Source organism: Pedobacter humicola, assembly GCF_056490705.1.
This window is the reverse complement of the sequence record NZ_JBWJIG010000008.1, coordinates 173014-265287: the sequence shown is the minus strand read 5'-3', so window position 1 is coordinate 265287 and position 92274 is coordinate 173014. Positions and strand designations below refer to the sequence as shown.

Annotated in this window: 70 protein-coding genes, 1 tRNA gene and 1 other RNA gene (1 of these 72 only partly in view); 36 read left to right on the top strand and 36 right to left on the bottom strand. The window is 40.5% G+C overall.

Annotated features, from left to right (window positions below; translation table 11 throughout):
* The 4 genes from AC04Q1_RS14825 to AC04Q1_RS14810 form a co-directional block, all read right to left on the bottom strand.
* On the bottom strand, positions 1–607 hold a 607-nt coding region (locus AC04Q1_RS14825; RefSeq protein ID WP_478365367.1), incomplete at its 3' end, for a phage integrase SAM-like domain and Arm DNA-binding domain-containing protein.
* Between the two features lie 262 nt (positions 608–869).
* Positions 870–1235: a transfer-messenger RNA gene (gene ssrA, locus AC04Q1_RS14820) on the bottom strand.
* 131 nt (positions 1236–1366) lie between these two features.
* A complete protein-coding gene (locus tag AC04Q1_RS14815) occupies positions 1367–2566 on the bottom strand; it encodes a pyridoxal phosphate-dependent aminotransferase (protein WP_478365366.1) in 1200 nt (399 codons plus the stop codon).
* A gap of 62 nt (positions 2567–2628) precedes the next feature.
* On the bottom strand, positions 2629–3021 hold the full coding sequence (locus AC04Q1_RS14810) for a DUF1573 domain-containing protein (protein ID WP_478365365.1): 393 nt from the start codon (positions 3019–3021) through the stop codon (positions 2629–2631).
* A gap of 171 nt (positions 3022–3192) precedes the next feature.
* Between AC04Q1_RS14810 and AC04Q1_RS14805 the strand changes: the two genes are divergently transcribed.
* Positions 3193–5613, top strand: coding sequence for an alpha-ketoacid dehydrogenase subunit alpha/beta (locus AC04Q1_RS14805; RefSeq protein ID WP_478365364.1), 2421 nt, complete (start codon positions 3193–3195; stop codon positions 5611–5613).
* A gap of 480 nt (positions 5614–6093) precedes the next feature.
* Positions 6094–8193 carry a tetratricopeptide repeat-containing sensor histidine kinase gene (locus AC04Q1_RS14800; protein WP_478365363.1) on the top strand — a complete coding sequence of 700 codons (2100 nt, stop codon included), beginning with the start codon at positions 6094–6096 and terminating at the stop codon, positions 8191–8193.
* Positions 8194–8197: 4 nt separating this feature from the next.
* Here the strand turns inward: AC04Q1_RS14800 and AC04Q1_RS14795 are convergent, their stop codons facing one another.
* From AC04Q1_RS14795 to AC04Q1_RS14755, 9 genes are all read right to left on the bottom strand, one after another.
* Complete coding sequence (locus tag AC04Q1_RS14795) at positions 8198–8953, bottom strand: LytR/AlgR family response regulator transcription factor (protein WP_478365362.1); 756 nt, start codon at positions 8951–8953, stop codon at positions 8198–8200.
* A gap of 125 nt (positions 8954–9078) precedes the next feature.
* A complete protein-coding gene (locus AC04Q1_RS14790; protein WP_478365361.1) occupies positions 9079–9687 on the bottom strand; it encodes a DUF1684 domain-containing protein in 609 nt (202 codons plus the stop codon).
* Positions 9688–9695: 8 nt separating this feature from the next.
* Positions 9696–10793, bottom strand: coding sequence for a chorismate synthase (gene aroC / locus AC04Q1_RS14785; RefSeq protein ID WP_478365360.1), 1098 nt, complete (start codon positions 10791–10793; stop codon positions 9696–9698).
* A 196-nt stretch (positions 10794–10989) separates the two neighbouring features.
* Entirely contained in the window at positions 10990–12279 is a 1290-nt protein-coding gene (gene aroA, locus AC04Q1_RS14780) for a 3-phosphoshikimate 1-carboxyvinyltransferase (protein ID WP_478365359.1), read from the bottom strand.
* Between the two features lie 131 nt (positions 12280–12410).
* On the bottom strand, positions 12411–13550 hold the full coding sequence (locus tag AC04Q1_RS14775; protein WP_025142774.1) for a chorismate mutase: 1140 nt from the start codon (positions 13548–13550) through the stop codon (positions 12411–12413).
* 131 nt (positions 13551–13681) lie between these two features.
* The gene (locus AC04Q1_RS14770; protein WP_478365358.1) at positions 13682–14515 is read right to left on the bottom strand and encodes a prephenate dehydratase; all 834 of its coding nucleotides are present in this window, start codon (positions 14513–14515) and stop codon (positions 13682–13684) included.
* 591 nt (positions 14516–15106) lie between these two features.
* Positions 15107–16069, bottom strand: coding sequence for a sterol desaturase family protein (locus tag AC04Q1_RS14765; RefSeq protein WP_478365357.1), 963 nt, complete (start codon positions 16067–16069; stop codon positions 15107–15109).
* A gap of 2 nt (positions 16070–16071) precedes the next feature.
* Positions 16072–17130, bottom strand: coding sequence for a 3-dehydroquinate synthase (gene aroB / locus AC04Q1_RS14760; RefSeq protein WP_478365356.1), 1059 nt, complete (start codon positions 17128–17130; stop codon positions 16072–16074).
* Positions 17130–17336 carry an RNA-binding S4 domain-containing protein gene (locus tag AC04Q1_RS14755; protein WP_029275915.1) on the bottom strand — a complete coding sequence of 69 codons (207 nt, stop codon included), beginning with the start codon at positions 17334–17336 and terminating at the stop codon, positions 17130–17132. Before AC04Q1_RS14755 ends, aroB begins: the two co-directional genes overlap by 1 nt.
* 94 nt (positions 17337–17430) lie before the next feature.
* On the opposite strand from AC04Q1_RS14755, the gene AC04Q1_RS14750 reads away from it, so the two are divergent.
* The gene (locus tag AC04Q1_RS14750) at positions 17431–18615 is read left to right on the top strand and encodes a proline dehydrogenase family protein (protein WP_478365355.1); all 1185 of its coding nucleotides are present in this window, start codon (positions 17431–17433) and stop codon (positions 18613–18615) included.
* 284 nt (positions 18616–18899) lie between these two features.
* Here AC04Q1_RS14750 and AC04Q1_RS14745 read toward each other — a convergent pair whose 3' ends face one another.
* The 5 genes from AC04Q1_RS14745 to AC04Q1_RS14725 all read right to left on the bottom strand — a co-directional run bounded on the left by AC04Q1_RS14745 (position 18900) and on the right by AC04Q1_RS14725 (position 24535).
* Positions 18900–19220 (bottom strand): Mpo1-like protein, encoded by a 321-nt coding sequence (locus AC04Q1_RS14745; RefSeq protein WP_131530742.1) that lies wholly within the window; start codon positions 19218–19220, stop codon positions 18900–18902.
* 8 nt (positions 19221–19228) lie between these two features.
* Positions 19229–19864, bottom strand: coding sequence for an HAD family hydrolase (locus AC04Q1_RS14740; protein ID WP_478365354.1), 636 nt, complete (start codon positions 19862–19864; stop codon positions 19229–19231).
* Between the two features lie 128 nt (positions 19865–19992).
* Positions 19993–22701, bottom strand: coding sequence for a PQQ-dependent sugar dehydrogenase (locus tag AC04Q1_RS14735; RefSeq protein WP_478365353.1), 2709 nt, complete (start codon positions 22699–22701; stop codon positions 19993–19995).
* Between the two features lie 144 nt (positions 22702–22845).
* Positions 22846–24267, bottom strand: a complete 1422-nt coding sequence (locus tag AC04Q1_RS14730) for a PQQ-dependent sugar dehydrogenase (RefSeq protein WP_478365352.1) — start codon at positions 24265–24267, stop codon at positions 22846–22848.
* Between the two features lie 85 nt (positions 24268–24352).
* Complete coding sequence (locus AC04Q1_RS14725; RefSeq protein ID WP_478365351.1) at positions 24353–24535, bottom strand: hypothetical protein; 183 nt, start codon at positions 24533–24535, stop codon at positions 24353–24355.
* Positions 24536–24895: 360 nt separating this feature from the next.
* Here AC04Q1_RS14725 and AC04Q1_RS14720 point away from each other — a divergent pair, with 360 nt between their 5' ends.
* From AC04Q1_RS14720 to AC04Q1_RS14685, 8 genes are all read left to right on the top strand, one after another.
* Positions 24896–25798 carry a helix-turn-helix domain-containing protein gene (locus AC04Q1_RS14720; RefSeq protein ID WP_478365350.1) on the top strand — a complete coding sequence of 301 codons (903 nt, stop codon included), beginning with the start codon at positions 24896–24898 and terminating at the stop codon, positions 25796–25798.
* 110 nt (positions 25799–25908) lie between these two features.
* Positions 25909–26910, top strand: a complete 1002-nt coding sequence (locus tag AC04Q1_RS14715; RefSeq protein WP_478365349.1) for an aldo/keto reductase — start codon at positions 25909–25911, stop codon at positions 26908–26910.
* A 187-nt stretch (positions 26911–27097) separates the two neighbouring features.
* The gene (locus tag AC04Q1_RS14710; protein ID WP_478365348.1) at positions 27098–27286 is read left to right on the top strand and encodes a cold-shock protein; all 189 of its coding nucleotides are present in this window, start codon (positions 27098–27100) and stop codon (positions 27284–27286) included.
* A 4-nt stretch (positions 27287–27290) separates the two neighbouring features.
* Positions 27291–27488, top strand: a complete 198-nt coding sequence (locus AC04Q1_RS14705; protein ID WP_478365347.1) for a cold-shock protein — start codon at positions 27291–27293, stop codon at positions 27486–27488.
* A gap of 221 nt (positions 27489–27709) precedes the next feature.
* Positions 27710–28486 carry an AraC family transcriptional regulator gene (locus AC04Q1_RS14700; RefSeq protein ID WP_478365346.1) on the top strand — a complete coding sequence of 259 codons (777 nt, stop codon included), beginning with the start codon at positions 27710–27712 and terminating at the stop codon, positions 28484–28486.
* Between the two features lie 565 nt (positions 28487–29051).
* Positions 29052–32195, top strand: a complete 3144-nt coding sequence (locus AC04Q1_RS14695) for a SusC/RagA family TonB-linked outer membrane protein (protein WP_478365345.1) — start codon at positions 29052–29054, stop codon at positions 32193–32195.
* A gap of 6 nt (positions 32196–32201) precedes the next feature.
* The gene (locus tag AC04Q1_RS14690; RefSeq protein ID WP_478365344.1) at positions 32202–33704 is read left to right on the top strand and encodes a RagB/SusD family nutrient uptake outer membrane protein; all 1503 of its coding nucleotides are present in this window, start codon (positions 32202–32204) and stop codon (positions 33702–33704) included.
* 2 nt (positions 33705–33706) lie between these two features.
* Positions 33707–35125: an arylsulfatase gene (locus tag AC04Q1_RS14685; protein WP_478365343.1), complete on the top strand. Its 1419-nt coding sequence runs from the start codon at positions 33707–33709 to the stop codon at positions 35123–35125.
* 502 nt (positions 35126–35627) lie between these two features.
* Here the strand turns inward: AC04Q1_RS14685 and AC04Q1_RS14680 are convergent.
* The gene (locus AC04Q1_RS14680) at positions 35628–36896 is read right to left on the bottom strand and encodes an Hsp70 family protein (RefSeq protein WP_478365342.1); all 1269 of its coding nucleotides are present in this window, start codon (positions 36894–36896) and stop codon (positions 35628–35630) included.
* Positions 36897–37052: 156 nt separating this feature from the next.
* On the opposite strand from AC04Q1_RS14680, the gene AC04Q1_RS14675 reads away from it, so the two are divergent.
* Complete coding sequence (locus AC04Q1_RS14675) at positions 37053–38021, top strand: ligand-gated ion channel (RefSeq protein WP_478365341.1); 969 nt, start codon at positions 37053–37055, stop codon at positions 38019–38021.
* A gap of 8 nt (positions 38022–38029) precedes the next feature.
* On the opposite strand, the gene AC04Q1_RS14670 is transcribed toward AC04Q1_RS14675, so the two are convergent.
* The 3 genes from AC04Q1_RS14670 to AC04Q1_RS14660 all read right to left on the bottom strand — a co-directional run bounded on the left by AC04Q1_RS14670 (position 38030) and on the right by AC04Q1_RS14660 (position 42904).
* Positions 38030–40123: an HRDC domain-containing protein gene (locus AC04Q1_RS14670; RefSeq protein ID WP_478365340.1), complete on the bottom strand. Its 2094-nt coding sequence runs from the start codon at positions 40121–40123 to the stop codon at positions 38030–38032.
* A gap of 101 nt (positions 40124–40224) precedes the next feature.
* Positions 40225–40971, bottom strand: coding sequence for a LytR/AlgR family response regulator transcription factor (locus AC04Q1_RS14665; protein WP_478365339.1), 747 nt, complete (start codon positions 40969–40971; stop codon positions 40225–40227).
* A gap of 10 nt (positions 40972–40981) precedes the next feature.
* Positions 40982–42904, bottom strand: coding sequence for a histidine kinase (locus tag AC04Q1_RS14660; protein ID WP_478365338.1), 1923 nt, complete (start codon positions 42902–42904; stop codon positions 40982–40984).
* Positions 42905–43220: 316 nt separating this feature from the next.
* On the opposite strand from AC04Q1_RS14660, the gene AC04Q1_RS14655 reads away from it, so the two are divergent.
* Entirely contained in the window at positions 43221–43487 is a 267-nt protein-coding gene (locus AC04Q1_RS14655; RefSeq protein ID WP_478365337.1) for a hypothetical protein, read from the top strand.
* A 138-nt stretch (positions 43488–43625) separates the two neighbouring features.
* Here AC04Q1_RS14655 and AC04Q1_RS14650 read toward each other — a convergent pair whose 3' ends face one another.
* Together AC04Q1_RS14650 and AC04Q1_RS14645 are read right to left on the bottom strand one after the other, a co-directional pair.
* Positions 43626–44048: a hypothetical protein gene (locus AC04Q1_RS14650; RefSeq protein ID WP_478365336.1), complete on the bottom strand. Its 423-nt coding sequence runs from the start codon at positions 44046–44048 to the stop codon at positions 43626–43628.
* Positions 44049–44108: 60 nt separating this feature from the next.
* Positions 44109–44348 (bottom strand): hypothetical protein, encoded by a 240-nt coding sequence (locus AC04Q1_RS14645; protein ID WP_478365335.1) that lies wholly within the window; start codon positions 44346–44348, stop codon positions 44109–44111.
* A gap of 275 nt (positions 44349–44623) precedes the next feature.
* Here AC04Q1_RS14645 and AC04Q1_RS14640 point away from each other — a divergent pair, with 275 nt between their 5' ends.
* Both AC04Q1_RS14640 and AC04Q1_RS14635 read left to right on the top strand, forming a co-directional pair.
* A complete protein-coding gene (locus tag AC04Q1_RS14640) occupies positions 44624–45826 on the top strand; it encodes a TlpA family protein disulfide reductase (RefSeq protein WP_478365334.1) in 1203 nt (400 codons plus the stop codon).
* 80 nt (positions 45827–45906) lie between these two features.
* On the top strand, positions 45907–47109 hold the full coding sequence (locus tag AC04Q1_RS14635) for a TlpA family protein disulfide reductase (protein ID WP_478365333.1): 1203 nt from the start codon (positions 45907–45909) through the stop codon (positions 47107–47109).
* 36 nt (positions 47110–47145) lie between these two features.
* Here the strand turns inward: AC04Q1_RS14635 and AC04Q1_RS14630 are convergent, their stop codons facing one another.
* Positions 47146–48309 (bottom strand): carboxypeptidase-like regulatory domain-containing protein, encoded by a 1164-nt coding sequence (locus AC04Q1_RS14630; protein WP_478365332.1) that lies wholly within the window; start codon positions 48307–48309, stop codon positions 47146–47148.
* Between the two features lie 351 nt (positions 48310–48660).
* Here AC04Q1_RS14630 and AC04Q1_RS14625 point away from each other — a divergent pair, with 351 nt between their 5' ends.
* From AC04Q1_RS14625 to AC04Q1_RS14585, 9 genes are all read left to right on the top strand, one after another.
* Positions 48661–49389: a DUF92 domain-containing protein gene (locus AC04Q1_RS14625; RefSeq protein WP_478365331.1), complete on the top strand. Its 729-nt coding sequence runs from the start codon at positions 48661–48663 to the stop codon at positions 49387–49389.
* Between the two features lie 108 nt (positions 49390–49497).
* Positions 49498–51744: an ATP-binding cassette domain-containing protein gene (locus tag AC04Q1_RS14620; protein ID WP_478365330.1), complete on the top strand. Its 2247-nt coding sequence runs from the start codon at positions 49498–49500 to the stop codon at positions 51742–51744.
* Between the two features lie 243 nt (positions 51745–51987).
* Positions 51988–52698 (top strand): ABC transporter ATP-binding protein, encoded by a 711-nt coding sequence (locus AC04Q1_RS14615; RefSeq protein WP_478365329.1) that lies wholly within the window; start codon positions 51988–51990, stop codon positions 52696–52698.
* A 10-nt stretch (positions 52699–52708) separates the two neighbouring features.
* Entirely contained in the window at positions 52709–53458 is a 750-nt protein-coding gene (locus AC04Q1_RS14610; RefSeq protein ID WP_478365328.1) for an ABC transporter permease, read from the top strand.
* Positions 53459–53647: 189 nt separating this feature from the next.
* Entirely contained in the window at positions 53648–54049 is a 402-nt protein-coding gene (locus tag AC04Q1_RS14605) for a GlcG/HbpS family heme-binding protein (protein WP_478365327.1), read from the top strand.
* A 313-nt stretch (positions 54050–54362) separates the two neighbouring features.
* The gene (locus tag AC04Q1_RS14600; protein WP_478365326.1) at positions 54363–54656 is read left to right on the top strand and encodes a hypothetical protein; all 294 of its coding nucleotides are present in this window, start codon (positions 54363–54365) and stop codon (positions 54654–54656) included.
* A gap of 259 nt (positions 54657–54915) precedes the next feature.
* Positions 54916–55980: a serine hydrolase domain-containing protein gene (locus AC04Q1_RS14595; RefSeq protein WP_478365325.1), complete on the top strand. Its 1065-nt coding sequence runs from the start codon at positions 54916–54918 to the stop codon at positions 55978–55980.
* Positions 55981–56118: 138 nt separating this feature from the next.
* The gene (locus tag AC04Q1_RS14590) at positions 56119–58668 is read left to right on the top strand and encodes a galactose oxidase (RefSeq protein ID WP_478365324.1); all 2550 of its coding nucleotides are present in this window, start codon (positions 56119–56121) and stop codon (positions 58666–58668) included.
* 407 nt (positions 58669–59075) lie between these two features.
* Positions 59076–60359: an MFS transporter gene (locus AC04Q1_RS14585; RefSeq protein WP_478365323.1), complete on the top strand. Its 1284-nt coding sequence runs from the start codon at positions 59076–59078 to the stop codon at positions 60357–60359.
* Positions 60360–60458: 99 nt separating this feature from the next.
* Here AC04Q1_RS14585 and AC04Q1_RS14580 read toward each other — a convergent pair whose 3' ends face one another.
* The 4 genes from AC04Q1_RS14580 to AC04Q1_RS14565 are packed head-to-tail and all read right to left on the bottom strand — an operon-like array spanning position 60459 to position 67541.
* Positions 60459–61796 carry a glycoside hydrolase family 99 protein gene (locus tag AC04Q1_RS14580; protein WP_478365322.1) on the bottom strand — a complete coding sequence of 446 codons (1338 nt, stop codon included), beginning with the start codon at positions 61794–61796 and terminating at the stop codon, positions 60459–60461.
* A gap of 52 nt (positions 61797–61848) precedes the next feature.
* Positions 61849–62532, bottom strand: a complete 684-nt coding sequence (locus AC04Q1_RS14575) for a DUF3823 domain-containing protein (protein ID WP_478365321.1) — start codon at positions 62530–62532, stop codon at positions 61849–61851.
* Between the two features lie 6 nt (positions 62533–62538).
* Entirely contained in the window at positions 62539–64425 is a 1887-nt protein-coding gene (locus AC04Q1_RS14570; RefSeq protein ID WP_478365320.1) for a RagB/SusD family nutrient uptake outer membrane protein, read from the bottom strand.
* An 11-nt stretch (positions 64426–64436) separates the two neighbouring features.
* Positions 64437–67541: a SusC/RagA family TonB-linked outer membrane protein gene (locus AC04Q1_RS14565; RefSeq protein WP_478365319.1), complete on the bottom strand. Its 3105-nt coding sequence runs from the start codon at positions 67539–67541 to the stop codon at positions 64437–64439.
* A gap of 700 nt (positions 67542–68241) precedes the next feature.
* Between AC04Q1_RS14565 and AC04Q1_RS14560 the strand changes: the two genes are divergently transcribed.
* The 6 genes from AC04Q1_RS14560 to AC04Q1_RS14535 all read left to right on the top strand — a co-directional run bounded on the left by AC04Q1_RS14560 (position 68242) and on the right by AC04Q1_RS14535 (position 77635).
* The gene (locus AC04Q1_RS14560) at positions 68242–69273 is read left to right on the top strand and encodes a LacI family DNA-binding transcriptional regulator (protein WP_478365318.1); all 1032 of its coding nucleotides are present in this window, start codon (positions 68242–68244) and stop codon (positions 69271–69273) included.
* A gap of 229 nt (positions 69274–69502) precedes the next feature.
* Positions 69503–69838 carry a hypothetical protein gene (locus tag AC04Q1_RS14555; RefSeq protein WP_478365317.1) on the top strand — a complete coding sequence of 112 codons (336 nt, stop codon included), beginning with the start codon at positions 69503–69505 and terminating at the stop codon, positions 69836–69838.
* Positions 69839–69852: 14 nt separating this feature from the next.
* Positions 69853–72069, top strand: coding sequence for a DUF7133 domain-containing protein (locus AC04Q1_RS14550; protein ID WP_478365316.1), 2217 nt, complete (start codon positions 69853–69855; stop codon positions 72067–72069).
* Positions 72070–72206: 137 nt separating this feature from the next.
* On the top strand, positions 72207–74684 hold the full coding sequence (locus AC04Q1_RS14545) for a glycoside hydrolase family 95 protein (RefSeq protein ID WP_478365315.1): 2478 nt from the start codon (positions 72207–72209) through the stop codon (positions 74682–74684).
* A 105-nt stretch (positions 74685–74789) separates the two neighbouring features.
* Positions 74790–76232, top strand: a complete 1443-nt coding sequence (locus AC04Q1_RS14540; RefSeq protein ID WP_478365314.1) for a glycoside hydrolase family 99 protein — start codon at positions 74790–74792, stop codon at positions 76230–76232.
* Positions 76233–76351: 119 nt separating this feature from the next.
* Positions 76352–77635, top strand: a complete 1284-nt coding sequence (locus tag AC04Q1_RS14535; RefSeq protein ID WP_478365313.1) for a glycoside hydrolase family 99 protein — start codon at positions 76352–76354, stop codon at positions 77633–77635.
* Positions 77636–77815: 180 nt separating this feature from the next.
* On the opposite strand, the gene AC04Q1_RS14530 is transcribed toward AC04Q1_RS14535, so the two are convergent.
* Positions 77816–79351, bottom strand: coding sequence for an IS1182 family transposase (locus AC04Q1_RS14530; RefSeq protein ID WP_478365312.1), 1536 nt, complete (start codon positions 79349–79351; stop codon positions 77816–77818).
* A 170-nt stretch (positions 79352–79521) separates the two neighbouring features.
* Positions 79522–80319 (bottom strand): M57 family metalloprotease, encoded by a 798-nt coding sequence (locus tag AC04Q1_RS14525; protein ID WP_478365311.1) that lies wholly within the window; start codon positions 80317–80319, stop codon positions 79522–79524.
* 65 nt (positions 80320–80384) lie between these two features.
* Between AC04Q1_RS14525 and AC04Q1_RS14520 the strand changes: the two genes are divergently transcribed.
* Positions 80385–80744, top strand: a complete 360-nt coding sequence (locus tag AC04Q1_RS14520) for a hypothetical protein (RefSeq protein WP_478365310.1) — start codon at positions 80385–80387, stop codon at positions 80742–80744.
* A 115-nt stretch (positions 80745–80859) separates the two neighbouring features.
* On the opposite strand, the gene AC04Q1_RS14515 is transcribed toward AC04Q1_RS14520, so the two are convergent.
* The 3 genes from AC04Q1_RS14515 to AC04Q1_RS14505 all read right to left on the bottom strand — a co-directional run bounded on the left by AC04Q1_RS14515 (position 80860) and on the right by AC04Q1_RS14505 (position 82360).
* A tRNA-Ile gene (locus AC04Q1_RS14515) sits at positions 80860–80933 on the bottom strand.
* 370 nt (positions 80934–81303) lie between these two features.
* Complete coding sequence (locus AC04Q1_RS14510; protein ID WP_478365309.1) at positions 81304–82029, bottom strand: DUF72 domain-containing protein; 726 nt, start codon at positions 82027–82029, stop codon at positions 81304–81306.
* A 34-nt stretch (positions 82030–82063) separates the two neighbouring features.
* Positions 82064–82360 (bottom strand): hypothetical protein, encoded by a 297-nt coding sequence (locus AC04Q1_RS14505; RefSeq protein ID WP_478365308.1) that lies wholly within the window; start codon positions 82358–82360, stop codon positions 82064–82066.
* 153 nt (positions 82361–82513) lie between these two features.
* Here AC04Q1_RS14505 and treZ point away from each other — a divergent pair, with 153 nt between their 5' ends.
* From treZ to AC04Q1_RS14480, 5 genes are all read left to right on the top strand, one after another.
* Positions 82514–84373, top strand: coding sequence for a malto-oligosyltrehalose trehalohydrolase (gene treZ, locus AC04Q1_RS14500; protein ID WP_478365307.1), 1860 nt, complete (start codon positions 82514–82516; stop codon positions 84371–84373).
* Positions 84366–88418, top strand: a complete 4053-nt coding sequence (gene treY, locus AC04Q1_RS14495; protein ID WP_478365306.1) for a malto-oligosyltrehalose synthase — start codon at positions 84366–84368, stop codon at positions 88416–88418. The genes treZ and treY overlap by 8 nt, the downstream gene beginning before the upstream one ends.
* A gap of 100 nt (positions 88419–88518) precedes the next feature.
* Positions 88519–89106 (top strand): hypothetical protein, encoded by a 588-nt coding sequence (locus AC04Q1_RS14490; RefSeq protein ID WP_478365305.1) that lies wholly within the window; start codon positions 88519–88521, stop codon positions 89104–89106.
* A gap of 308 nt (positions 89107–89414) precedes the next feature.
* The gene (locus AC04Q1_RS14485; protein WP_478365304.1) at positions 89415–90149 is read left to right on the top strand and encodes a DUF6597 domain-containing transcriptional factor; all 735 of its coding nucleotides are present in this window, start codon (positions 89415–89417) and stop codon (positions 90147–90149) included.
* A 65-nt stretch (positions 90150–90214) separates the two neighbouring features.
* Positions 90215–90766: a dihydrofolate reductase family protein gene (locus tag AC04Q1_RS14480; protein WP_478365303.1), complete on the top strand. Its 552-nt coding sequence runs from the start codon at positions 90215–90217 to the stop codon at positions 90764–90766.
* Positions 90767–90910: 144 nt separating this feature from the next.
* Here AC04Q1_RS14480 and AC04Q1_RS14475 read toward each other — a convergent pair whose 3' ends face one another.
* Positions 90911–91615 (bottom strand): response regulator transcription factor, encoded by a 705-nt coding sequence (locus AC04Q1_RS14475; protein WP_478365302.1) that lies wholly within the window; start codon positions 91613–91615, stop codon positions 90911–90913.
* Positions 91616–91627: 12 nt separating this feature from the next.
* On the bottom strand, positions 91628–92274 hold the final stretch of the coding sequence (locus AC04Q1_RS14470; RefSeq protein WP_478365301.1) for an ATP-binding protein. The gene runs 787 nt beyond the window's last position; only the last 647 of its 1434 coding nucleotides appear in the window; the start codon falls outside the window, past its right edge; it ends in the stop codon at positions 91628–91630.

Sequence of the window (92274 nt, the reverse complement as noted above, 5' to 3'; positions counted from 1 at the left end):
CACTGAAATACACAGCCAGGCAGAGCTTAATGATTTTTTTAAGGTTTTTGATGTATTTAACCGCTGAATTATTATTGCATTTTCTTGTCGTTCTTAAAAAGAAATCATAGTCGGTTAAGAACTCATGGTTGATCTTTCGGATATCGATATCTTTGGATTTATGTTTTTCCTTTAGATATTGTCTAATATGTCTCAACGCAGTCTGATAACGTATCAATGTCATTGGTGCGAATTCAATGCCTACCAATTGTTGCATTTCATTGTTATGGGCCTCAAATACATCGGTAAGCATTCTAACTTGTGTTCCTTTTCCCAAGAAGTTATCTGCAAGACTTTTAGCAGTTACATCTTCCCTAGCCATTAGAAGATTCCTATGCGATTCATGCAGCCTGGATTCTAGCTGTTTAAGATAGAGGTTAATAGCTTTTGCCATTGCGGAATTTCCAATGACCTTTCCATTTGCCCAGTCGTTGTCTGCACATTGTTTTCCTGTAGCAAGATCAACACGTTTTTTTTCGATTGTAATCCTCATGTAGATAGAAGAGTTACCATCGTGATCTGTTTTTCCTTTCTTTAGAAAGAAAAGTAAACTGAAATTTCTTTTCATAAAAGTAATCTTAAAAGTGAAATAAAGTTAAGATTGCAATCAAAAAAAGTCAAGATGTTTACTTGGTAAACTAGCTGTATTACAGTTAGTTATGGTCAAAAGCGGTGAGTCCAAAACTTTCGTAGTCTGACTCACCGCTTGACTCACCTCGCATATGCGTTTTTTGGTCAAAAAAGCCACTAAATGCCAAAAAACACTAAAAGCCTGCAAATCATTGATTTGCAGGCTTTTAGTGTTTTTTGGTGAATTTTGTTACTGATTCCAGTGGAGCCGAAGGGAGTCGAACCCTTGTCCAGTTGTGAGATAAATTATACCTTCTACATGCTTATTTTTCAATTGATTTTCGGGAAATAAACGGGCTGAAAACCGACCTTATTTAAATCCTTAGATACTTTGTCTCACTTTAAGTCGTATCTCCTTAAAGCCAGCTTTGTTGTTTCGATGCCCCGGATTCTAACCCAACAATGCAGCAGTTAGAGGGACAAAAGCTAGTTAGTTCTAAACTAAGCAGCTAAGGCGTAAGTATTTTCGCCAACTAAAATGTGATCGTTCACTTTAAGTGCTCTCCGAACAACGCACTGCATGCTAACATAACCTTCGCCACCCCGTCAAATCCAAGAACGGCCCCAGGTTTTAGTTTACAGTTTTGAGTAATCAGTTTGTAAACCGAACTGCAAATATACAAATTAAATGCCAAATAATAGCTGTACACTAATATTTGGCATCTAAAACTGAAAATTACAAACTGTCAATTGAAAACTATACCCGTCTGCCCGGATATTGTTGCAGTGCTACTTCCAAACAATCCATTGCGGCACTTAAATCATCGGTATTTAATACATATGCCATACGCACTTCATTTTTACCCGAGCCCGGAGTAGAGTAGAAGCCTGTAGCTGGCGCCATCATTACCGTTTGGTTATCGTGACTAAATTCTTCTAAAATCCACTGACAGAATTGATCAGCGTCATCAATAGGGAATTTTGCTACTACGTAAAATGCACCACCCGGATTAGGACAGAAAACGCCATCAATATGATTTAACCGGCCAACCAAAGTATCGCGGCGCAAAGTATATTCGGTATTTACTTTTTCGAAATAGCTATCTGGTGTATCTACAGCAGCGGCTCCGGCAATCTGTTCTACCATGCCCGGACTTAATCTGGCCTGTGCAAATTTTAATCCTGAAGCTATAACTTCTTTATTTTTAGTAATTAAGCAACCTAAACGTGCTCCACAAGCGCTATAACGTTTAGAAACGGTATCCATGATCACAACATTTTCGTCTAAACCGTCTAAATGCATTGGCGAAATAAATTCCCTTCCATCGTAACAGAATTCGCGGTAAGCTTCATCTGAGAATAGGAATAGGTCGTATTTAACGCAAAGCGTTTTTAAAGCTTCTAATTCTTCTCTTGAGTATAAATAACCTGTCGGGTTATTTGGGTTACAGATAATAATGGCTTTGGTTTTTTCGGTAATCAGTTTTTCAAACTCTGCAATTGGAGGGAGCGCAAAGCCATTTTCGATATATGATAGAATCGGTTTTACCACCACATTGCTCATACAGGCAAAACCATTGTAGTTGGCGTAAAAAGGCTCTGGAATGATAATTTCATCTCCTTCGTTTACACAAGTCTGCATGGCAATGGTAATGGCTTCTGAGCCACCAACAGTTACCAGTATATTTTCGGGCGTGATGTTGTAACCCAGTTTATTGTAGTATTCGGTAAGTTTTAAACGGTAGGCAAGTGTACCTTCCGATGGAGTGTAGGCCCAAACATTAAAATCAATGTTTTTAATGGCGTTCAGCATTCCTTCGGGTGTTTCTATATCGGGCTGACCAATATTCAAGTGGTAAACCTTTTTACCATCTTTTTTAGCTTGATCTGCAAATGGAGTTAATTTTCTGATTGGTGATGCAGGCATCTGCACACCTTTTTGTGAAATTTTTGGCATGGCACAAAAATAAAAAAGTCCCGATGAAAATCGGGACTTTTTAAATATTATCGGTTAAAAAATTATTTTGATGCTGCAGCAACAGTTTCGCCTTTAATATAAAGCACTTTAATTGGTGTTTTAGCATTTGAAGTAATGGTTACCGCTTTAGAAAAAGTAGAGGGACCAGCAGCAGCATTAAAAGTTACTGAAATCACACCGGTTTCACCTTTTTTCAGTGGTGTAGAGGTGTATTTAGGTACTGTACATCCGCAACTTGCTTCAGCTTTAGTAATAATTAATGGCTCTTCGCCAATGTTGGTATATTTGAAATCGTAAGTTACTGGTTTGTTTAATACGATTTTGCCGAAATCATGTGTTTCAGCTTCAAATTTAAATTCAGCAGGTTTAGCCTGTGCGTTTGCCGCAATACCAAAACCTAATACAAAAGCGAATAATACTAAGATCTTTTTCATGTTATGTGGTTGTAATTTATTATTTTAATTCTAAAACAAATTTAATATTTTCCTATTAAAACAAAAACTATTCCAATTATTATTTTACAATTCAATATATAATTTTACAATCAAGGATAAAGGCAAACTTTTAATTTTGTATATATTTGCCACAACCAATCTTTGATTACTATGCCGAATGAAAAATTGATGACCAATGCTATTGATGCTTCCGAATTAAGTTTTGATGATTTTAAATCAATCGTTATAAGCGACTATAAAATAGCCTATGAGAGTAGGCAGGCCAGTATTCTAGGCCGGAGAGAAGTATTAACAGGCAAGGCAAAATTTGGTATTTTCGGCGATGGTAAAGAGGTTCCTCAAGTGGCAATGGCGAAAGCTTTTAAGAATGGAGACTGGCGTTCGGGCTACTATCGCGACCAAACTTTTGCCTTTGCAACGGGCATTTCGACTATAAAAGAATTTTTTGCCCAGCTTTATGCAAATCCCACTGATGGAGCCGACCCATTCTCCGGCGGAAGGCAGATGAACTGTCACTTCGCCACAAAATCAGTTAACGAAGATGGCAGCTGGAACGATTTAACACAGATAAAGAACTGCTCATCAGATATTTCGCCAACAGGTGGCCAGATGGCCCGTTTGGTGGGTTTGGCCTATGCCTCTAAATTGTTCAGGGAAAACAGAGAACTCGATTATTTAAAGCATTTTTCTGTTAATGGTAACGAGGTCGCTTTTGGTACCATCGGCAATGCCTCAACATCAGAAGGGGTATTTTTTGAGGCGATTAATGCTGCAGGTGTTTTGCAGATCCCTATGGCCATTTCCATTTGGGATGATGCTTACGGAATTTCGGTTCCGGCAAAATATCAAACGACAAAAGAAGATATTTCAGAGGTTTTAAAAGGCTTTCAGCGTGAGCCTGAACAACCAGGATTTGAAATTTATAAAGTAAAGGGCTGGGATTATCCGGCGCTATGCGAAGTATACGAAAAAGCCATACAGGTTTGTAGGGAGGAGCATGTACCGGTTTTAATCCATGTAACCGAACTTACTCAACCTCAGGGACATTCTACATCTGGTTCTCACGAGCGGTATAAATCTAAAGAACGTTTAACCTGGGAAAGCGAACACGATTGCATCCTGAAAATGCGTGCCTGGATGCTCGATTCGGCCATAGCTACTGAAGAAGAAATTGCTGAAATCGAAAAAGCAGCTAAAATATTTGTCCGTAATGCTCAAAAAGAAGCCTGGAACGAGTTTTTAGATAGTATTAAGCCAGAGCATAAACAAGTGGTAGATCTGATCAGTGGAGTGGCCAAACATCAGCCTGAGCTGGCTAAAATTGCAGCTAATTTAGCTTCGATTGCGGATGCGCAACGTAGAGAGGTTTTTGTTGCCGCACGTAAAGCTATCCGTTTATCGGCTAATTACCCTTCGCCCGAGCGCGATGAACTGTTAAACTGGTATAAAAATCAAGGCACACTTAATCACGATAAGTACAATTCTAAACTACATACCGATGGTAAAGAAAGTCCGGCAAACATAGCTGTCATAGATCCCATCTACGATGAGCTATCCAAAATGGTTGATGGTAGGGAGGTGCTTAATGCCTGTTTTAACGAAAACTTTGCCCGCGATCAACGTTTGGTAGCATTTGGTGAAGATTTAGGGAATATTGGTGATGTAAATCAGGGTTTTGCAGGTTTACAGGCCAAATACGGTGAATTAAGAATTACCGATACCGGCATTAGAGAAATGACTATTATGGGCCAGGGCATTGGCCTCGCCATGCGTGGTTTAAAACCTATTGCTGAAATACAATACCTTGATTATTTGATATTTGCTTTAAATGTATTGAGTGATGATTTAGCCTCACTTTCTTATCGAACCAAAGGGATTCAAAAGGCACCGGTTATCATACGTACGCGCGGTCACCGATTGGAAGGAATCTGGCATTCGGGTTCACCAATTAGTATGCTATTGGGCTCTTTAAGAGGTTTACATCTTTGTGTACCTAGAAATATGACACAGGCCGCAGGAATTTACAATACACTTTTTAGGGCTGATGAACCAGCAGTAGTGATCGAATGCTTAAATGGTTACCGTTTAAAAGAAAAACTGCCTGGCAATGTAGGCGACTTTACTGTTCCATTAGGCAAGGCCGAAATTTTAGAAGAAGGAAGTGATATTACTGTGGTTTCTTATGGTTCTTCGTTAAGAATAGTACAGGAAGCAGCCGAAGAATTGGCACTTTTAGGCATTTCGGTCGAAATTATTGATCCACAAACCCTTTTACCTTTTGATATTACCCATGTCTGTGTAAACTCGCTTTCAAAAACCAATAAATTATTGGTGGTAGATGAGGATGTTCCCGGAGGTGCATCAGCCTATATCCTGCAAAAGATTTTGGAAGAACAGAAAGGATATTTCCATTTGGATGGACAGCCAATAACATTATCGGCTAAAGCGCACCGACCACCATTTGGTTCGGACGGCGATTATTTCAGTAAACCTTCAGTTGATGATGTAATTGAAACAATTTACCAGATGATGCACGATGCAAATCCGACAAAATATCCAGCACTCTTTTAATTTAGTTTAAATGACTGGATTAATTTATATCAAATTGTTAGTTTTAAGCGAATGTATGGGTAAGTAATGTAAAGAATTTTGTTTTTTTATTAATAGGGTAAAAATTCGGTTAATTGTAATAGGATTTTTATATACTTTTATAAAATCAAACAAAATTTTTTATTTTCAGTATGTTTTGCGTCATCCCAATTCTGAAACACTGTAATTTTCAAGGTTTTTTGTGTGTATTTTCTAATAAAAAAGATGATTAGTTTTTGTTGGAAGATGAAGCAATACGTTGTTAATAAACAGATAAATATCTGTGGCATTTTTTTAATAACAGGTGTCTCGCTTTTAATGATTTTGTTTTCTCATGGTATCAGTTTTGCACAGAATAGTGCGCCACAAAAAAAACTGGATAGCCTTTTAAGTTTAAACCAAAAGAACCAAAAATCGGATTCGACCAAGATTAAAATATTGACAGAAGTTTACCGTCAATATATGAGAATTAGGAACATAGATAAAGCTGAAGAATATTTAGATAAAACAATTCGGCTTTCTCACGAAAAGAACCTTAAAAAATTCTCTTCAATGGCCTATTATCAAAGGGCCCTGATGTATCATCGAAGGTCTAATTATCAAAAGGCAGAAGAAAACTATTTGATGGCAGCTTCCGAATTTTCAAGTATTGGTAATCTGGATATGGAAGCTGGTACTTACCTCAACCTTGGTGCATTGTATGGCAGTATTCCCGACTATGTAAAATCGTTAGAAATGAACCAAAAAGCCATTGCTATTTATGAGAAATTGGGGAACGAAAGCGATATGGCCAGCTGTTATACCAATATTTCTACCATTTACCAGAGTTTGGGTAACCAAAGCCAGGCATTGGTTTATATGAATATGGCCTTAAAGGGGTTTGCAAAGGAAGGAGAAAATAGCAGGGGAGTAGCGGTTGTTTATGAACTGATTGGCACAAATTATTTTGAGGCATCTGATCACATGCTAAAGGAAATGAATGTTTTACCAGATCAGAAAATTAAACTGGCGCTAGAGTATTATAATAAGTCGCTCAAGGTAGCAGAAGCGATAAATGATATTGGCATTGTGGCTACAGTGAAACGCGATCTTGGCAACTTGTATACCATTATAGGACAAAAAGATGCCGCATTAAAATCATATCAAAAATCAGTTGAGTTAAGTAAATCTGGCGATAACAAAGAGGCATATGCTTCAAGCTTATATGCGTTGGGTAACTTTTATCAAAAAGAAAACGACTTTTCAAATGCCATTGTTTTGCTGGCCAGTAGTTTGAAAATTGGTGAAGAAAATAGGTTCTTGGATATAGAAAAACAAGCTGCTTTGGGTTTGAGTGCGGTTTATGAAAAACAAAAGGAGTATAATAAATCATTAGCTTATTACAGGCAATATATAGCTGCAAGAGACAAAATTTTTGATCAGGAGAAAGAAAAAGAGATCACCAGGAGACAAATGCAGCTTGATTTTGGTGTAAAGGAACGCGATTATTTAATGAAGCAAAAGCTTACTGAAGCAGAGTTAAAAAGACAGGAGCAGGAACTTGTACTAAGAAGACAACAATTGGCGCTAAGCGATAAGGAAAAAGCCTTGGATTTATTGACCTTTCAGAAGGCAAAAGCCGATCTTGATATTCAACGTTTGGCGCAGGAGGGCAAATTTGCCAGTGTTAAATTTCAGTCTCAGATTGCGGCAGGCATTAAAGACAAACAGATCAGTAAACAAGAGCAACAGATTAAATTTGATGAACGTGTGAAAATATTTCTCACGATTGCCGCCACGCTAATCTTAATTATTGCAGTCGTTATCTTTTTGAATCAGCGAAAAACAACGAGGCTGAATAAAATCATCAATAATCAGAAACGTGAGTTGGAGCAGTTGAGTAAGGTTAAAGACCGTATTTTCAGTGTAGTAAGTCACGATATGCGTACACCTGTAAATTCACTGATTTCCTTTATGCACTTGTTAGAAGGCGGTAATATTGAACAGGAGAAATTAAGCAGTTATGCGGCATCGCTTAAAAACAACTTAATTTATACCTCTACCATGATGGAGAACCTGTTAAACTGGGCTGCTAGTCAGATGCAGGGCTTCAATCCGTATTTAGAATCTTTAGATATTCATCATTTAACAGAAGAAGTCATCAATTCTTTATTGGATAATGCAGATCAAAAGAATTTGACTATTAGGAATTTAGTGCCACGTTATAGCATTTGCAATGCAGATGAAAATATGTTAAGCCTGGTGATCCGTAATCTTATTAGCAACGCTATAAAATTTACGCCCAGTGAAGGTTCAATAGAGGTTACAACAGTTAATCTGGAAAATCACTTAGAAATTAAAATCTCCGATACTGGTGTTGGTTTAACCTCAGTTCAGGTAGATCATTTTAATCAACCAGGTTATCTTGGTGTTGGTGTAAGCACTTTGGGTACGAATAAAGAAAAAGGTACAGGTTTAGGGCTATTACTTTGCAGGACTTTTATTGACTTGATGAACGGTAAAATAACTGCTAATATTAACCCCGCAGGTGGTAGTTATTTTAAAATTGTATTGAAGAAATAGTTTTTTATTTTAAAAATCTCGATAGAATTTTCTTATCAATAGATTTTTCCAATAACTCCTGTCTGTTTGATGCGCTGATTGGCACCAGAAAATTATGGCCTAAGTGCACTTCATGATTGGTTAAGGTAGTGATATGATTGATGTTGATGATATATTGCTTGTGTACCCTGGAGAATATTTTAGATGGCAATTGTTTTTCAAGGTTCTTAAGGCTAACCAAAATAATGTGTTTGTCGGTACTGGTAAACAGTTTAGAAAAGTCGCCCATACTTTCGATATAGATCACATCGTCGTACTTTAATTTTGTGATCCCTTTGGTTTCCCTGAAAAAGAAATGATCAGCTCCTTCGTCATTGGTAGAAGGATCATCGTAATCTTTTTCTTTTCCTACAAGTTTTTTCAGCTCAAGATATTCAATGGCTTTATTCGTTGCCTTTAATATACGCTCGAAAGTGGCTGGTTTTACAATGAAATCTAAAGCATCCAGATTAAAGCTTTCTGCAGCATACTCGCTAAATGAAGTGATAAAGATAAATAAAGGCTGTTTTTTAAGGCTTTTCAATAAATCCATGCCAGATAGCTCGGGCATATCAATATCTGAATACACAATATCTACTGTGGTCCTGGATAAAATTTGTGAAGCTTCTATACTGTTACTGCAAACTGCTATAATATTTAATGATGGAATTTTTTTAAGGTGCATTTCTATTGCATCTCTTTCTATTTCGTTATCATCAACGATTAAACAGCTGTACGTCATGTCGGGATAGAGTTATGTATTTTAGTCAGGGAAAACTAATCTACGCTTAAAGCCCCTAATTTACGTTAAAATGTGGATTATCACATATGCTAAGTATTTTTTTTTGATAAACGTCTTCCAGAAGCTTATTTTCGGTGTTTCTTTTCTCCTGAGTATAATTTTTCGCCAACCTTTATGGCTAAAGATAAATCATTTTCTTCTGGTGGCACCGGACAGCGATAACCATCGCTATAGGCACAATAAGGATTATAAGCCTTATTAAAATCGATTTCAATGCGACCGTCTACAATTTCTTTTGCATCCAGATCAATATACCGGCCACCACCGTAAGTTTCCTTTTTGTTGGTTTCATCGGTGAAGGGCAAAAAGAGGTGGTCTTTATAAACCGGGTTGGTAGATAAAGATACACTTCTATATAAAGTCATTTGTATTTTTATGCCGTTAAGATTGAAGTTTACATGCGCATACCTATAATAATCACTGCTTGTACCATTAAAAGTTGGCATCTTGAAAACCTTTTCATTTTTAAGTAATTCTACTTCAGCTATTACTTTATAGGTGCTATCCGCCTCATAAAAATGAAGGTTTTGCAGATCCTTTTTTTTGAGCGGTGAATTGTTATCCTTAATAAAATCTTGCTTGTATTCTTCACGATGTTTTGAAATCTGCTCAGAATAGCTTTGTGCAAAAGTATTGAGGCTGACAAATAGTAATAAAATGGAGAGTAATCTCATGGCCGAAATTAGATGGTGCTTACCTTGTTTCTTAAAAACTGATCTGCCAGAACCAATGCAGCCATTGCCTCAACAATGACTACCGCCCTTGGTACCACACATGGGTCGTGCCTGCCTTTTCCTTTGATTTCAGAAGCTTCGCCAGCAGCATTAATGGTTTGTTGGTTATGCATGATGGTAGCCACTGGTTTAAAAGCTACTTTGAAAGTAATATCCATACCATTCGAAATACCACCTAAAATACCACCAGCATAGTTGGTAGTGGTTTTAAATACTTTTGAGTGCGCAGCTTTTGGTTGAGGAATATCATTGTGCTGAGATCCCCTTAACTCGCTTCCCGCAAAGCCAGAGCCATATTCGAAACCATGAACCGCATTGATACTGAGCATTGCTTTACCTAAATCGGCATGTAATTTATCAAAAACAGGCTCACCTAAGCCGGCTGGACAACCTTTTACAACACAACCAATTTTTCCGCCAACGGTATCGCCGTCTTTTCTAACAGAATCAATAAATTCAATCATTTCGTGTGCTGTTGCCGGATCGGCACAACGCACAATATTTTCTTCCCTAATCTGTAGCAAAGCCGATAAATCATTGCTTTCCAGGTTTGGCGCCTCGATGATGCCCACTGAGGTTACATGTGCGAAAATTTCGATGCCCTGCTGTTTTAAAAATAGTTTGGCAATAGCACCTGCCGCTACACGGGCTGCCGTTTCGCGTGCAGACGAACGGCCACCGCCACGGTGATCGCGGATTCCATATTTCGCATCATACACATAATCGGCATGGCTAGGACGGTAAACATCGATATTATGACCATAATCTTTTGATCGTTGATCTTCATTAGGAATCAAAAGCGCAATGGGCGTTCCCGTGCTTTTCCCCTCAAACACGCCCGATAAAATCTGAACCGTATCGCTTTCTTTTCTTTGTGTCGTAATTTTGGATTGACCCGGTTTACGTTTATCCAGTTCCGATTGGATAAAATCCATATCGATATCCAATTGCGCCGGACAGCCATCAATAATTACCCCAATGGCCACGCCATGAGATTCACCAAAAGTGGTGATGCGAAATAGTTGTCCGAATGAGTTGCCTGCCATATTTGTTTAGATGTGAGAAGTTAGATAGGAGATTTGAGTATTATTCCTTTTATCATATCTGAACTTCATTGTTTAGATGTTAGATTTGAGATATTAGATTTGAAAATTTTCTCCTCAAATTGCACCCAAATCTGGTTAGATTATTATTGTTGTTTTATTTCTTGAGTCTCACTTCTAGTGTCTCAAATCTCGTGTCTCATATCTCTCTCACTTCAAAGCCAGCTTTCTTCAAATCTTCCCAATAATATGGATAAGATTTTTCTACTACCTGCATTTCTTCAATTTCAACTTCGTTGATCATTAGTGCAAGGGGAGCAAAAGCCATGGCCATGCGGTGGTCCTCGTAGGTGGCAAAGGTAACTTTATCCGGGAAATGAAGATCGTCTGTATTTAAAGTATAAACCAGATTATCTTCAGTAAAAGTGACACCTATTTTAGCCAATTCGTTTTGAAGGGCTGCAATACGATCGGTTTCTTTTATTTTTAAGGTTTCTAAACCTGTAAAAGCCATATTTTTGCCCAGAGCAGCAGCAATAACCACGATGGTTTGTGCTAAATCGGGACAGGTTTTTAAATCTAAAACTTCTTTGGTATCTAAGGACAAGCCTAAGTTACTAATGGCTATTCCCTTATCGGTTTTGCTTGTGGAGATACCAAAAATCTTCATGATATTTTTAATTTGGCTATCACCCTGCAAACTTTTTTCTTTTAAAGCTGGTAAACTGATTTCTGCCTCATCAGCCAGGGCTGCAACACTGTACCAATAAGATGCGGCGCTCCAATCTGGTTCTACTACCAAAGTACCTGGCTTAAAAGCCTGTGGTTTAATCGAAATTGAATTTCCTTCCCAACTATAGTCAATACCAACTTCTGCTAGCATATCTAAAGTCATGTCTACATATGGCTTCGAGGTCAATTCACCTTCAATTTCTAAAGTCAAACCTTGCGGTAGGATAGGTGCAATCATCAGCAATGCTGAAATATACTGACTGCTGATATCACCTTTGATTTTTACCTTAGCGGTTTTTTGGTTTAATGGGCCAACAATATTTAATGGGGGGAAGCCATCTGCTTCGGCATAGGAAATATCCGCCCCAATGGTTTTTAAAGCCTCAGCCAAAATACCAATAGGACGTTGTTTCATCCGCTCAGTTCCCGTTAACAGGAAATTTCCGTTTTTGGCTGAAAGATACGCTGATAAAAAGCGCATCGCTGTTCCTGCAGGACCAACGTCAACCAGTTCGGAGTTTGCAGTTTTCAGTTTGGGATCTTCTCCCAACTCACTACTCTCAGCTCCCAGCTTATTGAGAATTCCATTCAATGTTACCGTATCCGCCGCATTGGAAAGATTTTCAACTTTTACCAGTTTCTTGCTTAAAGCGCTAATAATTAAGGCCCTGTTGCATTCGCTCTTCGAACCTGTTAATTGGATTTCCGTATCAATATTCTTGGTTCCTTTAAAAGAAACTAAGGCGTTTTTCGACATTTTATTCTGTTTTTATTCTTAAATGTATTGTCAGCTGAAAATAGCTGACAATACATTAATCATGTTATTTGTAGAGGTTGTTTTTAGGATTTAGTTTACCATATATCCTAAACTTCTAGCCCTCCATCTGATTAAGCTTTAACTTCAGTATGTTGCTCAGCAGCAATACCTTGTTCAGATTTGCCTGCGTTCATAATTTCAGTTTGTTTGCGGATCGATTCGCCGTGCATCAATTCTAGGAATTTTTCGGTAAAGTTTAAATCTAATTTCAAAGCTTTTGCAAAAGCGTGACCTTTCTTAATGATGGCATCCCAACGGTTAACCTGTAAAATAGTTACCTGATTATCGCGTTTAAATTCACCGATTTTTTCAACGATAGCCATACGCTCACCTAATTTCTGCAATAAGATATCGTCGATTTTATCGATCGATTTACGTAAATCAGCTAATTTATCAGCGAAAGCTTCGTTTGGTGCTTCTGGTTCGCGTACCGTTAAACGGTCTACCAATTCTGCCAAAGCAGCAGGCGTAACTTGTTGTTTAGCATCTGTCCAGGCCACTGAAGGATCAACATGTGATTCGATCATTAAACCTTGCATATCTAAATCCAATGCTTTTTGAGAGATGTAAGGGATTAACTCACGGTTACCGCAAATGTGACTTGGATCGTTGATGATCGGTAATTCAGGGCAAAGTGTTTTTAACTGGATAGCCAGTTCCCACATCGGTTCGTTACGGAAAGAACTTTTCTCGAATGAAGAGAAACCACGGTGAATAGCACCGATTTTAGTAATTCCTGCACCATTAATACGCTCGATTGCACCGATCCATAATTGCAAATCAGGATTAACCGGGTTTTTGATCAATACCGGAACATCATGTCCTTTTAAAGCATCCGCAATTTCCTGAACAGTAAAAGGATTTACAGTAGAACGGGCACCGATCCAAAGGATATCAACACCTGCGGCTAAAGCCTCTTCAACGTGTTTTGCATTTGCAACTTCAACAGCTGTTGGTAAACCAGTTTCTGCTTTAGCACGTTTTAACCACTCTAAACCGATACTTCCGATACCTTCGAATTCTCCCGGACGGGTACGCGGTTTCCAGATACCAGCTCTCAATACCGATACTTTACCGGTAGCAGCCAATAAATGTGCTGTGGTTAATAATTGTTCTTCAGTTTCTGCACTACAAGGACCAGAAATGATTAATGGTTCGTTGTTTACGTTTAACCAGGTGTTTAAAGGTTGAATGTTTAAATTAAGTTTCATGATGATGGGTTTGTTTAAAGTCCGGAGCCCGTAGTAGGAAATCTGGAGTTATATTTTAATTATTTTATTATTTACAAGTTGAATGTTCTGCTATTAGTCTTTGGATTCCTGACTTCGGACTCCCGACTTTTTTATACTTTATCGTTCTTTTGATATTCGCCGAGGATATTAAAGTTGGATGTATATTTTAATGCTTTTCTAACGGCCTTATCGTATTTTTCGGTACTCGGCCACTCTAAGTCGACGTAAAAGTAATACTCATTTCTTTTACCTAAAACCGGCATAGATTGTATTTTTGTTAAGCTTACGTCTTGTTCGGCGAAAATGTTTAAAACCGTAGCCAATGAGCCTGCTTTGTGCCCAACCTGAAAACAGATTGATGCTTTGTTTATTTTCTTTCCTTCGTCTGTTTTATCCTTTTTAAGGATAAGAAAACGGGTATAATTTTTCTTATTCGATTCTACACGGCGTTCTAAAATGTTTAAGCCATAAAGTTCAGCAGCTAAACTGTTTGCAATGGCCATAGTGTCAGTTAATTTCTCTTCCTGTATACGTTTGGCGCAGGCGGCGGTATCATTGCTTTCCACAATTTTAATGTGAGGGTAATCGTAAAAGAAATCGATGCATTGACGGATGGCGATCGGGTGAGAAGTAACTACTTTAATCTCCTCAAACTTTACACCTGGTAACGCCATTAAGTGCAACTGGATTGGCAAGTATACTTCACCTACAACAGAAAAACCATAATCGCGGATCAGTGTGTAGTTTGGTAATAAACTGCCGGCGATAGAGTTTTCGATAGCCATTACCACAAAGTCAGCTTCATTTTTCTCCAGTTTATCGCAGGTCTCTTTAAAAGAATTACACTCTACGGTTTCGATGTCTTTACCAAAGAATTTGTATGCGGCTTCTTCGTGGAAAGATGCTTTAATACCCTGAATTGCTACTCGTTTTGTCGTTTCCATTTTTGTGTTAAAACAAAAAAGTCCCGGCTGTTTGCCGGGACTTTCTTATACATTTTAATATTGTGATATATCTTTTTGCATATTAGCCCCGGCTCTTACTAAAATAGTAAAAGTAACCAAAGTAATATGTGTTTGTATTTTGCATTTCTTTTTTTTGTTGAGCCAAATGTAGTAACAAAATTTTATTTGTCAATAGGAAAATCAAATTATTTTCAATAAAATTTAATTTTGTTTATAGCGGTCTGTTTTCTAAATTGGTCTTTTTGTTATTTAAAATAGCTTAAAAACGGATTTTTATATGGTTGAGGCTCTTGGATCCATCATCTCGACTGAAGCTTAGTCCCGACGTAAGTCGGGAGCGAGATCTACATTGAACATAATTTTTTGGATGAAACTTATAAATTTCTACACTACGGAAATGACGGTTTCTCTCTCAATCATATTCCTTAATCTATCAATTATCATCCAATAAATTATTTCTCAGAATGACAGCATTTTGAAATACGAGGTATCCTCCGTTTTTGCCGTGCATCCGTGGATAAAAAAAAGTTAACAAAAAAGGTCTGTGGAAACACAGACCTTTAGGTTTTTTTATCCTGTAGAACTTAACTCCCCTCGATCGTTTAGTCCTTTTATTTTTTGTTGTTGTAATGCTTCGTAATTCCTTTTTTCCTCCTCGCGCAACTCCTGCTGCATAATTTTGGCAATTTTAGTACTTCCATCATGGCTCCATCCCGGTGGATTGAAGATATATTTCACTTTATCTATAAAAGTTGGTGCTTTTTTCACATCAGCTTTTAACGCAATAAATTCATGGAAAATAATATTTACGGCACCTGTATCTTCGGGTTGTGTAGTTAAACCATATTTCACTACATCTTCTGGCAGTTCTTCCTGAAAGGTTCCAAACCACCTGTCCCAAAGAATAAGAACCATACCCATATTTTTATCCAGGTAACGCACGTTGCTGGCATGGTGCACACGGTGATGAGAAGGTGTTACGAAAATATATTCGTACCATTTTGGGAACTTGATGTTGTATTGTGTATGTACCAGGTTGCCATAAATTTGTGTAACCAGATAGGCAAAGAGAATATCAACCGCAGTAAATCCCATAAATGCCAGTGGCAGGTAAAAGAAAACACGGTATAGAGGTTCGAATACGGTTGAACGGAAACCTGTTGTGAGGTTAAAATGTTCTGATGAATGGTGTGTAACATGCATAGCCCAGAAAAAACGTACATAATGGCCTACGGTATGCAGGAACCAGTATAAGAAATCCTGAGCTAAAATCAATACAATCCAGTACACCCAAACATTGGAGATCTGGAACAAACGGAATTGGTAACAATAGGCCAACAAGAAAAACGTGAATGTTTTTGTGCCTAAATTGATCACCACAGCGGCCGTCATCAGGTAGATGTTGGTCCAGGTGTCGCGTTTGGTATATAACTTTCTGTCGTGCTGGTAACTGAAATACATTTCAACCAAGGTTAAAACGATCACGAAACCAAATAGCCCGATAACAGAAATATCACTTCCGGTAAAATTCATTTTTACAAACTGTTATAATAATCTAAACTGCTTAAAATGTCGGCAGTACTTACACGGCAGTTAAACGTGCATTTGCCCTGTTTTTCTAAAAGTGAGAACAGGATGTTTCCATCTTCGTTCTTTTTATCACTTTGCATCAATTCTAAAAGTGTATCGAAACTTTCTTTTTTGATGTGGTATTTAGGATATAATGATAAAATATATTCGCTGATATCTTGCAGTTCTTCTTTTGTTAGGGTACTGTTTTTGATCGATAAAGCGGCTTCGCAAACAAAACCAATGGCAATGGCCTCACCATGTGTTAATGGATTTTCGTCATTAGCCAAAGAATAACCTTCTACAGCGTGTCCAATCGTATGTCCAAAGTTTAAAATCTTACGCAGGTTTTTCTCCTGCGGATCGATGGTCACCACTTCATTTTTAATTTCTACCGAACGATAAATGTCTTCGGCAGAAGGTGTTAGGTAGTTGCTCTCTTTTAGCTTTTCGTAATACGGCTTATCATAAATTAAACCATGTTTGATCATTTCAGCAAAACCAGATAAAAGTTCGCGCTGTGGTAGTGTTTTCAAAAATGCGGTTTCGATAAAAACCATTTGAGGTAAGGCAAAAGTACCCACCATGTTTTTGACATTATCGATATCGATTCCGGTTTTACCACCTACCGACGCATCAACCTGCGATAGCAGGGTAGTGGGGACATTGATGAAATCTATTCCTCTTTTATAGGTAGAGGCAATAAATCCGCCCATATCAGTAATTACACCACCACCCAGGTTGATCATTAAACTTTTGCGATCGGCTTCAAAATCCAACAGGGTTTTCCATATCCCGATACAAAAATCGATATTTTTGTTTTCCTCACCGGCAGAAGTTTCAATCAGGTCAAATTCAGAAAAATCATCTAAAAGCGATTGAAATAGGGGCAGGCAGATTTCGCTGGTATGTTCATCGGCCAATACAAAAACTTTGCTGTACGTATTGCTTCCTAACAACGTTTTTAATGTTTCAAGATTACTTTCGAAATAAAGGGTGTGGCCTGCGCTGGTTAGTGGTTCCATTAAATAACTTCTATTTTGTTTTCGCCAAAAGTAATAATATCGCCAACTCTAACCTTATAACGTTTGCGGAATTCGACCTCGCCGTTAGTTTTTACTAAACCATCTTCAACAACGGTTTGGGCATCACCGCCACTGCCAACCAATCCGCTTGCTTTTAACAGCTGGATTAATGGAATAAATTCGCCCTCTAATTTGAATTGTATCATTTTATGCAAAAATACGATTATTTAGAGGTTTTTAGTTTTAACAATCAATGCTTTTTATAATTTTGCACCAATCTGACTTATTATATAGATAAAAATGGATTTATCCCCCAACAAACAACCTAATTTCGATAATACGGAAATCGCTTTCCGTCAAAAATCCAACCACGAACTGAAAAAAGCATTTTGGCTTTTTAAAATGATCGGTAGTAATTTTCTTACCAAAGTTGGCCCGGCCATTACAAACTTCTTTTTAAATATTGGTCTGCCGATTCAGGGAGCGATTAAAGCAACCATTTTTCAACAGTTTTGCGGTGGCGAAACCATTGCCGAATGCAATAAAGCTATTGAGCAATTGGATAAGGGGGGCGTGGGTACCATTCTAGATTATTCAGTAGAAGGAGAAGAAGAAGAACAGGTTTTTGACGAAACCTGCGCCGAAATTATCCGTACAATTGTGCGTGCCGATGGCGACGCCAAAATTCCGATTACGGTTTTCAAAATTACCGGAATCGGTCGTTTTGCCTTATTGCAGAAACTGGATGCCAAAGAAACTTTAACAACGGAAGAGCAGGCAGAATACGAAAAGGTAAAATTGCGTTGCGAAATGATCTGTAAAACCGCTTTCGATAAAGGGGTGCCGATTATGATCGATGCTGAAGAAACCTGGATCCAAAATACCATTGATGAACTGGCCCTGGATATGATGCGTAAATTTAACCGTGAACGGATTATTGTGTACAATACTTATCAGATGTACCGTCATGATAAATTAGCTGACATGAAAGCCGACCACTTAATTGCCAAAGCTGATGGCTTTATTCTGGGCGTGAAAATGGTACGTGGTGCGTATATGGAAAAAGAACGTAAACGTGCGGCAGAAATGGGTTATCCTTCGCCAATTCAACCCGATAAAGCAGCATCTGACCGCGATTACAACGAATCTTTGCGTTATTGTGTAGACCATATTGAAGAAATTGCCATTGTTGCCGGAACACATAATGAAGACAGCAGCCGTTTACTAACCTACCTTTTAGAAGAAAAGAATATTACCCATAACCATCCTCATGTATATTTTGCCCAATTGCTGGGAATGAGTGATAATTTAAGCTTTAACCTTGCCGATTCGGATTATAATGTGGCAAAATATGTCCCTTATGGACCTATTAAAGCCGTAATGCCCTATTTGTTCAGGAGGGCACAAGAAAATACTTCAGTGGCCGGACAAACAGGCCGTGAGTTGGGTTTGATTGAAAGAGAATTGAAAAGAAGAAAACTGTAACCCAGTTTTCAGTTAACAGTTGGCAATTTTCAGTTTTGGGTGGTAATAGATACTGCGAACTGAAAATTGCCAACTATTTTATATCGTCATGCTGATCCGATAGTTATCAGATTTAGTTCAGCACCCATCGCACTTTAGAATCGATCAATTTTTTGAAAATGAGTGTGTTTAATTCTTTGCATTGTGCAGTCCCGCTTTTCGCTTTATACCGATGAAACTCGGGTATAACCGCTCCAATCCGGATTTATTAACAAAGGCCTGTTATGATTATTGCCAACTGAAAACTACTTCTTTACCACAAAAGATTGTTTGCCGCTAAGCAGATCGTAGAATAAAATAAAATCGCTTACTAAGCTATAGCCGGGATACTGAAAAGTGGCGGGTTTATTTTTTTCGAAGAAAAAGTGACCCACCCATGCAAAACCATAACCCAATACTGGTATGGCTAAAAAGAAATGCCAGTTGTGAAAAAGAAAGCCTGTGAAAAAGGCAAGACAAACCAATCCTGTACCAATAAAATGTAAAATACGTGAGGTGGTATTGCTGTGTTCTGACAAGTAAAAAGGGTAGAACTCTTTCAGCGACTTAAACTTTTTTTCTGACATACACCAATTTACAAAATTCCGTTTGCTTTTAAAAGGGCTCCGAGCTTAGCAGGTTTTTCGGTCATTAATAGGGTGTTTAAGCCTACTTTTTTAGCCCCTTCTATATGTTGCGGACTATCGTCAATAAACAAGGTTTTTGCAGGGTCCAGGTTATTTTCCTGTAATACCTGTTCGAAAATATTGGTATTGGGTTTACGCAGTTTCATATGCTGAGAAAAATAGGCTTTCTCAAAATAATCGTCGTAATTATTGATTTTAAAAGTAGTTTTTAGGTAATTGATAATCCAATCGTAATGGATTTCGTTATTATTGCTTAATAAAAACGTACGGTATTTTTCTTTTACCTGGAGCAATAAATCGTGGTTTTCCTGAATAGTTCCGATCAACAAGCTGTTCCATGCCTCATCAATCTGTTGATCTGTTAGCTCTGGTTTATCTGCTGCTTTTCTGATTCCTGTTCTGAACTCGGCCGGAGAAATTGCGCCGGTTTCAAAATCATCAAATAATTGATTGTGTGCTTTATGGGCGAAGAAGTTTTCGATATCGGTAATGCCGAGTTTTTGAAAAGATGCTTGCGCAATTCTGAAATCTATATCAAATATTACGTTTCCGTAATCGAAAATAATGTTTTTAATGTTCTGCATGGAAATCCTTCGAATTTGCTGCAAAGATATTATTGCTGGCTTAATGAAGGGTATCAAACGATATTTTTTTACAATAAAAAGCCCGAAACCTATTGTAAATAAATTTCGGGCACAATAGTATATTTAAATTATTTAGGCTCTACTGTAATCGATTGGATAATCGGCCGGTTCTTTTTGTCGCCGGTTTTTAGTTCTTTGAATACAAAATAAAGTGCATGGAATTTTCCATCTGAGATCATATTAACCGGAATACTTTTCCTAAAAGTTGATTTTCCGATCATGATACCTTTACTGTCGTCTAATCTGATTTCGATTTCACCATCTGATCCGGGATCAAGATTTAAAAAGGAGTAACCAAAGCCGGAAATGCCGGATAAATCTACATTCTTAATAGCGATCCAACCATTATCTTTTGTTAAAACCAGTTTTTCGCCACCATAAATATCTTTGCGTTCAAAGCCTCCAAAATCTTTAATATCGTCTGCATCAATAATACTGCTTTTCAGATTGATTGCATTTGTAGTGGTTAGCGGTTTTAAACCTGCGCCTCCTGCATCAGTGTAAGTGGCTTTTAAGGTGAATACTGTTTTCTTTTTATCTGTTGCTGCCGGTGGTACAATTTTTCCTGAGGTTGGAAGTGAAGCTTTAACGGTTTCTTTATTGCCCAATGTCATAATCCACTCGGTTATTTTCTTCACATCTGCTTCTTTCATCGCGGTGTGTGCAGGCATGGGTACTTCTCCCCAAACACCCTGGCTACCGCCAATCACTTTCGACGCCAGATAATCAGAAGCTTTACTATCACTTTTATATTTTGCAGCAATTTTGTCGAAGGCCGGACCGATAGAAACTGCCGATTCTTTGTGGCAGGTACTACAATCGGCTTTTAACATCAATGCTCTGCCTACCATGGTTTGTGCGGCTTGCTGGTGCCCCAGTTGTGCCCCGGCTAAATCCGATCCTTCGGTATAGGTGTTGGAGATATAAATATGGCTATTGTTTACCTTCGCGCCTTTATCGCTCACCAAAACCTTATAATCAATGACTTTATTTGGGAAATAGAAGGTTTTATTGCCAGCCAAATCGATACTAACATTAGGATGTTCGTTTCCGGCGAAAACCGGAATCACCTGACTTTTTGCCGAAGCCTTGCTTTTATCCATCACGGTAACACTTACCGCATATTCGCCCGCTTTAGTAAAAGTGTATTGTAGGCTTGGTGTAGTAGTTGTTTTGGTCATTCCTTTTCCCAGGTTCCAAACGTAGGTTAACACATCTCCGTCTGGATCTTTAGCCGTAACGGTTGCGCTTAATTTATAAGGAAGCAATCCGCTTGTTTTGGCAATATTTAGGCTTTCAACCGACGGTGGTCTGTTTCCTTTTAAATAATCAATTCTGGTAATGGCGGCATCAGGGTTTTTAGTAAACCAACCTTTGCCATATTCAAGAACGTATATTTTTCCATCTGGTCCCAATTCCATATCGATAGGCGCCGCTAAAGAAACTTTCGCCATAAACGGTTCCATACTTACATAATCGCCCTGGGCATTCATCGTTACCGCTTTCACCCATCCCCGAACCCATTCATAAATAATCAGCTTTCCGTTGTAGTAAGTTGGATAGGGCGAATTTGCAGTTGCATAATAAACCGGGCCAGCCATTGCGGTACGTCCGCCTGCACCAACCTGTGGGAATTCTGCTGATTCGCCATAAGGATACCAGATATATGCCGGTTGTGCTGGCGGAAGTTGCTCTAAGCCAGTATTGTTTGGCGAATTGTTAATTGGTTTAGCAGGATCAAAAGCATTGCCGTTGGCCCCATTGGTGTAATCGTAGGCCTTGTATGGGTAGTTATTGCCTATAAATAATGGCCAGCCAAAATTACCGGCTTTACGTGCCTGGTTTACTTCGTCATAACCTCTTGGGCCTCTCAAAGCATCATCGTTGCTGGCATCTGGTCCAACTTCGCCCCAGTATACAAAATTCGTTTTTTGATCTACCGAAATACGATAAGGGTTTCTATCGCCCATTACATAAATTTCGGGTTTCGTTTTAGGATTATTTTTCGGAAAAAGATTACCATCAGGAATGCTGTAGGTACCATCTTCATTTACTTTAATCCTCAATATTTTTCCCCGTAAATCGTTGGTATTACCAGCAGATCTTCTGGCATCGTACTGTTCAAATCCCTTTCTGTTATCAAGCGGGGCATAGCCTTTGTTTACATATTGTTGTTTTGGCGCATCAAAAGGAGTAGAGTTATCACCAGTTGAAACATAAAGCAGGTTGTCTGATCCAAAGGCGATAGATCCACCTGTATGGCAGCAGATTTCGCGTTGAGAATAAAATTCTAAAATAATTTTTTCTGATGCTTTAACAATCTGATCATTAACCAGTTTAAACCTGGATAAGCGGTTTACCGATTTGTCAAAGGGACTGTAAAAAAGATAGATGTACTGGTTTACTGCAAATTTAGGATCTGCGGCCATTCCCAATAAACCTTCTTCTGCATTTACATCAGGCGTATTTGTTTTGAAATACACATCAAGCTTGCCCGCTTCTTTGATTTTTTTGGTCAGGTTTTTATAAATTAATACTTCTCCTCTGCGCTGGGCCACTAAAATATCAAGATTTGGGAGGATAGTCATCTCAGTGGGTTCAGTAAATTCTCCCTGAGCAAGGGTAACCTTAACAAAACGGTCCTGGTCTGGCGTATCAATTTTGTTTTTAGTCTTTAAATTAAAAGTTCCGTTTTTGTAAGTCTTTTTGCTTAATGTGGTTGCTGAAATAAGTAGAACTGCGATTGCAGATAACAATAGCGTAAAGGTTGTTTTCATCTATTTGGTTGAGGGATTTTTTAATAAATATAGAATATTGTTTTTTAGGATCAGGTATTGTATCAAAATTTATGCGAATTTATAACTTGAATGACAGAAGGATTGAATTGAAAGACAAAATAATTTAATTTTCACTTTTAAAACTTATTTCTCACGCTTTGTTGCCTTTAATATATAATCAGCCAGATTTTCGATATCTTTTTTACTAATGGCACCGTTCCAGGCAGGCATGCCCTTATCAATGATACCGTTGGTAATATTGTTAACGATTGATTGTTTATCTGGACCATGTTTAAAGTTACTGCCTATAAGACTATAAACGGTTTCGGTTCCCTGTAGTTTTTCGCCATGGCACGATGCACAAAGCTGTTTGAACATTGTGGCAGGGGTAACTGCAGTGTTTGCTGCTTTATTGTTCGATGAAATATTTTGGGCAAACTGACCGGCTTTTATACTTGAAGGGCTCAACCTGAGTATCATATCGTAAGGCCGTTCCCCTTTGCTTTCTGGAAGATCAAAGTTTGATGTTGATACATAGATGTATCCATCGGGACCTACAACTAATGATCTGATTCTACCATACTGTTTCTTAAGCAATACTTCCTGTTTAACTACTTTACCGTTATCCATTTCAATCCTTAAAATAGATTCGCCTCTTAAACAGGCCACCAGAAGGTTGTTATTGAGTTGAGGAAAGGCTTTTCCCCTATAAAACCTGGCCTCTGACGGGCCAATTGATGGCGTGTATTCCAGAAAAGGTGTAATCATCCCGGTTTTAGTTTCCTGGTGATGGATAACAGGCCATCCATAATTAGCTCCTTTTTCGATCATATTCACCTCATCACCACCGGTTGGCCCATGTTCTGTCGCATAAAGCTGCTTGGTGTTGGGTTCGAAAGCAAGTCCCTGGGGGTTTCGATGCCCGTAAGACCAGATTTCTTTACGTGCGGTATCGTTTTTCACAAAAGGATTGTCGCCAGGAATACTTCCGTCCGCATTTATCCTTAAAATTTTTCCATTATAGGTTTTAAGGTCCTGCGCCAGAATGGGTTGGTCGGCATCGCCGGTGGAGATATAGAGTTTTTGGTCCGGTCCGAAAACCAATCTGCAGCCAGTATGGTTTCTTGCCGCCGGAATCTGTTCAATTAAGGTTTTTGGATGGATAAGGGTATCATTTTTGAATTCATATCGAACCACTCGGAGCCATAGGCGGTTATCCGCTCCATAATTGTGTGCGAGATAGATAAAATGATTTTTGATAAAAGCGGGGTCGATCACCATTCCTAAGAGCCCTGTTTTAGTTTCTGCTTTGATATCATTTACCTGAAGAATTGGTTTTTGGAGAAGCTTACCGTTACGGTAAAGGCGGACCACACCTGGACGTTCGGTGAACAGCATGCTGCGGTCAGGCAAGAAAGTAATTTGCCAAGGAACAGATAAATCTTTGGCTAAGGTATCGATCTTAAAAAACACATTGCTTTCGTCTGCGGGTGCTTTATAAGTAAAACTACTGGCAAAAGCAAAGGCAGCTATAAAAGCCAAACAAATAAAATGTTTTGTTTTCATCTTTTTAAAATTTGTTAAATCGTTTTACTTAACTAAATATAGGATTAAAATATTTAATTACTTAGCGCCAGTCGATTAACAAATGTTACTTAATAACCAATATAGTGCCGTCATTTTTCAGCTTATAGTAGTATTGTTTTTCAAAACGGCGATTTAGAATTTCAATGTTGGCCACTTCTCCTTGTTTTCCGGTGTCATCCTTAACGGTGTCGCCGGTTTTTATATTTTCAAGGTCTTCTTTCGAACTATTTTTGTTTAACTTTTTCATAAAGTGATGATTAATGTATAAAAACTAACATATTGTAGCATTACTATGTTTTAGCTAATCATTCTGCTGACAATATTTTAGGTTGATCAGCATCATCTAAATGCAGTAGAAAGAATCTGAAACAGATATTCTTACAACCTTTAGTTGTATTTGATAAAAAATTTGTGTCAGTCTATTGTCATTACAGTTTTAATCTGTACATTACAGAATGGGCGATAAAATAAATATGATTCTTGGAATAGTTTTCCTTTTAGGTGGTTTTAGTGTTTTCTTTGTAATTTTTAGTGGGAAAAAGAGCTAGTTCAATATTCAGAAACTCTTCATTGTGTAATTTTCTCTTTGAATTGTTTAGTTTTGAACATGCAACCAAATTCTGTATCCGGTAAAAAAGCAAATTCATTTTCTGGCATTCACATCGATCCGATACAGTTCAGGGTTGCTGGAATGAATGATGATAAATGTAAGCTAACCGCTTATAATAGGAGGGATTTTTATAAAATTTCTTTGATTACCAGGGGTTGCAGTACTTTGTTATATGCGAACCGTGATATCGAAATTACTAAACCTGCGCTTGTTTTTACCAATCCGTTAATTCCATATTCCTGGGATGCAAATGCAGAGGATATGGTTTACGATGGGCATTTTTGTGTGTTTAGCGAAGATTTTCTACATACAGGTACGCGTATGGAGAGTTTGCAGGATTCTACCTTGTTTAAGGCGGATGGTAATCCCGTTTACCTGTTAGAGGATGAGCAGGTAGCCTACCTAAAAAGCATTTTCATCAGAATGCAAACAGAAATCGATAGCGATTATATCTATAAATACGATCTCATTCGCAATCACTTGAATGTGATTATTCACGAGGCTGTTAAAATGCAGCCTGCTGTAGCATATTTTAATTCAACAAATGCAGCTTCCAGGATTACCAATCTGTTTCTTACCCTTTTGGAGAAACAATTTCCGGTAGATTCGCCACAAGATCCGCTCAGGTTAAAAAAAGCGGGTGATTACGCAGAAAGACTATCTGTTCATGTGAACCATTTAAATGCAGCAATTCAGGAGGTTACCGGTAAAAGCACTACTTCCATCATCAATGAAGCCATCGTGGCAGAGGCGAAATCACTACTGTTGCAAACCGATTGGAGCGTTGCCGAAATTGCTTTTAGTTTGGGTTTCGAATACGCATCGTACTTTAATAATTTTTTCAAAAAACATACTGGCTACACCCCAATGAAAATTAGAAACAGTGTTTCATCCACCTAAGTTTCTATATTTTATCTTTCGTTGATTTCTTTAATAAACTCTTTGATTTGTTTAATTGGTGATGTGCTTATTGCAATACCTTTGTTGATCATAAAAAATTAAAGATGAATATGAAAAGAATAAATTTAGGCAAGCAGGGGCTGCAGGTTCCAGAGCAAGGTTTAGGCTGTATGGGCATGACCACCCTAGCTGGCGGTGATATTTACGGCAAAGCCAATGAAGAGGAATCAATTGCAACCATACATCGGGCATTGGAACTTGGGATTAATTTTTTAGATACAGCCGATTTATATGGCCCTTTGCTAAATGAAAGATTAGTTGCAAAAGCAATAAAAGGTAATCGCGATCAATTTACCATCGCAACAAAATTTGGATACGAGGTAGATGATAATGAACAGTTGACCTGGGGTTTTAATGGTACGCCTGCCTACGTAAATAAAGCTGTGGAACGCTCGTTAAAAAACCTGGGGACTGATTATATCGATTTATACTATCTGCACAGGGTTGATCCAAATACCCCGATAGAGGAAACCGTAGGCGCTATGGCCGAACTTGTTAAAGCAGGGAAGGTAAAATATATTGGTTTGTCGGAAGTTTCGGCCGATACGATTAAAAGAGCTCACAAAATCCATCCGATCACAGCAGTGCAGAGTGAATATTCGCTTTTCGAACGTGAGGCAGAAACCAATGGTGTATTAAATACTTTAAAGGAACTTGGAATTGGTTTTGTTGCTTATTCTCCACTGGGACGTGGCTTTATTTCAGGGGATATCAAAAGTCCAGACGATTTTGCCGCCGATGATTTCCGTAGGAGTATTCCACGTTTTCAAGGTGAAAATTTCTACAAGAATTTAGAATTGCTAAAAGAAATTCAGTTTATCGCAAAAGAAAAAGCGGTAACTCCATCTCAATTGGCTTTGGCTTGGGTAATTTCGCAGGGTATTCTTGCTATTCCTGGCACGAAGCGGATCAGATACATCGAAGAAAATGCAGCAGCTTCGGATATTGTACTCACAGCAGCCGAGAAGGAAAAATTAGCCTCCGTTGTTCCTGTGGGAGCCACTGCTGGTGGACGGTATGATGCTACACAAATGCAGTTTGTTAACGCTTAGTGTATCTCAGCTTATTCGTAAAAGTTGCAGGTAGAGCTTGCAACTTTTTTGTTTGTTAAGAATTTTTTGGTTCTGTTATTTACGTCAGCACTAATTATGATGTTACCTATACAATTCATCTAAAAATTTATTTCACGGCTAAACATTTTTAAGTTTTTATCTGTTTATAGTTTAAAATCTATATTAAATGCAGGGAACAATAAAATTTTATAATGAATCTAAAGGTTTTGGATTTGTTGTTACAGAAAATGGAGATGAAATCTTTGTTCATGTTACGGGATTAATCGATAAGGTAAGTCAGAACGATCGGGTCGAATTTGAAGTGGCTCAGGGAAAAAAAGGACCCAATGCCGTTAACGTAAAACGTATTTCATAGGTATATGAGGTTAGGAACAGTAAAATTTTATAACAGTGAAGAGGGTTTCGGAGGCATCACACCATCCAATGGAGGTAAAGAAGTTAGCTTTTTTGCGCATGGGGTATCCGGAGTGATTAAAGCCAATAATATTGTGCAGTTTGATATTGAATTTACGCCAAAGGGGACAAAGGCTGTAAAAATAATGGTTTTATCTGCTTAATTCCTTTTGCTCATCTCTTTCCAGATACTCACTCAGCCCTTAAAGTTTGAGTAAATGGTGAAAATGATTAATATTTGCAGATTAATAGGTCTTCTAATGTTTTAGAAGACTTTTTTGTGATCATTATTCGCTGGAAATTATTTGGTTGCAATAAAAATGAGGAGATTGTAACCTGGTGGAACTATTTCAGTCTTACAGATGTTTATCCTTTAAGTTTATGTATGATACAACTAGAGCCAATTAGCGGGGTTTTTAATAGAGAGCGTGCGTTGCAGGCAGCATACCCTATGCGTATGTTGATTGTAAAGGAAGGAAACGGCTTTCTGTGCATGAATTCCGGCGATTATAAACTGTTGGATAAGAGGATGTTTTTTATTCCTGAAGAAGGGCTTGTAAGACTTGACGGTAAAATTATATCTGGTTACTGGTTAAGTTTTAGCAGTATGTTGTATGCTGAGTTTTTACTTCAGCATTTAGATCCATTGGCTAAAAACCTGTTTTTGAATTTATCCCACCGTGATTTAACCTTTCCCGAATCTGCCAAAACCTATAGCCTGCTCGATCAGCTAAAAAGAGAGATAGACGCTAAAAAGGACATACGCTTTCTTGCGCAATATCTATCCTTATTTTTAGGTTTTTCTGCTGGTTTAGACGGATATCTTGCGGCTTTAACTTTAGATGAATTACAGCAGGTATTACGGTTTAGGGCTATCTTAGAACAATTTTACAGAACAGAAAGATCTGTTCAGTTTTATGCGGAGGGTATGGGCATGAGTACAGGGAAGCTAAATAAATTTTTAGACCGTGTTTTAGGGAAAAGCCTAACCGTATTGATTAAAGACAGGATTATGAGAGAGGCAGAAGAACTATTGCTTCAAAGTGACTTAAGTGTTGATGAAATCGCTGACATACTGGGTTTTGAACAAACAACTAAATTTATGATGAGCTTTAAACGCCATAAAGGAATGTCGGTACTTCAGTTTAGCAGATTGGTTTAACAAAAACGAAAATTGGTGCGTCTGGCAAAAAAATGACCATCATTTTGATTTCATCTCTTCTAGAAAAACAGGTTTCCGGACCTCACAACATTAATTGCATAGCGCCTAACGCGTAAGGCTTTGCTCACTGCTTCTTTTTTATCAGCCGCACCAATTTTGCATCGGCTAAATTATAAAATCTTAACTTAAAGAAGAAGAATATTCCTAATATTGTTACGAAGCTGTATTTTGGCATCTACAAACCTGTGTCTGAACCAATTCGGGGTGGTAAAATAAAAAGTCTAGTAAATTTGTAGTCTATGTGAAAAAAATTATATTTGCCAAAAATATAATCATTATGAAACAAGAGTTTACAAAATCTTTCCCCCAAAACAATGGGCTAAATGTAATTTTAAATAAGATGTATTGTTGCTGTTGATTGCTTATAATTATTTGTTTCTGCTAGAGCAGTAAGGCAAAAAAAAGGAAAATACAAGCTGTATTTTCCCCAGGCAAATTAACGGAACAGGAATTCAATTGGCGTTGCACCTGTTCCAAATCAATTCAAATCACCTATTTCAAAGTTATGCAAAATTTTGAGAAAGTCAATCCCGCACAAGGGATATTGGCTTTACGAAGTATGATGTCCAATTTTCGATTGGATATCTGGCAAACATGCCGTTTTTTATTACCTATTCTATTTTTATTCTCTCCAACATTATCAAAAGCGCAAAACCCTACAGAACCAACTATTAACGCAACCCTATCGGGTACTGTAATAGATGCAAAAACCAAAGAAACTTTAACTGGGGCTTCGGTTAAAATCCAGGGAACAACCAATGGCTCCTCAACCGATCGGGAAGGAAAGTTTAGATTAATAACAGGACAAAAATTTCCATTTACCCTACTGGTTAATTTTGTAGGTTATAAGCAAAGCGAAGTGGTAGTTAACCAGAGCCAGATTACAGTTGAACTGGTTGAGGATTACAATCCATTAAATGATGTGGTTGTGGTGGGGTATGGTACGCAGAAAAAGATTAACCTTACAGGATCCGTAGCTACTGTTGATGCCAAAACGCTTGCTAACAGGCCTATTACCAATGCCACGCAGGCACTTCAGAATGTACCTGGGGTTTTTACCAATCAAACCAAAGGAAGGCCTGGGGCTGATGCTGCTGCCATCCGGATACGTGGTTCGGGTACGCTGAACAATAACAATCCATTGGTATTGGTTGATGGGATTGAATTTCCGCTGGGCGATGTGAATCCAAATGATATTGAAAGTGTAACCGTTTTAAAAGATGCGGCCTCGGCAGCGATTTATGGTAACCGTGCCGCAAACGGCGTAATTTTGGTGAAGACCAAAACAGGTAAAAAGGGAACGTTTTCTATCGATTATAACTTTTATGCGGGTTCGCAAAAGGCAACCCAGTTTCCGGATGTGGTAACCAATACGGTAGACTATATGATCGGCAAAAACAGAGCGTTAGCCAATGAGGGCAAACCTGCCGAGAGCAGTGAGGCATTGATCAATGAATTTAGGACGGGTACAGATCCTTTTATTTATCCAAACACGAACTGGTTTGATGTGATGTTCCGCAACGCGGCCATACAAGAACACAACCTCCGCATTTCTGGCGGCACCGAAAAAACTGCATTTTCCATCTCGCTGGGTTATCTGGATCAGGATGGGATTTTAATCGCTTCTTCCGGTAACCGGTATTCGCTAAATTCAAATATCAGCTCTGATATTACCAAAAGGTTGAAGGTAGGCGCCAGCTTAACTGCAAATTTTTGGAACAGTAAAGAAAGTGCCTACAGTGCCGACGACGGCAATGGCGAGGGTGGCTTAATGGGTTTAACCTACCGGGGTCTTCCTTTTCAAACCCCTTATGCGCAGGATGGTAGTTACGCCGATCAATGGATCCGTGTTCCGGGCCATAACTTTTTTAGGAATACAGTAGCATTGGCAAATGAAGGTTTTAATAAAAACAACCAGTACCGTACGATGGCCAATGTCTTTTTAGAATATCAGTTGCCATTTAATATCAAGTACAAAACTACCTTAGGCGCCAATCTTCTTTATGGCATCAATAAGTATTCTTACCCGGCCATTAATTTAACCAATCCGAAAACGGGCGTGGTATCGCCTATCGGCAATACGCCGGCAAGAGGGGTAAGGCAGATCAGTCAGAACAATATCAACATTACCAATTTCCATACCTTAAACTGGGAAGGTGCATTGGATAAACACCATTTCGGTGCTCTGGCCGGTTTCAGTTTAGAGCGTTTTGATGATGGTAATTTTTCGGCCTATAATGAAGGTTATCTGGGTAATGATTTAACTGAACTGAATGCAGGAAGTACATCTCCGCAAGTTACGGGTACTTCTGGCGCCTCGAGGTTACAATCTTACTTCGGCAGGTTTAACTACAATTATAACGAGAAATACCTGTTAGAAGCCAATTTTAGGTACGATGGTTCATCCAGGTTTGCCGCTGGTAACAGATGGGGTTTCTTTCCATCCTTTTCTGCCGGATGGCGGGCCAGTGAAGAAGAATTTATCAAGAACTTAAATGTTTTCAGCAATTTAAAATTGCGTGCCTCTTACGGAAAACTGGGTAATCAGAATGTAGCTTTGTTTAGTTATGTAGATGCCATTTCGCTTGGACAGAATTACAATTTCAACGGAACGATTGTAAGCGGAGCAGCCATTACGCAGCTTAGCGACCCCAACATTACCTGGGAAACCACTACCATGAGCGATATTGGTTTAGAAGGCAGCTTTTTTAAGAGTAAGCTTACTTTTGAAATTGATTTGTTTGATAAGCAGACCTCTAAAATTTTAAGGCAGATCAGCGTTCCAGGTCAGGTGGGTAATTTAGCTGGTCCGGTAAAAAATATAGGCGCAGTAAATAACCGCGGGTTTGAAGTTACGCTGGGCTTTAAAGATTCGGCAAAGGATTTTCGCTACAACATAGACGCAAACCTCACCTATATCAAAAACAAGGTGACCAATGTAAATGGTCAGAAATATTACGGTGGTAATACCATTATTCAGGAAGGATCACCAATCGACAGTTTTTATGGCTTACAGGCAGAGGGAATTTTTCAGAGCGCAGAGGAAGTGAAAGCCCATGCCTTTCAGAATGCAGGCACGGTTCCCGGCGATCTGAAATATAAAGATGTGGATGGGAACGGTGTGGTCGATAATAATGACCGTGTGGTTATCGGCAACAGCATCCCGAAATTCGTTTATGGTTTCTCCGGCGGTTTTGGCTATAAACGATGGGATTTCAGTTTCATTTTTCAAGGTTTGCAGGATGTAGATACTTATCTCACTGGAAACCTGGCCCAGCCCTTTAAAAACGGTGCAGGGGTAACCAAAGACTGGCTTACTGATTCGTGGACGCCAACCAATACCGGTGCATCTTTACCGCGTTTAACCACATCTAACGGTTATCCGCAAAACTTCCAGACTTCGAGCTTCTGGGTAAGGGATGCTTCTTATTTAAGGTTGAAAAACGTGCAGATCAGCTATTCGTTCCCAAATAAATGGCTCAATAAAGCAGGGATTGATGTGTTAAAGGTATTTGTGAATGCACAGAACTATTTAACCTTTTCGAACTTTAAATTCAGCGATCCTGAGCGGAATTTAACCAGGGCAGACCTGATTGAATATCCGAATGCAAAAACAATCAGTGCAGGTATTAATGTATCATTTAAATAACAGGCCATGAAAAAATATATTCTATTATTATTGATTTCGGTGTACTTGTTTGGCTGTAAAGATTATCTGGATGTAACGCCAACTGATCGTTTTACGCAAGACACCTATTGGACAACTAAAGTACAGGCGGAAGCCGCACTGAACGGTACTTATGCCGCGATTTACTACAATGTTTATGGCGCTAATTCCATTTATTTAGATGCCCTGACCCCCAATACTTACCAATATAATAACGATTACAACATCATTTCGAGGGGCTTGCATAATGCAGCAACAGGTTATTTTAACGAAACCTGGAACGGCAGTTATAAAGGAATCGGCAGGGCCAACAATGTATTGGCCAATATCGATAAAGTGAGTATGGACGCCGCTTTGAAAGAAAGATATAGAGCAGAAGCTAAATACCTTCGTGCCTTGTATTATATTCCGCTGTGGAACTATTTTGGCGGTGCACCGTTGATTACTGATGCCACCAACTATGAAACCCAGGCGAACTTACCAAGAAATACCGCAGACGAACTATTGGCGCAGATTTTAAAGGATTTAACAGAAGCTTCAACAGGCACAGCATTACCCTTAACCTATTCTGGTGTGGATAAAGGAAGGGCAACCCGTGGTGCGGCTTTAGCTCTAAAGGCACGGGTTTTATTGTATGCCAAGCGTTGGAAAGAAGCTGCTGAAGCGGCAAAAGCTGTGATTGATCTTAAAACCTACAGTTTGTTCCCTGATTACCGAGGATTATTTTATCTGGAAAATGAAGGCAATGCTGAAGTGATTTTTGATGTCCAGTACAAATATCCGGAATTTACCCATTCATTGGATATCAGTTTAGATCAGCAATTGGGTTCGGCCCCATTGCCTGATCTGGTAAATACCTATTATGCAACCGATGGAAAACCGATAGGCAGTTCTGCCGTTTTTAACGCGGCAAAACCTTTCGAAAACCGCGATAGCCGGTTGCAGGCTACTGTTATTTTACCGGGAACACAGTTTAAAGGCGCAACGGTAACAGCAATCCAATATCCGAGCACGGGTTATGGCTTGAAAAAATATACCATTTTTAAGGACAATGAAAAACCTGTGGCGGTACCAACCAGCGGTACTTCCGAATTGAATATTATTTTACTCCGTTATGCTGAGGTATTATTAACCTATGCTGAAGCCAAGAATGAAGATACAGGGCCCGATCAGTCGGTTTTTGATGCCTTGAATTTAATCCGGGCCAGAGCCAAAATGCCTAATATTCCATCTACCTTGGGTCAGGAAGAATTGAGGGCAGAAATCAGGCACGAACGAAGGGTGGAACTGGCAGGAGAAGGTTTGTATTATAACGACATCCGCAGATGGAGGATAGCCGATCAGTTATTAAACGGAAACATTAGCAATAGTGCGGGCGCGCGGATCGATAGCCGGCTTTTTGATGCCAATAAGGATTACCTATGGCCAATACCGTCGATTGCGATCCAGAATAATCCCGCGCTGAAACAAAACCCTAACTATAACAAATAGCAATGAAAAATGTATTAAAATTGATAAGCTTTGCACTGCTTGCCGGCAGTTTAACTACCGTACAGGCACAAAGTAAAAAGAAACCCAACATTATTTTTATCCTGGCTGATGATTTGGGTTATGGCAATGTACACAGCTTTAACCCCAATTCTAAAATCCCCACGCCGAACCTGGATAAATTAACTGCAGAAGGTATTAAATTTACCCGTTTCTATTCTGGAAATACCGTTTGTGCACCATCGCGCTGTGCATTAATGACGGGTTATACCATGGGACATGCCTGGGTAAGGGGCAATGCCAAAGCAAAAGACGGTTTGGCCGCTTTGCGTGCGCAGGATACCACCCTGGCCGAACGCTTAAAGGGAAACGGATATAAAACCGGTATGTTTGGTAAATGGGGATTGGGCGATGAGGACAGTAAAGGTGCACCCCACTTAAAAGGTTTTGATAGTTTTTATGGATATCTCGATCAGGCGCATGCACACGATTACTATACCAATCGCTTGTATGAAATTGTTGGGGGCAAAACGGTAGAAGTACCTGTTGATACCACAAAGTACACCGAAGACCTGATTGTAAATAAAGCGGTTGACTTTATTAATGCGAATAAAGACCAGCCATTCTTTTTGTATATGCCGTTAACTGTTCCACATGCAGAGTTGAAAGTGCCGGCCGAATTGTTGAAGAAATTCCAGAATGCCGATGGTTCGAGTAAATTTCCACCGGAAACCCCTTTTGAGAAAAAAGGGAATTATGATAGTCAGGCGCAGCCACACGCCGCTTTTGCTGCTATGGTTAATAAACTCGATGCTGATGTAGGTACTATTGTGGCCTTGATCAAAAAGTTAGGATTGGATAACGATACCTATATTTTCTTTACCAGTGATAATGGTCCGCACAAAGAAGGTGGTGCCGACCCGGTATTTTTCAACAGCAGTGGTGAGTTTAGGGGGGTAAAAAGAGATTTATATGAAGGAGGCATCCGTGTACCGTTAATCGTGAGAGCTCCTGGTAAAATTGCAGCAGGACAGGTTAATCCTTCGCCATGGGCATTTTGGGATGTATTGCCAACTTTAGGTGAGCTAACCGGTACCGCAACGCCAAAAAATATAGATGGATTATCTTTCTCTCCGCTGTTGAGCGGAAAAAAAGCAGTCAAAGAACATGATTATTTCTACTGGCAGTTTAACGAAAGTGGTTTAAAAGAAGCGCTAACCAAAGGCGATTGGAAACTGATCCGTTTTAAAGATAAAGGTACTGCAGAGAAGCTGGAGTTATATAATTTAAAGGCTGATATCGCGGAAAGGAACAATTTGGCAGCCAAAAATCCAGCGACAGTTAAAGCACTTTATGCTTTAATGAAACAGGCCAAAAGCCCTGCTGAAAATCCACGTTTTGATTGGTCGGAAATTGAGAAATAGAGGGGGGAAAGTGATGAGGCCTATTCTGTTTTTAAGCTGTATTTTATTTTTTGGCTGTAAAAGCGATCAGGTGCAGCAAAATATCAAAATTATAAAGTATAAGCCTGCTGCTTGTTGCTCTTCCAATTTGCCTTCCAGGTTTGGTTTGAAAAAACTCACTGGTAAAGTAAGACCCTTTGGCAATGAACAGGTTAAAAAATCATTATAGAATGAATTTAAAGGTTGGTGTCTCACCAACCTTTTTTTCTTTCGTTAGTGGTGTAATGGAGTGATAATTTTAATTCATGATTTGGAAATGAACGTACAGTAGTTCTTGGCATTTTGCAGCCCCGCTTTCGCTTATAGTCCTCGCTGCGCTGCGGGCTATTCCGCTTTATCGCCTGCCTGCTGCAGGCAGGGGTTTATGAACAAAGGCTTGTGTGCCTGCAAATTCAAAAATACAATCCTGAGCTCTGAGCTTGCGCTCGTTTACTTAACGAGCGTTAACATAAATAATATATCCTTAATCTTCAAACAAATAACCACTATAGGCCAGTCCTTTGGCCACACTTTTAAAGTTATCGCCAGAGTTTAACGGAATGTGCGGGAATTTGCGTTTGAAGAGGTTTTGTACGGCCGAAACCATTGATGTTCCGCCCGTTAAAAACAAACAGTCGATATCTTGTGGATTGATTTTATAAGTCGCCATAAACTGATCGAGATAAGCATCAATTTTATTGATGTCTTTTTCAATAATCGAATTGTATTGCCCGAGCGAAATGTTTTCGTTGATCTCGATTTCCATATTGCTGTAGGCGAAGGTAGAATCAGACTGATCAGAAAGCTCGATCTTTGTTTTTTCGATTGATCTGAACAGGGAATAACCCAGGTTGTTTTCGATTAATGTGATCAGGTTTTTAAATTTCGGATCGTTTCCCGAATAATAGTAGTATTCTTCAATCTCTTTCTGGATTTTTAAACCGTTAAAGAAATTCATCTTATCCCAGGTACAGATATTGGCGAAAAGCGACTTAGGCACATTTAAAACTTTGCCCGGGGTGGCTTCATACATCGTATTCTTTCCAAAGTATGGCGTTCCCTTATCCCACATAAAGGCAGAATCCAGGCTATCGCCTCCAATGTAAATACCACCTGATGCAATCATATCGTTTTTTCTGTCCTTGCTGCCCACTTTATCCGGATCGAGGATCAGGTAAGTGAAATCTGTTGTACCGCCACCTAAATCGGCTACCAGAACGCGTTCTTTCTTTTTGATTGTTTTCTCGTAGGCAAATGCGGCACCGATCGGCTCAAACTGAAAACGTACATCGGTAAAACCGGCACTTTCTGCCGCTTTTTTTAATCTGGTTTGCGCAAGGGTATCTTTTTGGGTATTGTCATCATCAAAGAAAACCGGACGGCCAATAATTGCCTTGTGGCAATCTTCACCTGTAATCAGATCGGCCTTTGCTTTCAGGTCTTTCAGGATCAGCGTAACCAGATCAGAGGCTGTATACCGTTTGTTGTGGATGCGGGTTTCGGTAAAGGTCGTTCTCGAAAGGATCTGCTTGATGGATTTAATAAAGCGGCCCTTCATGCCATCGCTCAGGTAAGCATCTATAGCCTTTTCGCCCACAATATGATTTTCACCATCGATAATGCTTTTTACTTCGGTAAAATAGATCAAAGAGGGGATCGAAACCGTATCTACAATTTCTTTCTTTTCTTCATCATAGATGGAAAGGGCCGAGTTGGTTGTTCCAAAATCGATTCCGTATAAAAACTTACTCATGGGCTTGGCTTGTTGTGCTTGTGGCAACTAAAATGGGGTTGCGAAAGTATTAAAAAAAAGTGAGGGCTGAAAGCTTTTTAAGCAAAAATATCTCTCCTAAATAAAACCTTATTTGCTATATTTAAAAAAACATTTACGCTTTAAAATTAATCACAGTTGAAAACCACTAAACTCTTTTTACTGGGCTTAATTTTCCAGATTTTTTGTCTTAATGCCTTTTCTTTTGCACAGAAAAACATACCTGATACTGTAAAAACAGGAATTTATGTAACCAGTATCCATGATATTGATTTTAAAGACAAAGAATATACCGTAAACTTTTGGCTATGGTTAAAATATAAAAATAAAGACTTCAACTTTGCTGATAATCTTGAAGTTCCGCAGGCCAAAACCGTTACGAAATCATTTTCGACCATCGATACGAGCGGAAATGAAGTGTATATGCTGATGAAGTTACAATGTGTGATGAAAGATTCGTGGGCGATCGATAATTTTCCTTTCGACCATCAGTTGTTGAGGCTTTCTATCGAAAATTCTCAGTTTGATTCGGCATCCCTGGTATTTGTGCCCGATACTTTGGGAAAGCAGTTCGATCCCCGGTTTACCTTACGTGGATGGAACATAGACAGTTTAAAAACCACGTCGGCAAATAAAATCTATGAAACGGCTTTCGGCGATCCCAGTATTAAAGTGCCGAGAACAGAATACAGTAGCTATAAAGTGAGGATCGGAATCAGCAGGGATGCTTTTGGACTTTTCTGGAAGATGTTTTTAGGGATGTATGTGGCTTTTTTAATTGCTTACATGTGTTTTTATATTCACGCCGACAGCATCGATTCGCGTTTTGGCTTAAGTGTGGGGTCTCTTTTTGCCGTAATCGGTAATAAATACATTATTGATGGCTCGCTGCCCGAATCTACCACTTTTACCCTGGTGGATACCCTACATGGCATTACACTAATATTTATTTTGGTCGTGATCGTATCAACAGCATTCTCTCTTAAAATGATTAAAAGAGGAGAGGAGAACAAAGCCCAAAAGTTTGACAGGTTTTTCTCCATCGTACTTTTAGCCGTTTACATCATCTTAAATGTGTTCTTTATTTTAAAAGCGATCAATGCTTAATTCTTTTTTTAAAATAATTCGCTGGTACCCAAATGGGCGTTTACAATGCGGGTAATCTGCTGGCCAAGTTCTTTTGCATTACCAATACCCACACTTTTAAGTGCAGCCAGCTGATCGGTTGTTCTGGGCATCCGTTCGGCAATAGAAAGCAGTGCCAAATCAGAAAGTACGGCGTAATCTTGTGTTCCCCGTTGTATAGCAATGGTTTTACGCCATTCGACCAGGTTTTTATATACCTGTGGGTTGGAAATTTCTTTCGGTTTGATGCTCGATTTAACAGGTTTTTTAGCGGGCTGTTTATTGCTTGCCGCGTGTAAGGTGCTGATATAATCTTTGATGGAAAAAGGATTCCAGGAAATTTTAAATAAAGATAGCTTGATCTGGAGGGCATCTTTACAATCGTTTAGTGTGGTAAGCAGCTTATCAGAGTGGGTATCGTTGTAGAAGTTGATGGCCACTATCCTTGCCATGAGGGTCATTACCTGTTCCAGTTTCGGTACGAAATAATCAGAAGCTTTTTGCAAGCGTTCCATAAAAGCAGTTTCATTTGCGGGGTTTTCGTGGGTACATATTTTAGAAAACTCTTTTGCGATAAAATTTCGGGCTACTTTAAAGATTTCATTTTGAAGGATCTGATTTCCCTGTTCGTAAATGGATAAAAAGGCATTCTTTTCATCTTTATCGATGAGTTTAGAACGGCCTAGTTTTTCCCAGTCTTTGGCTACCAGCGAGAAATCCAGCAATTCGTGGATCAGGCCCCATGCATATTGCTGGCTATAACGTGCCAATAACTCGGGTGTAGGTTGGTCCTGGTGGCTGGCTTTGCTGAAACCAATTACTTTGGCATCGGTAATGATGTTTTCGGCAACTACAGGAGATTTTAAAATAAGTCCTTCTAAACTTCTGCAGCGACTGAGTGCCACATAGGCCTGCCCGTGGGTAAAGGCAGTGCTTACATCCACTATGGCCTGATCGAAGGTTAATCCCTGGCTTTTGTGTACGGTAATGGCCCAGGCCAGTTTAAAGGGGTACTGTGAAAACGATCCGGTACTGGTTTCATCGATTTTATTTTCTTCGTCGCTCAAGCTGTATTTAACGTTCTGCCAGATTTCTTTTTCTACTTCAATTTCACGGCCATCGCTTGTAAAGCTTACCTTTATCGCCTCTTTATCAATTGCGGTAATTTTAGCTGCTTTACCATTATAAAACTGCTTTTTACCCGACGAATCATTTTTAATAAAGATCACCTGGGCACCCAGTTTTAACTGCAGTTTTTCGTCGGTAGGATAGGCATCTTTCGGGAAATCGCCATTTACTGTTGCATTGAATTCGAAAATTTCTCCGGGTAATTTTTCGAGACAGCCCTGATTAATTTCGTTAACCAACTGGTTGTGGGTAGTCAGCGTAATGTAGTCATCCTTCCACTCCTGATCTAAAGACGGATCATAACGCTCATTCAGTTTTTCGAGCAGGCTGGTATCGAGGCTATTTTCTCTCATGCCGTTCAGGATATCCAGAAATACGGGGTCCGATTGGCGGTAAACTTTATCCAAGGTAAAGGTAAGCATTGGCGTAGAGCGGAAAATCAAACTGTCGAAAAAGTATGGACTGGCATAATAAGCGCCCAAAATGTGCCAGGCATCGTGAAAGATAGGTGAAAGCTGGTACAGATCGCCAATCATTAAAACCTGTACGCCACCGAAGGGGCGGTTAGATCCCTTAACCCGTTTCAAAGTACGATCGATAAAATCGATAATGTCGACCCTCACCATACTGATCTCGTCTATAATTAAGAGATCAAGACAACGTAACAACCTTGTTTTTTCGTCAGAGTATTTAAAATTGGTATCGGCGTTTTCATCGGTAACCGGAACCAACGGGCCAAATGGAATCTGAAAAAACGAATGCAGAGTTACTCCACCAGCATTAATTGCGGCAACAGCGGTTGGCGCCACAATGGCAAAATTCTTTTTGGTGGTATCCCTAATCTTGCGCAGCAGGGTTGTTTTACCAGTCCCAGCTTTACCCGTTAAAAAAACAGGCTGGTTGGTCGTAGCTAAAAAGTCTAAAAGGAGTTGGTTGTCCGGATCGGGGATATTCATATCTGGTACAAAAATAACCTATTCGGAATTTATTTGAGGATAGATTATCGGCTGTTTTATCCACAATTGCGATTAGACCAATATGGCTTAAGGCGAAATATTTATGCGATATTCTCCAGGGCGCGTACAACCTCTTCTTTCTTTCTGCTGGATACTTGTATCATTTCACCATTTTCCATCTGCAGGTATCCTTCCCTGAAATATTTTTTTACATAGGCAAAATTAACAAGGTACGATTGGTGGCACCTGATAAAGCTAAAGGGAGAAAGCATAGCCTCATAATCTTTAAGCCCTTTGGAAACCAGAATTTCGTTTCCATTTGCCAGGATAAAAGTAGTATAACCTTTGTCGCCTTTACAGTACATGATATCTTTGATGGCAACCACTTCGATATATTCGAGTGTTTTCAGGGCGATACGTTTATTTACGGATAAGTCCTGAGAGCGGTAATGTTCTGTTGCTATAGCCAGTTGTTGCCGGTCGAAAGATTCGTGCTTTTGATGATGAAAACACTTATTAAGGGCATTGCGGAGCGATTCTTCATCTACAGGTTTGAGCAGGTAGGCAAATGCACCCATGTTTAGCGCCCTTACCGCATACTGATCAAAGGCGGTGAGGAAAATGACCTGAAAGTCTGACGTGCCTATCTGGTCAAAAAGGTTAAAACTATCGCCGTCTTTCAGGCGGATGTCGGCTAAAACGACATCAGGTTTCATGCAGGGAATTTCCAGGGCTGCATTTGCTATTTCAGCAGCATGGCCAATTACTTTTACGTAGTCGATGCGCTGAAGTATCTGTAAAATATCCTGGAGGATAAGCGGTTCATCTTCAAGTATATATAGTTTCATTTCTATTTTTTTATTCGTTGATCATTGGAATGTGTATTTCAACACGTACCCCGGTTTCTGATATTCCTTTTTTATCTAAAAGTTTAAAATGTGCTTTTTTTGTATAGTTTCCAAAGAGCACTTCAAATCTTTCAGAAATAATCGTTTGGGAGAGCGATTGTTTTTTAGGCTTATTTAGAGGTTTTGCGTCCAATCCACTTCCATTGTCTTCGATAATAATCATCAGCATTTCATCGCTAAGCTGAAATGAGATCTGTAATTTGCCTTTGTAACTGATGTTTCTAAATCCATGTTCAATTGCATTTTCAACGAAGGGCTGTATCAGCATAGGTGGGATCAGGGTTTGATGACTGTCCAGCTCATCGTCAACCATAATGGTATAAGCGAATGCTCCGCTATAGCGCATCTGCTGAAGCTGAAGGTAATTTTCAAGGGTACTAATCTCCTCTTCGATGTCGATGAAATCCTTCCGGTTTTGCTCAAGTATTGCCCTTAGCAGGATTGAGAAGGCCCGCAAGTAGCGCACAGATGCTGCGGTGTCGCCGGCAGAAATCAGCCCCTGAAGATTGGCAATGGCATTAAATATGAAGTGGGGGTTGAGCTGCGCCTGCAATAATTTCTGCTCCATCTGTAAACGTTGATTTTCGGATGCAAGCAGTTTGTTCCTGTCTCTTAAACGAAGCTGACGGTAGATCACTATAAACATGGAAACAGCAGCTAAAAAAATGATCAGCAAAAGAAAAAAAGACCAGCGCTGCTGTTTAATGATCTGCTCGTTGAGCTGGTTGCGCCCATTGAGCTCTTTGATGCTCCGGTCCTTTTTCTCCACCGCGTACTTCTCATGCATCAACGCAATATTGCCCGCTTCTATCGCCCGGTTGTTCCTCGTTTCTATCGTGTAAAGTGAATCAGCTGCCAGCAATGCAGACTTATAATCACCTTTAAGCTTGTAGGCCTCTATGAGTCCCTCATAAGGAACTGTTTTTCTTTTTCCGGAAGGATCCTTTTGTTCCATGGCAATACCGGCCTTGTAGTAGAAGATTGCAGAATCTGCCTGGCCGTTTCTGGAAAATGCTGTAGCAAGATTATTATAGGCGATGTCGTTTAGGTTATTGGTTTTTTTGAGGTAACCGAAATATATCCGGCTACATTCCAGTGCCTTGGCGTTCAGGCCTTTCATGCTATAAACCTGTGCCTGATTGTCGTAGGTACGCGCAAGGGCAAGACTGTCGCCAATGCTTCTGGCCAGCGTGCGGGCCTGTTGGTTATAATAGGCCATTTTTTTATAGTTTTCGAGGCGTGAGGCCAGCAAAAATGAGATGTCAAAGTAGCGCTGTTTGATTACCGTGTGGTTTTTAAAGGGGTGGGCCTGAAAATATTTAGCAGAATATTCGAGTGATTTTTCGTTGTTGTGATTTTGGAAATAGGCCTGTGCCACCAGGTCATAGTAGCGGTAAGTGAGGCGGCTGCCAACATGCTCACAGGTTTTTAACCCTGCGAAAATTTTGTTCATCAATGGTGCCTCAACCATGGAGCCATTGCCCAGCATCCGGGTATAGATAGCCTGATATTTTAACAGATCGGTTTCATCACCGCTTTTTAAGGCCTTCATGCGACCATATTCCGAGAGTGCGCTATCTCTTTTCTTTTCCAGAATAAATTTTCTTGCCCTAAAGTAATGGTAGAATGGATTTTTTTCTTTGCCGTTGTCTAAAGAAAGGAGACTGTCGTACTTAAGCACTGCACTGCTAAAAGCTGTAGGGGCTAATGTATCGAGCGAAATAATCATTGATATATACGCTTCCGGTGTTTTTGTAGCGATATGTTTGGTCGCCTTTGTAACTGGCTTTGGGGAGTTTTCATTACAGCCTGCCAGGTACAGTACGGACAGTAGAACGGCTAAAAAATAAGCGTGTCTGTAAAGGATATTCATGAGCGGTAAAATCTGTTAAATAAGCAAAGGTAACTTTCAGGCCTAAATATATCGATCCCCAGGGAAATGGAGAAGGCTGTTTCGATATTCGGCAGGTTTGAATCCATATCCGCTGATTCTGCGGACAAACCAAACGGATGTTGAACCGCATTCATGTATTGCAGATTTTCCTCTTTTCCCAACGGATATCAGCTGAAATCCACCGAATGTGGGTTAGTTGTTTTTCCCTGGTCTTTTTCTCCTGAAATTCACTGGTGAAAACAGTGGCCATCTGTCCTTTGAAAAACATAATTTTTAACCAGTAAATCAGAAAAATATGAAACGTTTATTTATTGTATTGGTATGCACCGTAATGGGTTTTAGTACTCTAACTTCAATGGGCAAGCCACAGAAACCGTTATTCGAAAAGGCACCGGCCGGTAAAACTGCTGGAGGAGATATAACCTCAAGAAGAAAAACAACCGCGTATATTTTCCATCTTACCTGCGGTGATGTCATTGTAAATGTTTACAATGATGCCGTAAATGCACCTGGAGTGATGAGCGGCATTTGGAACCATTTGAATGATCAAAATTGTAAATAGTTTTATGATGGTAATCGGGTTCCCTTTAAGTAACCTAAAGTAAATATGGCCATTGGTAAAAGTTCTGTCTTTTACCAATGGCCATTATCAGATAAAAAAGGGTGGGTTTTAGGTCAGCTAATATGCCATTTTTGAATGTTAAAAAAAGATGTCGATGTAATCGGTGGTTTCGCCATCGCAATTGAGCATCTGCTGCAGCCGCCAATATTTTCTTACCCCGCTGGCCTTAAAAATGAAAAGACCAGTGAGTTCGCAGGGCTGTCCGTTATTGTTGGAATCGATTTTGGACACAATTTTTCCATTGAATTTAAGCGTACGCCCCTGATTAAGGAAAGTGCCTTTTATCGTTACATACTCCAGGGTATTCGGATCCCTTTGCGCTCCTTCGATACTGTACTCGTCTTTGCCTACAGGTTTGATATTTACCTTTCCAGGGGTATTTTTGTTGAAACTGATCCATTGGATAGTAAAAGGATGCCAACCTGTCCGCACCGGTTCCACTTGTGATTGGGCATGGTGGGGTATCAAGAATAACGAAGCCATCATCAACATATATTTCATAAGGGCAAACTTAAGCGTTCATAAAGATTAAAAAATTAATTTCTAAAAGGCAATTGGAAATTAACTATGCCCTGTTTCTGCAATATATTCAGGATCGATAGTTAAGGAATTACGCTCCGGGGCATTTTCCAGATAAGCCAGCTCTACATCGTTCAGATAAACTTTAAGTTTTGAAATCCTATCAGTTACAACTGCTTTTTCCTGTTCACTGTGTTCTGGCGCACCATCCATCGTTTTAACCGTATCAATAGCGTAATCTATAAACCGTTTTACGTTTTCTGAAAGAAGTAATTTTTCCATGTTTTCTGTTTTAACTTATCCTAATACAAATTTGTGGAGGATTGGTTTTCGTTAGAGCGTTATTATTTGTGCTATGGGTTTTATTGCTTAAGTTTATTGTTGGTACCCTCTTTATTACTGGTGTTGAATCTATAGGAGTTTATGATTAAATGGCAAGTAAACTTAATCATAAGTCTGTTTGATTTGGAGATATCCTGGTTTTGAAGATTGTGCAGAATGCAGCACGATGTAATTTTGCTGAATTTTTTTATTTTCCATTCCTTAAAATGCCGGATATGCTCAGGTATGTATTTTTTTTAGCTTTTGTATTTCTTTTTCCATTTATTGGTCGATCTCAGGTTAGGGTTGGCGAACAGGCACCCCATATTCAGATTACCTCATGGATTAAAAATGTTCCTGAAATAAAAGATTTAAAGAATAAGTTTATTGTGATAGATTTTTGGGCTACCTGGTGTGCACCCTGCCTGGAAACTGTGCCACATATCAATAATTTAGTTGCAAAAAATATTACGAATAAAAATCTGGTGTTTCTGGCAATGACCGACGAAAAGGAAGAGAAAGTAAACTGGCTGTTAAAAAGAGTTCAGTTTTCGGCTGCTGTAGTCACCGACATTTCCAGGCAGACCTTTGATGATTTTAAAGTCAAGTTTATTCCCTTGTGCGTGATGATAGATGACACCGGGATTGTAAGGTGGGTAGGTAATCCTGGCGAATTAAGTAATGAGATGGTTCAGGCAATCATCGAGGAAAAACCTGTGCCACTATCTCCTGAGAAAAAAGCATTGATGGTTGCAAAAGAAGTAGATGAATTGTACTCTTCACTAACAACAAAATACGCCACTTACATTAATGATAAGGATCTTAAAGAATATTTTAGCATGACACTATCGATGTTCAGCCGCAACCCTTCTTCTTTTTTAAACAAGAGTAACTCGTCGTATAACGAGATGATTATCAGTAATGGTCTTGCCCATCGTTTGGCTGCGCTTTTTGATGTTTCAGAAAGCCAGATTATTTTACCAGAAAAGTTTTCCAAATCCTACATTTCTTATTGTTATAAAAGTGAAAAAAAAACTGCTACGAAGCAGGTGTCTGGCGTAATTCTCGATGAACTCAATCTGAAACCCGTTGTTACCGACAGTTTAATAGAGGTTTTTCAGTTTGAAGTTTCAGATAAAGAACTGTTGCGCAAGTTCACGGCGTCTGGATTGTCAACTGCAGAGGTTGGACATAGCTCGTGGTCAAAAAGTTATATTGGCATTGATCACGAAAAATTTGATAAGTTGGTGAAATTAGTTGAAGATAAATTTCAAAGACCTGTTTTTTTTAAACAGGATCATATTTTTGAGGATAAAATGTCAATAACGGTCAAAATTGATCGTGAGGAAGATTTAATTCAATCGTTGGCATCTTACGGAATAAAAGTAGTAGTCCTTAAAAAGAAAATGCCCGTATATCACTTTAAAGAAAGGAACTAATCGGGCATCTATCCATCAGTAGACAGAAATGGGTACTATTCTCCCGTTATTCATATAGAATTAAACAACATCGATTAAATATGCTTAAGAAATATCTTTCAGTAATAGTGTTAATCCTTCTAACAAATTTTAGTGTCCACGCGCAGCTTAAGGTTGGACAAGATGCCCCTCAAATAGTGATTACCAACTGGCTGAAAAATGTACCGAAATCCAGAGCACTGGCGGGCAAATTTATTGTGATAGATTTTTGGGCTACCTGGTGTGCACCCTGCCTGGAAACCGTTCCCCATTTCAATCAGATGGTTAAGGAACATAAGTCAAACCCCAATCTAGTGTTTTTAGCCCTGACGGATGAAAAGGTGTCGAAAGTGATGCCTTTACTAAAACGTATTCCCTTTGGCGCTATTGTCGTTACCGACACAAGCAGGCAGACATCCTACAGCTTTAAGGCGAGTACTATCCCTTTTTGTGTAATTATTGATAACAAAAATAAAATCCGATGGTTCGGTCATTCAGGATCCCTCAATAGTGAAATCATCAAAAATATTCTGGCTGGAACACAGGTAGGCACTGAAAAAAAACAGGAGAAATCCCAATCAGATGATGTAGATAAATTATATAATGAACTTGATGACCGCTATACCGTTTATTTTGAGGATGCGGGCATACAGGAATATTTTAGCATGGGTCCAGTTACTACAAAACCTCTTGGTTCTGTCAGGTTAAGAGGAGGAAGCAAAAAGTTTCCTTACAAAGAGGTAGTTATAGGATATCGTCTTGTCCCAAGAATTTCTACACTTTTAGATGTTAGCCCTACCCAGATCGTGATACCGAAAAAAATGCAGGAATCGTGTATTTCTTATTGTTACAAGAGTGCATTGAAGAATGATAAAAAGAATGTACTCGATACCATCCTGCATCAGCTAAACCTGAAGTATGTGGTTAAGGATAGTGTTGTGGACGCTATCGCGCTAGAGGTTGAAAACCGGGCTTTATTGGAGAAATATGCTTCCGATTCTCTGGCCCACATATCACGATCTTCTTATTCAGACAGCTATGCAGCAATTGAACACGATGATTTTTCCAATTTGGTAAGACTGATCCAGGAAAAGGCTAAAAAAGTTGTAGTTGTCCAGAACGATGCTGTTCTCAGTAAAAAGTTTTCGATGACCATTAAATACGATAACTTGTCGACTCTGACCATGTCGCTTAAACACTACGGAATAAAAGTAACTACGGTCAAACGGAAAATGCCTATCTATCGGTTCGCGCAAAAAGAGTAGTGTTATTTTTTCGATATCGTAAAAATGATCAGGAAGCTATTTTTTGATGTCTGGTGGCAAATATTCAAAAGGCAGTTGGTCTGCCAGGCGTTTTTCAGACCAATAGCCCCTGATTAGAAAGGTTTTGTAACCTGTATATACACTTCCTCTTTCATCAATCAGCGCTTCTTTTAAATACAATAATAACTGAGAATTTTTTCCGCTTGCATCAACGGCCGGGAACCCGATCTCGTTGGGCATTTTGTCATTTAATATCTTCAGATCTATTTCAGCTGTTTCTGGTAACTGTTTTTTCAATCGTATGGCTTTGTCTGGGTTATAGCTAATATTCAGCGCATTAAATTTGTAGGATACAAAGGAACTATCCAACTTGCTGACAAATTTGCTTAGTTTCACCGGAGTGGGGATCATGTAGGCTTTCGGGTCGAATATATTGCTGCTCTTGACCATCTGATTTGCAACAAAGCCTTCCTCCAGCAGCGTATTTGCATATACTGATCTTAAAAAATGCATGGAAGAACCTAAATATGCATTCAACCTATTTTGCTCCCAAATTTTTTGCTGTTCTGTAGTGCCTTCCATTTCTTCAAAACTGCTGTCGCCGTCAAAGGAAGTGATACGGCTTTTTGTGCTGTATTCAAACGAACGTAGGAGGTATTTTATCCTGTAGCCCAATAGGTTATTTTCAATGATGATTAACTCGTCAGCTTCCGCTTTCAATGTCAGATTATTGGGATTGGTTTCCTTGCCATTTAAGGAGATCACTTCCGGATTGACGATAAAACATTTTTTATCTGCTGATTTTCCCAAGAACTGCGCTTTAAATATACTGAGGTAACGCGCTCGGTTCTTATCCGTTGTGATGTTAACTTCATCGAGGGTGATGGATTTTATCTGTAGTTTGATCAACACGCTAACAGACTTATCGTGTAAAGTCATGGCCAGGGATGGGCTGTTATATCCAAGCATTTTTGTGGAAATAATATAGTTCCCGGCCTGCATCTCCGCAAATGAAAAATGGCCTGTGGCGTCTGTTGCTGTAATTTTCTGAGCACCACTGATAAATACTGTGGCACCTTGTAAAGGTTTGTTGTCATCATCCATTACTGTTCCTGAAATGCTGTATAGCTCCTGAGCAAAGAGGGCAGGGCTTATGATCACATTAAAAATAAATAGTAGGCCGAATAACAAAAGTTTCATAAATGTTGATCTTCATTTTTTTGTATAAATATGTTGATTAGTGAATCTGACATAGTCATCTTGAAAAATCCTCTAGCAAGTTCGCTAAACTTTAATGATTTTCCATACCTCAGCGATTTGAATTTTAGCTACCCGTATTTTGTATTTGTAATTTGCTCTGGATGGTGAAATTATCACAGTCTTATTTTTTTAGGTATTTTATAATCATATTGTTGTAGGTAATAATTATTATTTTTTTGGTTCTGCTGGCTTAGGTAATTAGTATGGTCAATTGTTGTACGCGAGTTGGCACTACCGGCTGAATATTTTAATGCAGGAAAAAAATATAAATTTGGATTGTAATATCCGGTAATGAATTTCTTTCTCAACATGTCCAATAGCAGTATCTTTTTGCCCCTGATCATTTTTGCGGGGATGGCCTATGCCATACTGGCGAAAAAGCTGACCGTTCCGGCTGCTTTTACTGGTGGGGCAGTAGCGTGTATCATTTACCTAGCTGCGGGTTATACTGGTGTTGCAATGATGACTACATTTTTTATTTTGGGGTCTGTTGCGACTTCATGGCAAGGACATAAAAAGCGGGCATTTGAGCCTGTTGAGGAAACTAAAAAAGGACGTACTTCGCTGCAGGTTTTAGCCAATGCCGGTGTTCCGGCAATTGCTGGTTTGGTGCTTGTGTTTTTTCCTGAGCTACGCGATTTGATGTTATTGGTGATGGCTGCTGCTTTTGCTTCGGCTACGGCCGATACGTTATCTTCGGAGCTGGGCATGGTTTACGGTAGGCGTTTTTTTAATATCATAACGTTTAAACCTGACCGATGCGGAATGGATGGGGTGATCAGTTTGGAAGGAACGCTGATCGGAATTGCGGGCAGTTGTGTTATTGCTGTATTCTATGGCTTAGGATTTGGATGGAATATGGGCTTTCTTTTTATTGTTTTTGCGGGTGCAGCAGGTAATCTGACGGATTCTGTATTGGGGGCATTGCTGGAAAGGAAGGGCTTGATCGGGAATGATGTGGTAAATTTTTTAAGTGCTTTGACGGCAGGATTGCTTGTATTGTTGAAGGTTTTGTTTTAGTAGGGGTAAATTTGGTACCTTGAAATTTTCAACCAATACCTCAGGAATAATTATAGCTTGATCAAAAATATCTAACTTGTTTATTCATTAAAAAAGGAGTAAAAGTCGATGAAAAAGATAATCGTCACTAATGCAAGACAGAATAATCTTAAGGGCATATCACTGGAAATCCCTAAAAATAAAATTACCGTGTTTACCGGTGTTTCCGGTTCTGGTAAATCTTCCCTTGTATTTGAAACCATTGGCGCTGAGGCGCAACGCCAGATTAACGAAACGCAGAACAGTTTCGTCAGAAACCGTTTACAGCATTACGGAATTCCTGATATTGACAAAATTGAAAACCTGAATGTGCCTATTATCATTAACCAAAAGAGACTGGGAGGCAACGCAAGATCCATAGTTGGCACGGCAACTGATGTATATGCATCTCTTCGCCTGCTCTTTTCCAGAATGGGCGTACCTTTTGTTGGCTATTCCAATGTATTTTCATTTAACAATCCCCAGGGCATGTGCCCAACCTGTGAAGGCCTTGGATTTGTGCAGACGGTTAAGATCGATGCTTTAATAGATAAAAACAGGTCGTTGAATGAGGGAGCTATAAAACTCCCTACTTTTCAGCCCGGTGGCTGGCGTTGGACAAGATATGTTTATTCGGGATATTTCGACAACGATAAAAAATTAAGGGATTTTACAGATGATGAATGGGAAAATTTGCTTTATAAATCTGCGCATAAGCCTAAAAATGCCTCCGAAAAATGGGGAAAAACAATGAAGTACGAGGGGCTTGTGCCAAGGATTGAAAAAGCATTTCTTAAAAAAAACTCAAAGGAAAACCTGATCCGGGCGGATGCGCTGAAGAATGTGATTACCACTAAGACCTGTAACTCTTGCTATGGACAACGGCTGAACAAAAAGATATTATCCTGCAAGATCAACGGTAAAAATATCGCAGATTGCACGGCGCTCCCTGTTGATGAATTATTGGTTTTTATCAAAGCGTTACAATCAAAACCATTTGGGGCTATTTTGGACGAACTCTCCAAAAAACTACAGAACATTATCAATATTGGCCTGCAATATCTTACGCTGAATAGAAGAACAGATACGCTATCGGGCGGCGAGTCACAAAGGATCAAAATGGTAAAGAATCTGGGCAATAGCCTGGTTGATCTGCTTTACATTTTTGATGAGCCCAGCATTGGACTGCATCCCAAAGACCTTGACAATATCGCATCAATCATAAGGCAACTTAGGGATAAAGGCAATACCGTACTCCTTGTAGAACACGATCCCGATCTGATCAAAATATCAGACTGGGTTATTGATATGGGTCCTGGTTCGGGAAAAAACGGCGGTGAAATCGTTTATGAAGGTAGTTTTGATGGTATTAAACAGTCAAAAGGAAAAACAGGTCTTTATTTCTCGAAAAAACCAGAACTTAACCAGGCACCGCGCAATGCCAGTGGATATATTGAAATCAAGAATGCGGACCTATTCAACCTTAAAAATATCAATGTAAAGGTGCCAACAGGTATTATGACGGTTATTACAGGGGTTGCAGGCTCTGGTAAGAGTACATTGATTAATCGGGTATTGCCCACTTTTTGTCACAATGTGACTATTATCGATCAATCTATGTTTACTGCCAGTGCAAGATCAAGTTTATTGACCTATCTACATTTATCCGATAGGGTGCGAAAACTTTTTTCTATTGCTAATGATGTTCCGGATAAACTTTTTAGCAGAAACAGTGGAGGTGCATGCCAAAACTGCAAGGGTTTAGGCGTCGAAAAAATTGACCTGGCTTTTATGGACGATATTGAGCAACCCTGCGAGGTATGTAGGGGTACTGGCTTTGATCCAAAGGTTTTAAGATATACATATCACAAAAAAAATATCTCGGAAGTAATGGAGATGACTGTTGTGGAAGCGGATGTTTTCTTTAAAGATGAAGAGTTTAAAGATCTGGGTGTTTTGATTAAACTGGGGTTAGATTATTTGACCCTGGGACAGCGGTTGGATACCTTTTCGGGTGGAGAAAGACAGCGTTTGAAGCTGGTTAAAGAGCTTAATCATACCAACAAGATACTCATTTTAGACGAGCCCAGCACCGGGTTACACCCAAGTGATACCCAAAAACTACTTTCCTTTTTCAATGATCTGGTGGATAAAGGCAATACCTTAATTGTAATAGAACATAATATGGACATTATTGCCCAGGCCGACTGGATTATCGATATTGGACCGGGAGCCGGGAAATATGGAGGAAACGTTTTATTTACAGGCACGGTAAAAGCACTTTTAAAAATAAAAGATTCTTACACGGCTTCTTCTTTGAGGGAACATATGGCGTAACTGTCAGTCAAAAAACTGTTGCATTTTTTTCAATAGAAGAATGATTTGAGATCATTATTTACTGTACAGGAGAAGTCGAGACCCACAAAACTGGCCGGATACATAGGCCGGATCTGAATATTTGGGCTTTTTAAGAACAAGATTATCGAATAACACCTAAATTTATATCTTTGAGATATGGACATCAGTCAATGCCTTTTAAATGTTGAAAATCTTTCCGTTAGCTATGGGGACTTCGAGGCGGTGAAAAACATTAGCTTTAGCGTTTTGCCTGGAGAAATTTTCGGCCTGCTTGGTCCTAACGGCGCTGGCAAAACCAGTACATTGAGTGCAATTGAGGGCCTGGTGAGGTTTTCTTCAGGTAAGATCATTGTAGATGGTTACAATGTTAATCAGGATCCCCTGCATGCCCGTGCGGCCATGGGTGTACAGTTACAGTCAACCACCTTTCAGCCTGAGCTGAACGTGGTTCAGATACTACAGCTGTTTTCGGGTATATATGGTGTGCCGTTGGACAAAAATGGGATAGCCCGGGTTTTAAAGGAAATCCAGCTGGAAGATGCTGCTCATAGAAGGTTTGCCCAACTATCCGGCGGGCAGCAGCAACGCTTGTCGCTGATCATATCCACCATACACAATCCACGCCTGGTGATGCTGGATGAACCAACTACAGGGCTCGACCCGCAGTCGCGCAGGCAATTGTGGGAACGTATCGAGGCGATCCGTAAAAGTGGGCATGCTGTTTTATTGACTACCCATTCAATGGAGGAAGCTGAAGCCATATGCGACCGCATCGCTATTGTTGACCACGGTAAAATTATTAGTATTGATGAACCTCAGGCGCTGATAAACAAACACGGTAATGACCCAGAGGTTATTGCTGTTTCCCGCCGTGGAAAAATTACTTTGGAAGACGTGTTTATTGCATTAACCGGCCGCGAAGTGCGCGCCTAAAACTTTTCAGATGTCGGTATCAATTCCTAAAACGACTACAGCCTTGATGGCATTACTAAAGGCGGATTTTGCTGTGCTAAGGGCTAACCGCCGCTCCGCTATTCTGGCGCTTCTTGTGCCGGTCATTATTTTAATATCATGGAAACCGCTTATCCCTAAATTAGGGGGCGCTTATGCGCTCTCATCTGCCATTACATTTGGTTTAATGGCAATAGGGTTGATGGGATATTCCATTACGATAGCCAGAGACAGGGATAAAGGGATATTCCAACGGCTAAGGGTTGCGCCGGTGCCCACCTGGGCTATCATGGCCAGCAGACTGGCAATACAGCTCTTTATGATTATACTGCTCACTTTACTGATCTTTATTATCGGTAAAACGTATGATGGTGTTACCTTAACCATTGGAGGCTATGTAATCACGTTTTTTGTGGCTTTTTTGGGCGGCGCGGTTTATCTGTCACTAGGTCAGCTGATCGTTGGCCTGATCAAAAATCCTGAAACTGTTAATGCCACTACCCGGATGGTGTATTTTATCTTCATTATGGTGGGCATGTTCGGCGAATTGGGTACCCTTGGAGAACAGGTCAAAATATATATACATTACTCTCCCTATGGTGCCGTGAAAATGATGCTGGCTACCAGTATGGCTCCTCAAACATGGTCTTCTGCTACCAGTACCGCAGTACTTATATCTATCGGCTATGCTCTGTTATTTGCCGGTATCGGAATAAGATTATTTAAGTGGAACACAAAATAATATAACAGTCGGGCTGATTTTAATCATAAAATGGCTGTATGTTAAATTTTTACCGGTCATTAACGCTTGATACCTTTCTGGTAATGCTGCTATCGGATATTCTGATAGGGAATAACAAAAAACTTTGTGTACCAGAACAATAATACTTTTAGCGATGTTAATCAAATACATTTAATCAAGATTAAAAATATGAGCTTAACATTAGAAATCGTAGAAAAATTATCTTCGGCAGCCAAAGCCAAAGCGAAAGAAATTGGCGTACCCATGAACATTGCTGTTGTGGATGAAGGTGCCAATTTAAAAGCATTTCACCGAATGGACAATGCGTGGCTGGGATCAATAGATATTTCCATTAAAAAAGCCAAGACTGCCAGGTTTTTTGATATGAATTCGGGTGAAATTGGAAAGCTTTCGCAACCCGGACAGCCTTTATACAATATTGAACATTCAAATGGCGGCTTGATCACATTTCCGGGTGGCGTGGTTTTGAAAGATGAAACCGGTCAGATAATCGGTGCCATCGGAGTTTCAGGTGGGACTGTTGACCAGGATCACGAAGTGGCCACTGCCGGTGCTGAAGCACTAAAGTAATAAAATAAATGTTGGGAGAAGCACTTCTCCTGACATTTTAAAATTAGTTATGAAAAGATTGACCTCATTAGTGAACGATTACTCTTGATAGGAGGATGCTGGGCGTATTCCGAATGTAAAAATCAGGTCTTCACAAAACATTACTTTATTATAAGATGACACCCTGTTATCTTCAATGAAAGGCACGACACGGGTTTTACAACCCTGGTCTATATCCACCATTTTGATCAAAAAAATGAGTTAAAGGGGTAATCAGCTATGGCTGGTGTTTAAAAAAAACAGTTTACCTTTCGTTTTATTTTAAATCAAGTATATGAGTTTGATCAAGCATTTAGTTCTGCGTATCGCGGTTGTTGCAATTCCGTTGTTGGGATGGTACGTTTATTCGGAAATCGCATATAAAGCCAACAGGATGAAAGAACATCCAACTGATGTTGGATTGGGTATGGCCATATTGCTTACTTTGATATTGGTTTTTTTATTTGTTGGTTTTGTAATTGATCTTGTCGTAAGGACTCGGAATAAGCAAAAGCAGATTGCCAGAATCGATCTGGTTTTTATTATCCTGTTTGCTGTTTCCATCCTATATTTTTTCTCCCTTTTTTAGCTTTGTGCTCAACGCACGATAGGTTATTTGGGCTTTTGGGGCTCAGAATTCGGAGAGCTAAATAAAAAAATAATTAAACTTCTTTGCATATTTTGTACTGGGGTGTGTAACAAGGTACCTTGTTATGCATCATAGTATAAAATTCTATATGAAACTAAAATCATTAGTTATTTTCAGCATAATTATACTTTGCTTATCTCATCTTACATGTTGGTCACAATCCGGAAAACTGCTCACCGATAACCGTCTCTCTAATAAATTGGATACGGCAATACAGTTAGCCGCGGCCGGTTATATGTCTAATCCGGGAACCGTTGGTCTTTCAATCGCAATTTACAATAACGGACAGAATTTATTTTACAACTATGGTGAATCGAGAAAGGGGGCAGGTCAACTGATCAAGGCGGATCAGTTATTTAATTTAGGTTCTGTTGCTAAAACCTTCATTGGAATTATGCTTGCAGAAGCTGTAATAGAAAAAAAGGCAAATCTGGAAGACGATATCCGTAAATACCTCCCGGGAAAATATCCTAATTTACAGTACGAAGGCCACCCTATAAGGTTAATTGACCTGGCTAACCATACCTCTGGCCTGCCAAAGTCATCGCGGAATTTTCCGGCGAAAATTATGGATAGTATAAAGAACATCAGTCTGCCCAAACAACTTGATTTTTTTGCAATGTACAACCAGGATACTTTGATGAAGGATATGCATCATTTCCAGATTGAATCTTTACCTGGTACCAAGTACGATTATAATGGTAACGCCATGACAATACTTATCCTTTTACTTGAACGCATTTACCATCAGCCCTATGAACAATTAGTGACAGATTATCTGAAAACCCATATTGATCTTTATGATACCCGAACTAAAGTTCCGTTGAACCAACTAAGCCGTTTTATCCAGGGATATAAAGATGCATCAAGGCCTGTACAATGGTACGATCTTACGGTTGCCCATACAAATGAGATTAATACCAACCTTTTTTATCCCGGAGGTCCAAGCATGAATTCAACGATGTCGGATATGCTGAAATATGTAATCGCAATTGTGAAAGAAACTGACCCCGCGATTAAATTATCACATAAAAGTACTTTTCACCAATCGGACAGCACTGGTGTTGGCTTAAGTTGGATGATCAGTTATAAAAACGGGAAACGATCACTTTATCATAGTGGCCGTACGGGAATCGGATTTAGCACACTTTGCATCGTCTATCCTGAAGAAAAAATGGGAATCATGATACTCGTTAATGATAATATTAGTCAGGACAACGTATCGGTATTAGGTGAGAAGATTAAATTGGCAATATCACAATGATTGCCTGAATAAAAAACAGCGTAGGGATTGTAGGTACTGATGTAGCTTTTGTAAATACAGGAAAGGAAGTGGCGTTAATTTGCTTTTCTAATGCTAAAAAGCATTGACATATTTATATAATATTCGTAACGTTGGTAAATGAAAACCAGATACTATCTAACCATTTTTCTTACTTACCTTATTCTCTACTGTAACAAAAGCTTCTCACAGTCACATGGCCTTGGTTTTTTTAGTCATGAAGTTGTACAGGACCATAGAACAAGTCTGGACCTCAGTCCTGGCAGGGCCCTCTCTTTTGATAAGGATTTCAGTCTTGCTTTTGATCTGAATTTTTTTCCGGGCAGGGATGATTATTTCGGATACATCTTCCGCATTGTAGTAAACGATACCCAGAATATCGATCTCATTTATGATTATATCTTTGAAGAAAAAGACCATTTTAAGCTCGTGTCGGGCAGTGACTTTTCCAAAATCGCATTTAATATAAAACCCAATTTATTGTTCGGTTCGTGGAACAGGATAAAGCTCGATTTTGATTTTGAAAGGCAGAAAATCACTTTAACCTCCGGGGCCTACAAAGGGAGTACTCCTTTCAAAATCCAGGCCGGTGACCGTATGAGGGTTCTTTTTGGAGCCAATCGGGATGAAAAGTTTAAAACATCCGACAACCCGCCTATGAAGATACGTAATATCCAGGTTGAGCAGGGTGGTAAAATTGTATCAAACTGGCCATTGGATCAGTATGATGGAACTGTGGTAACCGACAGGGTTAACGGCAAAGATGCCCTGGCCACAAGACCGTTATGGATAAAAAAAATGCATTATGAATGGCAGCGTATAGGAAGCTTTACCGCCAAAGGGCCTGCCAGTGTTACTTTTAATCCCAAAAAGGAAGTGGTTTATATTGTAGAAAAAGATTCGTTGAAGAGTTTTTCTGTAGTAGATTCCAAAATAAAAGCTGTTGCGTACAAAAACAGGTTAACCCTGCTCAGAGGGAACCACTCCCTGTATGATGAGGTTACCGGGCGGTTATTCAATTTTTATGTAGATCAGAAAACAGTTACGGTTTTTGATACCCTAAAAAGGACATGGTCAAAAAACTACATTGAGACGCCGATAACCGATTTCTGGCAGTTCAACAAATTTTATTCCAGGGCCGATTCATCACTTTATATTTTTGGTGGGTATGGCCATTTTATTTTTAAAAATCAGATCCAGCGCTACCATTTCCCTTCCGGAGAATGGAAGGATGAGAAATTTAAAGGAGATGTATATACACCCAGGTACCTTGCAGCACTTGGTAAAAGTGGTAATGGAGCCTATATTATTGGTGGCTATGGCAGTTCTACCGGGAAGCAGATGTTAAGTCCACAAAATATTTATGATCTTCTTTATTTCGATGTACATAGGAAAACGATCAAAAAGATTTATGATTTTAACATTAATGGGGAAGATTTTGTTTTTGCGAATTCGCTGGTAATCAATCAAAAAGATCAGACTTTTTATGGTTTGGTATTTCCTAGGCATAAATACAACTCGCGTTTGCAGCTCATTTCCGGTTCCCTTAAAAAACCGGGCTATAAATTTATGGGCAGCAAAATCCCTTTTCAGTTCCATGATATAAATTCTTATGCGGATCTATATTATAGTCCTGCATCGAAAAAAATGATTGCTGTGACAACATTTAGGGATAGCATTGATGTTACGCATGTTAATGTTTATTCCCTGAACGCACTTCCGCTGGATTCTCCCGATAAATTATTTGCCAGCCATCCATATTTTTGGTATTGGCTTTCTGCGGGTTTTACGCTTTGTCTTTTGTTTTTAATTTTCTTTTTCCGTGTCAGAAAGCCAATTGTACTCCCTGTATCCGTTGATGGGCCGGCAGAGGCTGTGCAGATGTTGCCACAAATAAATATTTCTGCTGACAAATCAGAATCTCTTCCGCAAAGCGCAGTGTTTCTTTTTGGCGACTTACAGGTATTCGATAATGGCGGGAATGAAATCACCAAACAGTTTACCCCGTTGATTAAAGAGTTGTTTTTGGTTATACTGCTCTATACCATCCGATGGGAAAGGGGAATCAGCTCAGACAGGCTTAAAGAACTGTTGTGGTTTGATAAATCTAACGAAAGTGCTCAAAATAACCGATCTGTAAATATTGCTAAACTTAAGGTGATCCTGGAAAAGATGGACAACTGCAAGGTGTCAAAGGAAACAGGGTACTGGCGCATCAAGTTTGATACCGCCGAAACCTACATTGATTATCAGCAATATGTGGATATTATAAAAAATAAGGCCCAGCTAGATAAGGACAAAATTATGCGGCTCGCCCAGATTATAAAGAGGGGTTCTTTCCTTTCAACTGTTGGTTATGAATGGATTGATAGTTTTAAGGCGGAAATTTCAAATGAAATCATTGATACTTATCTGCATTATGCCGGTACCATCACCATTGCGAGTGATCCGGAACTATTGATTGAAATTGCCAATTATATTTTCTACTTTGATTCAGTTAACGAAGAGGCAATGGTTATCAAATGCAAAGCACTTGTACATATGGGTAAACATTCACAATCCAAAAATACTTTCGAAAATTTCTCTAGAGAATACCGCCTGCTTTATGGGGAAGATTTTGGTAAAAGTTTCTCTCAGGTGCTCAGCTCTAATATTGACGACATCTATTAATAACCTTTTACAACCAGCAGATTGCACATGGGATAAAAGTCAGATTTTCTGGCGGGTAAATTTATTAAAGTTCTGTTCATGAACTGTCATTAAGGAAAAATTAAGGTTTTCTTATCTGTGATATTCGATTTTCGTATTGGTTTCTAACTAAATATCGAATCGACTATGAATATCTTACATTCCCATTGCCGGGGTCCCTGCCATTATCGGCGCGCATATCCATTAGCGGTGTCTTCCAACCGGCTGAAAGATAATACCTCTTTTGGTTATTATAACAAGGCAAAAGCTGTCGTACCCGCACCGGGATAGGCAGACAGGGTTTAAATTATTAAATAAAAATGTCAGGATCGGTATGTCTCCAAAGCCATAGGGCAATGGACATGACCTATTTTTTAGAAATATTAACTATGCAAGAAATCAAAAAAAAGAAGCTTTTTACAGCCAGTTGTCTCGCACTACTGGTAACCGCCCTCTCTTTTGGGATCAGGGCCGGAATGATGGGCCAGCTGGCCGCTGAATTTAAATTTAATGCCTCACAACTTGGCAGCATTACCGCAACAGCTTTTTGGGGCTTTCCTCTTGCAATCATCATCGGTGGCTTTATCGTTGATCTGATCGGGATGAAAAAACTGTTGGTTACCGCATTTGTTTTTCATTTGGTTGGAATTGGCCTTACCGTTTTCGCGGTGGGATACTGGTCGCTCTTTTTTTCGACTTTGCTGATCGGCATTGCCAACGGAACAGTTGAGGCGTCATGCAATCCACTTGTCGCTTCCCTTTACACAGAAAATAAAACAACAAAGCTAAACCACTTTCACCTTTGGTTTCCCGGGGGTATAGTAATCGGTACCTTACTGGTTGCTGCCTTTCAGTATTTGGGATTAAACTGGCAGTTTCAGGTTGGTATAATGGTGTTGCCAACATTGCTGTACGGTTATCTGTTTTTAAAGCTGGATTTTCCTAAAACCGAGCGGGTAAGTTCGGGTTTTAGTACCCGCGATATGTACCGGGCAGTAGTTTCCCCACTTTTTATTTTTATGTTTATCTGCATGTTCGGTACTGCAATAACCGAGCTGTTTACAGGTCAGTGGATAGGGATGCTACTAAAAAATATTACAGAAAACCCGATTTTACTGCTTACACTAACTACTGGCATCATGGTTATTGGAAGGGCATTTGCAGGCCCCATAGTGAAGCGTTTTTCCCCACAGGGAGTGCTTTTAATTTCATCTGTTATTGCAGCAACAGGTCTTTACATGTTGAGTACCTTCACCGGGAATTCATTGTTTTTGGCGGCAGTTGTATTTGGCCTCGGGGTTTGTTATTTCTGGCCTACAATGATCGGTTTTGTAGCGGAAAATATCCCCCGTTCCGGAGCCCTGGGCCTGAACTTAATCGGAGGGGCAGGGATGTTTGCTGTATCTGTCTATACAATTTTTATGGGTGGCTTTTATGATAGGCTGATATTGAACCATCTGCCTTCGGGTACAGATCTTGAGGCTTACATCAATGCTCCTCAAGGCTCGGAGGGCTGGCGACAGCTCGCAGAAGCTAAAAATCTGGCGGGTCCAGAAATTTTACAGGCAACACTGATCATTCCCTTGCTTTTAATATTAGCTTTCAGTGGTCTGTTCCTCTCCATTAGGTCAAGAAAGATCAGGGAACTGCAGCAGTCGAAGATTCCTGCATAATATTTGGCAGGTAAGAATGCTGATGTTACAGTAGCCGGTTCAAAACCTGTACCGGCTACTGTAATGCTTCTAAATTGTTAAGATCCTAATTGACCTGAATCATTGCCTGTTGGGTTTTTCCACAGAATAGCTTCCGGTATTGTGAAACCAATTGGCTGCCTGACCTGTAAGCCACAGATAGTAATCCGATTGCAGGTTATTTTCGATACCGGTAAACTTTCCTGCCCCGTTTTGGGGAACTTCATTTTCTCTCAGCGATTTAAATATCGCGGTGCCTTCATCGATTTCATCAAACATGGCTACATATAAGGATTTCGCCCCCGATATCTTTGCTCCGGCAACCTGTTTCCAAAAGAAATTTCCTTGTTCGCGCGGTATCGAATTATAGACTGAGGGGTCTTTTTTAAGGTTTCCCCAGGTAAAGCCCGGGAACACCAGGGGAACATAAGTGATGTTGTTACTGGCACACCATTGGATATCACCCGCCAGAACCGTTCCTGCCGTCTGGTTGTAATTCTCTGAACCATATCTTCCCACTGCCCAGGGCATGATGATATCGGCCTGTTTGATCAGGGTATGCAGAAGCGTAGCATTTTCTGTATCGTTGTTGAGGGTTCTCCAGTAATAAGGTACACCCAACATGATCGATACTTTTTTTTCGGGTCCCTTTAACCTGGATACTGTTTGCTGAACATCTGCTATGGTATATTTCCGGTTGTCGTTGAATCCTGTTCCCCAGATCGTTAAAAGCGGTTTTTTATTGTGTCTGATATAAGTTGGGTTAGCGAGGTTATCAAAAAGCTTAAATTCGGTCTGAATTTCGGCCCAGTCCTTCTCCAGTGCTGCCATATCCTGTGAGGTACAACCACTAAGATCGTACATCACACCTATAGCCCTACTGTACTTTTTGGCTGCCTTAAGTGCGTTTGCCAGTACCTTGTTAAAATGCCTCTTGCCCGCGGGATTGGAATCTTTTATTTCTACAACAAAACGCTGCATAAATACACCGTCAATTCCATAATCCCTCATCCATTTAAAATGAAGATCTACACTTTCTTCGTCGTAAGGACTGTATAGATAGGCTGCATTCCCATTAGCAAAGGTGAAGGGGCTAATATATTTTTTACTGTATTCAGTCATATCCGGCCAGAAATCTACTGCTGCGCATCCCGGCTGGAAGCCGCAATCGTTGCGGTAGTGGTACCAGCCACGGTTTGAATCATCACCTTCGGCGGCAAACCATCCCTGATAACCTGCCATTACGAGGTTATTATAAGAGGTATACAAACAGCCGGTCTCATCATAAACCATCTCTTTTACCTGATGTGGGGGAGCGGGATCTTCACCGCCATCATCAGCAACGGTATCATTCTTTGAGCAGGAAAATCCTATCAATGCCCAAATAACCAGAAGGGTACCTATTTTTTTCGTTTTCATAATTTTAGTTTTTAGGATACCGGCCTGTTTAACCGGCCGGTATCCAGATATGTTATATAGAAATGCGTACAGCAGGAGCATAGTTTAATTTAGCTTCAGCTGCATCGATCAGTGCGCCGATCCGGAAATAATACTGGTTTCCTGGCTTGAGTACCGAGCTGTTCGACGGAAGATCGATCTCCAGCGTATAAACCTGGTTTGCATCCGTCACAGCATTCAGTTCCCGTTCTGCGGCAGCCTGTCTCATGGGCTCACCAACGCGGGAATCCACATGGGCATACAGACCGATTTTTTTTACTTTGCTGATTATATTCTGCTGAATTTTAAAAGTTGCAATTACCTTATTTCCGGTCTTTACAATATTGGCCTCCCTGATGCGGATGTAAGGCACAACCTTAAAATCAAGGGTTGAGCCCGGGCCTATCTTAAACTCCTGTGGTTCGACATTGATAAAGTTGCCTCTTACAGGCTGTATGGTGTAGGTATTTGCAAAAAGCATGCTGTTTTCATAGGTGCCATCGGTTTTAACGACGAGAAACTGCGATGATACCGGGTCATAACCGTGTTCTTTAAGTTCAATCTGGGTACCGCGTATAATATCCTGCTGAACCAGTTCATCGGTTTGTGTGTCAATAAATCTTCCGGATAAACCTGCCGCAGGTTTCTCCAGGTTGTCAAGTTTACAAGCGGAAAGCGCAAGCATCCCCGATAAAAAATAGATATAGGTCTTTTTCATGATTTTCTAATACTGTGGGTTCTGAATTAAACCATTTGTGCCAATCCCAGGGATATACCTGTAGTATGTTTTAGGTTCAAATGTTCTCGGGTTTGTATTGGGAACTACAACCCGCACAAAAATGTACTTTGTTGCAGGAAGCGCGCGAAGGTCCTGGAGTGGTAGGAGGGTATGCATACTTCTGTTATTAAACTCGGTATGGAATTCTCTTCTTCTGATCAGGTCCCAAAAGCGTTTGTTTTCAAAAGACAGTTCAACGCGTCTTTCCCGCTGTACATTTTCTACTGTCAGGGGCTCGTTGGTGGTGTGTGCGGCACGTTTCCGGATATCGTTGAGCACCTTTGCTGCAAGCACCGCATCGCCACTACCACTTTCAACTACCGCTTCCGCATAATTCAGCAGCACCTCTGCATATCTGAACTCCATAAAATCGGTGGTGCTCTGATTCCATCCTGATACTACAGGTTTCTGTTGGTTCAGGAACTTTTTAAATGAAAAACCTGTTCTTGTATTGTTTCCCCCATAGGTATCAAAGCCTGAATATTGTGTAACACTGGCAGCACCATAAGTATAGAAGGTATTGTTTCCGATAGTAATCTGATCTTTTACCCTGATTACTGCCTCCCCGTTAGGTTTAACATAACCGGCCTGGATAATGATCTGATTGTTTTTCCATAATGTGCCCGGTAAAACTGCTGTTCCCCATAGTCTGGCATCCTTGTTTGCAAAAATTGCATTCGGACTGTCATACCTGATATAGTCTTTAGTAGCACTATATCCATTGTAATCTCCAACAACCCCGTCGGATGTGGTTACTACTGGTGAACTTTTTCCTGGCGAATCATAATTCTCATATGTATCAACCAAATCTAATGTTGGATTCATTCTTCCCGGGTGTGGCCATCCGTTTGCCAATTGGGCAGGTTGGTACCAAATATCGTAATTGTGGCCAAGGCTGGTACCGGGAAGGGCATACCCTTTTACAAATATTGCTTCTTCTGGTGCCGAATTGGGATTCTCGAACATTAGTCTGTAGTTTTCTGCCGCCTCGGCAGGGTTCGCGGGATTTGGCCTGTAAAGACTGTACTGACCTGAGGTCATTATTGCCTGGGATGCCTTAATACATGCGTCATAATATCCTGCTGCCGTGGCAGCATCAAGACCAACAAGTTTTTTGGTAACTGCTTCACCGGTCAATGGTGCCCTGCTACCGAATTTCGCCAATGATGCTGCATGCAGTGCTGCACGCGATTTCAGCGCATAAGCCGTAAACTTGTTTGCCCTTCTTCCTTTTTCGGTACCCAGGTTTTCGATCGCGATATCACATTCCTGTAAAACAAAATCCCAGGTTTCTTTCTCTGTACTGCGCGGCACTTTCAATGATTCTGGCGAGCCATAAGGCTGCGATCCTTTGATCAACGGAACACCTCCATAACGTTTGGCAAGAGAAAAATAAGCATACGCCCTTATGAATGCGCTTTCGCCAATCAGTGCTTTCTTTTCTGCTTCATTAATAGCCAGCGTTGGAATCACATCGATCATCAGGTTTACTTCCCTGATTAATTTATATCCTTGTTCCCACCATTTAAAGTCATCGTTTCCGATAAAATCACCAAATTCGGTATGCATGGCCTCATCAGTAACCATAGCCGGTGCAAAACCTCCGTTGTTTGGGTCTCCGCCATTGAAATTTACGCCCTGTCTGAAGAAGGTAAAGTCTTCAATCGGCAGTTGGTAGTATAAGTTGGCCATATACACCTTTACACCCTCGGGATCGCTGAACAGCTGTTCAGGCTGCAATTTGTCTGTAGGCTTAAGATCAAGCACCTTCTTACAGGATATAAGCAGAAAAGGCAGCAGGGCAATAAGTATGAGTATTTTTTGATTTTTCATGATCGTATCTTTTAAAAATTAAGATTTACACCGAAGTTGTAAGTTTTTGATAGGGGGTAATTTAACCCTGCACTAAACAATCCTTCTGCTCTTTCCGGATCAAATGCTTTAACAAAAGGATCTGTTATCGTGAGCAGGTTGAAAGCACTGGCGTAAATCCTGAGTTTTTTTATTCCGGCTTTTGCAAAAAACAATGGACGGAAGGTATAGCCCAATTCCACACTTTTCAATCGCACATATGATGCATCTCTTCTCCATACCGAGCTTTCGGTGTAAATTCTTCCCACATCACCATTAAATCTTGATGCAGGGTATTTTCCCGGAATCCATGCGCTGTTGATATCATAAGGATCAGAAAGCCTCCAGCGGTCGAAAAAGTACGCCGGTGTATTGCCCCTAAAGGCCAGTATTTCGCCATATACTTCGTTAAACCTTACAGTATACCTGCCCGACCCCTGTAGGAGCACATTAAAGTCGAATCCCTTAAAGGATCCATTCAGTGTTAAGCCGTAAAACAATTTAGGCGTTGATCCGTCAAACAGCGGAAGCATATCACGGTCATCGATTATCCCGTCGTTATTGATATCCTGGAATTTATAATCTCCCGGAAGTTCGCGGATATTGGCTTGATCACCATTTTGGAGCGCATGTTGTAAAATTTCCTCTTTATTCTGGAACTGGCCGGCATACGTGTAACCCCAACTGATGTCCCGGTATCTGTAAGCCCTCTGGTTGCGCCACTGGTCGTAGCTGTTTGTAAAGGGTGAGCCCTCTACATACAGATCCATCTGTCTGGAATAATTGAAATTCCCGGAAATGTTATATCTGAATTCCCCTATATTGCTGTTGTGGGTAAGTGAAAATTCTATACCACGTACCCGGTCACTGTTGAGGTTTTCAAATGGGATTGTAGCACCAAAAGTATTGGGCAGTGATACGTTTCTGGTGGCAGCGATTCCTTTGGTATCTCTCTGGTATACATCAAACTCGAAGATAAGTTTGTTTTTCCAAAGGCCCAGTTCCAGGCCGAAGTCGATAAACTCCGACTTAGTCCAGCTCAGGTTCTCGTTCACAATCGGAGGGGCTGCAATGCCGGTGGTAAGGATGTCATTCTGGAATTCATAGTTGCCACCTCCTGTGGTGCCGAAACCGGGTACATACTGAAAAGGGGCTACTGAGTTTGCTGCACCTGCCGTACCATAAGAGGCTTTAAGTTTTAAATTGCTGATCACAGGCAGGTTGTTCTTTATGAAATTCTCCTCGGATACCCTCCATGCCGCGCTCGCTCCGGGGAAAAATCCCCATTTGTTCTTGTAGGCATAATTCCCGTCCTGACGGAAAACGAAATCAATCAGGTATTTGCCCGCATAATCATAGTTGAACCTTCCTACGTATCCAAGATAGGCACTTTGGCCTTCAAGACCTCCAGCCTCCGGAGTTCTTAGCCCTGCATAGTTGAGCTGATCTGTGGTATAAAAATCATAATACCTTCTCGCCAGGGTATTCCGGCTCCATCCCTGTTGCTGTTCTACAACCAGTGTTCCCCCTACATTGTGTTTTTTTGCAAATAATCTGCTGTAGGTTACCTGGCCCTGTAGTGTGAGATTGTTGTTGTTATCGATAACGTTGGAGATATTCCCTGTACCTACACGCTGCGGCTGTTTTACATAGTTTCCATTGGCAAAAGTATAGAGGTTATAGGGTTTGGAAAGATCCTTGTTGGAATAACTGTTCATATCATACGATGCCGCTGCGCGGATCTTTAACCCCTCAATGCCAGGCACTGTGTAGTTCAATGCCACGGTTGACTGGACATTCCTGTTAACGTTTTCGCTATATCCGGTGATATCCCGGTCTGCCAGTACAACCGGGTTTTGGTTTGATGGCGTAACAATCGAAGGGTAAGCTGTATTTCCGTTAACATAAGGACGTTCGGTTGGTAGGGTCACACGGGTACCCTTAAAAATGTTAAAAAAATTTTCTCCGGGGGTAAATCTGTTGTCATATCTGCCGGCAATAAACACTTCAGCCTTTAGGTTTTTTGTCAATTGTGTGGTGAGGTTGGATCTCATGTTGTATTTGTAATAACCCATGTCGCCGGTTTTGAGCAGGCCGCCTTCGCGCTGATAACCCAGACTTACAAAGTATTGTGTCTTGTCTCCTCCACCAGCTGCCGACACGTTGTGCTGTTGCTGTATGGCTGATTTTTTCATTACCTCACTATACCAATCGGTACTTTCATAGCCGGGCGCCCCGGTTATATATTTATTAAGTTCTTCTCTTGAAATGAAAGGCGAGCCCGTGCCTAAAAAAGCCGCATCATTGCGCATCTGGATCCATTCTGCAGCATTTGCCATCCTTGGAACATCTGTTGGACTTGAAAAGCCGACAAAGCTATTATAGTTGAATGCAGCATCACCTTTGGTACCTTTTTTTGTGGTTACCAGGACGACGCCATTGGAAGCGCGGAGGCCATAAATGGCTGCAGAGCCGTCTTTAAGGAAGGAGATGCTTTCTATGTCGTCAGGATTGATCCGCTGGAATTCACCGGCGCCTTCCCTGGCTACCCCATCAATAACATAGAGTGGGCTTCCTCCGTAACCACGGATATTTATTGAATTGTCAAATGTTCCCGGCTCTCCTCCATTCTGTCTGATCTGAAGACCGGCGACCTTACCTTGGATTTTCTGAGCCAGACTGACGGCAGTAGTCGTCTGGATATCCCTGGCTGTGATATTACCAACTGATCCCGTAAGCGTTTCTTTTTTTTGTGATCCATAACCGATCACAACAACCTCGTCAAGTTCAGATTGGCTGGCAGAAAGAACAACATCTATAAGTGTTCTGCCCCCTATTTTTTCGGTATGGGTGGTCATTCCCACGAAACTGTAGCTAAGTTCGGTGCTGTTAGCGGGAACTGTAATCTGATATGTTCCCTGGGCATCTGTGCTTACAGAGATTTTACCTGCCGGCGAGTTTGAGGTAACAACAACGCCGGGCAGAATTTTCCGGTCGGAAGCATCAGTTACTTTTCCGCGTATAATAATGGTCTGCTGGGCAAGCAGTCCGAGTGGGAAAAGAAAAAATAGCAATAATAAGTATTTGGATTTTTTCATACTGTTTCTCAATGAGTGATTTATATTTGGTTTTTTACCTTTTCATGGTAGGCGTGCAGGTACTGCTACTGCGCTTAAGGTGGATGAGTGCTATGGAACATGTAATATCAGGTTAGGTAAATTCCACAGGCCGGCCGTCTGCTAAAAATGAGGCGTCCTGTTTTATCTATGCAATTAAAGGTTGTCCGACCTAACAAAACATTAACAAAACCTTAATAAAATAGCCCAATTTATTTAATCAGTTCTTCTTCAGCGTTGGAGTTACATTTCTCGCGGATGCTCGCCCGAAGGGCGCTTTTGAATGTTGCTTATCGACCTGTAGGTATAGATCTTTTTAACGCTAAACAGAATAATTATGTCGAAAACCGATCAGGATTGATCCTGGTTTTGTGCCGTTCAATTGCAACGTACGCTTTGCTCAGACTTTAAAAATCAGGGATATTATTATACCTGCCATTGGATTAATGTTTTATATGACACTTCAAGCTGCGCCAAATTAATGACGGTGGCAAATAAACCCTACTGGATATTTTTTCTAAAACAACAGGTTTTAATGTTTTTTTAATGATTTATTAATTGGGCTGAGATACTTTTGATCTCGATACTAACCAAATAGAATTGAACAACTCATCAGTTTAGGGTTGATATGGAAGTATTTTCTTTAACGGTAAATTCAATGATCACTAATATAACTGTTCCGATGGAAAGAAAAATATCGATTAAAGATATTGCCAGTCAGCTCAATATTTCTACAACTACCGTTTCATTTGTGATAAACGGGAAATCTGAAGAAAAGCATATCAGTAAAGATGTAGCTGCAAAGGTGAATAATCTGGTAGCCCAGCTCGGATTCCGTCCGAATTCTTTTGCCAAGGCGCTCAGGACCGGCAAATCATATACGATCGGGTTTCTTGTGGATAACATTTCTGATCCTTTCTTTTTTGGTATCGCTGGTTTCCTCGAGCAAGTGGCTGCCTCAAAAGGTTATAAGATACTTTTTAGCAGTATAGGAAATGAAAAAAATAAATTTTCTGAACTTTTAAATGTTTTTACCGAACGGCGTGTAGACGGCTATATTATTGCAGCACCGGAGGGTATTGAGCAGGAAATAAAAGCACTTATCACATCAGGTACACCTGTTGTACTTTTTGATCGTTACCTGCCGAATGTTTCAGCAGATTATGTTCTTGTTGATAATTTTGCCAGCACTTTCGGGGCAACTAAACATCTCATCGACAATGGTTATCGGCGCTGCGCCTTTATAACCGTAAAAACGGATCAGCAGCAAATGGTCGACCGGCTAAGTGGTTACCGTCAGGCTATTTTAGAAGATGGAGGGAATGAATCCGTATTAAAAATCAACTACAGTATACCTGGGGGTACAGTAGCTGAAATTCAGAACTTTATAGATTCAGAAAATCCCGAAGCGATCATATTTGGAGCGAACTACATTACAATGGAAGGTATACGCTCCTTAAAGACCTTTCCCGGAAAGATTAGAGATGATATCGCACTGGTATCCTTTGATGATTTTGAACTATTAGAGTATATATCGCCACCCGTGACCGCTATCGAACAGCCGTTGAAGAAAATTGCACAAAACATCATGACATTACTTTTGTCAAAACTATCTGGCAAAAATGATCACGATGCATTCTTTACTATGAATGTACCGTGCAAACTAAACCAGAGGAGCTCGAGTGTTCCCAGATTTAAAACAGTTAAACCATAGGGGATTGGCAATGGTAGTTTTGGGTTTGATGAAATGGAATATGACTGGAAATAGCTGGTCTTGTTGAGAAAGAGGTTAAGCTGTTAACCTTTTTTTAAGCATTTATTAATCCGTGTATAATAGGTTTGAGAAAAGTTGCTAACCAAAAAGTTTTCCGCATACCAGATCAGGTGTCAGCATTTAAACGTAAAATGGATCTCTCGGTTGGTACAACAATTATAATTGATCTATGAGGATTTTCGAACTTTCAATTTTACTCTTAGTGGGCCATTGTTGGGCAATTGCACATATTACCGACGTGGCAAAGCACCCGCTTTTACTCTTTTGTTGTAAAACGGTAGATTGTCACCAGAGTACGATAGCCATTGGAATTGCGGTAATCCAAAAACTGATAACTCCTGATGCCTGTAAAGCTACGGTAGAAGACTGGCAACCTGTAAACGGTACCGTGATCATTGGGATAGAAAAGTCCTTGATATTGTCATTGAAAAAAGCACTTAGTATAGCGGACGACTTTCATCAGAATTTTCAGGGTGGGACCAAACGGCTATTCGATAAAAAATAATACAAATGAGCGAAATGAAAAGAAACAAAAAAAATCTAATCTGTATGCTGTTGCTATTGAGTGTGGTATACAATTGTAAAATCACTCAAAATGCTGTTAAGCGTGATCCTGATGGAAAAATTATTGTAAATACAAGTCCATCGCCGGCATACCTGGATCCTAAAGAAAGCATGAAAACCATTCATCTCCAAAAGGGCTACCATCTTGAACTTGTAGCCAGTGAGCCAATGATCCATGAGCCTGTAGCAATTGTTTGGGACGGAAACGGAAGGATGTTTGTTGCAGAAATGAACACTTATATGCAGGATGTAGATGGGAAAGGTGAAATGAAGGCCGTATGTTCGGTGAAAAGGCTTGAAGATACTGATGGCGACGGTAAAATGGATAAATCTGTAATATTTATAGATAAACTCGTACTGCCCCGGATGATCCTGACCCTCGACGACCGTTTATTGGTGAATGAAACCAACTCCAATAATATCTACAGTTATCGCGATACCAATGGAGATGGGGTAGCGGATGAGAAAAAAATGGTTTTTAATAACGATGCCATAAACACGGGCAATCTTGAACACCAAAAAAGTGGTCTGATCTGGAACATAGACAATAAAATCTACGTTACAGTTGAGAATGCACGTTATAGTTATAGCGACGGGCAAATTAAACGCGAATTTTTAGCTGAAGGACCGGGGGGGCAGTGGGGGCTTACAGCTGATGATTATGGACGGTTATATTTTTCTGCGGCAGGATCTGAAACGCCTGCTTTGGGTTTTCAACAGAACCCGGTTTATGGAAGGCTTGATTTTAAGGACCAGTTTGACGATGACTTTCAGGCAGTCTGGCCGATCATTTCTACGCCGGATGTACAAGGTGGTGTAAGTCGCCTACGGCCCGACAGTACGCTCAACCATTTCACTGGCTGCACCGGTCAGTCCATATTTAGAGGTACAGCGCTGCCGCATGATGCTAGGGGCGACCTTTTTATCTGTGAACCGGTAGGGCGCCTGATCCGGAGGGCTAAAGTGAGCAATACTTCTGGAAAAATAACGCTTACCAATGCTTACCATCAGGAAGAATTTATCACTTCAACCGATATGAACTTCCGCCCCGTAAACAGCGTAACCGGCCCGGATGGTAGTCTTTACCTCGTTGATATGTACAGAGGCGTTATCCAGGAAGGAAACTGGACCCAGCCGGGAAGCTTTTTAAGGGATAAAATCGTTTCCCGTGGCCTGGATAAAAATATCGGCCGCGGCCGCATCTACAGGGTAGTTTATGATGGTCTGAAACCAGATAAAAAACGGCCGCAGATGTTGCAGCAAACCAGCAGTGAATTGGTTGCTTACCTTGAACACCCAAATGGCTGGTGGAGAGATAATGCACAGAAATTATTGGTAGTCAGGGCAGACAGATCTGTTGTTCCGGCATTAAAAACCATGGCGACCCATTCCCATAGTACCCTCGCACGTATTCATGCTTTATGGACGCTTAATGGCCTGAAATCTCTAGATGAAGTAACCCTGTGCCAGGGTCTTAAGGATCAGGATGCTGAGGTGAGGAAGACAGCTGTATGGATTTGTGATGATAGGCTCAGGGCAGGAAACACCAGTTTGCTCACCGCACTCGAGCCATTAAAAAGCGATCCGAGCAATGATGTGCGCTTTCAACTGGCATTGAGCCTTCGCTATGCAACCACACAAAAGGCAAAGGTGTTGTTAACAGAGGTACTGGCAATGAATACGGGAATTCCGGTACTAACAGAGTCGCAACGGAAATACCAATCCGAAATTGATGCCAGAGCAGCAACGGCGCGGAATGCGCAACAGCTGGCAGATGCCGAGCGTAAACTGGTCACAGAAGGTGCGTTGATTTTTAAACAACTTTGTGCAACCTGCCATGGGGCTGATGGCAAAGGTGTATCTATAGGCGGGAAGGAAATGCCTGCACCACCGCTGGCTTCGTCCAAAGATGTAACAGGCGATCCAAAAAGATTGATCAAAACATTGTTGCACGGGCTCACAGGCCCAATCAATACCAAGACCTATCCCGACGTGATGCCTGCATTGGGTTTCAATACTGATGATTACATTGCATCTGTACTAAGCTATATCCGAAATGATATTGGCAATAAAGCAAGTATAATCAAAGCTGCTGATGTAAAAAGGGTAAGAGATGAACATGCATCACGCACCAAACCATGGACGGTTGCTGAACTGGATTCATCAAAATGATCTTGAATAGGTGATATCAATGAAAATTGGCATCAAAACCACATTGAATCTGAACTGACAAAGATTACAGGGGAGTGGAATGAGAGTTACATGAACCACACTGCCAATTTATAAACTGAATACTTTAACTAAAAAAAATGTTATCTAAAAGAATTAACCTGGCCATTTTGACCGCCATTTTTTCTATCCTGGGTTCCTCTGCACAAACGGGGAATCCTGCTCCGATGCGGCTTTGGTATAACAGGCCGGCTAGTAACTGGAACGAGGCGCTACCGTTGGGTAATGGAAGGCTGGCTGCAATGGTTTATGGAAACCCTGATAATGAGGAAATACAATTGAACGAGGAGACCATATGGTCAGGTGGTCCGGGAAATAATGTATTGACCGATGTTTATGGAAATATTATTGAAATGCGTACACTTTTAGCTGATAAAAAGTATCAGGAGGCCCAGCAATTGGCTAACTATACTTTTGAACGCGCAGGTAATAATGGTTATCACCATGGCATGCAGTTTCAGCTCGCAGGCAGTTTATTTATTCATGCCAATGGCTCTGGGGCTGTTACAAATTACTACCGCGATCTCGATATCGAAAATGCAATTTCAACAGTGAAGTATAAGAAAGGAGATGTAACCTACACCCGCGAAACCTATATCTCACTCAAAGATCAGGTGCTGGTTATCAGGCTAACTGCGAGCCGCCCTAAAAGTATCAATGTTGATTTTGGTATGAAAAGTCCGATGCCTGGCTTTACGGTTGCGGCTGAAAATGACATGTTAAGACTTAATGGCGTCTCGGGGAATTTGGAAGGGAAGAAGGGAATGGTACATTATGTAGCGCTTGTTAAAGCGAGAACCGAGGGTGGAAAAGTCAGTACAGACAAAGACAGTTTGAGCATTAAGGGCGCAGATGCTGCCACAGTGTATGTTTCCATTGCTACCAATTTTAAGGATTATAAAACACTTGATGTTAACGAATATGAAAAAGCACTGAATTTTCTGAATCAGGCAATAAGGAAAGATTACAGCTTACTAAAAGGAGCTCATAGCAGGGCGTACAAAAAATACTTTGACCGGGTAAAACTCGATCTAGGTTCTTCTGATGCGGCTAAACTACCTACCGATGAAAGAATAAGACGGTTCAAATCAGGAGATGATTTGGCTCTGGTACCGCTTTATTTCCAATTTGGACGCTATCTGCTGATCTGTAGTTCACAGCCAGGCAACCAGCCCGCCACCCTTCAGGGCAAATGGAATGCTGAAATTGCACCACCCTGGGATAGCAAATACACCGTAAACATCAATACTGAGATGAATTACTGGCCTGCAGAGGTAACAAATCTCTCTGAAATGCACCTGCCTTTATTCAGTATGCTCAAAGATCTGGCTGTAACGGGTAAAATGAGTGCATCTAAAATGTACCGGGCCCGGGGATGGAATATGCATCACAATACCGACATCTGGCGCATTACAGGACCAACCGATGGCGGATATTATGGCATGTGGCCCATGGGTGGAGCTTGGCTCACACAACACGTGTGGCAGCATTATCTTTACACCGGAGACAAGAACTTTTTGAAGGATATGTATCCTGTACTTAAAGGGCTCGCAGTGTTTTATGCCGATGTTCTGCAGGTAGAGCCCGAGCACAAATGGCTGGTTATATCACCGTCTATGTCGCCGGAGAACGAGTACCAGAAAGATGTATCCCTTTCTGCGGGCACCACTATGGATAACCAACTCGTGTTTGATGTGTTCAGTAATGTGATCAAAGCGTCATCGGTGTTGAAGCTGGATGCTGTTTTTGCCGATAGTTTGAAATCCCTTAGGGCCAAACTTCCTCCGATGCAAATTGGAGGCTTCGGTCAGCTTCAGGAGTGGTTAGCCGATTGGGACAGACCGGGTGATCGACACCGCCATGTTTCGCACTTATATGGGCTTTATCCTTCCAATCAAATTTCTGCTTACAATAATCCGGAACTCTTTGATGCAGCCCGAACTGTATTAATCAATAGGGGTGATAAATCAACCGGATGGAGCATGGGATGGAAAGTGAATCTATGGGCGCGCCTTTTTGATGGCAATCATGCCTTCAAACTTATCACCGATCAGCTGAGTCCGGCCGCTTTGGCAGCAAGCGGACAGGATGGGGGAACTTATCCGAATCTGTTTGACGCCCATCCACCGTTCCAGATCGATGGAAATTTTGGCTGTACTTCAGGAATAGCTGAAATGCTGCTTCAATCTCACGACGGCTTTGTCAATATTTTGCCGGCACTGCCGGAGATTTGGAAACATGGTGAAGTAAAGGGGCTAAAGTCCCGTGGCGGCTTCAGTTTCGATATCAGCTGGAAAGATGGACAACTGAAAAAACTGGTTGTACATTCTGTGCTCGGAGGAAACTGCAGATTGCGTTTACCCAGTAAGATCAGGTTCCCTAACGGAAAAATACCAATGCATGCAAAAGGAGAAAACCCGAATATTTTTTTTGAGGTAGAGGCACAGAAAAGGCCACTAATTGCCGGAGAAGCGAAAATCAATTCACTGAAGCTTGGTAAATCATTTCTATATGACATTAAAACCCAGCCAGGGCAAACCTTAACCATGCATAATTAAAAAGGAAAAAGAACAGATATATCTGTGCGTTAATTTTTTTTTAAGATTTCGTTAAGACTTTGAAAATATATTTGGCAATGTATTAACCAAATAAATCCATTTTGTATGTATAAAATTGTATCAGGCGCAAACATCGAAAACACTTATTTTTACTTCAGGTTCAATTACTCAAAGAGTACAACTAATCCTGACGAAACCAGCCCAAAAGTGCCCTTGGAATATACCGGAAATGAAAAATGTAGTGACCTGCCCCATAAAAATGTTCTTGATTTATTGGTCAAATTTTTAATTACATGCGTTACATTGTTGCTTTTCTCTCCGTTGTATGGATATGCACAGCTTAAACATGATAGGCACACGGAATATCCATCTTATAAAGGACTGGTAATGGCTGGCTATCAGGGCTGGTTCAGGGCCGAAGGTGATGGCACAAATTCAAAAAGTTATTCTTATGGAGATGAAAAACGCAGTGGTATCGATATGTGGCCAGATATAAGCGAGTATCAGAAAACCTATGATACGCCCTGGAAACTGAGTAACGGACAAACGGCTAAGTTTTTCAGCTCTCATGATAAAAGCACCATAGATCTTCATTTTAAATGGATGAAAGATTACGGGGTAGACGGAGTGTTTATGCAAAGATTTTTTAACAATGCTAAAAACAGGAATAAAGATGCCTCTGCCATCCTCAAAAATGCTTTTGAAGCGGCTTCCAAATATGAAAGGGCGATCGGTATCATGTATGATCTTTCCGGTCTTAAGGAATCAGGAGAAGATTGCTCTGCACTAATCGAAGACTGGAAATATCTGGTAGACCAGCTCAGGGTAACGAATCAGACAGGAAAAAAAACTTACATTCATCACAATGGTAAGCCTCTGGTTACCATATGGGGGATCGGGTTTCCTGACAGGCCTTATAACATGCGTAATATCGGCCTGGACAAATTTATCGATTTCCTCAAAAACGATCCGATATATGGCGGTTGCTCGGTAATGCTCGGGGTTCCGATGGCGTGGCGCACGCTCAATGCAGATTGCATTAATGACCCCTATCTTCATGAACTTATTGCGAAAAGCGATGTCGTACTGCCATGGTCGGTACAGCGTTATTCTCCTTTACTGCATAATGATATGGATCGGTTACGCGACAATACGATAGCAGATATGAAATGGTGCCGCGATCACCATATTGATTACGTCCCGTGTATTTATCCGGGTTTTAGCTGGCACAATTTAAGTAAATATGAGTTTCCTGATGATATCAAGCCTATAGCATCGATTCCAAGACAGGGAGGACGGTTTTACTGGCAACAAATCAGTACTGTTATCAATGCGGGCGCTACAATGCTCTATGTGGCCATGTTTGATGAAGTAAATGAGGCAACAGCAATATTTAAAGGAACGGATAATCCTCCGGTAAGCAATGTTACATCTTTTATCACCATGGATGGCAAACCCTCGGATCATTATTTATGGTTAACCGGAGAAGCTGCCAGGATGCTTAGAAATGAGAAGCCCTTAAGTATTAAGATGCCTCAGCGAAAATAGCCTTATGGCAGACTATTTTTTGTAAAGATGGTCTTAGTAAATCTAAAGTGCTCTTAGGAATAGAAAATTTCGGTAAATAATATTTGTCGGGCAAAGTTGCCCGAATTTAAAAAATAAAAATGTTAAACAAAAAGATCTGTATAGTCTTGTTTGCTGCAGGGCTAATTTTAAATGCTTCAGCGCAAACCAAGCATGGCAAAAAATCCAGTTTTTTATCCTATAAAGGATTGATTATGGCCGGTTACCAGGGCTGGCACAATGCCCCGGGGGATGGAGCCGATAGGGGTTGGTACCACTATACATCAAAAGGGAAATTTGCTCCCGGAAGTACGAATGTGGATCTTTGGCCCGATACCCGGGAGCTCAAAAAAGTATACCAAACCCCTTTTGTACTTGCAAACGGTAAGCCGGCTTTTGTAGGTAGTGCCCACGATGCTTCAACAGTAGATACCCATTTTAAATGGATGAAGGAATATGGCGTAGATGGTGTTTTTATGCAGCGTTTCGTTGCCGAGATCAGAGGAAGGTCAGGGCGCAATCATTTTAATACGGTCTTAAGTAATGCACTGAAGTCTTCCCAGAAATATAAAAGAGCAATTGCAGTAATGTATGACCTTTCGGGAATGGGCGGAGATGTGGGTGAGGTGCTGATCAATGACTGGAAAAACCTGGTAGACAGTATGAAAATCACCAGAAGGGGAAATAAGCAGACTTATCTCTATCATAACGGTAAACCGCTTGTGGTCATATGGGGCGTAGGATTTAGTGACGGACGGAGGTACTCCCTGCAGCATGTGGATAAGATCGTCGACTTTTTGAAAAATGATCCGGTTTATGGGGGTTGCTCAGTTATGCTTGGTGTTCCCACTTATTGGCGTGAATTTGGAAATGATACCGAGAAAAATCCACTGCTTCACCAGATCATAAAAAAGGCCGATATCGTTCATCCCTGGACAGTAGGTCGGTTTAAAAATGAATCCAGTTATGGCCGGTATGCTGAAATCCAGAAGGATGATATGAAATGGTGCAAACAGAATAAGCTAGACTATGTGGGGGTGGTATTTCCAGGATTTAGCTGGCACAATATGAATCCCAGGTCTCCCTCAGACCAAATACCGCGCAACAGGGGCAGTTTCTTCTGGAAACAATTGTCTACAGCTATTAATAACGGTGTTGAAATGCTTTATGTGGCCATGTTTGATGAAATCGATGAGGGTACGGCCATTTTCAAAATATCAAAAAATCCTCCCGTTGGAGCGAGCACCTTTGTCACTTTTGAGCAGGATATCCCCGAAGATTTCTACCTTTTCCTAACCGGATATGCCGGCAAAATGCTCAGAAAAGAAGTGCCGTTTAAAGAAGACGTTCCAATATATCGCATTAATCATATCAAATCATATTAATCAGGATCCTTTGTTCACGACGCATGCGTTATTATGACTGTAAAAAAAAAAGAGGCTGTATCAAATTAGATGATGCAGCCTTTTTTTTATTTTAGTACGTTTTGTACCATCTTTGGACACCAGCACGTTCATTTGCATTTTAGTCATTTGATTTTGAAAAAGGTGAAAGCAACAGCGCTTTTAGGCTGCTTTTTTCCTGATGTTTTGTGCAATTGCGATTAAACCCCATTCGATGGCCACTTTTTCCTTTCCACGGAGCATAAAGCGGCGGAAGCCGTGGTTCTGTTTGATATTTCCGAAGACAGGTTCTACATCGTAACATCGTTTCTTTCGCCGCTGTATTCCTTCTTCGCTGTTCAGCTTTTCGAATGCGTTTTGCTTGAGCCGGTTCAGGTTTTCATTGACTTCAATGATGCGGTTCTCTTTTGATTTATGGCAAACTGCTCTCATAGGACAGTTTTCACAATTCCTTGCCTGGTATCTTTTAAGGGTTTGCTTAAAGCCTGTTGTCGTCTTTTTTGTGTAAGACCCAATTGAGAACATTTGCTGGCCCATTGGGCAGATATAACAATCCTGCTGCTGGTTATAAAAAAGCTTGTCTGGGGCAAAAGGAGATTTGCTATTATACTTGCCCTTCTGCTGTTTATCAAACATGCCATATTTGACAAAAGCCTCAACTTTCTGATCTTCCAGCAGCTGGTAGTTTTCCTCAGAACCATATCCTGCATCTGCGGTAAGTTTCTTTGGTGCTTTTCCAAAGCTGCTCAGGTGTTGTTCCAGGTGGGCCTTCAGTGTAGTGGTGTCGGTGGGATTGGGATGTATCGTGTAATTGACGATAAACTGGTTAGAGGTAGATATCTGTACATTATAGCCGGGCTTTAGCTGCCCGTTTTTCATATGGTCTTCTTTCATCCGCATGAAGGTAGCATCCCTATCTGTCTTGCTACAACTGTTTCTCTCGCTCAGAATAGCCTCCTGAGCTTCATATTTGGCTATATTCTGCGGATAGTTTTTAGTTACATACTTTAGCTTATCCTTCACTTTCTTGTCTATATCTTTCCGTCCGGCAAGCTTTTCATTGAGTTGCTCTACAGCTTGTTTTACCTTCTGGCTATCAATCTGTTTAAAATCAGGTGGTTCAGGCATCTTGTCTTCATCACTGGCCACCTGTTGTGCATACTGCCAAATATCAGTCAGTTGCTTTTTCATTTTTTCCTTATTGGTCTGAATGGATTTCTTCCAGACAAAAGTGTACTTATTAGCATTGGCTTCGATCTTGGTACCGTCGGTATTGATTTCCTCAATGCTTAGTAAGCCTTCAGCGGCAAGTAGTTTTACCACCTCCTCAAATACACTGCGAAGCGCATTTTTAAGACGTACGCCCCGGAAACGATTGATGGTGTTGTGGTCAGGGTAGCTCATGGAGCTCAGCCACATGAAGTAGATGCTCTCCCGGCAGGCGGCTGCCAGCTTACGGCTCGAATAAGTATTGGTAACATAGCCATAGACCAGAACTTTGAGCAAAAGTTGGGGATGGTAGCTGGAGCTGCCTTTAATGTGGTAGGCTTTTAACAGAGGTTCTATGTTAAGCTTATTGATCACCTCATTTACTACCCTAACAGGATGAGAGTCGGGGATCAGTTCATCAAGAGTGGGCGGTATAGCAAGAATCTGCTGCTGGTTATAGGGCTTAAATACGGGTTGTCTGATCGCCATATCTTAGTAGCTTTTATACAATAAATATATGAAAATCAAGTCATTATATCAATGTCAAACCCAAATAAATCTTGTAAAAAAGAACCAGTAAAACGCACCTAAACAAATAAGAGGCTGATCATGATTTATGATACAGCCTCTCTCTTTTAAACAAAACCTAGGCATCCTTATTATCTATACAGATAATTGAGCGCAATAATATCGTTTGAATTAAAAGTGCCTGATCCCGAACCGGCGCAGGCCAGCATGAAAGATCCTGCATCAGCTGTTGAAGGGGTTCCCGGTATCCTGATGGCTCCATTAGCTCCCTGTCCCTCGTTATTCGTTCTGGCGTCAAAAGGACAACTGAAATCGCGGTTGAAATAGTCGGTGTGCCGGAAACCGATACAGTGTCCCACCTCATGCTGGATCACTGAGGTGATGTAGGCTGTAGTTCTTCCTCCATAGGCATCGGGATGGGTGTTCATCTGGATCCGACTACCTGGCGCTCCCGATGCATTAGGAAAACTGCCTATGCCCAGGGTAACCAGCCCATTTATATCGGCTGGTTCTGAAAATCCGAGCAGGTCGATATTTCCCCTTGTACCGGCTGCTGCGCGTTGAAATGTTAAACGAAGGCCCAGGGAATTATATCTGGAAATCATCGCATTGGCTGCATCACTAAATTTTTGGGGCAGGTTGGTCAGGGAAATGGTTACCACACGCGGTAGTCCCCTCACGATATTTGTAGTCCTGTACTGTTCAGTTTCTGCGATATTTAAACTTGTACCAACAGGCAGGGCTTTTAAGTTTTCTTCTGTCAAAAGTAGATCGCCTTCAACAATATAGCCATCTACTGTTTTGATCACGCCATTTGTGCTAAAGCCCAAAGCTTTTATTTGAGCTATTTTGTCGGCTCCAACCGGATCTTTGACCGTAGTCTCTGTAATCTTTTCTGTACTGTTCTCTTTGCAGGCATTTAAGCACACAATTGTTATGGGTATGGTTTTTTGGATGGCTGATGGTAACGATGCGAAAAAAAACGAAAAATAATGTGACCAAAATAACGATAGCTAAAAATGGCATTAATTATTACAACGACATAGAACTGATTAAAACATTAAATTACGATGATTTGAAAATTCGTCCGCAGAATGAAAAATATGATGTGTTTTTGGGCGAGATGGGAGAGGGCGGTCCTTTCTTACTAAACTTTTATGTTTTGGATCCTGAATCTGGTACGCTCATGAGAGAATGCGCTGTTTTAGATTCGGATGCTGTTATCACCAACAGCAACCAGCTTATCCGCCATTTCGTAACAGGTATATTATACTTCAGACCCGATTTAAAAATTGAACCTGGTGTATTAAATTTGTACCAATTGGAATGGGTTAAAAGTGAAATATCAAATTAGCAGCCAGTCTGAACTGCCCATTTTAATTAAAATCAGACCACTTTCAAAAGGTGCTTTTATAAAATCAAGGTAACAAAAAACCCCTTCAAGTTATTCTTAAAGGGGTTTAAAGCAGTGGGCCCACCTGGGCTCGAACCAGGGACCAAAAGATTATGAGTCTTCTACTCTAACCAGCTGAGCTATAGGCCCGGAAAAAAGGTATTCCTTTTTTGCGAGTGCAATGTTACAAAATTGAATTGAATTTCGGAAAATGTTTCTCGCAATTTTTTGAGGAAAAATAAATTTAAACTCATTTTCAGCGTTTTAATCTTATCAATAGATTGGAATGAGCTATTTTTTCTTGCAGGCCTCCTAGCACATTAACAAATTCGGTTATTTTAAAGTTTATTGATCTAAATCATAGTGTTCGAAATTCATTCTCAACTCGGTCAATCTTTTTCGATCAGATGCAGCAAACGCCATGTATATCTTTGTATCACTATGATGGATCAAAGAATAATTGATTGCCTCAGTTAAAAATGCCAACGAGATGAGCGAAGACAAATTGCCTAAACGACATTTATAACAATTTTTTAATTTCAAGCGCGTTAAAAGCAGCATAAGCTTCCTGATCATTGTCAAAGTATACATAAACATCTTTCTTTTCATTTAGCCATGCCTTACACATTTTAGCCCATCTTTTTAAATCCGGCCGGCTATACGAACCCTGGTATTTCTCTCCAGGCCCATGCAGCCTGATGTATACAAAGTCGGCAGTGGCCACGATGGGCGATTGATGCCCTGCAAGTTCATAAATACAGAAGGCACAGTTGTGCTTTTGTAAGAGCGTAAACACCTCATCACGATACCAGCTTGGGTTTCTAAATTCAAAAGTGTAGCGGTATTGTAGTGGGAGCATTTTTAAAAATCTTTCCAGACGTTCCGTATTGATGTTCCATTTTGGTGGCAGCTGAAACAGGATCGGGCCCAACTTATTTTCCAAACCCCGGCAGGCATTTAAAAATTCAACAATTTCTTCCGGGGCAACATTCAGTTTTTTTAAATGGGTAAAATACCTGTTGGCTTTAACGGCATAGGTGAAATTCGCCGGAGCCTGTTCCTGCCAGGCTTGAAAATTTTGCAGTGTTGGCTGACGGTAAAAGGAATTGTTCAGTTCTACAGTATCGAAATGCGCCGTGAAATATTGAAGCTGATCTTTCTTTTTAAGTTCTGAAGGATAAAAAGTACCTTCCCAATGGCGGTATTTCCACCCCGATGTACCGATGTAAGCTTTAGCTGATTTCATGTATGATGATAATTAACACCGCAATAACCGCTTATTATTCTGTTTCACCATTGGCGATCCCATCTAAAAACCATCCTGAGCGATATTCAAATCTGGCAGATCCGGTCTCTGATTGATGGGTAACCTTTCCCGTAAAATCGTGTGCGATATCACGGTCGCTTTCCAGTATCTGTTTAGCGGCCAGCGCATATTCATTTAAGTCCAACCCATCTTTGATAATATATGTTAGTTCTCCGTTTTCACTCCATAACGATTCGATTACCCCATCGTCGAACTTGTGCTTTAATGTTTTTAAATCTTCTTTCGAAATGCTCATTGGTACATCTTTCATGTTTATATTTTTTAATGGTTTACCTTAAAAACAATTAAAATGAGCCTTTGGTTCGGATTTGTTTTATTTGTTTTTTGTCCAACAGACATTCGATGGTTTTCTGCTTCTCCAAAACTTTGATGCATATTTTTTGTTTTTTTAAAAAGCGCTTCAATGGAAATAGACCTACGGAAAAGAAATATCGGATTAAATTTTAATGAAAATGGAGACGCTGAAATCAGACTTTGGGCACCGCTGGCGGAGGAGGTTTCTATTTTAAGATCAGACCGCAAAGTGGTTTTAGATCTTCATGATGAGGGCTTCGGTTATTGGTTTCTGAAAACAGACCAGATCAAACCATTAGAACAGTATAGTTTTAGCATCAAGACATTAGCTGATGGGAAAACTATTGAGCGTGCGGATCCTGCAGCGTTGTTTCAGACAGAAGGGCCGCATGGGCTATCTACCGCCTTTGATGTTAGTGCTTTCCCCTGGACAGATGCGGATTGGACAGTTCCAAGCCTCAGTGATTTTATTATGTATGAGCTCCATACCGGAACCTTTACACCAGAGGGCGATTTTGCGGCTATCGAAACCAAACTCGATTATCTTGTCGAACTGGGCATTACGGCAATAGAGATCATGCCGGTCGCTCAATTTTCGGGCAACAGAAACTGGGGTTATGATGGTGTATTGCCTTTTGCGGTGCAAAATACCTATGGTGGACCATTGGCGCTACAGCATTTGGTTAATGCCTGCCATGCCAAAGGTTTGGCTGTAATTTTGGATGTCGTTTATAATCATATGGGCCCTGAAGGCAATTATTTTGCCGATTTTGGTGCCTATTTTACCGATAAATACCATACACCCTGGGGGCAGGCCGTTAATTTTGATGATGCGGGTTCTGATGCCGTGCGTAATTACTTTATCGAAAATGCCATGATGTGGTTCAGGGATTTTCATATCGATGCTTTAAGGTTAGATGCGGTGCATGCCATCAAAGATTTTAGTCCGGTTCATATTCTGGCAGAAATTAAAACTTGCACCGAAAAACTTACTCAGCTTACGGGTAGGTCATATCAATTGATTGTGGAACTGGATTTAAATGACGACCGGTATATCCGTGCGGAAAGCGACTGTGGTTACGGTATGGACGCCCAATGGATTGACGAGTTTCACCATGCGCTCCGGGTTTGTACGGGCCAACCGAAGGATGGATATTATTCGGATTTTAACGGCGTGGCAGATCTGGCCAAATCTTATCGGGATGCTTATGTGTACACCGGACAGTATTCGGCACACCGGCAAAAAAAGTTTGGTGTGCCGGCAAAAGATGCTTCAGGTGATAAGTTCATTGTTTTTTCGCAGAACCACGATCAGGTGGGTAACCGAATGCTGGGCGAAAGAAGCAGTAGCCTGCTGAGTTTCGAAATGTTAAAGGTAATGGCTGGAGCCGTTTTTTGCAGTCCGTTTTTGCCCTTAATATTTATGGGCGAAGAATGGGCAGAAACTAATCCTTTCCAGTTTTTTGTTAGCCATAGCGATGAAGAGCTGATAAAAGCCGTGAGGAAAGGAAGAAAGGCAGAATTTGCCGCTTTCCACACTCAGGGAGAAATGCCCGATCCGCAGGATGAATCTACCTTTGAACGGTCGAAACTGGATTGGAAAAAAGCAGGTGAGCCGGGGCACAAGGTCATGCACAGTTATTATCAGGCTTTGATTGCACTACGCAAACAAAATCCGGTGCTACCTAACCTGGATCGGAAAAAGGTTGCTGCAGAAGCCTTTCCTGAAAAAAACTGTCTCCAATTAAAGCGCTGGAACGACAGTCAACAAATCATAGCCCTGTTCAATTTTTCCGGTCAACAACAATACTTAACCATTGATCCGGCATTTCAGCATTCAACGGTTTTGTTGGATTCTTCCCTGGTCAAATGGGATGGGCCAAATCAAGAGCCGAACCGTGTATCGGCTGAGGGCCAGATCACTTTATTTCCCGAATCCATTCTTATTCTTTTTAAAACAGATGTATAAACCAACTTCCACCTATCGGATCCAGTTTCATAAAAATTTTAACCTTAAATCTTTAGATCGCATCATTCCATATCTGATAGAGCTGGGGATCGGTACGTTATATGCTTCACCAATCTTTGAGGCGATGCCTGGAAGTACGCATGGTTATGACGTGGTAAATCCATTGAAGATCAATCCCGAAATTGGTACCGAGGCCGAACTGTTAAAGATTTCTAAAAAGTTAAAAGCGGCCGGGATCAGCTGGCTTCAGGATATCGTTCCCAACCACATGGCCTTCCATCCGGCTAATGCCTGGTTAATGGATGTATTGCAAAAAGGAAAGGATTCTGATTTTGCTCTTTTTTTCGACATCGATCTGGAAAAGGGCGATGGACGTTTGATGGTGCCGTTTTTAGGTGAAGACCTGGAAGATACAATTGCTCAGCATAAATTGACCTTACGGAAAGTTAAAGGCAATTACTATATAAATGATGGCGGTTCCGATTGGCCGGTAAGTGCGGAAACGACTAAAATGCTTTCGGCACAGGACTTAAAGAAAATCAATAACGACACTGTCGCTTTAACCGGAATTCTGCAAAACCAGCACTACCGCTTGTGTAACTGGCAGGAAACCGATTATAACATCAATTATCGCAGGTTTTTTACCGTTAATGGCCTTATCTGCCTCAATATGCAGTATCAGGAAACCTTCGATCTTTACCATCGCTACATTTTTGAACTGGTGGAAAAAGGTGTTTTCCAGGGTTTAAGGATCGATCATGTGGATGGGCTTTCTGACCCTAAGGAATATCTTCAACGGCTTCGGAAGGCGGTGGGGAAAGACGTCTACATCGTTGTAGAAAAAATTCTTGAACAAGGCGAAGAGATGCCCAAAAACTGGAAGGTGCAAGGCAGTACCGGTTACGATTTTTTGGCCATGGTAAACAATCTTTTTACCAATCAGGAATCAGAAAAGTCTTTCACGAAACTGTATCAGGAGGTAACAGGCAAAAAACTCAATCCATCCAGCCTGATCGAAGAAAAGAAAAGCAATATTCTGTTTAAGCATATGCAGGGTGAACTCGATAATTTATTCACACTGCTTCTGGAACTTAAACTGGCCGATTTTTCTGCCGTTAACCTGGCCGACCTTAAAATGGCACTTGCCAAAATGCTCATCAACATGCCTGTATACCGGTATTATCATTATCGTTTTCCGCTTGCTGAGGCAGATGCTGTTGCTGTTCAAAGTTTGTTAAGCCCCATTCTCCTTGATAAAAAGCTGACTAAAGCGGGAGCATTATTGAACGAAATTTTTTTAGAGAAACCCGGGAAAGCAAATAACGTTTACAACAAAAAAGTAAGTCGTTTTTTTCAGCGTTGTATGCAATTTACAGGTCCACTGATGGCTAAAGGGGTAGAAGATACCGCAATGTTTACTTATAACCGTTTTGTAGGCCATACCGAAGTGGGCGATGCACCTGATGCTTTTGGGATGGCGATGCATGCGTTTCATGATGAAATGCACCAACGTCAACAGTACTGGCCCTTAAGTATGAGTGCAAGCGCCACCCACGATACCAAAAAAGGGGAGGATGTCAGGGCTAGATTAAGTGTGCTTAGTGATCTTCCGGAAGAGTGGGCACAATTGGTGCTACAACTAAAAAAGAGTTTTGCAGCCATAAAAAAACAGCATCCGTCTTTTAAACAGTTACATGATAACGATATTTATCTGCTCCTGCAGACCATTATCGGTGCTTTGCCCTTTCAGGAAGGTGATGATCCTGATATTAATGAACGCTTGGCCCAGTTTATTGTAAAAGCCCTCAGGGAATCAAAAAAGCGGTCGGACTGGGCAAATCCTGATGAAGATTATGAGGATAACCTAACTCAATTTTCGCAGGCTATTTTAGCCGAAGAACAGGAGAGCGGTCGTTTGATCAGGGAATTTTTAAAACAGATTTTTGATTTCGCGATCATCAATAGTTTAGGTCAGCTTACCTTAAAATTCACCTGTCCGGGCATTCCGGATATTTATCAGGGAACGGAATTGTGGGATCTGAGCCTGGTTGATCCCGATAACAGACGACCTGTTGATTACGACAATAGGGCCAGCCTGATGGCGGCAGTTGATACACCAATTGATTTTAAAACGCTGTGGAAGGAAAGGTATTCGGGAAAGATAAAAATATGGCTGACCAAAACTTTGCTGAAGATCAGAAAATCGGAGGCCGAAGTTTTTGAGCGTGGTGCCTATATCCCATTGCAGGTTACTGGTAAGTATAACCAACACATCTGTGCTTTTGCAAGGCAATATCATCAGCGCTGGCTAATTACGGTGGTTCCTCTGGGTTTGGCTAAATGCTGTAAAATCCAACATGTACAGGCCGACAATTTTGACTGGGAAGACACTGCAGTAGTTTTACCTAATGATGCGCCCCTTGGTTGGGAAAACCTGCTTACCGGAAAAAAAGAATATAAAGACCCTTTACACGAAGGTGTCCTGATCAGCCAGTTGTTTAATCACAAGCCCTTGGCCGTGATCAAATTGATCCCTAAAAACAATGCACGTGCTGCAGGGGTGCTCATGCACGTTACGGCCTTGCCATCTTCTTTTGGCATTGGCGATTTAGGCCCGGGCGCCTTTAAATTTGTAGATTTTCTTGCTGCATCCCGACAACGGTACTGGCAGGTACTGCCCCTTAACCCTACCAAAAAGGATAGCGGTTATTCGCCCTATTCCAGTAGCTCGGCCATGGCCGGAAACACCATGCTGATCAGTCCGGAAAGCTTATCTGAAGAGGGCCTACTAAGCGAAAGCGATCTCAATGCCTGCAGGTTACCCGAAACAGCCCAGCTAGATTTCGAAAAAACGGAAGAAATTAAAGGGCGGATGTTGAATAAGGCCTATCAACTGTTTAAAAGCAGGGCAGATCAAAACCTGCTAAATGAATATGATGCATTTTGCAAAACTGAACACAGCTGGTTACACGATTTTGCGGTATATACCCGCATCAAGCAGTGTAATCAGTACAAGGAGTGGTTTAACTGGCCGGAACAATTTAAGTTAAAAGATAGGCAGGCCATTGTTGATTTTGAGCAGAGCAACCTGGCCGAAATTGAAGAAATAAAATGGAGCCAGTTTATTTTTTATCGTCAGTGGTATAGGTTAAAGGGATATGCAAACGCTAAAGGAATTAGCCTGATCGGCGATCTTCCATTTTACCTCGATTACGACGCTGTTGAAGTATGGGCGCAGCGCGAAAATTTTCTACTCGACAAAAACGGAAACAGGACCCAGGTTGCTGCCGTTCCTCCTGATTATTTTAATGAAAAAGGACAGCTCTGGGGCATGCCCATATACAATTGGGAGAAAATGAAAGCGGATGGATTTATATGGTGGGAAAACCGTTTGAAGAAAAGTGAACAGATCTACGACCTCATCCGTTTGGATCATTTTAGGGCCTTTTCTAATTACTGGCAGGTGGCGGCCGATAGTGAAGATGCGGTAAACGGCGCCTGGAAGCCTGGTGTGGGGGCTGCATTTTTTAAATTAATGCGGCAGAAATTGGGTAAACTTCCTTTTATTGCAGAAGATCTCGGTGAAATATCGGAGGATGTGGAGCAATTGAGAAAACAGTTCGGCCTGCCCGGGATGAAAGTACTGCAGTTTGCTTTTGGTGAAGATTTAGCTGGTTCGGTACACATTCCATATCAGTTCGACTCCACCAATTTTATGGTGTATACCGGAACGCATGATAACAATACCACCTTAGGCTGGTTTAAAAATGAAACGGATGCCAACCTTAAAAATCGCCTCTCCAATTATGTAGGTACCCCGGTAAATGATCAGAATGTCAATGCCATCCTGATCGGACTTTGTTATGCTTCTATCGCCAAAATCGCGATCATCCCCATGCAGGATATCCTCGGCTTGGATGAAACTGCAAGGATGAATATACCGGGTGAGGCCAAAGGAAACTGGGGCTGGAGCGCAAGCAAACAATTTATAAACGAAAAAACGATACACTGGCTGAAAGCAGAAACAGAACTTTACGGGCGCTGAAAAGATTTTAAAAATTCCACGTTCGGTTGGGCAAATGTGATCATCCAGATTGTTGTTTTTTTTGTAAGTTTGATATTGATCAGCTTTTAACAGACCGGATTTGCCTAACCTAAAACACATATCTTATACCTCTTTGGTGCTGCTGCTGCTTTTCAGTTCCTGTAAAAACGCTCCACAAACACCGGAAGATAAAGCAAAGGAACTGATCAATAAATTATTTGAGGCCCGTGAAAATCATACTTATGGTTACAAGGCGGGTGCATTTGGTAAACTGGACAGTGCTTATACCACTTATCGTGAAGACACGGTTTTCAAGATAAATTCAGACCGCATTTCTCACTGCCTGGATAAAAGTACAATAGCTTTTACCAAACTCGCAGAGATCGGCTACCGGACAGATACCACCAAAAACGAACGTAAAAAGGAAGCGTTATGGAAGCAATTATTGGCCGCTTCGGCAGAGCAAAAATTGTATAACGACAGTGCTTCCCTTTTTTCAGCCAAAATCGATTCTTTAAAAAAGCACTATAAACCCTTTTTCAGAGGATGGAAAATTAGGCATGAATATAAAGTTAATAATGCTTTTGGTATTCCGGCAGCGCAAAAAACGACTTTTTATTTTGATGTGAAATTAACCAGGATTACCGGGCCTGAAGAGATGGTTAAATTTGCTGGGAACAAACTGTAAGGGGATACCTTATGTTACTAAATCAGGCTTATCGTCCTTAATTGCTAAATGGTTATAACTACCTAAACCACCTAAGCACATCTCAGTTATTGGTACAATAATACACAAGGCTTTTAGTTATAATGAAAGAAGTTAAACGTTTAGGCTATTAGGTCAAACAATTGGAATCTGTAAATGCCGGTGTATCAAGGACCTTTATTGGCATGATGGATATTGAAAGATGCAACCGGTTACACGATAAAAATATTTGCTTAATTTTATTTTATATAAAAAAGTTGATGATCGGACTGTAACTATCTTTTAAAAGAATGGAGTATAAAGAAATAAAACCCCACCTGGCATTACAACCTTATATAGACAATTTTTGGGAATTGAAAGGCAGCACAAATGACGCACAATGGGAGCGGAACTTCCCTGATGGCTGCACCGGATTGGTGATGAATGTAGGTGAAACCTGTGTAACCGATAATGGTTCGGTAACGATGGATTATGGGAAAACTTATGTGGTAGGTGCAATGACCTCCTTCAAAGACAGTTTCATTCATGCCGGTACGCATTTATTGGGCGTGTGCTTAAAACCAGCGGCTTTCTCAAACTTTTATAACTATGCTCCACAAAATGAGCTGATCAATAGTACCATCGAGTTTGATAAAATCCATTCGTTTAATGTCGATAAAATCATGGAAGATCCGGCCATGTACCTCAACCAATTTTTTACGCTAAGGGCAGGGAATTTCAATAGAGAACTACAACCCGTGATCGCCGATATCCACCGTTCAAACGGTAAGCTTGGTATTTACGAAATTGCCAAAAGAAACTGCACAACCATAAAACAACTGGAACGGAAATTTAAAACCCATATTGGAATTTCGCCGAAGGCCTATTCAAATATTATCCGTTTTCAAAATGCATTGTCTGTAATGAAAAACGCTGCTCCGGAACAGAGCCTATTGGAAATCGCTTTTGAATGCGGTTTTTACGACCATTCGCATCTCAGTAACGAGATAAAAAGAAACACCGGACTTGCTCCCTCTCAACTTTGATTTTGTCGATTTTTTCCAAAGTAGCACTGCATGCCTGTTCGTAGTTTTGCTAAAAAAATAGATTTATGAAAAAAGTAATTTTAAATTTAGCAGTTAGCTTAGATGGTTTTATTGAGGGACCAAACGGAGAGATTGATTGGTGTATCATGGATGATGATATGAACTTTGATACTTTTATTGCCAGCGTAGATACGATGTTTTATGGAAGGGTGAGTTACAATGCCTGGGGGAATTTTGAACCTGATGAAAATACGGCCCCGGCTGAAAAAATGATGTGGCAAGGGATACATGCTAAAAATAAATTTGTTTTTTCAAGTCAGGACAGACAAAATGATAAAGCGACGTTTATTACTTCCAATATTGCAGGCAAAGTAGCGGAAATTAAACAACAAGGGGGAAAGGATATCTGGTTGTATGGGGGAGCAAAGCTCATCAAAACATTTATCGATTTAGGTTTGATCGACATTTATAAAATATCGGTTCACCCGGTAGTTTTGGGGAAAGGTAAACCCTTGTTTGAAGATTTAAAAAAGCGGATTGAATTAAAATTAACAGGTACCAATGTATTCCGGTCAGGCGTTGTGGAGCTTACTTATGAACCCAAAGAAAATACATAGAAAAAAAAATCAGTTGATTGACAGTATGCTTTTTGTGCCAACGCTCGTTTTTAACGAGCGTTGAATAGCAAATCGTTTACAACGATAAATCACGGCGGGAGGAACTGAAAGGTATGATGGACATTTAAATCCTTCCATATTGTTTCATTTTACCTTCAATATATAACCCAGTCCATAAACGTTTTCGATACTTACCTGTTCTGAGGATTTGAAAAGCCTGCGTAACCTTGAAATAAACACTTCGAGGCTTTTGCCGTTAAAATAGTCGTCATTTCCCCATAAGGCTAAAAGAATATCTTTCTTCTTTACCACATGATTGATATTTCCTGCCAAACGGTCTAGTACTTCCGATTCCCTTACGGTAAGGGAAATTTCTTTACCATCGGGCATGAGCACCAATAACTGATCTTTTTGGTAACTGATGTCGCCAATAGTAATATAGTCTGGTTTTGAATGCGAATCCGCTTTAGGATTACTGGAAAATTTATTGATGATATTTCCGATCCTTAACACCAGTTCTTCGATTTCGAATGGTTTGGATATATAATCTATCGCACCGAGTTTGAGGCCCCGAAGCCGGTCCTGTTTTTCGTTGTGGGCGGTAAGAAAGAAAAAAGGCTGGTTCGCGTTTATCTTTACCATTTCCGTAGCCAGGTCGAAACCATTCATATCCGGGAGTTGTACATCAACAATCACCAGTTTGTTATCCAGTTGGTTTGCGCCGTAATAATCCAATGCCGAAGTAGCCGTCTTAAACCACAATACACTAAAGCCCCTTAATTTCAGGTATTCCGAAATTACGTTGCCCAGGTCTGTTTCATCTTCAATGATTACGATATCATAAAACATATTTCTTTCGATTTAATGATTTGTACTGTCCAACATTTGCCCGGCAGGTATATGTACCAGAAATTCAGTCCCTTTCCCCGGTTCTGTTCTCACGCTGATTTCCCAGCCATGAATATCCAGGCATTGTTTAACATAATACAGCCCAAGCCCGAGGCCCGAAATGGTACTGTCCTTACCCCCACGGAAGAATTTATCAAATATTTTTTCTTTTACAGCATCATCAATTCCCTTCCCGTTGTCTTTAATATGGAGCGTATGACCGCCCTTATGACTTGTAATGAAAAGCACGGTCATTTTAACATCGCTATGATTATGTTTAAAGGCGTTATCCAGGATATTCTGCAACATAGTCGTAAACACAAAAGGATCGATCATGATCAATATTTCCGAGCCATGAGGATCGAAAGTGAGGCTATCGGGTGCCTGGAGTTTTATTTTATAATCGTTAACCAGGGTAAGCACTTCATAATTGAGGTCAGTTTCTTCTAAATTGATGTTGTTGTTGATTTCCGAAATCTCCAGCATCTGGTTAATGTGCGAATGAAGTCTTCGGGCCTGCCTTTCTACAATATGTACTAATGTTTTTACACGAGTCCGGTCATTAAGCACCTCATCCTCATGCAGGCTTTTACTGGCCACCAATATGGTGGTAATTGGGG

What these genes read in the sequence shown, in the direction of transcription:
- AC04Q1_RS14815 (WP_478365366.1), bottom strand. Translation starts at nt 2,566, where the DNA reads ATGCCAAAAATTTCACAAAAAGGTGTGCAGATGCCTGCATCACCAATC.
- AC04Q1_RS14810 (WP_478365365.1), bottom strand. Translation starts at nt 3,021, where the DNA reads ATGAAAAAGATCTTAGTATTATTCGCTTTTGTATTAGGTTTTGGTATT.
- AC04Q1_RS14805 (WP_478365364.1), top strand. Translation starts at nt 3,193, where the DNA reads ATGCCGAATGAAAAATTGATGACCAATGCTATTGATGCTTCCGAATTA.
- AC04Q1_RS14800 (WP_478365363.1), top strand. Translation starts at nt 6,094, where the DNA reads ATGAGAATTAGGAACATAGATAAAGCTGAAGAATATTTAGATAAAACA.
- AC04Q1_RS14795 (WP_478365362.1), bottom strand. Translation starts at nt 8,953, where the DNA reads ATGACGTACAGCTGTTTAATCGTTGATGATAACGAAATAGAAAGAGAT.
- AC04Q1_RS14790 (WP_478365361.1), bottom strand. Translation starts at nt 9,687, where the DNA reads ATGAGATTACTCTCCATTTTATTACTATTTGTCAGCCTCAATACTTTT.
- aroC (WP_478365360.1), bottom strand. Translation starts at nt 10,793, where the DNA reads ATGGCAGGCAACTCATTCGGACAACTATTTCGCATCACCACTTTTGGT.
- aroA (WP_478365359.1), bottom strand. Translation starts at nt 12,279, where the DNA reads ATGTCGAAAAACGCCTTAGTTTCTTTTAAAGGAACCAAGAATATTGAT.
- AC04Q1_RS14775 (WP_025142774.1), bottom strand. Translation starts at nt 13,550, where the DNA reads ATGAAACTTAATTTAAACATTCAACCTTTAAACACCTGGTTAAACGTA.
- AC04Q1_RS14770 (WP_478365358.1), bottom strand. Translation starts at nt 14,515, where the DNA reads ATGGAAACGACAAAACGAGTAGCAATTCAGGGTATTAAAGCATCTTTC.
- AC04Q1_RS14765 (WP_478365357.1), bottom strand. Translation starts at nt 16,069, where the DNA reads ATGAATTTTACCGGAAGTGATATTTCTGTTATCGGGCTATTTGGTTTC.
- aroB (WP_478365356.1), bottom strand. Translation starts at nt 17,130, where the DNA reads ATGGAACCACTAACCAGCGCAGGCCACACCCTTTATTTCGAAAGTAAT.
- AC04Q1_RS14755 (WP_029275915.1), bottom strand. Translation starts at nt 17,336, where the DNA reads ATGATACAATTCAAATTAGAGGGCGAATTTATTCCATTAATCCAGCTG.
- AC04Q1_RS14750 (WP_478365355.1), top strand. Translation starts at nt 17,431, where the DNA reads ATGGATTTATCCCCCAACAAACAACCTAATTTCGATAATACGGAAATC.
- AC04Q1_RS14745 (WP_131530742.1), bottom strand. Translation starts at nt 19,220, where the DNA reads ATGTCAGAAAAAAAGTTTAAGTCGCTGAAAGAGTTCTACCCTTTTTAC.
- AC04Q1_RS14740 (WP_478365354.1), bottom strand. Translation starts at nt 19,864, where the DNA reads ATGCAGAACATTAAAAACATTATTTTCGATTACGGAAACGTAATATTT.
- AC04Q1_RS14735 (WP_478365353.1), bottom strand. Translation starts at nt 22,701, where the DNA reads ATGAAAACAACCTTTACGCTATTGTTATCTGCAATCGCAGTTCTACTT.
- AC04Q1_RS14730 (WP_478365352.1), bottom strand. Translation starts at nt 24,267, where the DNA reads ATGAAAACAAAACATTTTATTTGTTTGGCTTTTATAGCTGCCTTTGCT.
- AC04Q1_RS14725 (WP_478365351.1), bottom strand. Translation starts at nt 24,535, where the DNA reads ATGAAAAAGTTAAACAAAAATAGTTCGAAAGAAGACCTTGAAAATATA.
- AC04Q1_RS14720 (WP_478365350.1), top strand. Translation starts at nt 24,896, where the DNA reads ATGCAACCAAATTCTGTATCCGGTAAAAAAGCAAATTCATTTTCTGGC.
- AC04Q1_RS14715 (WP_478365349.1), top strand. Translation starts at nt 25,909, where the DNA reads ATGAAAAGAATAAATTTAGGCAAGCAGGGGCTGCAGGTTCCAGAGCAA.
- AC04Q1_RS14710 (WP_478365348.1), top strand. Translation starts at nt 27,098, where the DNA reads ATGCAGGGAACAATAAAATTTTATAATGAATCTAAAGGTTTTGGATTT.
- AC04Q1_RS14705 (WP_478365347.1), top strand. Translation starts at nt 27,291, where the DNA reads ATGAGGTTAGGAACAGTAAAATTTTATAACAGTGAAGAGGGTTTCGGA.
- AC04Q1_RS14700 (WP_478365346.1), top strand. Translation starts at nt 27,710, where the DNA reads ATGATACAACTAGAGCCAATTAGCGGGGTTTTTAATAGAGAGCGTGCG.
- AC04Q1_RS14695 (WP_478365345.1), top strand. Translation starts at nt 29,052, where the DNA reads ATGCAAAATTTTGAGAAAGTCAATCCCGCACAAGGGATATTGGCTTTA.
- AC04Q1_RS14690 (WP_478365344.1), top strand. Translation starts at nt 32,202, where the DNA reads ATGAAAAAATATATTCTATTATTATTGATTTCGGTGTACTTGTTTGGC.
- AC04Q1_RS14685 (WP_478365343.1), top strand. Translation starts at nt 33,707, where the DNA reads ATGAAAAATGTATTAAAATTGATAAGCTTTGCACTGCTTGCCGGCAGT.
- AC04Q1_RS14680 (WP_478365342.1), bottom strand. Translation starts at nt 36,896, where the DNA reads ATGAGTAAGTTTTTATACGGAATCGATTTTGGAACAACCAACTCGGCC.
- AC04Q1_RS14670 (WP_478365340.1), bottom strand. Translation starts at nt 40,123, where the DNA reads ATGAATATCCCCGATCCGGACAACCAACTCCTTTTAGACTTTTTAGCT.
- AC04Q1_RS14665 (WP_478365339.1), bottom strand. Translation starts at nt 40,971, where the DNA reads ATGAAACTATATATACTTGAAGATGAACCGCTTATCCTCCAGGATATT.
- AC04Q1_RS14660 (WP_478365338.1), bottom strand. Translation starts at nt 42,904, where the DNA reads ATGAATATCCTTTACAGACACGCTTATTTTTTAGCCGTTCTACTGTCC.
- AC04Q1_RS14655 (WP_478365337.1), top strand. Translation starts at nt 43,221, where the DNA reads ATGAAACGTTTATTTATTGTATTGGTATGCACCGTAATGGGTTTTAGT.
- AC04Q1_RS14650 (WP_478365336.1), bottom strand. Translation starts at nt 44,048, where the DNA reads ATGAAATATATGTTGATGATGGCTTCGTTATTCTTGATACCCCACCAT.
- AC04Q1_RS14645 (WP_478365335.1), bottom strand. Translation starts at nt 44,348, where the DNA reads ATGGAAAAATTACTTCTTTCAGAAAACGTAAAACGGTTTATAGATTAC.
- AC04Q1_RS14640 (WP_478365334.1), top strand. Translation starts at nt 44,624, where the DNA reads ATGCTCAGGTATGTATTTTTTTTAGCTTTTGTATTTCTTTTTCCATTT.
- AC04Q1_RS14635 (WP_478365333.1), top strand. Translation starts at nt 45,907, where the DNA reads ATGCTTAAGAAATATCTTTCAGTAATAGTGTTAATCCTTCTAACAAAT.
- AC04Q1_RS14630 (WP_478365332.1), bottom strand. Translation starts at nt 48,309, where the DNA reads ATGAAACTTTTGTTATTCGGCCTACTATTTATTTTTAATGTGATCATA.
- AC04Q1_RS14625 (WP_478365331.1), top strand. Translation starts at nt 48,661, where the DNA reads ATGAATTTCTTTCTCAACATGTCCAATAGCAGTATCTTTTTGCCCCTG.
- AC04Q1_RS14620 (WP_478365330.1), top strand. Translation starts at nt 49,498, where the DNA reads ATGAAAAAGATAATCGTCACTAATGCAAGACAGAATAATCTTAAGGGC.
- AC04Q1_RS14610 (WP_478365328.1), top strand. Translation starts at nt 52,709, where the DNA reads ATGTCGGTATCAATTCCTAAAACGACTACAGCCTTGATGGCATTACTA.
- AC04Q1_RS14605 (WP_478365327.1), top strand. Translation starts at nt 53,648, where the DNA reads ATGAGCTTAACATTAGAAATCGTAGAAAAATTATCTTCGGCAGCCAAA.
- AC04Q1_RS14600 (WP_478365326.1), top strand. Translation starts at nt 54,363, where the DNA reads ATGAGTTTGATCAAGCATTTAGTTCTGCGTATCGCGGTTGTTGCAATT.
- AC04Q1_RS14590 (WP_478365324.1), top strand. Translation starts at nt 56,119, where the DNA reads ATGAAAACCAGATACTATCTAACCATTTTTCTTACTTACCTTATTCTC.
- AC04Q1_RS14585 (WP_478365323.1), top strand. Translation starts at nt 59,076, where the DNA reads ATGCAAGAAATCAAAAAAAAGAAGCTTTTTACAGCCAGTTGTCTCGCA.
- AC04Q1_RS14580 (WP_478365322.1), bottom strand. Translation starts at nt 61,796, where the DNA reads ATGAAAACGAAAAAAATAGGTACCCTTCTGGTTATTTGGGCATTGATA.
- AC04Q1_RS14575 (WP_478365321.1), bottom strand. Translation starts at nt 62,532, where the DNA reads ATGAAAAAGACCTATATCTATTTTTTATCGGGGATGCTTGCGCTTTCC.
- AC04Q1_RS14570 (WP_478365320.1), bottom strand. Translation starts at nt 64,425, where the DNA reads ATGAAAAATCAAAAAATACTCATACTTATTGCCCTGCTGCCTTTTCTG.
- AC04Q1_RS14565 (WP_478365319.1), bottom strand. Translation starts at nt 67,541, where the DNA reads ATGAAAAAATCCAAATACTTATTATTGCTATTTTTTCTTTTCCCACTC.
- AC04Q1_RS14560 (WP_478365318.1), top strand. Translation starts at nt 68,242, where the DNA reads ATGGAAAGAAAAATATCGATTAAAGATATTGCCAGTCAGCTCAATATT.
- AC04Q1_RS14555 (WP_478365317.1), top strand. Translation starts at nt 69,503, where the DNA reads ATGAGGATTTTCGAACTTTCAATTTTACTCTTAGTGGGCCATTGTTGG.
- AC04Q1_RS14550 (WP_478365316.1), top strand. Translation starts at nt 69,853, where the DNA reads ATGAAAAGAAACAAAAAAAATCTAATCTGTATGCTGTTGCTATTGAGT.
- AC04Q1_RS14545 (WP_478365315.1), top strand. Translation starts at nt 72,207, where the DNA reads ATGTTATCTAAAAGAATTAACCTGGCCATTTTGACCGCCATTTTTTCT.
- AC04Q1_RS14540 (WP_478365314.1), top strand. Translation starts at nt 74,790, where the DNA reads ATGTATAAAATTGTATCAGGCGCAAACATCGAAAACACTTATTTTTAC.
- AC04Q1_RS14535 (WP_478365313.1), top strand. Translation starts at nt 76,352, where the DNA reads ATGTTAAACAAAAAGATCTGTATAGTCTTGTTTGCTGCAGGGCTAATT.
- AC04Q1_RS14530 (WP_478365312.1), bottom strand. Translation starts at nt 79,351, where the DNA reads ATGGCGATCAGACAACCCGTATTTAAGCCCTATAACCAGCAGCAGATT.
- AC04Q1_RS14510 (WP_478365309.1), bottom strand. Translation starts at nt 82,029, where the DNA reads ATGAAATCAGCTAAAGCTTACATCGGTACATCGGGGTGGAAATACCGC.
- AC04Q1_RS14505 (WP_478365308.1), bottom strand. Translation starts at nt 82,360, where the DNA reads ATGAAAGATGTACCAATGAGCATTTCGAAAGAAGATTTAAAAACATTA.
- treZ (WP_478365307.1), top strand. Translation starts at nt 82,514, where the DNA reads ATGGAAATAGACCTACGGAAAAGAAATATCGGATTAAATTTTAATGAA.
- treY (WP_478365306.1), top strand. Translation starts at nt 84,366, where the DNA reads ATGTATAAACCAACTTCCACCTATCGGATCCAGTTTCATAAAAATTTT.
- AC04Q1_RS14485 (WP_478365304.1), top strand. Translation starts at nt 89,415, where the DNA reads ATGGAGTATAAAGAAATAAAACCCCACCTGGCATTACAACCTTATATA.
- AC04Q1_RS14480 (WP_478365303.1), top strand. Translation starts at nt 90,215, where the DNA reads ATGAAAAAAGTAATTTTAAATTTAGCAGTTAGCTTAGATGGTTTTATT.
- AC04Q1_RS14475 (WP_478365302.1), bottom strand. Translation starts at nt 91,615, where the DNA reads ATGTTTTATGATATCGTAATCATTGAAGATGAAACAGACCTGGGCAAC.